This window comes from Salegentibacter holothuriorum (assembly GCF_900168045.1).
Classification (GTDB): domain Bacteria; phylum Bacteroidota; class Bacteroidia; order Flavobacteriales; family Flavobacteriaceae; genus Salegentibacter; species Salegentibacter holothuriorum.
Genome location: NZ_FUYY01000007.1, coordinates 1 through 115,343, shown reverse-complemented (window position 1 = coordinate 115,343; position 115,343 = coordinate 1). Strand labels below are relative to the sequence as shown.

Below are 115,343 nucleotides of genomic sequence, written 5' to 3'. Positions count from 1 at the left end.
CCTTTTTGATGAAGAGCAAGGGCAAGGCTATGCATAGCACTGCCTCCAATTGCTATAAAGTGAAGTTTCATGAGATTCAATTTCGTATTCCAATAAATTGGCGGTTCAGACTATTTTTAACTGCCTGCAAATATAGTTAAGAGATAGGAAAATGCCTTGAGCTTACATCTCTAATATTTGTCGTTTCAGCTTTTCTGCTTCCGGAAAATTGAATTGTACAGCAAGGGCTTTATTTACATGATTTAAAGCCTTATCCTGATTATTTTGCAAAACCTGCATTTTAGCTATGTGGTAATGCGCCCAGGCGGGAGATGTTAAATCTTTATAGTTATAATTTTCAGTATATTTCTGTAGAAAATGTATAGCAGCATCAGGCATTATTTTTAAAGTAGCAGCCCGCTCCCCAAGCTCATAATTTAAATAATTACGTTCTATAAGTTTAGGATTATTTTGAGCATAATGAAGCGCAGAGCTCACAGCTTCTTGCATCTCATCCTGTTCATCCTTAGCTTTATTTATATATGCCTGAGCTAAATAAGCATCTACTTTATTGATGGATTTAAGCTCATTTACATATTGTTGAGCTATCTCCTCATCTCCGCCAATAAAAGACGGCAATTGCATATATAGTTCCACCAATGCTCGCCGAACTTCAGAATGGTTCTTATCTAACTCTGCAGTTTTATTTAGATAGGTTTTAATATCACCAACCATAAGTGCTGCTTTAAATTTAGAAGCCTCCATAGCTTTCATTCCAAGCGCCCCTCCAAGTTTAAAATTATAAACCGCCGAATCAGGATCATTTTCCACCAGCTCTTCATAATACTTAATGGCATCATCCCATCTTTTTTCAAAGCTGGCAATATCCCCAAGGTATTCTATGGCTTTTTTGTTATTTGAAAGCTCCTCAAAAACATTTTTCGCCCTTTTTATTTGATGCTGATTGAGGAAATTTTCCCCAACTTCAATTTTGGTCTGAGCTTCGACTGAAGGTAAAAAACACAGGACGAAAAGCAGAAAAGTCACTATATATCGGGTCATATTATTAATTTTTTCATAAATTTAATGTGGTTTAGCAGATAAAAACTCATACAGATTTTATCAAATAAGCAATAAGCCGGCCATGAATGATAAAAATTGTTAAACTGATTACTAATTTAACTTACAATGTTAAAAATTATTTTAATATTTGTGCTGCTAATTTTTTTAAACTAATACTAATAATTGAATTTTAACACCTAGCCTATGCAAAATTTTACTTTTGGGAGGAAGGGAACAAATTGGTTCCTTTTCGCCTTTGTATTGTTAATTGGAACCTTGCCTTCATTTGGGCAGACGAGTTGCGTCTCAGTGGCAGACACAGCTCCTTCCAATCTATGTTACTTAGAAAGCACAATTGCTGATTTAGAAGCCGCCAGTGGAGCGAGTACCACTAATGGTGATATTGTTTTTTTTAATGAAGCGGACTCCACTAATCCTTTGAGTTCGAGTGAATATTTAGTTGATGGAGAAGATTATTTCGCTGCAAGTTCAGACTCCAGCTGTTCAGACAGGGTAGAAATAACAGTAAATTTTGAGGATACAACTCCCGCTCCAACTTCAAATTACGGAAATATCTATTCACCATGTCTTTCATCTGAATCAGAAACGAGACCGGTTTCCGATCTTTTGCGAGGATTTGTTGAAAATTCTGCAGACTTAATCGCTTTTACAACACGTACTGGCACTAATACTGCTGATCCTTCAGATGATCTTGAAGCTGGGGAAACTTATTTTATAGGGCAAAACACCAGTGGAACATGTAATTTCTCTTATAGAACAGCAGTAAGGTACAGCCCAGATCCTGCAATTGCCCCAACAGCAGATTTAACACAAGAATTTTGTGAAGGAGCTACCATAGCCGATTTAGAAGCTAGCGGTACAAGTGAGAATACACAGGCAATTTTTTGGTATTCTGCTGATAACTCAATCACAAGATTAGATTCTTCAGAAGAGCTAGTTAATGGCGCAACTTATTATGCAAGTCAAATTATTAATAACGAAGGAATCCCTGAAGAACCATGTGAAAGTTCAGATAGAGCTGAGGTTACAGTAAGCTTAGAAGCTCCACAAATTGTTGACACAGTGAGTGCCACCGTTTGTATTTCTGCCATCAACAATCCCACCATTGAAGGTTTTAGAAGCTTTTACTTAAGCTTAATGGGAAATCCCGGAGAAGGAACTTTTGAACCAGCATTAGCCGATTTAGTTACGCAATATCAAAATGATCCTTTTGCAGCTCCGTTTGCTACCACCTATACCCTGGACGAAGGATGTGAAGCGATTGAAGCTTCAGTAACCATTATCGATACTGAGCAGGTTAATCCTGGTGAATTTAATAATTTCTCCCTTGCCTGTTCAACAGAAGACTTTTTCGATTTAAATACTCTTGAAAATATAGATGACACGGCAACTACCGGTGGTACATTTTCTGGATTGGGAGTAGAAAATAATATTTTTGATGTTACACAGGGCCCTGGAGAATATACTATTACCTATACAGTAGATGAGAATTCTGGAGAATGCCTGGAAGGGAATGAATCTACTTCTTTTAACCTTACTGTAACTGATGATAATTTACAAGTTAAGCCTATAGTGGTTAATTTATGTGAAAGTGAAGTTCAGGATAATCCAGATGTTTTTGGAGTGACTTCCTATTTAAATAACTTAATTAGCCTAAATACCAACTTGCCTAGTGGAGGAAGTTTCAACCCTACACCATCAGAAATTCTTCAACAATTTCAAAACCAAAATGGACTGGGCAATTACCCTACCCAATATACTGTAAATACAGATTGTGGAGAAACAACTGTGGATATAGATATAACTGTAAGTGAATTAACTTCGGCCAATGCTGGCAGCTTTAACGATATCCAGGTTTCATGTAGTGCTACTGAGGTGATCATTTTTGAAGATCTTTCTAATTTGGACGGAAATGCAAATACAGATGGAGAATTTACATCCAGCGATGTAAGTGTATTGAACGATGAAGGAAATTTTGATCCAACACTGGCTACACCGGGAGAAACATATACCATTACCTATTCGGTAGATGACTCTGCTTTCTGTACTATAGAGGGCACCTCGAGCTCAACCACTTTTGAAATCACAGTTACTACTGAAGCTAATGCAGGTGATGATGTTGAAGCATCTCTATGCATTACAGAGGTTGAAGAAATTGCCAATAATTTTGATCCGCAAAATCCGGAAGCAACATTAACCAACCTTTTTGAAAGATTTGATTGGGAAGGTGACACATCGGGAACTTTTGAGCCAAGCGCAACACAATTAGGTCTTACCTTATTGGCCTACTATCAAGATAATAATAGAGCTCCTTCTTTAACCCTGGCTGGGACTTATACCGTTGGAGATAATGACAGTCCTTGTGGGTCAGACCAAGCAAGCTTTAACATTACAATATTGGATGAAACCGAAGCAAACGCCGGAAGCTTTGAAGATATCAATCTTACTTGTAATGCCGCAGATATTATTGTATTTGATGAGTTAGAAAACCTGGATTCTAATGCCACTACTGGCGGAGAATTTACTTCTAACGATGCTACCGTAATAAACGATGAAGGAAATTTTGACCCTTCTCTAGCTACTCCAGATGAAACTTATACAATCACATATTCAGTAGATGGTTCTAGCCTCTGTACTGTAGCTGGGACTTCAAGTTCTACCAGTTTTGAAATTACCCTTAGTGAGGATGCAGAAATTCTAGACCCAATTTTTGTGGACCTTTGTGAAGATGAAGTTGTAGATAACCCAACAAACGGTGAAATATCAGAGTTTTTATTAGCACAAGTAGCGCAGAAACCTTATAGCATGGACTTAAATGGTACTTTTGAACCAGGAGTAAATGAAATAAGAGAACAACTTTTGAATCAGAATGGCTTAGGCGATCTTAATACCACTTATACGGTTAACTGCCAAAGTGTTGACATAAACATTACTATTAGCGAATTGACTGCAGCTAATGCTGGAGATTTTTCTAACATTGATCTTGCCTGTAGCGCCACAGATGTGATTGTATTTGAAGATTTGGAAAATCTAGATACAAATGCTTCTACGGGTGGGGAATTTACTTCTAATGATGTAACTGTATTGAATGATGAAGGAAATTTTGATCCAACACTGGCTACTCCAGGTGAAACTTATATAATCACATATTCAGTAGATGATTCGGCTGACTGTGTTATCGAAGGATCTTCAGATTCTGTAAGTTTCGAAATAAGCATTCAGGAAGCAGGCCCGGCAAACGCAGGAGATATTGAAGATCAATTTGCTTGTACTACTCAAGGAATGATAAGTTTAACAGATTACCTGGAAGATTCAGGCGCTCAACCTGGTGGTACTTTTACCGGTGAAGGAGTAGAAAATAATATGTTTGCCCCTTCAATAGGCGAGAATTTAGACGGGTATACAATCACTTACACCGTAACTGAAGAAGACGATGACTGTATTATTGGAGAGGACTCAAGTTCATTTACCATAGTTGTTTCAGAGAATCCTAATGCAGGTGCAGACAACAACACTACAATTTGTGTAACAGAAGTACAGGAAAATCCAACTGTTGGAGCTGTTCGCAGTTATTTTGTAAGCCTTCTTGAAAACGGTGTGTCACGAAATGGAACATTTGAACCAAGTATGGAACAAATAAGACAGCAATATTTGAATAACCCAATTGGAACGTTTAGTACTACTTATACTCTTGGTAGCGGATCCTGTTCAGACTCTGTAGAACTTTCGGTAGAAGTTACTGACGCCATTGACGCCGAAGTTGGTGAAATAGTAGACCAAACTCTTTGTTCAAGCGACGACGATTTGAACCTTTATAGCCTAATTACATCTGGAAACCAAGATGGTACTTTTGAAGGTTACGAAAACGGAGTTTTTAGTCCATCTATGATGGGTGCTGGAAGCTACGAAGTAACTTATACAGTAAATGAAGATGTTCCTTGCGTTGAAGGCGAAGCCAGTACTACTTTCACAGTAGAAGTACTTCAGGGTGCAGACGCTGGTGAAAACCTGGCAGTTAGTCTTTGTACTAACGATGAGACACAAGACCTTTATTCTCTACTTTCTGCAGAAGCAGACATGGATGGCGAGTTCACTTTAAATGGTGAAGTTATTACAAACGGCACTATGGATCCTTCTGCCTTTGATGCGGGAACTTACGAAGTAACATATACTGTTGAGGCCCAGGGAGACGATTGTGGCGGAGACGATGTCTCTACAATCACTATCACGCTTGGTGATGCCCCAGCAGCTCCAACTACTGGAACAGCACTGGCCTTCTGTGCCATTGATGCTCCAACTGCCGATTTATTAGTTGCCGATGGAACTAACTTAACCTGGTATTCTGACGCCGCCCTAAGTATGATGGTAAGCGATGAAGACCTATTGGTAAACGGAGATTACTATGTAACTCAATCTGCCGATAATGGATGTGAATCTGAAGCTGCAGTACTTACTGTAAATATTGTAGATTCTCCAGCACCAACTATTAGTTCAGATTATGAACTATGTGCATTTGACAATCCTACACTTTCAGACCTTTCTGCCGAGATCAACGAAACCGGTACAATAACCTGGTATGAGTCAGTAGACAGTATGACTGCCCTAAGCAATAATGCTATGCTAACTGATGGCACTACTTATTACGCTACCTTAATTTCAGATAACGGTTGTGAAAGTTCAGAAAGATTATCTGTTACAGTTAGTTTAGAAGACTGTGAATTACTATTCCCAGAAGCGATTACACCAAACGACGACGGTAAAAACGACATTTTTGTTGTTGAAAAGCTTGAAAGGGAATATCCTAATTTCAACATCACAATCTTTAACAGATGGGGTAATGCCGTTTATAAAGGCAATGCTTCCACTCCAGAATGGGATGGAACTTCTAACCAATCGGGTAACCTTGGAGACGATGTACTACCTGTAGGTGTATATTTCTATGTGGTAGACTTTAACGACGGTAGCACAAAGCCACGTCAGGGTAAAGTATACTTAAACAGATAATATAAAAGGATAAACATTAGAAAGAAATGAAAAAAATAATCACAAAATATTTAATATTCGCAGGCATTATCCTTTTCTCAATTAAAGGTATGGCCCAGCAAGACCCGCTGTTCACTCAGTATATGTATAATATGAGTGTCATAAACCCAGCTTACGCTACCGATGATCCTGGTATGCTTAACCTGGGGGGTATTTACAGATCTCAATGGCAAAATGTTGACGGTGCTCCAAGCACCGCCAACTTCTTTGCCCACACTCCAATTAGTGAAAGGGTAGAACTTGGATTAACCGTAGTTCACGATGAGATAGGTGGTATTGTAAAAGAGAACAATATAACCGCAGATTTCGCTTACGTAATTCCAACTAGCGGAGATAGCAAAATTTCATTTGGTCTAAAAGGTGGTCTTACCACTTTTGACGCAAGCCTTTCAGGTCTACAGGTAAACGATCCTACAGATCCGGCTTTGGAAAATGTAAACGAAGTTTTTCCGGTATTCGGAGTAGGTGCCTTTTGGTTTGGAGACAACTACTATTTAGGTGCTTCGGCTCCTAACTTGTTTACTTCAAAATACATTGAAAACGAACAAGAGATTGCAGCATTAGGCGAAGAGGCAATCCACTACTATTTAACCGGTGGATACGTTTTTCAACTTAATCCAGATCTTAAATTGAAGCCTGCTTTTATGGCAAGAGGTGTTCAAGGTGCTCCATTGGCAGTAGATGTTACCGCCAATGTTTTGTTATACGATAGGTTAGAAGCCGGTATTGGTTACAGATTCAGCGAAACCATCACCGGGCTTGTAAACTTCAAGATTACCCCATCACTACGTGTAGGGTATGCTTATGATCATTTTACTTCAGACTTTGCCAACTATGACTTAGGTGGTACTCACGAAGTAATGTTATTATTTGATCTTGACCTTTTTGGCCTTACTAAAGGATATGACAAATCACCTAGATTCTTCTAAAAACTGAATAATATGAAAAATTTATATAGTACATTTTTTATTCTTTTTATAGGTATAGCTGCTTTTGCGCAAAATGCCGAAATAAAGAAAGCAGATAAAATGTTTGCTCAAAGAGCTTACATTGATGCTGCAGAAGCTTATGAACAAGTTGTAGACAAGAATCAACAGGTTTTACAAAACCTTGGAGACGCATACTTCTACACAAACCAAATGGAAAATGCTGCAGAAGTTTACCGCACGCTTTTCCTTAGACACGAAGAGATCACAGCTCCCGAATATCAATTTCGCTTTGCACATTCTTTACGCGCTATAGGAAACCAGGATGAAGCTAATGAGTACATGAGTGCTTATACTGGTGAAGATATAGATTTTGAGGATTTTTCACGTAATCTAGATACGGTTGCACCTCACGTTTATACTACTGAGCAAATTATGAGCAATAGTGCTTCAGCAGATTTTGGTATTGCTTTTTACGGAGACCGAATCGCTTTCGCTTCCACTAGAAATCAAGAGCGCCCGGTTTATCCTTGGAACAAAAAACCAACATTAGATCTTTATACGGCTGAAATGTCTGAAGATGGTGAACTTAGTGATATCGTGTTATTTTCAGATAAAATTAATACCGATGAACATGAGAGTTCTGCAACTTTTAGCCAGGATGGACAGGTAATGTACTTTGATCGTAACAGCGAAAAAAGAGTGAAGAACGAAGAAGGAGTTAGAGTTGCCCATATTAAAATCTTCCGTGCAGAAATGGTAGATGGTGAATGGAGCAATATTGAAGCGCTTCCTTTTACAAGTGACGAATTCTCTACTGAACACCCAAGCCTAAGTGCAGATGGCAGCAAACTTTATTTCGCTAGCGATATGCCCGGTTCTGAAGGCTCTTTTGATATCTATGTTGTAGATGTGAATGAAGATGGGACTTATGGTGAACCAGAAAATCTTGGTACTGGAATTAACACTCCGCACCGTGAGCAATTCCCTTACATTAGCGAAGAAGGAGTACTTTACTTCGCGTCAGATGGACACCAGGGATTTGGTAACTTAGACGTTTTTAGAACTGAAGGAGATTTCTCTGAAGCTCAAAATCTTGGTAACACCGTAAACAGTGGTCACGATGATTTCGCCTTTGTTATAGATGAAGAGAACGAAAAAGGATACCTTGCTTCAAATCGAAGAGGTTCAGATAACCTTTATGTATTTGCCAGAGAAGATTATGTTCCTCCGGTTGTTGATTTTGATGATAGAGAAACAAATCTTGAAACAGGTAGACAGCAATTAAGAGACGTTGGAAACATTTACTTCGCTTTTGACAAATCAATTATTAAAGAAGAGTCTAAACCAACCCTAGATAAGGTTGTAAATATTATGAACAAGTACCCTGAACTTAAGATCGAAATTGGTTCCCATGCTGATGCAAGAGGTTCAGATAAATATAATATGGCACTTTCTGAGAGACGTGCAGCTTCTACTTTAGAATACTTAGTTGAAAACGGTATAGACCGCAGTAGATTAACTTCTAAAGGTTATGGAGAAAGCATGCCACTTAACGACTGTACGCAGCCTACAGGATGTACTGTTGAACAATATGCGAAAAACAGACGTAGCGAATTCACTATTATGAATTAATGCTGAAAAAAATGAAAGTTCAAGTATAGATCTTTCATTAGGTTAGCTACTAACTAACCAACCAAAATGTGAAAAGCCCCGGAACGTTCCGGGGCTTTTTTATTACTTAAACTTTAAACCTCATTGAAAAATAAATCCGATCATTTAAAAAAAGCTAATTCCCGGGAGGATATCCTTCCAGAGCCTTTTTAACGATCCTATCAAACATTGCCCTACGTTCCTCTGGTGATGCATTAGTATTCATTTTTGTTTCCACGATAGCCTGCCAAACCAAAGAATCTTCAGCTACGTCTATAAAGTCTATAGTAACCTCCAGAAAAACAGTATTATTCTCTAAAGGAATCCCTCCGGAGACTCCTACTCCTCCACTTCTACCGCCTCCGCCAACACCAATTCCAATACTACTTCGATTTTGATCCCTAAACTCTCTGGAATATGTATTTACATACACCTCTGGTTCTTCGGAAGTTGAAAAGCCTTTGCTCTCCATTCCATTTTTTAAACTGGTAATAAGTCGGGTTTCATCTAATTGGGACAATCCGGATTGAAAATCGGGAAAAAGTTGATAGGTTTTATAATTATTGAAACTTACTGTATCATCATAATCGTATACAGCTCTAGGTGTATTGCAGGAGGAAAGCAAGGCAAAAACAAAAAGTAATCTTAGTAGTTTCATGAGATTGAGTATTTAATTTTTACAAAAAAAGCAGCGTAGAAATACATCTACGCTGCTTAAATTTAAACAAAAACTATACAGAAAACTATTTCTAAGAAGTCTCCTTATTTAGCATTTCCCATAGCCTATCTTTAAGCTCGGTTAAGCCCTGTTGCGCCACCGAAGAGATAAACAGGTATGGAGCTCCTAAATTTTTATCTAATTCATGCTTCATTTCCAATTTCAATTCAGCGTCTAACATATCGCTCTTAGAAATAGCGATAAGCCTGTCTTTATCTAACATTTCAGGATTATACCTTCGCAACTCATCCAGCAGAATTTCGTATTGTTCAGAAATATTAGTTGCATCTGCCGGGATTAAAAATAAGAGTGTAGAATTTCTTTCAATATGTCTTAAAAACCGGTGTCCAATTCCTTTTCCTTCTGCAGCACCTTCAATAATTCCAGGAATATCTGCGACAACAAAAGTTTTAAAATCGCGGTACTCTACAATTCCCAGATTAGGTTTTAAAGTAGTAAATTCATAATCAGCAATTTTAGGCTTTGCTGCAGTAATTACCGATAACAAAGTAGATTTTCCGGCATTAGGGAAGCCAACCAAACCAACGTCTGCTAAAACTTTTAATTCCAGAGTAATATCTACTTCTGCACCATCAATTCCGGGTTGCGAGTATCTGGGTGTTTGATTTGTAGAACTTTTAAAATGCCAGTTACCACGGCCACCCATTCCACCTTCAGCAACAAGATATTCTTTTCCGTCTTCGGTGATCTCATGAATAATCTTTTGAGTCTCGGTATCTCTAATAACGGTCCCTAAAGGCACCTCAATAAACTGATCTGAACCTTCTGCACCACTACTACGCTGTTTACTTCCATTCCCACCGTGTTCAGCACGAATATGTCTTTTAAATTTTAAATGATAAAGTGTCCAAAGGTTTTTGTTCCCTTTCACAATCACGTGGCCGCCACGGCCGCCATCTCCTCCATCGGGTCCACCTTTCGCAACGTATTTCTCGCGGTGTAGGTGAGAAGATCCACTACCTCCTTTACCGGAAGCTACGTGTATCTTTACATAATCAACAAAATTCCCTTCAGTCATATTTTTTAAAAATTTAATCAACCTCTGGACGAGTCCAGAAGCCATACATTTTATAATTTCGTAACCAGCACCGTTTAATTAAAGCCTCAAAGAGAGATTAAGCCTGCAGCTTATCAATGACAGCACTCAATCTTTGGGTAATTTCTTCAATAGAACCCACTCCATCTACGCCGTAATATTTATCTTGTTTTTGATAATACTCTTTAAGAATTGCGGTTTCATTATAATAAACCTTTATCCTGTTTCTTATTACTGATTCATCAGCATCGTCTTTTCTCCCGGAAGTTTTCCCTCTTTCTAATAGTCGGTCTACCAAAATCTCATCATCAACCTCTAAAGCGACCATTGCAGTTACTTCGGTATTTTTTGATTCCAAAAACTCAGCTAAAGCATCTGCCTGAGCCGCCGTTCTTGGGAAACCGTCAAAAATAAATCCGTTAGCTCCTTCATTTTTATCAACTTCAGCATTCAACATCTGTATGGTAACCTCATCAGGAACCAATTGACCTTTATCTATAAAAGATTTTGCATTTAGGCCTAATTCGGTTTTATTCTTAATGTTATATCTAAACACATCTCCTGTAGAGATATGAACAAGTTGATATTTTTCCTTTAAGATGTCTGCCTGAGTTCCTTTGCCGGCACCTGGAGGGCCAAACAAAACCAAATTTGTCATGTTATTTTTCTTTACGTTTATAGACTTGTGTAAGATTACGTCCTAAACCATCATAGTCAAGACCATAACCAACAATAAATTTATTGGGGATTTCTATCCCTTTATATTTAATATTAAAATCCTTTTTATAAGCTTCAGGTTTGTAAAAAAGGCTGGCAACTTCATAATTATTAACCTGCTCTTTCTCTAAAATCTTATTGATCTCTTCCAGCGTATTACCAGTATCTACAATATCTTCAAGCAAAATTATTTCCCTGCCTTTTAAAGATTGATTCAAGCCAAGAAGCGTTTTCACATTACCGGTTGTTCGCGTTCCCTGGTAAGAACCTAATTTCACAAAACTTACCTCGCAATTTCCAGAAAATCTTTTTATCACCTCACTGGCAAACATAAAAGAACCATTAAGCACCCCTAAGAAAATAGGATTAGCATCCAGATAATCTTCATTAAGTTTTTGGGCTACTTTATCTATGGCCAAGTTAATCTCCTCCTCCGAAATGTAGGGCTCAAATTCTAAATCGTGTAGTTTTATCAAATCTGAAAAATTTTAAAAGGCAAAGATAAGGATTCTTAATAACCCAAACTGCCAGATTTCCATAAGAATAATAGCACAACTTAAGCTAAAAATTTATTTTTGCTGAAACTTTTACGCTATGATCAATTATTTTTCTACAAACTTTAAATTAGGAATACTTGGCGGCGGGCAGTTGGGCAAAATGATGCTCTACGAAACTCGCAAATATGACATTCAAACCAATGTTTTGGAGCCAAATCCTGAAGCACCCTGCAAAATTGCCTGCGATTATTTTGAAACCGGGGATCTTATGGATTTTGATACCGTAGTTAACTTCGGAAGAAAAGTAGACGTCCTCACCTTTGAAATTGAAGGAGTAAATATTGAAGCACTAAAACAATTAGCCAAGGAAGGGATTAAAACCTATCCTTCGGCTGAAACTTTAGAAAAAATACAGAATAAAGGAATCCAGAAGAATTTCTATAAAAAACATCAAATCCCAACGGCTGATTTTGAAGTTTTTGCAACAAAAAAAGAATTGACTACTGCCCTAGAAAATGATAAAGTCAACTTCCCTTTTGTTTGGAAAAGCACTACAGGTGGTTACGATGGTAAAGGAGTTTCTGTGATAAAAAACAAAGAAGCTTTAAACGACCTTCCCGACGCCGAATGTATAGCTGAAACCCTTGTTCCTTTTAAAAATGAACTAGCGGTGATTGTGGCGAGATCTGCTTCAGGTGAGGTTAAAACCTATCCCGTTGTAGAGATGGAATTTCACCCCACGGCAAACCAGGTGGAATATGTGATTTGCCCAGCCAGAATTGAAGATTCCGTAGCAACAAAAGCAAGGAAGCTTGCAGTTAAAGTTTCCGAGGCATTTGAACATGTAGGATTACTGGCTGTAGAAATGTTTCAGACAGAAAATGATGAAATCCTGGTAAACGAAGTTGCACCAAGACCTCACAACAGCGGCCATTACAGCATTGAAGCAAGTTATACCAATCAATTTGAACAACATATTCGCGCTATTTTAGATCTTCCGCTAGGAACAACAGAGAGTAAAGTTGGCGGAATTATGGTAAATTTAGTTGGCGATGCAGCTCACGAAGGGGATGTGGTTTATGAGAATATTGAAAAAATAATGAAGATGACCGGCGTGACACCGCATATTTACGGTAAAAAAATCACTCGCCCTTTTAGAAAAATGGGGCACGTAACCATTGTTAACAAAGACCTTGCAGAAGCAAGAAAAATTGCCGAAGAGGTAAAGAATTCCATTAAAGTTATTTCTAAAAAATAATATATACCTCACAGGTTTTGGAAATATGTGAGGTATTGATAACCATAAAAATTTATGAGCAAAGTAGCAGTAATAATGGGTAGCACCAGTGATTTACCGGTAATGCAAGATGCCATAGACATCCTGGAAGGTTTTGATCTGGAAGTAGAAGTAGATATCGTTTCTGCTCACCGCACCCCCGAAAAATTATTTGAATACGGTAAAACCGCACATGAGCGCGGGATTAAGGTAATTATTGCCGGTGCAGGCGGCGCAGCTCACCTACCGGGAATGATAGCATCACTATCCCCACTTCCAGTAATTGGGGTGCCGGTAAAATCCAGCAACTCTATAGATGGCTGGGATTCTGTATTATCTATTTTACAAATGCCAGGCGGAGTACCGGTTGCCACTGTAGCATTAGATGGAGCGAAAAATGCAGGAATTCTTGCGGCACAAATTATAGGCACTTCAGATAAGTGTACTTTAGATAAGATTCTAGTCTATAAAGAAGGACTTAAAGAAAAAGTAATTGAAGGTGCAAAAAAGGTGAAAAAATAACAAAAGCCACGTCTTGCGACGTGGCTTTCTATGTAGTAGACTTACCTAAATCTGTAAAAAATTATTTATTAACCATTCTAAATATTTAAACCAGAAAACTTTAAAACTACTACAATATTTTAAGTGCCGAATATACTATTTTTCACATAAAAATACTGTTTTGTGTTAAAAAAAGCACTTAAAAACGTCAAATTTAGGTTAAGTACAGATGCCATCTCGCTAATTCTATGCTTAATGAATAAATTGCACAAAAAACAACCTAGACATAATGAATACCGAAAATAATCCACTTTTAAAGGAATTTGATCATGCTCCTTTTTCAAAAATTAAGACTGAGCATTTTAAACCCGCAATAATTAAGGGCATAGAAATGGCTCGGGAAGAAATCAATGCGATCGCATCAAATGCCAATGAAGCTACTTTCCCAAATACCATTGAAACTTTAGAGTTTTCAGGAGAAAAATTAGATAGGGTAACCAGTATATTTTTCAATCTTAATTCTGCGGAAACCAATGAGGAAATTCAGCAAATTGCCCAGGAAGTTTCTCCGCTTTTATCAGAATTTAGGAATGATATTATTCTAAATAAAGCACTTTTTGAAAAAGTAAAAGCAGTTTACGATAAGAAAGACCAGCTTGACCTGAATACCGAGCAAAAAACGCTTTTAGACCGAAAATACAAGGCTTTCTCCAGAAACGGAGCCAACTTGCCTATAGAAAAGCAAAATGAGCTTAGGGATATCGATAAAAAACTTTCAAAATTAAGCCTTGATTTTGGCCAAAATGTACTTGCCGAAACAAATAAATTCGAATTACATCTTACCGATGAAAATGATTTAAAAGGGCTGCCGGAAAGTTTTAAAGAAGAAGCTGCCCAAGTAGCATCTTCCAAAGAGAAAGAAGGCTGGATCTTCACCCTTGAATATCCAAGCTACCTGCCATTTATGAAATATGCCGAAAACAGAGAACTGCGTAAACAAATGGCTCTGGCTTTTGGTGCTAAAGGATTTCACGGGGATGAGCTGGACAACCAGGAAAATGTATTACAAATTGCAAAATTAAGATTTGAAAGAGCGCAACTTTTAGGTTATAAAACCCACGCCCACTTTGTATTGGAAGAGCGTATGGCCGAAACTCCGAAAAAAGTAAATAGCTTTTTAGAAGAAATCCTAGAAAAAGCCAAACCTGCCGCTGAGCGCGAATTTGCAGAATTAGAAAATTTCGCAAAAGATCTGGACGGAATTGACCAATTACAAAAATGGGATGCCGCTTTTTACAGCGAAAAATTAAAGCAGAAGTTATTTAATCTAGATGACGAAAAGCTGAAACCTTATTTTAAACTTGAGAATGTAATAGACGGTGTATTTACTGTAGCTCAAAAACTTTACGGCTTGAGTTTTAAAGAAGTTTTTGATGTAGATAAATATCATGAAGATGTAAAAACCTACCGGGTACTTGATGAGAACAACAAAGATATGGCTCTTTTTTATGCCGATTTTCATCCAAGACCGGGAAAAAGAGATGGTGCCTGGATGACGGGTTACAAATCGCAATACAAAAAAGAAGGCCGGGAAGAGCGCCCACATATTTCCATTGTATGCAACTTCACCAAACCTTCTAAAAAGCAACCTTCTTTATTAACTTTTAATGAAGTTACCACCCTTTTCCACGAATTTGGCCACGCACTTCACGGCATTTTGGGAGATACTGAATATCCAAGTTTATCGGGTGCGAATGTATATTGGGATTTCGTAGAACTTCCAAGTCAGTTATTAGAAAACTGGTGTTACGAAAAAGAAGCCCTTCAGTTGTTCGCCAAACATTACGAAACCGGGGAAGTAATTCCTATGGAATTGATTCAGAAAATAAAAGAATCGGCTAATTTCCAGGAAGGAATGGCTACGGTAAGACAATTGAGCTTCGGGATGTTAGATTTAAGCTGGCATGGGGTAGATCCTTCAGCAATTAAAGATGTTAAAGCAAACGAAGACGAAGCTTTTGAGCGCACAAAGTTATTTCCAAATGTTACTGAAAACTGTATGAGCACGGCCTTCTCTCATATTTTCCAGGGTGGATATTCTGCAGGTTATTATTCCTATAAATGGGCAGAAGTATTGGACGCCGATACCTTTGAGTATTTTCAGCAAAATGGAATTTTTAGCAGGGAAGTCGCTAATAAGTTTAGAACAAATATACTTTCCCAGGGCGGAACAGATCACCCAATGACACTTTATAAGAAATTCCGTGGAAAAGAACCAAAACCAGATGCATTATTAAAACGCGCCGGATTAATTGAGAAGTAAGTTCAGTAAGAAGGTTGTCTAATACACCTTCGTGTTGTCAAGCTGAACTTGTTTCAGCTTGACAACACGTTTTAAATAATAATATCTTAGATCCTGAAATAAATTCAGGATGACGATTATTTCAGACAACCTTTTTTCTTTTTTAATCAATTCCAACTTAAAAACCTTATAGAATCTATAACTTATAAAGTCAAATACTTTTGCTAATTTTGATTTGTTCTTGATAAAAGCCTATGCCAACTCATAAACTCGATCCTAAAAAATGGGTGGATAAATATTCAGATTACCTATTCAATTACGCTATTGTTAGAGTTAACGATCGCGAAGTGGCAAACGACTTAATATCCGAAACATTTCTAGCGGGTCTTAATTCTAAAGACAATTTTGAAGGAAGAGCAACAGAACGAACCTGGCTTATTTCAATCTTAAAGCGAAAAATAATAGATCATTACCGAAAAACAAACTCTATAAAAGGCCAGGCTGAAGTTCGCATTAATTATTCAGATTCTGAAAACAATGGCGATTGGTTAGAGGAACAGGTAGCCGATACTTTTGATCGTACTGCCGAGGATAATATGGAGAACACCGAACTTGGAATGGCTATTTTAGAATGCCTGGATCAAATAAACGAAAAGCACGCCGCCATCTTTAAAATGAAAACTATTGATGAAGCTGATACTGAGGCGGTATGTAAAGAATTCAATATTAGTCCGTCTAACCTTTGGGTAATCATTCACAGGGCACGCACCGCATTGGCCGCCTGCCTCGAAAAAAACTGGTTCTAAAATATGCCGAAAAGAAAATTTTTTATTTTTGACTGTTCAAAAGCCGAAAACTGCTGCGACAAAAGTCAATATAACGAGGCTGGAATACGCGAAAAGATCTCTATGTTAATGCACTTGCTTTTATGCAGACCTTGCCGCAAGTACACCTCTAAAAACACAAAACTCACCCATTTAATAAAAAAATCTAACCTCAAAACCTGTTCTGAACAAGAGAAAAAAGTCTGGAAAAAGAGTCTGGAAAAAGAGATGGCTAAAAAAGAATCTTAATTAGCACCAAACAGAATAGCCAGAATACCGGTATTCCCTCTACCCAAAAAGCCGAATAATATAAACCCTGGTTAACTTTGGCAGCTTTAATAAAATATGCCGAAATTAATAAGGTAAGACTTAAAGCAATTAAGTTGATTACTGAAAAAGAAGATTTTAAAAAATCAAGAAACAGGATAATTCCCAGTAAAATATAACCGATTTTTCTAGTATTTATTATTCCAATTTGCTGCGGAATCGTATTTAAATTTCCAGAATCAAATTTCAAATCCCTTATCTCAAAAGGAAGTGTTATTGCGATCACAAAGAAAAATCGCTGAAAAAAGGTGAGGCTGATTTCCTTTAAATTAACCTGATCCATCAAGGGTAAAATAACAGTCACTCCGGCCCAAACCACGGCAATAATAAAAATTTTAATACCCCCAATATTTCTAAGATTTTGCCTGTTTTTCCCTAAAGGAATAGCATACAGCAAAGTAAATATGCCTAAAATAGCTGAAGCTAAAAGTATTTTTAATTCCTGCTGAAATGCAAAATATAGTAAAGCCAGAAAGCAAAAAAACGAGAAAATCTGAATCAGTTTTAGGTTTCGGGCAAGGCTGGCGTGATGCAGTTTAGCGATACCGGCATACTTCACAAAATTATAGCCGGTAATGCTTCCGAAGAAAATAAAAAAAAGCAGTTTTATATCAATTTTAATATTGAATTCCAGGAAGCTTATTAAGCTTAACGAAACCACGGCCAAAGCCACGTGCAGACTACTATTTATATAGAAATCCAATATATTTTTAAAACGCTGCATTCTGCTAAATTAATCATTCTTATCGCATCCAAAACTGACGTTATAAATCTTAACAAGTGTATACGGCTAATCACTAAAAAATTACGTTTAAAATATGTACTTTTGCAGCACAAAACACAACTTTATTTTAATGAGAACAGATTCTTTTGCCCTACGCCATATTGGCCCCAGAGAAAGCAATCTCCAGGCAATGTTGGACACCATTGGTGTAGATTCGTTAGAACAGTTAATATACGAAACCATCCCCGACGATATTCGTTTAAAATCACCCTTAAATTTACCTGCTGCACTTAGCGAAAATCAATATGCCGAGCATATTGGGAAACTAGCTGCAAAAAACAAGGTTTTTAAAAGCTATATAGGACTTGGTTATCACCAGGGAATCCTACCGGCGGTGATTCAACGAAATATTTTGGAAAACCCGGGTTGGTATACGGCCTATACTCCCTACCAGGCAGAAATCGCCCAGGGAAGACTGGAAGCTTTATTAAATTTCCAGACCATGGTAAGTGACCTTACCGGGATGGAAATTGCCAATGCATCGCTCTTAGATGAGTCTACTGCTGCGGCAGAAGCTATGGGACTTTTATTCGCTGTTCGCGATCGAAAGCAAAAGAAAAATGAAGTAAATAAATTCTTTGTTTCTGAACAGGCGTTGCCGCAAACCATAGATCTTATTAAAACGCGTGCCGATTTTATGGGCATCGAGCTTGTGGTTGGCAATCACGAAGAATTTGATTTTAGTGATAAATTCTTTGGAGCTTTAGTGCAATATCCAGGCAAATACGGACAGGTTTTTGACTATGCCGATTTTGTTTCAAAATGTAAAGATGCTGAAATAAAAGTAGCCGTAGCAGCCGATATTTTGAGTTTGGTTAAACTACAGGCACCAGGAGAACTTGGTGTAGATGTAGTTGTGGGAACCACTCAGCGTTTTGGAATTCCATTAGGTTATGGAGGTCCTCATGCAGCTTATTTTGCTACTAAAGAAGAATATAAAAGAAACCTTCCGGGAAGAATTATTGGGGTAACCAAAGATCTTGATGGCAACCACGCATTAAGAATGGCGCTCCAAACCCGAGAGCAGCATATTAAACGTGACCGCGCTACTTCTAACATTTGTACCGCGCAGGTTTTACTGGCTGTAATGGCAGGAATGTATGCAGTTTATCACGGGCCCAATGGCCTAAAATATATTGCTGATACCGTTCATTTTTCTACAGTTACTTTAGCTGAAGAACTTAAAAAAATGGGTATTAAGCAGCTTAATTCAGCTTACTTTGATACGCTTCAGGTTAAAGCTGATGCTCAGAAAATTAAAGCTGAAGCCGAAAAGAATGAGATTAATTTCTATTATCCAGATGCAGAAACGGTTTGTATTTCTTTAAATGAAACAACAACCCAGGAAGACATCAATAATATTTTGAAAGTTTTCGCTACAGTTTCAGGTGAAAAAACTACTGAAATTGAAAGCTTAAAAGAGGAATCAGCAATTCCTTCTGCATTACAGAGAAAAACTGAATTTTTAACGCATAAAGTCTTCAACCTTTACCATTCAGAAACTGAATTGATGCGTTATATCAAGAAACTGGAACGCAAAGATCTTTCTTTAAACCAGTCTATGATTTCGCTTGGAAGCTGTACCATGAAATTAAACGCGGCTTCAGAAATGCTTCCTTTAAGCAATCCGCAATGGGGAAATATTCACCCATTTGTACCGGTAGAACAAGCTGAAGGTTACCAGATCGTATTAAAAAAACTGGAAGATCAATTAACCGAGATCACCGGATTTTCTGCTACATCTCTTCAGCCAAATTCTGGTGCGCAAGGGGAGTACGCAGGTTTAATGACCATTAGGGCTTACCACGAATCTAAAGGTGAAGGTCATAGAAATATATGTTTAATTCCATCTTCGGCTCACGGTACCAACCCAGCTTCTGCAGTAATGGCGGGAATGAAAGTGGTGGTAACGAAGGCCACGGAGAACGGAAATATAGATGTAGACGATCTTCGCGAGAAGGCGATAAAACATAAAGACAACCTTGCCGCTTTAATGGTAACCTATCCATCTACCCACGGGGTTTTTGAATCGGCGATTAAAGAAATCACGCAAATTATTCACAATAATGGCGGGCAGGTTTATATGGATGGTGCAAATATGAACGCCCAGGTTGGTTTAACCAATCCTGGAGTAATTGGCGCCGATGTTTGTCACTTAAACCTACATAAAACTTTTGCAATTCCTCACGGAGGCGGTGGCCCGGGAGTTGGACCAATTTGTGTTGCAGAACAATTAAAACCATTTTTACCAGGAAACCCGGTAATAAAAACCGGTGGAGAAAATGCTATTGGTGCAATTTCTTCGGCACCCTGGGGCTCTTCTTTGGTTTGCCTTATTTCTTATGGTTACATAACCATGTTAGGCAGCAAAGGACTTCAAAAAGCTACAGAATATGCCATCCTTAATGCTAATTACATAAAAGAGCGCTTAAACGAACATTACAAAACATTATATTCTGGAGAACGCGGTCGCGCTGCTCACGAGATGATCTTAGATTGTCGCCCATTTAAAGTAAATGGAATTGAAGTAGTAGATATTGCCAAGCGATTAATAGATTATGGCTTCCACGCTCCTACGGTATCTTTCCCGGTGGCAGGAACTATGATGATAGAACCTACCGAAAGTGAAAGCAAAGCTGAACTCGATAGATTCTGTGATGCATTAATTTCTATTAGACAGGAAATTGAAGAACTGGATAGCGACGAAGACAACATACTTAAAAACGCTCCGCATACAATTACCATGCTAACGGCAGATGAATGGAAGTTTTCTTACACAAGAGAAAAAGCGGCTTACCCGCTAAATTATGTGTCAGAAAATAAATTCTGGCCTAGCGTAAGACGTGTAGATGAAGCCTTTGGTGATAGAAATCTTATGTGCACCTGCCCTCCTATAGAGGAATATATGGATGCATAATAAAAAAAATGCCTGAAAATTTTCTTCGGAATCATTTCTGATACAAAATTTTCGGGCTTCTTTTAATTTGGTGATTTTCATCACGTTTCAGTTTATTTTTCCATTTTACTTAAAGCTCATTATATTTGTAATTAGTACATTCGGAGTTTAATCTTAATTTAAAAGTCAGATGAATATTAAAATTACCGGCACAGGTAGTTATATCCCTAAAGTTATAACCGCAAATGCTGACTTTGACAATCATGAATTCTACAATCTTGACGGAACAGGGTTTCCGCAGGATAACAAAACAACTATTGCTAAGTTTAAAGCGATTACAGGCATTGAAGAGCGTCGTTATTTGGAGGAAAATTTAAACACTTCAGATATGGCTGTTATTGCAGCCCAAAAAGCTTTGGAAGATGCCGGGACAGATCCTGAAACTTTAGATTATATTATTGTAGCTCACAATTATGGCGATGTTAAACACGAAAGCATACAAAGCGATACCGTACCCAGTATAGCTACAAGGGTTAAATATCATTTGCGTATTAAAAATCCAAAATGTGTGGGTTATGATGTGCTTTTTGGATGTCCGGGCTGGATTGAAGGACTCATCCAGGCACAGGCATATATAAAAGCCGGAATGGCAAAAAAATACCTGGTAATTGGCGCTGAAGCTTTATCTCGAGTGGTAGATAAACACGACCGCGATTCCATGATCTTTTCTGATGGTGCCGGCGCTGCTATATTAGAGGAAACCGAAGATGAAGGTGGAATTCTTGCACATGAATCTGGAACTTACGCTTTTAACGAAGCTAATTATATTTACTTCGGAAAATCTAACCGATCTGAAGCACCAGAGGATCTACGATATATTAAAATGAATGGCCGTAAAATTTATGAATTTGCCTTGATGAACGTTCCTGCGGCAATGAAAACCTGTTTAGAGAATAGCGGAAAAAATATTAAAGACTTAAAAAAGGTATTTATTCATCAGGCAAACGAAAAGATGGATGAAGCCATCATTAAGCGTTTTTATAAACTTCACAAACTTGAAGCCCCTGAAAGAGTAATGCCAATGACTATACAGGAGCTTGGGAATAGCAGTGTAGCTACAGTTCCTACACTTTACGATCTTGTATTGAAAAATAAAATTGCAGACCAACAACTTGAAAAAGGTGATGTGGTTATGTTCGCCAGTGTTGGTGCCGGGATGAATGTGAATGCAATAGTTTACCAATACTAAATGTACGAAAACAGCTTCCCCAACAAACGATATAAAGAAACTTTAGCGTTTTTAGAAGCTAATGTACCCGCCCCTGAGCAAGTTCTGGATTTAGGCGTAAAAAATCCTTTTTCAGAAATTATGGAAAAACATAATTACAGGGTGCAAAATACTGAAGGTGAAGATTTAGACTTAAATACCAAAGCCGTAGAAACTAATGCGTATAATGTGGTAACCGCATTCGAAATTTTCGAACACCTTGTTTCTCCTTACAATGTGCTATCAAATATCAAGGCCAATAAATTAGTAGCTACCGTCCCGCTTAAATTGTGGTTTTCCAGTGCTTATCGTAGCAAAACAGATATGCGGGATAGGCATTACCACGAGTTTGAAGATTGGCAATTCGATTGGCTTTTAGAAAAAGCAGGATGGAAAATTATTAGCAGAAAAAAATGGACCAATCCTGTAAACAAATTGGGAATAAGACCTGTTTTAAGGTATTTTACCCCTAGATATTACGCCGTTTATGCTGAAAGGATAGTCTCACGATAGTGGTGAAATTTTTCCGCTAATGCAATTCCCGCTTTAATTTCTCAAAATTTTGCGCCTTTTTAAGGCTTCAAATCGAAGTTGTAAAGACTTTTTTTTTAAATTTAGGATAGAGTACGATATATAATGCGACGCTTTTTGAGGAATTAGCTATTTCAAAAAAAAGGAGCATATCTTTCAGAGTTGGTTATGAAAATAATAAAATGCCAACCTTATAAATACGATATACTGTATACTTTATTTTTTGGATTTACCTCCAGACTTAGAATCTGAGTACTCTTCAGGTTCAATTATATCTGTGTCCCTTGCCCAACCTTCATTTTCAATTTTGAGATATTGTATTAACACAGCATTTCCAGATGCATCCAGTTCTGGTAATGCCTGAAATTCGGAAACCCAACAGCGATAAACCCTGTAGGTTATAGCGAGTTGACCTGCTTCATTATATAATTCAATTATTAGATCTTTTCTGAAATCTTTTAAGGAAACCTCTGTTCCGTCACCAGCACCGAATTGAAACACTTTATTTGCCCATTCTTCAAATTCGGGATCGTGCGTTACACCACGTTCAATAATAATTGGCGCAAAATCAGTTTGCCCAGGAGACTTCCGAAGGTTTCCAGGATCTCCTCCTTCTCTGTGTTTAACAACCTGGGTAGTTTTTATAAGAGGGCTTATTTTACTGATACCGGCCACATATTTTCCATCCCATTTCACACGGAATTTAAAATTCTTATAGGGATCTAATCGTTGAGGGTTTATTGTAAATTGTGCCATGAGATACTTTTTTAGTTATCATTAAAATAAAGATAAGCTTTAAAAATTAATTTAACTTGCTTATAATTAATTGTTTAGCCCTACTAATCTGAAAAATTCCTGCATAATGGCAATATCTTTATATGTTTTTTTAAAGAGTTGTGCTAGTCCGTGGCTCAGGCTCTTAATCAACACTTTAAGACCTGAATCAATTGCTCTGTATTGCTGTAAAGCTTCAATCAAAAGTACATTTTCATTAGTTGTTTTTTCCGAATGATCTAGCAGAATGAACCTGAATTAGGACTGTTTAAATTTTCATTTAGAAAAATTGAGATTCTAAACACTATCTTCGCATTATCAAAATCTGCAACCCATTAAATTTGAAGATTTATATTATTATCCCCGCCTACAACGAAGCCGCATTTATTGGCAAAACGCTTCAGTCTTTGATCAGCCAAAGTCATCGAGCTCATAAAATTGTAGTGGTAGATGATGGTTCTTCTGACAGAACTCCGGAAATTATCTCTGAAATAGCTAAAAAACATCCTGAAATATCTCTTATAAAGAATACTTCAGAAGGCAAACATTTGCCCGGTAGCAAAGTTGTGAACGCTTTCAATATAGGTTTCAAAACACTTGACAACGATTTTGATATCATTTGTAAGTTTGATGCCGATCTAATTTTTCCTGAAAACTATTTAGAACAAATTAGCTTTAATTTTAAACAAAATCCCAAAACCGGAATGGTGGGTGGTTTTTGTGAAATTCAAAGAAATGGGAATTGGATTTTAGAGAATTTAACGGGGAAGGATCATATTCGCGGGGCTTTAAAAACCTACCGAAAAGCCTGCTTTAATAATATTGGCGGCCTTAAACCGGCTATGGGTTGGGATACCGCAGATGAACTACTTGCACAATATCACGGCTGGGAAATAAAAACCGATGAAAACCTAAGGGTAAAACATCTTAAACCCACAGGAAAGAATTATAATAAAACTTCAAAATATAAGCAGGGAGAGGCTTTTTACAGCTTAAGATATGGTTTTGCAATAACCGTAATAGCTTCGGCTAAACTTGCTTTTAAAAAGAAAGATTTGGGCTTTTTCCTAAACTGTATAACTGGTTTTCTATATGCCAAAAATGAAAAACGACCTTATCTTGTAAATAAAGATGAAGGTCGTTTTATAAAAAAATTACGTTGGAAAAAAATGCAGGAAAAACTATTCTGAAACAGCCGTTTTTTTAGCATCCAACATCATATACAATGGTTTTCCGGTAGTTCCATTAGGGAAAGATATTCCCAAAATAGTAGAAACCGTTGGGGCAATATCTATTATTTCTGTACGCTCTGTTGTACTTCCCTGACTAACACCATTTCCGTAGAAAATTAACGGAGCGTGAGTATCGTAATTAAGGTCGCTCCCGTGGGTAGATCCAGTTCTTGAATACACAATGGTAGCAGGGTCTAAAACATAGATCAAATCTCCACTTCGCTTTTGATTAAATCCATTTTGAATAGCAGCACCTGTACCCGTCACAAAACTTCCGCTACTTAGTTGATCTCTGGTATATACTTTATCTATTTGATCTAACTGAAGAATATAATGCGCCAATTTAGATTGTAAAGCTGAAGAACTGATTTCGGCCTCCTCCATCAAATCATAATTAAAGAATACCTGACTATTATATACACTTTCTATAAGGTCCTCTTCTCCAAACTCCCTTGCGGCAAATTCTTTAAGCTCGTTTACAAACTCATCAGATTCAAAATATCCTGCCGGAATCTTTACAGACTCCAAATAAGCGGGAACATCTACTCCACCGTGATCTGCAGTTAAGAAAATGGTATAATTACCTTCGCCAATTTTCGCGTCTAAGCTTTCTAAAAGCTGTGCTATATTTTGATCTAGCCTAAGATAAGTATCCTGAATTTCTTTTGAATTCACTCCAAAATTATGACCTATCTTATCGGTACTAGAAAAACTTAACGTAAGGAAATCTGTATCTACATCCTGCCCCAATTCCTCGGCTTCAATCGCTGCAAGAGCAAATTCAAGGGTAATATCATTCCCATAAGCTGAATTTTCAATGATATCAAATCCGCCATTCTCTTTACTTAATTTAGCGAGATCATACGGAAATGTAGCGTCTTTTTTCCCTCTAAAACCACCTTCAAAATTGTTCTTATCGCTACCGCTCTCTATGTAAGTATCAATATCGTAAAGGGTGTTCCAGGGTTTTAAATATGCTTCTACTTTATCTGAAGCATTAAAGTCTTTAACCCATTTTGGTAATTCTTCCATATAAAACGAACTGGTAATCCACTTCCCCTCATCACCTCCGTGAAACCAATAGGCTGCATTTGCAGTATGCCCAGCAGGTAAAATAGAGCCACGATCTTTAATAGAAACCCCAATGGTTTTTCCTCGCATTTGGGTATGAAGCCTGTTCTCGTCGCTAACCGTGGTTGTTTTCATTCTATGTGGAGACATTTTTCCGGCTTCATCTTTAGTTCCAACCGATGTTACCGTTTCATCTCCGGCACAATAAACCGATTCTTTAATAAACTTATCATACCATCCATTTCCAATAATTCCATGGTTCATTGGGCTGGTCCCTGTATAAACCGAAGCATGACCAGGACCGGTATAAGTAGGCACATAATTAAAATGGTTGTTTTTAAAGTTGTACCCTTCATTTATTAATTTTTTAAATCCGTCTTCTCCAAATCTTTCCCAAAACCTGTCTATATAATCATAGCGCATTTGATCCACTACAATTCCTACCACAAGCTTAGGTTTCTCCTGGGGTTTTTCCTGAGAAAAAGCCTGAAAACTTAATAATCCCGTCAATAATAAAAATGCTAATCGCTTCATCTTGTATTGTTTTATAGAAGTAGCTCAAAATTACTAAACTTATTGGGCTAAAGATTAATTCTACGTTAAATACTTTGGAGTATATTTTTAGTATTTTAGCTTTACAAAAATTGCTTAATGAACTATCTACACTCCATTGGGGAATATTTTTTGATGCTGAAGGGAACTTTCCGCCGAATGACAAAAACATCGGTTCTAAGAAGTTTAATCTTTAAAGAAATAGATGACCTAATAGTTGGCTCAATGGGAATTGTGTCTTTTCTATCATTTTTTATTGGGGCAGTAGTAGCTTTACAAACCGCATTAAATTTAAACAACCCGTTAATTCCAAAATCCTTAGTTGCCTATGCTGCAAGACAGTCTATAATTCTGGAATTTGCCCCCACCTTTATCTCTATTATTATGGCAGGTAAAGTAGGTTCTTATATTACTTCCAGTATTGGTTCTATGAACGTGACCGAGCAAATTGATGCTCTAGAAGTAATGGGTATTAACTCTTTAAATTATCTTATTTTCCCTAAGATAATAGCTATGCTATTTTATCCATTTGTCATTGCTATTTCTATGTTCCTGGGTATTCTTGGGGCATATACGGCAGCAGTTATGGGAGGTTTTGTTCCTCCAGATATTTTTGTACAGGGACTTCAGGAGGATTTTATACCATTTCATCTCGTTTACGCTTTTATAAAAACATTCTTATTTGCGTTTATTTTGGCCACCGTTCCCGCTTACCACGGTTATTATATGAAAGGTGGCGCACTAGAAGTTGGTGAAGCCAGTACCACCTCTTTTGTTTGGACCAGTGTGGTTATTATTATAACAAATTATGCAGTAACCCAATTATTACTCAGCTAATGATAGAAGTAGAAAATTTACATAAAGCATTTGATGGAGAGGAAGTCTTAAAAGGAATAGATTTTACATTTGAAAAAAGTAAAACTAATCTTATTATAGGTCAATCTGGTTCGGGGAAAAGTGTGCTTCTAAAATGTATGTTGGGTTTATTTACTCCTGAAAAAGGCGTGATAAAATACGATGGAAAACCTTATAGTAGATTTACTGAGGATGAACGGAAAGATCTTAGTAAAGAAATAGGAATGGTTTTCCAGGGCGGTGCTCTTTTTGATTCTATGACGGTAGAAGAAAATGTGATGTTCCCTCTAAAAATGTTCACTAAAAAGCAACATAAGGAAAATAAAAAACGAGTTAAAGAGGTTTTAAAACGAGTAAATTTAGACGGTAACGAGAAAAAAATGCCTTCAGAAATTAGCGGAGGTATGCAGAAGCGTGTTTCTATTGCCCGAGCTATTGTAAACCGACCTAAATACCTATTCTGTGATGAACCAAACTCGGGTCTTGACCCCAAAACTGCTACGGTAATAGATAATCTTATCCAGGAAATTACACACGAATATGATATTACTACAATTATCATAACCCACGATATGAATTCGGTTTTAGAAATTGGGGAAAATATTGCCTTTCTAAAAGATGGCGTTTTAGCCTGGAAAGGAGATAAATCGCAAATATTCAAAACCGATGACGAAACTGTAACCGATTTTGTTTACTCCTCAAATTTATTTCAGAAAGTAAGAGAGGCACAACAGAAAGGGCTTTAATTAACAGATTTCACCTGTAGCGTATCTAATTTCAACCTGACTTTTAGCCATTTTTCAAAACGTTCTTTCTGTTCAGAAATCTGGCTGGTTTTTAAGTCTTTTTTCCAACCCACAGTAAACGTTGGAATGGTATCTATTTTCGAGAAATTGGTTGTGATTAAATTAGAATATCCCAACTCACCTATCCCATCGTAATTTATTTTTGCTTCCTGGCTTAAATCACTAAAAGAAAAACTACTGCCACGGTATTTGGAAATTTCATTTTCCAACAGCGCTATTTTTTCATCTTTATTTTCAATAAGCTCCTGGTTTCTCATATAAAGATCTTCCAGTATACCACTTTTAACCTGCATAGAAAGTTCATCTATCGCCCCACTGGGATCTGCTCCCTGGTGTATAATTAATTTAGTTTCTTTTAAAGCCTCAAAATCCTTCAATTGCTTCTGCCAGGTGGTAATTGAAGTCTGTGGAACGCGGTTTCCAATCAAATAAACTTCTATACTTTTTTCTTTATAATCGTAAGTAGATTTTATGGTTTCAGTTCCTTCATACCTCATTATATTAGATACAAACTCTTTTGCCTTAGATTCAAACAATTGTTCCTGAAGCAGAAAAACAAACAATATTACACTGGGAATCATTACAATTACCGCAATAGTTGAGGCTATTTGAGCAGTTCTTCTACGTCTTTTACTGTTTACATATTTCACCAAAGGAAAATCAAGTACCTTGGTTACTACAAAAGTTGAAAGTGCAATAAATACCGCATTAATTGAAAATAGATACAAGGCACCTCCCGCATAAGACCAGTTCCCAATAGCCAATCCATAACCTACGGTACATAAAGGTGGCATAAGTGCAGTTGCAATCGCAACACCAAGAATCACACTGGCAATTGTCCCTTTTTTAGTCTTAGCAACTATTAAAGCCAATCCGCCAAAAATCGCTACTAAAACGTCTAAAATTGTAGGATAAGTCCTCGCTATAAGTTCAGGTGTTTCTTCTTTAACAGGCGAAATAAGAAAATAAACATAAGCGGTAAGCACACTTAAGCCTACCATTAAACCCAGATTTATAAAAGATTTTCTTAATGTAAGGACGTCGTTTATCGCTACAGACATTCCTACACCAACAATTGGCCCCATTAGCGGAGAAATAAGCATGGCTCCAATAACAACTGCTGTACTACCCACGTTGAGGCCAACAGAAGCCACGAAAATAGAAAATATAAGAATCCAGGCGTTATGCCCTTTAAAGGAAATATCTTTTTTCACTGCTTCTACCGTAGATTCCCTATCAGTATCATGCCTAATTTCCAGTAGCTCTCTTATAAGTGCTTTTATACTCTGCCAAATACCCTTTGCATTTGCACCCAAATCTTCAGATTTCTCTTGATTTTGAGAGGGTTGATTATTTTCAGGCTTTTGATTGTTATCCATAGAATTCACTCGATATTCGAGATTTAAATGCTGCGAGGCTTACCCCAAAATTCATAAATTTTCTATCTAATACCTCTTGGCATCACCACAAAGGGCTTTACCCTAGATCTTCTCCAAATTGCGCCATCACCTTTTCACGAATCGCCTTGATTTCCTGTATATTATCTTTTGGAGTAATTAATAATATTTTATCATTCTCCACCACCACAAAATCATGCAATCCATCTAAAACTACCACTTTATTGCTATGGGTTTTAATAATATTTCCGGTAGAGTTTAAAGGTAATAACCTCCCATTTACCATGGTATTATGTTGGTCGTCTTGTGGTAGTTCATCTTCCAGAGACTTCCAGGTACCCAAATCGTTCCATTTAAATTTCGCAGGGATCACATAAACGCTATCAGATTTTTCCATAATAGCGTAATCTATAGAAACACTTTGTGTTTTATGATAATTTTCATCTAAAAACTCCTGTTCCTTTTCTGTATTATATACATCATTACCTTTTTGAAAAAGTCTAAAAGTCTCGGGATGGTATTTTTTAAAACTTTCAAGAATAAATGCAGCACTCCAAATAAAAATTCCGGCGTTCCAAACGTAATTACCTTCCTCAAGAAAGCTTTCTGCTTGTTTAAAAGAAGGCTTTTCTGTGAACCTTAATACGTGCTTATCACCCTCAGCATCATCCTTTTCATATTTAATATACCCATAACCAGTATTGGGAAAAGTAGGTTCTATTCCCAGAGTAATTAATTTATCTTCTGAAGCAACAATTTTAAAAGCTTCCTCAATATTATCCTGAAACGCAACATCACCCTGAATCCAGTGGTCGCTTGGCGCCACTAATATTAAAGCATCCTTATTTTTCTTTTTAATCTTTAAAGCACCAAGCAAAATGCTGGGAGCGGTATTACGCATCTCGGGCTCCAATACAATTTGTTCATCATTAACCTGGGGAAGCTGCTCTTTTACGGTTTCCTTATAATCTTTATGAGTAAGAATTATAATATTTTCTACAGGCATTAGTTTTGCCAAACGATGAAAAGTAGTTTGTATAAGTGTAGATCCCGCGCCCAAAATATCCTGAAATTGCTTGGGATATTTCGAAGTGCTTACAGGCCAGAAACGGGAACCAATTCCCCCGGCCATTAGAATCGCGTAGTGATTTGTGTTTTTCATAAAAAAGGAATTAATTTTTTAGCAACTCCACTTCTGCATTGGGCTGAAATAAATAAACCTTACCGGTATCAACTTCCAGGCATTCATAGCGTTTTATTTTTCGCTCTCCCTTTTTAAACGTTTTTCCATTATAGATTCTAAAAATCCCTCCTAACGGAATTTCAAAAATATAATTTTTATCGTTCTTAGGGTCAAAAGTTTTAAGTGCTACAGATAATCTTGCATCAGTATCACTACTGGCTTTAGGGTTTTTAAAATGTTGCGCGATCACCGGAAGCAATCCCGAGGGAAACACATCTGGTCTTATAAAAGGCAACATTAATTCCTTAAAAGTAAATTTCCATTCGTGTCCATGAGGCTTTATTTGTCTTCCAAATTTCTCGAAAGCTATTAAGTGGGCAATTTCATGAACTAAAGTAATTAAAAAACGGTATTCATTTAAATTGGCGTTTACCGTAATTTGCTGTGCTCCATTTGGCATTCTTCGATAATCGCCGTGCCTGGTTTTGCGCTCATTTACAATTTTTAAATGAACATTATTAGCTTTTATCAATTCAAAAATAGGAGAAACAGCTCGTTCTGGAATATATCTTTCAAGAATTTCTCTCATTGGCTAAGGCGTACTATTAGAAACCTGGAGTAATTTACCATTATAAAATTTATGCCCCGTAAGACTAAAATCCATAATATACCCGGCCATATCTTTAGCCGAGAGTGGAACTTCCAGTCCCGGAAATGCTTCTTCCAGCATTTCGGTTTGTACAGCACCCAGAGCCAATACGTTAAATGAAGGTCCTTTTTCTTTATATTCCTCTGCCAAAAGTTCGGTTAAGGTAATTACTGCCGCTTTACTGGAACTGTAAGCAGAAAGTCCAGGAAATTTCACACTGCCCTGTACGCCACCCATAGTACTAATATTTACCACGTGAGCATCCTTTTTCATAAAAGGTAATAATTTTTGGGTCAAACCAATTACTCCAAAAACATTGGTACTATATATCTGCTGAAATTCTTCTGCAGAAATTTTTTCAAAATCTTTATTAATAAGCGCCCCGGCATTATTTATTAAAACATCCACCTGTTTCCATTCTGAATCGATAAACGCCGAAACCCTCCCCAGATCTTCGGCTTTTGATATATCACAGGAAAGCGCAGTCACACCTTCTAAATTTAAGTCAGAAACCGGCTTATCATTTCGGGAAATCGCCAGTACTTTGTGCCCTTTCTCAGCAAAGAGCTTGACCATTTCATAACCCATTCCGCGACTGGTTCCTGTTATAACAATATGTTTCATCTTCGTCATAATTTAAGTTCTCATTTTCCAGTTTTCCACCTTCATTTATTTTTTACGATTTCAAGCACTTTAGCGTCCAGCATCATGCTGGTTCAGTTTTATTTCTTTTTCAGGTGTATTGGCCATTTTTAATATTCCGGGAATAACACTTTCTATAACATTGGCCATGTGGCCAACATCAAGTCGTTGCGCTTCATCTGCTACGTGATGATAGTAATCGTAATTGGTAAAATCGAAAGTTGAAATTGTTTGTGCCGGAACCTTAAACTCCTCAAAAAAAGGATAATTATCGCTTCGTTTAAAAAGATTGTACTCTTTAGCCTGCGGTAAAAAACCCAGTACTTTTTCCCCAGAATATTCATTGAATTTATCTGCAAAATTGGAATTTTCAAAACCGGTAAGATAACCTATATAGTCCTTCCCATTCATTGGCACACCAATCATTTCAAAATTAAACAAAGTATATAAATCTAGTTCATCCTCTTTGAGCCTTTGTGCTATTTTCTTTGCTCCTACCAACCCCATTTCTTCAGCAGAAAATAATACAAACATAATAGTTCGTTTATGATCGCCTATTTCAGCAAACTTTTTAGCCAATTCTACAACCGCAACAGTTCCTGCAGCATTATCGTTAGCGCCGTTAGCGATAGAATCCCCTTCTAGAGGTTTCTGGATCCCTATATGATCGTAATGGGCCCCAAGAATAATAAATTCATCCTTTAACTTAGGATCATTACCCTCAAGCATTGCTACCAAATTAAATCCTTTAACTCCATCTATTGTAAAATTATGACGGTAGGAATCAAAATATTTTTGGATATTATTTTCTTTAAAAACCTTTTCAATTCTTCGTGCCGCCAGTTCTATTCCTTCTGTACCGGTTTGCCTTCCTTTTAATTCGTTAGAAGACAAATAGTTTAGTAGTTCCTGAATTTCAGCTTGCTTAACATTAGTATTGAAACTGGTTTTTACTTCTGTTGAAGTTTGAATAGATTGTGAATTTCCGCAGACAGAAGTAAGCAGAAATGCGGCTATTATTGTAAAATGTATGGCGATTTTTCTCATATCGTTAAAGATAAAAAAATCCCGCAAGTGTGCGGGATTTTAATAATTAGTTATTTATAAATCTGGTTTATGCCAACATAGTTACCGGATTCTCCATATAAGTTTTAAGCGTTTTCAAGAAAGCAGCACCGGTTGCACCGTCTACCGTTCTGTGATCACAGGCAAGTGTTAACTTCATTGTATTCCCTACTACAATCTCTCCATTTTTAACTACTGGTTTTTCAACAATAGTTCCTACAGAAAGAATTGCAGAGTTAGGTTGATTAATGATACTTGTAAACTCAACAATACCAAACATTCCCAGGTTAGATACAGTAAAAGTACTTCCTTCCATATCTTTAGGTTGCAATTTCTTGTTTCTGGCTTTCCCGGCAACGTCTTTTACATTATTCCCAATTTGAGTCATAGACATTTGATCGGCAAATTTCAAAACAGGAACAACAAGACCTTCTTCTACGGCAACTGCAACACCCATATGAATGTGTTTTGCAATTTTCATAGATTCACCCGTCCACTGGCTATTTACCTGTGGATGTTTACGAAGTGCCATTGCACTGGCCTTAATTACCATATCGTTAAAGGAAACCTTTATATCTGGCATCTCGTTAATTTGCTTTCGAGAAGCCATTGCATTTGCCATATCTACCTCTATAGTTAGATAATAGTGCGGCGCGTTAAACTTAGATTCTCCCAGTCTCTTCGCAATGGTTTTACGCATTTGAGAATTTTTAATCTCCTCAAAGCTTTCTTCTCCTGCAGGCACATAAGGCTGTGGTGCAGCTGCTGTATCTTTAGCTTCAGATTGAGGCTGTGCTTCAGCAGGTTTTTCTGAAGGCTTGTAATCTTCAATATCTTTTTTCACGATACGGCCATTACCGCCGCTACCTTCAACATTTGATAGATCTATACCTTTATCTTCTGCCATTTTCTTAGCCAATGGAGAAGCAAATATTCTTCCACCATCTTTAGTAGCACCAGAAGATTTCTTTTCTGAAGACTTACTTTCTTTCTCCTCAGATTTCTCTTCTTTTTTCTCTGATTTTCCTGAAGTTTCCTTTTTAGACTTTCCATCTACTGAAACATTGGAAACATCTGTTCCTTCTGGTCCAATTATAGCTAAAAGACTATCTACTTTCGCAGTTTCTCCTTCTTCAAGACCAATTTTAAGCAGCGTACCTTCATAGAAAGATTCGAATTCCATGGTAGCCTTATCGGTTTCAATCTCAGCAAGGATATCACCTTCTTCAACCTTATCACCTTCCTTTTTCAGCCAGGACGCAACAGTCCCCTCTTCCATGGTATCGCTAAGACGCGGCATAGTAATAATTTCTACACCTTCTGGAATTCCTCCATCGTCACTATCGCCATCACTTTCAGCTTCATCTTCGCCCTCGTCTTCATCAGAATCTGAGGCATCTTCTTCTTTATCTTTATCGGCATCTCCGCCGCCTTTCAGTAATTCTGAAATATCTTCGTCTTCTTCCCCAATAATAGCAAGCAGGGTATCTACAGGAGCGGTTTCACCCTCCTCAATTCCAATATGAAGCAAAGTTCCTTCGTAGAAAGACTCAAACTCCATAGTAGCCTTATCGGTTTCTATCTCAGCAAGGATATCCCCTTCTTGAACTTTATCACCTTTTTGCTTTAGCCACTTCGCTACAACACCTTCTTCCATAGTGTCGCTCAAACGCGGCATATTTATTACTTCTGCCATAATTTACTGAGGTTTATGTGCTAAAAACGGATAATCTTCCTGTTCGTAAACAACATCATACATTACGTTCTTTTCTGGGAAATCTGATTCTTCTGCGAATTTCTCACATTCAGACACCTTATCTTTAACGCGCTGATTGATCTCTTTTATTTGATCTTCTGAAGCATACTTTTTATCCTTAATCACACTCAACACCTTAGTGATGGGGTCTAATTCCTGATATTCTGCAACTTCTTCTTTTGTTCTATATTTTTGAGCATCACTCATAGAGTGACCGCGATAACGGTAAGTTTTCATTTCTAAAAATGTAGGGCCGTCACCTTTTCTCGCTCTTTTAATAGCCTCATCTAAAGCTTCTGCAACTTTAATAGGATCCATAGCATCTACAGGGCCACAAGGCATTTCATAACCATTACCAAGTTTCCATATATCTGTTCCTTTAGAAGTTCTGGCTACAGATGTTCCCATGGCATAACCGTTATTCTCTACACAGAAAACTACCGGTAAATTCCATTTAACGGCCATATTTAAAGTTTCATGAAGAGAACCCTGTCTTGCAGCACCATCACCTAAAAAGGTTAGGGTAACCGCTTCGCGCTTAAAGTATTTATCTGCAAATGCAAGTCCTGCACCTAGTGGAATTTGACCTCCAACAATACCGTGACCTCCGTAAAAGTTATGCTCTTTAGAGAAAATATGCATAGAACCTCCAAGACCTTGAGAGGTACCGGTTCCTTTACCATAAAGCTCTGCCATTACACGTTTAGGATCTACTCCTAAACCAATTGGCTGCACGTGGTTACGATAAGCAGTAATCATTTTATCCTTTTCCAGGTCCATCACATGAAGGGCACCTGCCAGGATAGCTTCCTGCCCATTATACAAATGCAAAAAACCTCTTACTTTCTGCTGAATGTAAACTTGCGCAAGTTTGTCTTCAAATTTACGCCAAAACAGCATATCCTCGTACCACTTTAAATACGTGGCTTTTGTTACTTTCTTCATTTAACTTATTAATTTTAGGCCAGACAGATAGGGTTTGCCAAGCGGATAACAAAAATACTATTTTCAATAAGAATGGAAAACAGTTTTCAAGCAAAAATAACGAAAACGTTATAAGGCCGAATTATCAAAAATTAAAGGTAGCAAATCTTTTATAGAATTCGCCTTCATAACCTGGCCACTCTCTCCCATAAAAAAGACATTAATTTCTGAATTCTGTTTCACTTCATACTCTATAAGCGCTTGCCTGCAGGCTCCACAAGGCGGCACAGGAGCGTTAACTTTATGCTTCATAGATTTAGCTGAAATAGCGATATTTTGAATTTGTACTTCGGGATATTTAGCACCGGCATAATAAATTGCCGTGCGTTCTGCACAAAGTCCAGAAGGATATGAAGCATTTTCCTGATTACTTCCCGTTATAACTTCAGCATTATTCAAGGTCAAAGCAGCACCCACCTTAAATTGGGAATATGGCGCATATGCATTATCGCGCGCCGAAACCGCTTCTTTCATTAAATCCTGAATAACTTTTGGAAGTTCTTCTACAGATTCATAGACCTCAAAATTAGAGACAACTTTAAATGGTTTCATATAAAAAATATTGGACAGGAAAGATAATAGAAAGCTTTCAGCCAGCAAATATTAAACTATAAAGGTATTCTAAAAGGGAATTTAATAGGCCGCGTATTGATCTCCAAAGTTAAATGTTAACCCAAATCGCAAGGTTCCCTCTAAAGGACTTGGAACTGTAGATGTAGAAAACAGATAAGAAACATCTATATTAACTTGCTCATATTTAAAACCGGCTCCAAAAGAAACAAATCTCCTGGATCCTTTGGTGAGACTTTCAGTAAAATACCCCGCACGAAAAGCAAAAGCCTCACGATACATATATTCAGCTCCCATCGCCCAGGTCACTTCCCTAAGCTCTTCTCCAAAACCGCCCGGAGCATCGCCCCAGGATGTAAAAATCCCTTCTATAGCACCTATATCATTATACTCGGCATCATCTTCAGCATCAATTTCACCGTCACCATTAAAATCTTTAGGAGTCGGCACCAAAAGCTTATTGAATTCAACATAAGCTCCCAATCTATTTTCTATGTCAAATATAAAATCAAACCCCCCACCTACTTTAAAGTTAGTAGGAATAAAATTTTCCTGTCCGGCATCATCATATTTCATTTTAGGACCAATATTAGAAATATTGGCACCTGCCTTCCATACGCCATCAAAACCAGAATAAGTTAATTGGTCACTACGATAAAAAGCAGCAATATCTACCCCAAAACTATTAGCTGCCCCTAAATCTTCTTCGTCTTGCAGACCAAGATCTGAATGCAAATAACGCCCGGCAACAGCCATGGCAATATTTTCACTTAGCTTTAATGAATAAGAAAGATCAAAAGTAAGTTCATTAGGATTTACAACCAGGGGCGCTTGTTCTATAGTAGAACGTCTCTCTATACTCCCCAAACTAAAATATCTTAAGCTGGAAGCAAAAGCACTTCTTTCACTTATTCGCTGGTAATAAGTAATATTCCCAAGAAAGATATCATTTACAATATCACTTAAATAAGGGGTATAAGAAACACCTACTCCGTGTTCGCTGGGAGCAAACGCATATTTTGCAGGATTCCACTGTTGGGAAAACACATCTGCTGAAGTAGCTACTCCCTGGTCGCCCATGCCGGCTGCCCTGGCATCTGCTGCTACAAGTAAAAAGGGAACCGCAGTAGTAATAACCCTATCTCTTTCCTCCTGGGCCATCATTTTAAACGGAAGGCTTAAAATAATCCCAAGCAATAATATTGTGATTTTTTTCATCATACTAATTAATGATTAACAAATATATACTAATAATCTTGTTAAGAAAAGACCTTAAGTTCAAAATAACCTGAATATGAAATAAAAAGCCTTCTTATTCCACAAAAGTCCAGAATAATTAGCGCAGCTATACAACAACTCTAAACGGGCTAAAATATTGTATGATCAGCATTTTAACCACTTTTTTAAGCTTAGCAACCTTCAATTAAATAAAAATCATTTAATTTTGCTGCTTTCTTGCTTAACTTAGAGCTTAATTAAAAGGGTGTGCAGATACTTTTTAAAAGTCACATACACCGTAATCCTTAAGGGCGCCAGGGTTTTAAAGAAAAGTAAGGCCTTAGGGCGAACATAAAATAAACTTGTACTTTTAGCGTTAATTACTATATTGCAAAGCCTAATATTTCTACCAAAAGAGATGATGAATATGAGAATCAATATTGCTTTTAGAGCCTTTTTAACCCTCGTTCTTAGCGTTGGTTTACTAAGCTGTAATAATTCCCGAGACTATGATAATAGCTCCAGGGCAACCGGATGGGATATTAATTCAGATGAAGGCGGATTTCAATACAACACAGATTACAAGGAACAGGAAGCCGGTCCCGGGCTGGTTTTTGTTGAGGGTGGAACCTTCACTATGGGACAGGTACAAGACGATGTGATGCACGATTGGAATAACACCCCTACGCAGCAGCACGTTCAGTCTTTCTATATGGACGAAACCGAAGTTACCAACATGATGTATATGGAATATCTTGATTGGTTAAAAAATGTTTTTCCTCCTACGCAGGAAAATTTTCGAAATATTTATAACGGAGCTGTACCAGATACTCTTGTTTGGAGAAATAGACTTGGATACAATGAAACAATGGTAAATAACTATCTACGCCATCCTGCATATGGAAACTATCCTGTGGTTGGTGTAAGTTGGATACAAGCTGTAGAATTTAGCAAATGGAGAACCGATAGGGTGAACGAGCTTCTTTTAGAAGAGGGCGGCTACACTAAAGAAGGTGCACGCTTAACCGATGTACAAGCAGGAACAACATTTAATACAGACACTTATCTTAATGCCCCGAGTAAAGCCTATGGAGGCAACACTGAAATTAGTCAGGGAGGCGATGAGTCTCAGGATATGATTGAAAATCAAAATACAGATGCAGAAGGCAATGCGCTTGGCGGACAAACTTATGTTCAGCGCAAAGATGGCATTTTGCTACCGGAATACCGTTTACCAACTGAAGCTGAATGGGAATATGCTGCCTCTTCTTTGGTAGGTATTAGGGATTATAATGTTTACAGAGGAAGAAAAAAATATCCATGGGATGGTCAATACACCAGATCTGGTGATGTGAAAAAACAAGGCGACCAATTGGCCAATTTTAAACAAAGCGATGGAGATTATGGCGGTATTGCAGGATGGAGTGATGATGGTGCCGATATTACCGCTGAAGTAAAATCTTACGAACCTAATGATTTTGGCCTTTATGACATGGCCGGAAACGTAGCAGAGTGGGTAGCTGATGTTTACCGCCCAATAGTTGATGATGAATTCAATGATTTCAACTACTATAGAGGTAATGTTTATACTAAAAATGCTATTAATGAAGACGGAAGTGTAAAGGTAGTTGGAGTTGAAGAAATTGAATTTGACACCTTAGCCACCGGAAGATTGGTTGCAAGATCCTATCCAGGAGATATTGCCCAAATACCGGTTACTGAAGAAGATACCTATATGCGTACTAATTATACTGATAGTGACCAACGTAATTTTAGAGATGGCGACAAAAGTTCCAGCCGTTATTACAGGTCATACCAGGAAGCTGAAGATGAATCTCAGCGTATGTATAACTCCCCAACTTACAATGTAGCAGGAGCTCAAGATAGTACAGGAGTGGCAAAACGCGGATATGACAGCGCAGATAGAACAACACTTATTAGTGACGAGGTTAGAGTTTACAAGGGTGGTTCCTGGAGAGATCGTGCTTATTGGTTAGATCCCGCTCAACGTAGATATTTCCCACAGGATATGGCTACAGATTATATTGGATTTAGAAATGCAATGTCTAGAGTTGGTTCAAAATCTTTAGATGATAATAAGAAGGCAAGGAATTAAAAATTCTAATCTTCTAAAAATTATGATAAAAGCCCTATTCGTTTAGGGCTTTTTTTATAGTTTTATTTTTGAAGCGCTCAAACCTTAATTAGAAGGCTTAGAAAGGCATACTATGAAAACAGCTATAATACACCAAAGATTTCTTGTAAGCACAGGAATTTCTACAGATACCCGCAACATTAAACCTGGAAGCATTTTCTTTGCTTTAAAAGGAGCTAATTTCAACGGTAACCAATTTGCAGCGCAAGCCATTGCAAAAGGAGCAATTTGCGCTATTGTAGATAACAAAGATGCAGCGGTAAACGATAAAGAATATATTGTTGTAAAAGATAGCCTTAAAGCACTCCAAAAGCTAGCTACATTTCATAGAAAATTCCTGGGAATTCCAATAATTGGGATTACGGGCAGCAATGGAAAAACTACTACCAAGGAACTTATTTACAACGTACTTTCAAAAAAATATACGGTTACAGCTACAAAGGGAAACCTCAACAACCATATAGGAGTACCACTAAGTTTATTGGCAATGGACGAGGAAACAGAAATAGGACTAATTGAAATGGGCGCAAACCATCCTGGAGAAATTGAATTCCTCTCTAATATAGTGATGCCAGATTATGGTTTTATAACAAACTTTGGAAAAGCTCATCTGGAAGGATTCGGGAGCCTAAACGGAGTAATACAAGCAAAAACCGAATTATATAGACATTTAAAAGAAAATAAAAAATTGATATTTCTAAATCTGGACGATGAGGTACAGAGACTGGAAATAAACTATAAGCACAATTTCACTTTTGGAGCCAACAGAAAGGCTCAGGTAAAAATCAGTTATCCAGAAACTGGTGATTCGGCTAAATTAATCTTTAACGACATAAACTTTAAAAGTCAATTAAGTGGAAACTACAATGCCAAAAACATGGCAGCTGCGCTATGTATTGGTTTATACTTTAAAGTTCCTGTAAATGATATTCAAACAGCTATAGAAAATTACACCCCTTCTAACAACCGTTCTCAAATCATAAAAAGTGATTCTAATAAAATCTACCTGGATGCTTACAATGCGAATCCAACGAGTATGATAGCCTCATTACAGCATTTTAACAAAGTGAAAACCAAGACTACTAAGATTGTAATTTTAGGTGATATGGGAGAGCTGGGCACTGCTTCAGAAACCGAACACCAGGTAATCGTAAATTTTTTAGAAAATGCTGATATTTCAGAAATCTATCTGGTAGGAAAGCTGTTTAAAAAAACTACAACAAATAAACCAAATATCATAAAGTTTGAAAATACCGAAAATATTAAAAAACACTTACATTTAGCAGAATTAAAAGATTGCAGTATTCTTATTAAAGGCTCCAGATCAATGGCCTTAGAACAAATATTAGAAGTTTTTGAAACTAAAGCTTAATCTCTTTTATATCTATAAATCCATAGGCGCTAATTTCCAAAAGAATTAACAACAAGGTGTCTCCGGGGATAATTTGGGCAACCTTCAAAATATTCACATTCCCCGAAAGGAAAACTCCGGGTGCAGTTTCCATCTCTTCACTAAGCTTCTCATTTACCTTACCCAATTGCTCGTTAATATGGGGTTTAAGATCCAACTTCATTTTATTTTTAATCTTTTTATAGATTAAAGTGTTTGCAAGTGTTTCTAGAGAATTATCCATAAGCCAATTTTTACTCTGGCCTTCCAATTCGTATTCTATAATATCTATCACCTGGTCTACCTCATTAAAACCCAAAGCAAGATGCACTAATAAGTTCACTTCTTTATTTTTAAAAAGCGTGGTTAGTGTTTTCAATTTTAAGTTAAGAGTTAGATCAAAATTAAACTCCTGACTTTTACCCAAATTGGCACCAAGCACTTCAACATAATTCTTTACCGTGCCCCTAGAATCTTCCATCCCTATTTGCTCGCCAACCAATTTTTTTTGAAGTACGTCTTCCAAAACCCCGTAATTAATCTTTACCGGTAAATCTAGTTTTATATTGTCTTCCTCTAAAATTTTGTCCATAAGTTATTCTTGAGCTTTTTTATTAATGCTGAATATAAATACAACTTAAGTTATTTCTGATAAAAAGTTCTGAAAACGCAGTTAAATAAAATTAAACATGATTCAGTCTGGGTAATTTCAGAAAAACTGATTAACAAAAAAACGACTTAAAGCATTATATTTCATCAAACAAAGGTTTTGTTTCCAATTCAAATATTCGCCATTGTAAAACCCAAAGCCATCCTGAAAATGATTTGATGGATTCTAAAAAGCTTTTATTCATGAAGATTCGTTTTTAATCTAATTCAGAATCTAGACGAAAATTAAAACTACCATTGCTCACAAGTTTTATAGAGTTATCAATGCTATTATGAGCACTAAAACCAAAACTGCCTTTTAAATAATTACCATCATCTTCCTGAATTTGTATAAAAGGATGAAAAGATTGTACCTGCCTGTTTCCAACAAAGGAGAACCAATCGCTGGCTGGATTAACCAAACCGTACCTCATCCAACCTTTATTCAGTTTATTATGACCGAAAATATACTTCTTTGGCCCAACGTAATCGGTAACAAAAATCTCTATAATTTCTCCTTTGGTGGTTTCTGCTTTAATAAGAAGGTCTATGCCACCATAATCATTTAAATGCTTCTTACAGAAAACAACTCCTTCTATGCGATACATCATAAAGTCCCTGCCATCAATCTGCGCGCTTAAAAATTCTTCCTCTTGGGCTTCTCTTAAGGCATCATCATCACTACATCCCACTAAAAGGCATATTATCAAAAAAAAGGGGGCTACGAAAAGTCTCAAAAAATTTTTCATAACAAAAGCGTTTAACAGTTAATAATCAATTAGTTAAAAGTAATAAACACTTTCTTATCATGCCAGGGTGATTTTACCCTATTTTGCTGATTTTCAATTATTTATATTTTTTTAACTCTATAATCAAGTAATTTTCTATTATCACTTCTTAAATTAAAAATTGGGTATGTTTATATTATTTTATAGCGAATAACTCTTTTATTGTCATTTTATCATATATATTTTATTACACTCAACAATCAGAGTCTGAAGACTTTTTAAACGTTCTTTATTTAACAAAAACAAAAGAATACGAATTGTTTTATTTTGACAATCAACATCTTATATGATTTTTACGGAAACCCGTAAAATCTCAAGTAACAAAAGCATTAAATTTGTGACATATAAGAGCAAATAGATTTGTATTTGTACTTATTTAATTTGGCGATTAAATTATGCCGGTTGCAACAAGGCTAAACTGAGTAGGGTCTGTTTAGTTTTTACGTAGCCGGTATTTTTTATTTTACTCGATAATCGAAATTTAATGTTTCGAGGCTTGCCACAAGATAATTTACTCGATAATCGAGATTAAATGCTCCGAGGCTTGCCTCGAAATCAGATTATATTTTCCAATAACAATGCTTCGTGAGCTTGCTCCGAAGTTTTTTACTTTTCACTAATTTGCTTACCAAAATAATTTTTTAGAATCCACCCACCTACGAAGGTTGTAATTAAGGAAAAACTACTATAAAGAATAGCTACCAAACTAATATCCTTATCTTTTAATACCTGGCTTGCTATAAATAGTGCAAGCACACTATTTTGCAATCCCATTTCAATAGCAATAGTGTAAGCAAAGCTATGTTTGAGTTTTAGGTGCCTTCCAACAAAATACCCAACAATTATGCTCATAAAATTTAAGATAATTAGGGGAATCAAAAGATTAAGGTGTTTAAAGTATGCTACATTTTGCTGTGACTCATCAAAAAAGATAACCACAATAAAAGCCAGTAACATAATACTGGGTAAAATATACTGCAAAGCTTTATGAAGTTTATAGTCAAATTTATGTCCAAAGAATTCATTTAAAAGTATACCAGAAAGTACGGGCAGGATAACGGTTAATAAAATATCGCTCATAGTCTCCCCAAAGCTTAGGCTAAAAGAAAGTTCATCTTTTCCAAAAATCATAAAGCTAAATTGGACTATTAACGGAATACTAAATAAAATAAAAAAACTGTTGAATGCAGTTAAGGAAACCGAAAGAGCCACTCTTCCGCCAAGCATCTTGGTGACAAGATTTGAGGCTGTGCCTCCAGGGCAGGCTGCAAGCAACATAATTCCAATTTTGTACACGGGATCTATGGGCCAAAAATAAATTAAAAGAAAGGCTATAATAGGTAATAAAAAGAGCTGGGAAGCTAGACCGGTGAATATTGCACGGGGTTGAACAAAAACTTTTCTAAAATTTTTAAAATTAAGCTCCAATCCTATCCCAAACATAATTAAGGCGATAGAAAGAGGCATAAAAATATTGGCGAATTGCTGCATATCTTTCAAAAAAACAAGATAATATTTTTTAAATAGAGAATTTCCAGCGAAGATTAAAAAGATTCATCATTATCAAATGATAAATTTTAGTACCGTATCTAATAAGTCACTATAAAGAATTGAAAGATTTTAAATAATATAATTAACGTAAAATATACATTTATTATCTTTGGAATTATCTTAAAAAAAAATCACAATTGGAACAAGCAAATAACACCAGTAATATGCCCGAAGATTTTAAAAGTTTTAAGGCTGAAATAGAAGTAGCTTCTCCCGGAAGAATTAACTTAATTGGCGAACATACCGATTATAATCACGGTTTTGTGATGCCCACAGCTATAGACAAAAAAATTTATTTTAAATTCAGGAAAAATAGCAGCAGTAATTTAGGCCGTATTTATAGTGAAACCTTTGATGCCTATGTAGAATTTAATACTCAAAAGATTACAAAAAGCACCAATTCGTGGGAGAATTATTTACTGGGGGTTATTGATGAAATCCAGAAATTAGGCAAAAAACTTCAGGGTTTTGATTGTATTATGAAAAGTGAATTACCTATAGGAGCAGGAATTAGCTCCTCGGCAGCACTGGAATGTGGTTTCGCCGGAGGCTTAAATTCATTATTCAATTTAGAACTGACGCAAATGGACATTGTAAAACTTTCCCAGCGAGCAGAAAACAATTTTGTAGGAAGTAATTGCGGGATTATGGACCAATTTGCTTCCGTAATGAGCAAAAAAGATCATTTTATAAAACTTGACTGCGAATCCTTAGAATCAGAATTTATACCGGCTAAAATTAAACATTGTAAATTATTACTTTTAAACACCAATGTCTCCCATAACCTGGCCGATAGTGAGTATAACACAAGGAGAAAGGAGTGCGAGGATGCCGTAGCTATTATTCAGCAAAAATATAAAGAAGTAAAATCGCTTAGGCAGGTCTCTTTCAGTGTTCTGGAAGAATTTAGACAGGAAATTGGCGAAACAAGTTTTAAGCGATGTCAATATGTATTAGAAGAAAATGAACGTGTGCGCCAAACAGAGGAAGCTTTGCGCGATGGTAACCTTATAGCCCTTGGAGAATTAATGTATGCTTCTCACAGAGGTTTGCAACACCAATATGAAGTAAGCTGTCCTGAACTGGATTTTCTAGTCGATTTTTCTGAAGATAAAGCTTTTATTTATGGCTCCCGAATGATGGGTGGAGGTTTTGGTGGTTGCACAATAAACTTAATTGAAGCCGATAAAATTGATGCCTATTTTGAAGAAGTAAAAAAGGTTTATCAGGAAAAATTTAATATTACACCAACAGCAATAACTGTGGTGCCCGATGCAGGAACTCAAATTACTAAAGTTTAAAAGAAGAAAAATGAATACCGAAATAAACAAACATCCGCATAGACGCTATAATATTTTAACAGGTGAATGGATTCTAGTTTCGCCACACCGCACCAAAAGACCATGGCAGGGGAAAACCGAAAAAAATAGTAAGGAGGAGCGGGAAACTTACGATCCCTCTTGTTATTTATGTCCCGGAAACTCCAGGGCCGGTGGGGAAACCAATCCCAATTATGAAGGAGCACATTCTTTTGAAAATGATTTCCCTGCGCTATTGACCGAAGCTCCTGTAAAAGATTTTGAAAACGGACTTTTAAAGGCCGAAGCTGAAACAGGAATATGCAAAGTGGTTTGTTTTTCTCCAGATCACTCTCTAACCCTTCCCCTAATGGAAGTAAAAGATATTACTGAAGTGGTAGGCCTTTGGAAAAAGGAATACCTGGACCTGGGCAATAAAAACAATATAAATTACGTTCAAATTTTTGAAAATAAAGGTTCAATGATGGGATGTAGCAATCCGCATCCACACGGACAAATTTGGTCGCAAAAATCTATCCCGACAGAAATTTTAAAGAAATCGAAACACTTTAAAGACTATTGGAATGAAAATAAAAGCAGTTTGCTAGGTGATTATTTAAAGCAGGAATTAGAGCTAAATGAGCGTATTTTAGCGCAAAACGAACACTTTGTTGCCCTAATTCCATATTGGGCGGTTTGGCCTTACGAAACGATGATTATTCCAAGAAAGCATTACCAGCATATTGGACAGTTAAATACTGCAGAAGAAAAAGCTTTTGCTGAAATTATTAAAAAGCTCACCATAAAATATGACAATCTTTTTGAAACCTCTTTCCCTTATTCTTCAGGTATTCATCAAATTCCAACCGATGGTAAAGCATATCCAGAATGGCATTTTCATATGAGTTTTTATCCCCCGCTTTTAAGATCGGCTACGGTAAAGAAATTTATGGTAGGATATGAAATGTTTGCCGGCCCACAACGCGATATTACCGCAGAACAGGCTGCAAATAATCTAAATGAACTTTCTGACATCCATTACCTTAAGCAGTAAAATAAATAACGCTACATAACAAGTCTTATTAGCAAAAACAAAATTCAAACTCTCTTTTAAAAAGCCCTTTCATTCTTTGGAAGGGCTTTACTTTTGATTCGTACAAACGGATCTTAATTGTTGTGTTTAGACAGAGATTGAACTTGATTTCTTATCAGGTTGTAATTGTTTTAAGCTTACACATCTTACTTCTAACCGATCCTATCTCTCCCAGCCTTATAACCCCCAGCAAAAGACGTATCCCTGGTTTATGGTTTGTAATTATATCGGCAACTTTAGCTACCGCGATATCCCTTTCCTGCACACAATCTTTATATTCTTTTCCTTCCGGATTATGCAAAGTTTGGGCAAACCGCCAGGCGCCATCCCGTGCCAGTTGCATACTGAAATTTGTCATAAGGTTATCGAGCTGCCCGGTATGTTTTAAGATATACCAAAGCGGCGGCCAAATAGTTGCTAAATTAAGCTGAACCTCTTCCACCAAATCTGCTAAAATCTGATTAATCCTATAAAAGTCATCTTTTAATTTCCCGATATTTTTTCCTTCCGAAACTTTGGCCGCAGCTATTCCCAAGTCAAGATTTATATGCGCGTTCATACCTATTAATAGATGCTGAAAAGTAACAGGCCAAAAATTTGTAGCCAGGTCAAAGGCCTTTTGCCATGATTTTGTTACCGGTAATTTCTCTTTATGTTTATAGTAGGCAACAATATATCTTTCAGCAAAAACCACATCCAGCTGCTCCATTCTTCTTGCATCGTCAAAGTAGTCGTTTTCTATGGCTTCTTTTACTTTCCAGGTTACCCTACGGTACAAGACGGCAAAATAACCAAGTACATTATTCTCTTTTTCAGTCTCGTTTATAATTTCATCTAAGCTTTCTAAAACCTGGGATATGTTTTCCATAAAAACCGATTGGTTGGTTGGTTAAAATAAGCAAGATCATGTTTTTAAATTCAGCTAATTCATTGATTTTAGCAGCATTAACATTTAATAAAAACACAAGTCTATTCAATATTGGCGTAAAGATATTTATAAAAATGGTGATTTTTCCCCTATCTTTAAATAAGAAATTAAGATAATTTTATATACTTTTCTAATTTTTTATAACCATGAAAAAAATAATATTCAATCTTTATCTTATAATTATTGCATTATCCTCAATTTCTTGCGCCAACATACCCAGGGAGGCTCCTGTACTCTCACAACAGCTTAACACAGAGATTCAAGAACTGGAAAATTCGCACCTTAGTCTGGTTCATACCTTTTTCGAGCTAAAAAGGAAAAATGCCAAAGAATATATAAATACCGTATGGCTACCCTTATTTGCTGAAAACTATTTTAAGCAACAGGATATTAGCAATATGTGGGACCTGGTAGTTAATGAGGGGAGTTCTGAAGATAGGTTACAATTTATTCTGGCAACGGCCCCGGCATTACAACAGGAAATTAATTTGCAATATGAAACAATGATAGCCCCCCTGGATAAGTTAGAATATCAATTAGAAAAGGCACTTGAAGAAAAATACACGAATGCAAGGAGCATCAATAACACTGTCACTTCTTTTCTTTTTTCAGCCTCTAAAATTGATGAAAATCGGCAACGCTATCTAGACATGGTTGGTATTAGCGATGATAATATAAGCAGAACAATTAATAAGACAGCTTTGATCACTGAAAAAATGCTTAATACGGCAAACACCGTAGATAATGGGTACGAGGAGATTCAGGAAAACATTGAAAACTATAAAGAACAATTAAATTATATCCTAAATCAAATATAATGGGGAATAGCACTAAAATAGATTGGGAAGAATTTAGAAAAAAAGCTAAAAATGCAGCTTCAACGGCAGCAGCTGAAACCAACGAGGAATTAGCCGGCGAGATGTCATCGTTTACGCATCTTACCAAAAAAGAAATTCAGGAGATTTTCCCTGAAAAGAGTGAAATGGAAGATTTCTCAGAATTAATGGAAATTGTTAAATCCAGTACTACGCGCAACAACAAGCTCAACAAGATCGTAGCTAATTCTGAAAAGTTCAGTAAAGTTATGCTCTCTCTTTTGGACAAAATTATTTAGTATGGGAAAGAATAGATTTTTAGATAATCCGGAAGTACAAAAACTTGTTGAGGAAGCTATTTCTCTAAAAGAAAAGAATAAGTCCTATTCTGATATAGTAGATTCTGAAGGCAACCAATATGTAGACCTGGTACAGGAAGGAGGTGGCGTTTTAGGAATTGCTTTAGTAGGCTACACATATATTATGGAACAGGCGGGAATACGATTCTATAGTCTGGCAGGAACATCTGCAGGTTCTATAAACACCATATTGATGGCCGGAGTAGCCAAACCTGGAGAACCCACTTCAGAAAAAATAATAAATATAATAGGAGATAAGAATTTTTTCGATTTTGTAGATGGCCCTTCCGGAATTAAAAGATTGGTTCAGAAAAAGATAGAAAATAACAGCAGTATATTCTGGAATATTATATGGAATGCTCGCAAAATCTTTAAACTTCTAAAAAATAAATTAGGTATAAACCCCGGCAATCATTTTGAAGAATGGCTCACTGAAGCACTTAAAGAAAATGGCATTAACAGTTTAGCAGATTTGGATAAAAGAAGAGCTACTCTTCCAAAATTAAAGCACTTAACCAATACCACATACAAATTTAAAAAACCGGGATTAGCCATTATCACCTCCGAAATTACAACGCATAGCAAGGTAGAATTTCCAAAAATGCGAAAACTATATTGGCAGGAAGCTGAGAATATTCATCCCGCAAAATTTGTTCGGGCTTCTATGTCTATCCCTTTTTTCTTTTATCCGTTTACGGTAAAGAATATTCCAAACGCCGGTAAATTTAAAGACAAAAACTGGGTAGACCTTGTTAGTTATAGTGGCCCCGTGCCGGCGTCGGTAAAATTTGTAGACGGCGGAATGTTATCCAACTTTCCAATAAACACATTTCATATTCCAAGCGGAATGCAGCCTTCAAGACCAACGTTTGGAGTTAGGTTGAGTACTTATAGAGAATCTTATTCTAACACCAGTGGCACCTTTGGATACTGCGGGGCAATGATTAGTACCATGAGACAAATTCATGATTATGATTTTATTCTTAAAAACCCCGATTATGAAAAACTTATTTGCAGAATTGATGCAGACGAAGATTTTAATTGGCTAAACTTTGGAATGAAAGAAGAGCGACAACAGAAATTATTTCTTTTAGGAGCTAAAAAAGCCCTGGAATTTCTTCAAAAATTTGACTGGAAGGAATACAAAGAGATCCGTGCAAAAATTGGATGTGATTAAAAGGAGTTATTAGAAAGAGCTAAAGTTTAATGGAGGGTGGCATTAGTCCTAAAAATGAACACCAGCTTTTAGGAAAAATTAGAGTAACTGAAACTTAAATTAAAAACTTTGAATTATGGAATCGAATTTTATTGTAGATCTTCACTGCCACCCATCAATGAAACCATTTGCAAGATCTTTTGCCAAGACACCAGGTTTGCAATCAAGAAATCCCAGACACAAGCATTCCATCTGGTTTCATGATGCTCCCAGCCTATTTGATAAAATTAAAAATTATATCGCTACGCTTACCAATTTCGTTCAAAGTGACGGCACCAGTTTAAAGCGGGGCCGTGTTGCTGTGGTTTGCCTGTCGTTTTATCCCCAGGAAAAGCAGTTCTTTAAGAATAAACTTGGGAAAGAGCTAATTTCTGATGTGCTTACTATGCTGGCAACAGAATTTGGAAAAGAGCGTATAGACCATATTCAGGATTTAAAAAGTTACTGGGAAGATCTAAAATTGGAGATGAAATTTTTAAAGCAGGAATCAGGAAATAAAATAAACATAGACGGGCAAAAAGTATGTTATCTAATTTCCAATTCCTACGCTGACATAGAAATTGCCGAACGTAATAATGAACTGGGGGAATCAAAAATAATATTTATTCCTACCATAGAGGGAGGCCATGTTTTTGATCAGGTTATGAACCCCGGTGAAAGCTGGAACACCTATCCAGACGGAGTAAGTAAGAAAGAATTAAAAAGATTGGTAAAACGGGTTAAAGAATTAAGAAGGGAAGAAAACGGTTTGATTAGACCGGTTTTTATAACCCTGGCCCATCATTTTTGGAACGGACTATGTGGACATTCCCAAAGTTTAGGGGGTCTTGTTAAGTGTATTGTAGATCAGGATAATGGCATGAATAAAGGTCTTACTGAAGCCGGCAAAAGAGCCATCCGGGCTATGTTAGAAAAAGAAACAGATAAAAATGGGCATTTTGTGCCGCCTATATACGTAGATATAAAGCATATGAGTCGCAAATCCCGACTGGATTTTTTTGATTTTCTAAAGGAATTCGATGATCAAAATATTCCGATTATTGTTAGTCACGGTGGTGTTACCGGACTTTCAGAACCTGGAGGCACCAACCAAACCCCAGCTGCCCAGCAAGGTCTTTTTATGACTGATGATATTAATTTTTATGATGATGAATTAATTAAAATAGGTAACTCCAACGGGCTGTTCGGAATTCAATTGGACGAACGCCGCATTGGTTCTAAAGTAGTTTTAAGAGAAGCCCGTGGAAATATTAAACGAAGAGATATTCTCTATTCCTGGTCTAAACTAGTATGGAACCAGATAAGGCATATCGCCGAAACTTTAGATTTAAATAACCAGTTCGCCTGGGGTATCCAAGCCCTGGGAACAGATTTTGACGGAATTATTGACCCCATTAATGGATACTGGACTTCTCAGGAACTAAATAAACTCGATGATTATTTGCTGATGCATACTTATAATTATCTTAAAGAAGTTAAAGAACCCTGCCCTTTAAAACAGCCAAGAAATAAAGCAATTTCCGCAGAACAAATTGTGGAAAGGGTAACGACGAGCAATGCCTTAAATGTATTGTCTCGAATAATGTAAATATGTTTTAAAAAAAAAGCCTCTTCCCGAATGCACGGAAAAAAGCTTCTCATTGGTTAGCCAAAATCTTCACAACACAAGATTATTAGCTGGCTAACTACACATCCCGATAAGTCCGGGACAAACAACACAACTTAATTTTACTGTAAAAATCAACTTTCTGTAATTTTCACTAATCAGCTTAATCACCTATTTTTTTATTTCAAGGTTTTTAGAAACCTATCTTTTTATTAAATAAAAACACCTCCAAAAAAATATTTAAAACTTAAGCTATATGCCTTTTAGTTCTAGAAGAGGGCTGGCAAATATACAATTTCTTATTTCTATTAAACAAATAAAAAAGTGGCTTTCATCTAAACTTAGATTGATTATTATAGGAGAATTACCAGCGAAAATTATGATATTGATAGTTTTTCATCTGTTTTGCGTTTTAAACCGAGACAAAACTGCAAAAGGCTCCTATAAACCGTTTCTAGATTTAATTGATCTGGGCAAAAATCAAATAATAAAGTAGAAAAAAATAAAAATGCGGAAAACCGTATTTTTTCTATAGCCTGAAAAGCTATTTTTGAAATAGGAAAGGGTAATGGCTAAAATTTGTAGTGATTTCCCGTTATAAAAAGTTATAATGTTTAAAAAAGTTCTCGTTGCAGAAGATATGGATAGCATCAACCAGGCGGTATCCATAGTTTTAAAAGATCTAGGAATTACCAAAGTAGCGCATTCGCAATACTGCGACCAGGCGTGGCTAATGGCCAAAAAAGCCCTTCAGGATAAAAACCCTTTTGATCTACTTATTTGCGACCTTTCTTTTAAGCAAGATTTTAGGGATGAAAAGATAAAGTCTGGACAGGAACTTATTTCAATTCTAAAAAAAGAAGATCCAAATCTAAAAGTCATTGTCAATTCAATAGAAGACCATCCACAAACCGTTAAAGACCTCTGGACATCAGGCAATATAGATGCCTATGTTTGCAAAGACCGCAGCGGACTTAAAGACCTAAAGCAGGCCATAATAAGTTTAAGCAAAGGTTTGAATTACAATTCTCCTTCCATCGAAAAAGCACTTAAACAAAAAAATCTTCTAAGCTTAAATAATTTCGAAATCAGTATTGTACAATGTCTGTCTCATGGTTACACGCAGGAAGAAATAGAAAAGGAATTAAAAAGTAAGAATATTAAACCCAGCAGTAGAAGCGCTATAGAAAAACGTCTTAAAGAGTTACGGGAAGAGTTTAATGCCAACACCAATCCTCACCTTATTGGTATAATGAAAGACCTCAAGTTAATTTAAAAGATTAATCAAAATAAGCACTGTTAATTTCAAGTCCAGATCGGCTTAAAAGCGCAATCGGTTCTTAATTATTAAAAGCCTATTCCAGGTTTTATTAAGACCTGGAATAGGCTTTTTTTATTTAAATTCAATTTTCAACCAGCTATTCGTTTTTTGCTTTTATTGATCTTAAGCTGAAGTAAGAGTAACATAGCCACAAAGCTTATAAGTATAAGAATTAGCAACATTTTAATTTCAGGAAATATATCGGCCATATCACCTCCATAATAGGCTACCTTTCTAAAAGCAGCTAAGAAATGGGTAACCGGAATAGATTGAGCAATGCCATTTATAAATCCTGGTATAGCCAGACTTGGCCATGTAAATCCGCTTAAAACAAATGCCGGGGTAGAGATTACCATCAAGAGTTCTGTAGCCTTTAATTGGTTTGGAATCACCACCGAAAATAACATCCCAATCCCTATAGAAGCCAGGCTCAATAAACTAACCAATATAAGCATAGGTATATTAAAAATAGCTGCTTCTACATTAAAGAAAATGAAAAGTCTACTTACTACAAACCACATAACCGGAAGAAATAACAGAAAAGGAGTTGCTTTTAAAGCGATAAGATACCAGGATGATTTATTCTTTTGGACCAGGCTTTTAAAATAGCCATCTTCAAAATCACGAGAGAACACTAACGCCATTGCCAAAAAAATCACCTGTTGCATAATAGCCCCTAAAAGTCCCGGCAGCATAAAACTTAAATAGTTGCCTGTAGAATTATAGAGTTTATTGAAATTCACCTTAAAACTCTCATAACTTGCTCTTGCCTGAGCTGGCGATGCACCCTGTTTCTGAAGGCTTTCTATCTCTATTCCGGCATTAAGAGTCATCAACACTTGCTGAATGTTCTTACTGGCAGTATTTGCATTAAGAATATTGGCCATATTAAGATCTACCCTTACTTCAGGATATCTTTTTTGAAGAATATCTCCCTCAAATCCAGAAGGCAAAGTCACTACAGCTGCATACTGCTCTACCGGCATTTCTTCCAGAATATCGCCGGGAGTATACCTTCGGTCTTTTACCAGCAGTGCTTCATTATCTTCAAAAGCATCAATAATGGCATTAGATAACGGGCTGTTGTCCTGATCTACTATAACAATGGGTAAATCTACCACTTTTGCCTGTTGGTATACATACCCAAACAAAACCCCATAAAGTATCGGTGCACCAAAAAAGATGGCACAAAGCACAGAGTTGGAGAAAATTCGTTTGAATTCTATTTTTAATAAGTCGAAAAACTCTTTCATACTAATAGTCTTTTAATAGAATAGTAGCATTGGCATAAAAATTACTTCCCGAAATATCTGAAGTTGGGCTCACTTTAAGTTCATAGACAGATTCCGAAAGGTCATATAATGGGGCGGTACTTGTAATATCTGCATATTGAGGCAGCTGTTTTATACGTACTATCTTTCCTTTAAATTGTTCCTCTGTATATGGGTTTACCAGGTTTAGTTCATCTCCTTTCTTAAAATCGTAGATGCTGGATTCATTTATAGTGAATCTAAAGTAAAGGCTGCTTTTTTTATACCCGTTAATCAGGGTATAACCCGGACTTAACAATTCTCCTTCCACAAGACTAATGGTTTCAATGCTCATATTGGCAGGAGCAATAAGGTACATTTCATCTGAGGCTGTTAACACCTCTTCCCTGGCACCACGCGCCCTATCTAATTGCCCTTGCGCCTGGTCTATCTTTTCTGTTCTGGCTCTTTTCCCGGCCTCCTGGCGTTTGGCTTCCACAGCACTTACCTGAGCATTGGCCATCTTTAACTTCATTTTTACCTCATCGAGTTGCTGGAGACTTACCAGGGAATCTTTATACATGTTATAAAGCCTATTGTAGGATTCCTGCGCAAAGGACTGTTCTGCTTTTGCCGCATTCAACTTTCCTTCTATCTGAATTAATTGCTCCTCTGTTGCCCCCATATTAGCCATGTTAAGCTGCCCTTTAGCAGCCTTCATAGCTCCTTGGGCCTGTAACATTTTCGCATTAATTTCGGGGATATCCAGAAACGCCAGGGTATCACCTTTGCGTACCTCATCTCCTTCGGCTACAAACAACTTATTAACGCGTCCCGCAAGCTTACTGCTTACTGAAATAGTTTCGAATTTCACTTTTCCTCTCACCGGAGAAATTTCCTCCTGATTATTGCAAGATGCAAGGCTTAAAAGACCAAGCAGTATAAAACCAATTTTAATGTTTTTCATATCTTTTTTGTGATGTATTTAGTAATTAAGTATTCCTTTTGCGTGCATAAGTGTAGTGGCAGCTGTGCTTTGATCAAAATAAGATTCCTGAAGTTTAAAGTTTGCACTTTCCAGGTCTCTTAAACCATCCAGCACTTCGCTTATTGAAGCCAGGTTATTTCTATGCTGTTTCTTTAGCATTTCAAAAGTCGCTTCTGCCAGTTCAATCTCTTTATGTGCAATTCTTGTATTTTGAAGTGCAGCCTCATAAGACATTTGTGCCTTCACAATACTTAGGGAGATCATCTCCTCAGCTTCCTTAATTTGTTCCTGATATTTTTGCGCCTCCAGTTGTGATTTTCTACTCTTTAATACACTTTTCCCACCATCAAAAACATTCCATTTAATGCCAACCCCAACATACCATTGCGGATCAAGCAGCGAGAGATCATCTTCCAGGAATTCATAATGGCCTTTCAATGCCAGCTTCGGGATAAAATTGCTTTTTTCCATTTTAGATTTGTAGGTTACAGCTTTTTCGGCCTCTTCCAATGCCTGTATTTCTGCCCTCTTTTCAGCTGCACTTCCGGTAGAAGAAATAGCACTTAGTTGGGGAGAAAGCGAACGCAAAACTTCTTTATTTTCACCGGTGATTTGGTGTAGCACCTCAACAAGCAAGCGCTTGTTCTGCTTAAATTCAAGCTGTTTTCCTTCTAGTTGCTGTTGAGCCAACTCGATCTTTTTCCGACTTATAGGAGTAGCAAGACCATTTTCTATTGCCTTCTTAACAAAGCGTTCCTGATCCCGAAGCTGATCTTCTGAAGCAGCCAGCACCTCTTGAGAGGCATTTACCAAAGCTAGTTTGTTGTAAGTTTCAATAAGGTTTAGGACTATCTTGTCCTTTTCGGCCTCACCGGCATAACTTAGAGATGCTTCTTTATGTTTTCCCGCTTTACGGGCATTTGTCGCTTCAAATCCGCTGAAAAGCACCCAATCTACATCTACCGAAGACTTTAAAATATTTTTATTCTGAAGATTATTTGCCGGCTGGAGTGGGATATTCTCTGGAAAAGCAGCATTAAAAGGAAGTCCTGCAGCTTCCTTGATAAGCAATTTCTGAGTAGACATCAATAGCTTTTGGGTATCCTCATCAAAAGTTATGTCGTCATTAAGCCTGGTATAGCTTCCATTTAAAGTGATCTCTGGCAGAAACACCGCTTTGGCTTGTTTTTGATCTATCCTGGCCTGTTCGCCTTCCAATCGGTTGATATTCAACCCATGGTTCTTTTCAAGAGCTTTTTGGATAAGCATATCCAGGACCGGATCTATCTGGGAAAAGCCAATGGCCGGAATAAGGCCGGTAAGCAAAACGCATAGCAACTTTGTTTTTAGTAATCTCATTTTCATTACACCAATTTATTATTAGTGCAAATTTCATTACTAAAAGAAAGCTTTCCTTTGACCTATGTCAAATAGTGGAATTAGATTTTTTTTGAAGTATCACCACGCCGAATTCGGCTTAAGGTTTCTTGAGTCATTCCCAGGTAGGAAGCAATTGAACCTAAAGGCACTCTGCTTGAGATATAAGGAAATTCAGTAAGCATATAATCGTAACGTTCCCTGGCGGTCTGGAATTGAACGGCATTTAATTTATTTACTACCCGGGTAAGCATTTCGGTAGATAACAGTCTCCCTAGTTTTTCCATATTGTGGTATCGGGCAAACAGCAAATCGAGGTTTTCTCTTGTTATGCTATAAAGAACAGATTCTTCAAGCACTTCCAAATAATAAAGACTTGGGGTTTGCTGAAAAAAACTTTCTATACTGGACATAAATTTTCCTTCTATAAAAAACCATTGTGTAACTTCTTTACCATCTTCCTTTAAATAATAACTTCTTCCCACGCCTTTTTTCACAAAATAGAGCTTAGTACACACCTGCCCTTCCCTGACCAAAGTATTGTTCTTTGAAATATTTTCCCGTTCAAAATGAGCCGTGATATCTGCTAATTCTTCAGGAGTAAAAGGAACAATATTCTTAAGAAAATCAATGAGGTTCATAAGCGGGTTTTTAGTTCTTTAGGCCTTAAAAGTAAACAATTACGAATTTTTTATTAGAAAAAGAGGTCAATAACATTTTACCTCTGTAATTATGTAATAAGTAGCACTGAAAAAACCTATCGCAATTAATTCTAAAATACTGCTATCTTTAGGGATCAAATACTTCAAATATGAGTTTGCTAAATAAAATTATGGGAAATGCAGGCAGTATTTCCAAAGAACAATTAGATGAAAAGTATGGTCGGTTACTTACGGAATCAGAAGAAATAGAACTGGGATTTTCCCTGCTTCGTGATATTTTTATGTTCACCAATAAGCGTCTCATTCTAATAGATATTCAAGGATTGACAGGAAAAAAACAGGAATATCTTTCCCTGCCTTACCGCCATATTTCTCGTTTTTCCCTGGAAACTGCCGGCACCTTTGATCTTGATGCCGAACTTAAGATCTGGATATCTAGCGAGAATGCTCCAAGCGTAAGTAAAAAGTTCAATAAAAGCATAGATATTTATGCGGTACAACGTTACCTGGCAGAGAAGGTTATTTAATTTTCAGATTTTCTTTTTGAGCTGATAAATATGAAAATATAATTTCTAATAGTAACTAGAGAGAAGACATTTATTTTCCCCAGGCATCCATACTTCTTAATATAGCTTCCAGAGATTTCCCCTTAGTTGTTAATTCATATTCCACTTTTGGAGGAACAACCGGAAATACCTGCCTGCCTATAAGTTTATCGTTTTCTAATTCCCGTACTGTTTGGGTAAACATCTTATTGGAAATTTCGGGAATTTTCTTCTGTAACACTCCAGAGCGAAGAGGGCCTTCGAGAAGATGAAACAAAACTAAAGGTTTCCATTTTGTGCCTATTAGGTTCATTGTGTAATTAAGAGGACAGTAAATTTTAGTCATTTTAAAATTTCAAATATCTGATTATGAGCATTTAACCCTTTTAGTTACCTATATCACTTTTAGGTAACTTATTGTTTTACAGTCAAATATAATCTTAATTTGCACTGTAAAATTAAATAATGATGAAAAAACAAGAAACTTATCCAAAATCATTCTCCCATATTGGGATAACCGTGCCCAATATAAAAGAAGCTGTTCGTTTTTACTCGGAAGTAATGGGATGGTATATTATTATGAAACCTTCTACTGTAAAAAAAGAAAGAGATACAGCAATTGGCCAAATGTGTATTGATGTTTTTGGTGAAGATTGGAAAGAATTTGAGATCGCTCATATGTCTACATCTGATGGAATTGGAATTGAGTTATTTTCTTTTCCCCACGGCATCAAAAAAGCGCCTGAATTTAATCCTTTTAATACCGGCCTTTTTCACTTTTGCGTGCAAGACCCGGATATAGAACATTTAGTTGACAAAATAATTTCTTTTGGCGGCAAACAACGAATGCCAATCAGGGAATATTATCCCAATAATAAACCCTATAAAATGTGTTATGTTGAAGATCCTTTTGGGATTGTTTTCGAAATCTATACCCACAGCTACGAATTGACTTACTCCTCTGGTGCTTATTCAGAATAAGTCTAGAAGATCTTAACAAAAAATGGCTCCTTCCCTAAAAAAATAGCTGGATGGTGCCATTTTTTCCTATCCTGGAATATAAGCTGCTTCAAAATTAGAAGTAAAAAAGGCTGCCTTATCAGACAGCCTTATACTTTACTTTTTAGATTCAGCAACTGAAACTTTACGGAATTCTTTTAAAAGTTTTTCCAACTCTAAAGAAGACTTTCTAGCTCTGGTTCCGGCGCTTTTATTTCCGCTTTCTAATTGAGCGTTAGCTTCTGTTTGGAAATTTTCAAAAGTAGTCTGGATGTTTTCAACAAGTTCTTTCATTATAATAGTTTTAAAAATTAAAACGCTAAAATAGCAGAATAATGCAGCGTACCCCTAAGTTTTTGAATATTTCTTATAAACAACCCGCAGCAAAACATATAAATTAGGATTGATTTAAAGATAGACTGCTTTTTTTTACATAATTATAACAATTAGGAACAACACAATACTTTCTGATTTAAAATAATTAAAGTAATATTTCAACTCACATTCAAGTTTTGAGATTGGTTCAATTAATATTTAAAAGAGATCAATCATTTATTTAAAACGCCTTTTGAAAAAAGAACTCGACAAATAAAAGCAATACTCCTTATTCTGTCTTAACTTACTCGATAAGCGATATTTAAATGCTCCGAAGCTTCCCTCTAACATTTCTTTAAAAAAACAAAAAGCCCTCTCATAAGGTGAAAGGGCTTTATTAGCATTAAAATTTTAATTTTAGAATTGAAATGCATACTGAATTTTGAGACCAAAGGCCAGAGTCCGGACTTCATCTAAATCCTGTATTTCACGGGCCGACAACAAGCTACTAAAAGCAAAATCTGTAGGGGCCTGGGCATTATAATGAACAAGCCTGTTCCCTGAAGTATTGGGCTTAATATCATTTAATCCGTAATCCAGAAAAAGCCCCATATAAAGCGACCTATCGTTCTCCAGCATAAATTTTACACCGCTTTCCAAATGAGCCACAAAATTTGTTTTTAGGTCGAGTTCAGATTTAGAATTACTTACAGCTTTAAATTCACCAAAACCTGCAAATGTAGGGCTGGTGAGCTCCACGTCATACTGTGAATAATATCCGCTGGTTTCTAGTGAACCGGCCGAACTTTGGTACTCTGAATTTAAAACTAAACCTGCTTTAAGACCGGCAGCTGCATAAAATCTGGTCGTACCAAGCGATTCGTATTGAACCTGAAGAGGTATATTTAAAAAGTAAACCTCCTGGTTTTCTGAAAAATTTGTAGCTGCATATCTAAATTCAAAGGCATCTGCCTCAGAATCCTGGGTCATATACGCTCCTTGTGCAGTAGGCACAAAAATAGACCCTTCCATAAACTGAAATTCTGCACCTGTTCCCAGGCTCCAGTTTTCAGTTAGGTAATAGGAATATTTGGCCCCAAAGCCGAAACCATTTTCCAATTTACTACTCTCTCCTAAAGCTTCATAATTAAGCTTAGAAAAAGAGCCCTGTAGGTAAAAGGAAACTTCGTTATTAGATTGGGCAAATGTCGCCATATTAGCACTAAGTAAACTTAGTGCTAATATGAGACCTAAAGTAACTTTATTAGTTACGTTGTTTATATTGTTATTTCTCATATTTATTTTGATCATTAAAGTAAATTTCAATTAGCATATAACTGTCCTATTTTACTATGAATTTGAGTGACTTCTGAATATTCTTAGTTTCAATTTTAAGAATGTACACTCCTATCTGAAGATTATAAGGCAAAGTAATGCTTGTATTTTTACGATTCGATTTCATTTGTTGGATAAGGCTACCGTTAAGATTATGTATCGATAGGTGCATGGTCTCAAGCTCTTCTTCAGGGAAATCGGTTAAAAGCTCCATCGTTCCTCCAGAATTAACCGGATTTGGTGCTAATGCAACATTTAGAGAGCTTTTTAACTGAACTGAAGAAATACAAGTTCTTAAAACTTCGCCATCTTCGGTTTCCAAAACCACGTAGTAAGAAGCATCAGCGTCTAATTGATCATTGGCATTGTTTCCTACAGAAAAGTATTGACCATTACCAATAACGGAACCATTTTTATACCAACGGAAACTCACAAACTTGTATCCGCCGTTGGTTTCAGGGTTGTTGTTAACCAGTAATACATTATTAAACTTCTGGATTACAATATCCTCGAAATTGAAATTCTTCTCTATTAGTATATTATAAGTAGTACTCACATTTCCATCCCCCGAAGTTACTACAACCGTTCTTCTATAAATCCCGGGAGTTGGCGTGTTCACAGTAAAGATATTTTGGCTGTCTATGGTTGAACCTTGATTTTGTTCAAGTTCAATTTGAACCTCATTTTCTGAACTTCCACAACCAATTAGATAGTAAATATCAACATTAGGATCATTATAAGTAGTACCATTAATACTCGCGTTAACCAATCGGGCTTCACTACCGCTTATAGTTAGGGTTCTTACCACATTAGTGGCCGCCTCGTAGTTTTGGTTTCCTTCCTGCGTGGCCGTAATGGTAATTTGTCCACCACCTAGAATTCGTACAAAACCTCTTGGGCCAACTGTAGCTGCCGGGTTTTCTGATTCATAAGTGTAAGAATACATTACCGGTAAACCTGAAGTAGAACTTCCATTTAGCTGAAAATGTTCATCTGATAATTGATTTCTATCTTCAAGTTCATCGAAGGTGATGCTTTGTGATGCTTTATTAATAAGCATAGTGGCAGTCAATATCAGATCCTCATATCCGGGTTTGCTAACTTTTGCTGTAACCACGTAAGTTCCGGCATTTGTTTGCCCATTATTGGTGTACTCTACCGTAGCACCCTCTGGAAGTCCAGATACAAATATACTGTGCTCTGTGCCGTCATAAACAAAAGCCTCAGTGTTATCATCAAAACTTACTCCGGTAAATTCTGCTTTTTCAATCACTAAAGTTACCTCTTTTGAGGTCCCGAAGTAATTTTCAGTTTCAACTGAATTCACGGTAATTTCATAAGTTCCTGGTTCAGTAAATCCTTTTTGAGGCGAATAACTCAATTCGGTTTCTGAATGATTTAGGCTTGCTACTACATTCTTAACAGTACCATCATAAATAAAAGTCTGAACAGCATCTGCGCTTATTTCTGCCTGAGCTTTTGCAATCGTAAGTGTGGCAGTCAATTGAGTATCTGGACAAGTTTCAGTTCCCGAAAAGAGATTTGCCGTTACCGTATAAACCCCTGCATTTATAGCTCCGTTTTGAATTCCTGTTTCTGGAACAATAGAATACTCAACAGAGGCGGCTTCAGGAAGGTTTTTAACTTCAAGGCTATGGGTATCTCCATTATACTCAAAACTTGCGTCATCAAATGTTACCCCATTTAATGGTGAAGGTTCTACAATTACATTTTGCGTCTGTGTAGTTGAATTTCCATTTCCATCGTCAAAATTCCAGGTAATAACATAAGATCCTATTTCGTTGTATGTTAGCGCATCTGAAGTTGTCGCAGTTAATTCTGAACAATTATCTATAGCTGTTGGAGCGGTAATCTTTCCAGGGAAAACTTCACATTTTACAATTATATCTTCAAGATTAGCTATATTAGGAATAGGAGCGATATTATCTTCTACCGTTACGGTTGCCGTGGCAATCGTTTCATTTTGATTGTTGTCCACAACGGTCAGGGTCACTGTGTTTTCACCAACATCTTTACACCCAAATTCGGTAACATCCAAACTTAAGCTAGCAATACCACAGGCATCGTTAGAGCCATTATCAATATCGGTAGGAGCGATAGTAGCTGTACCATTTGCATCAAGTTGTACGGTGATGTCTTTGGTTAAAGTAACCGGAGCCACATTATCTTCCACAGTTACCGTTGCAGTGGCTGAAGATTGATTTCCGTTAACATCGGTTACCATTAGGGTAACTGTCACAGGATTATCTACATCAGCACAATCAAAGCTGGTAATATCCAAACTCTTCGTATCGATCTCACAATTATCGGAAGAACCATTATCAATAGCTTCAGGAGTAATTGAAGCTACTCCATTGGCATCAAGCTGAACCGTGATAGGTTGAGTTTCAACTATAGGAGCTACATTGTCTTCCACAGTTACCATAGCAGTTGCTGAAGATTCATTACCGTTTACATCGGTTACCGTTAAGGTAACTGTTACCGGATTATCTACATCAGCACAGTCAAAGCTGGTAATATCCAAACTCATCGTGTCGATATCACAATTATCGGAAGAACCGTTATCAATATCTGCTGGAGTAATTGAAGCTACGCCATTGGCATCAAGCTGAACCGTAATAGATTGAGTTTCAACTAAAGGATCTATATTGTCTTCCACAATAACCGTGGCAGTTGCTGAAGATTCATTCCCATTCACATCTAGCACCGTTAAAGTAACTGTTACAGGAGTAGCTACATCAGCACAGCTAAATTCAGTGATATCCAAACTCATCGTATCGATATCACAATTATCGGAAGAACCGTTATCGATATCTGCTGGAGTAATTGAAGCTACTCCGTTGGCATCAAGCTGAACCGTGATAGGTTGAGTTTCCACTATAGGAGCTACATTGTCTTCCACAGTTACCACAGCGGTCGCGGAAGATTCATTACCGTTAACATCAATTACCGTTAAGGTAACTGTTACCGGATTATCTACATCAGCACAATCAAAGCTGGTAATATCCAAACTCATCGTGTCGATCTCACAATTATCGGAAGAACCATTATCAATATCTTCAGGAGTAATTGAAGCTACTCCATTGGCATCAAGTTGAACCGTAATAGGTTGAGTTTCCACTATTGGAGCTACATTGTCTTCCACACTTACCACAGCGGTCGCTGAAGATTCATTACCGTTTACATCAATTACCGTTAGGGTGACTGTTACAGGATTATCTACATCAGCACAGTCAAAGCTGGTAATATCCAAACTCATCGTGTCGATTTCACAATTATCGGAAGAACCGTTATCGATATCTTCTGGAGTAATTGAAGCTACTCCGTTGGCATCAAGCTGAACCGTAATAGATTGAGTTTCAACCATAGGATCTATATTGTCTTCCACAGTAACCGTGGCAGTTGCTGAAGATTCATTCCCATTCACATCTAGTACCGTTAAAGTAACTGTTACAGGAGTAGCTACATCAGCACAGCTAAATTCAGTGATATCCAAACTCATCGTATCGATATCACAATTATCGGAAGAACCGTTATCGATATCTGCTGGAGTAATTGAAGCTACTCCGTTGGCATCAAGCTGAACCGTGATAGGTTGAGTTTCCACTATAGGCAAAGTATTATCTTCAACATTTATAGCAAAGCTTGTGGTACTTGTATTACCAGCATAATCCATCACTATATAAGAATTAACTGTTTCCCCTATTGGAAATTCGTCGCTTAATGGGATTCCAGAAGTTTGTTGAGCTGGCAGATTAGGAGTCACCCCTGGAGCCTCCACTTGGACTACTAAATTTCCAATCTCTGTACCATAATGTCCTGCCCAAAATTCAGCATCTTTACCGCCATGCTCTATAAATATATATCGCACATCGGAACCATAATTATTAAAGGTTCGGTTAACCGATTGCCAATCACTATTTGCGGTCAAGGTTCCAGAATTAAAGGCTTCAATCACATTACCATCTTTATCTCTTAATTCCACTCTAAAAAAGTAAGTGTCACTAAAATTTGGCCAAATACCACGATATTCCTCTGAAATAGATATTTCTGGCTCACTATCCAGTAGTGCTCTATCATATCCCTGGGCCATTAAATCAATAACCTGAGATTTCTTTCCAAGACTATATGACGTTCTGAAAGCATTACCATTTACGGTCCAACCATTACCACCATTTTGCGTGATATTCCATCCTGTTAGGCCACCAGCTGCATTTCCGTTATAAGCTATATTTCCCGTAGTTGCACAGTTATCCTGAGTTGTAAATCGTAGATCTATGTAAGCTCCACACATTTCAGGGTCAGAGTCAAAAACTAATTGTGAAGGTTCCAGTATTTCGGGTGAAATATTATCCTCAACTATTACTTGAGCGGTTCCGGAAGACTTGTTATCGTATAAATCAGTTACAGTAAGCGTTACCAGGTTTTGCCCCACATTCTCACACCCTAATTCGGTAATATCAAGACTCATGCTTCCAATTTCACAGTTATCTGAAGAGCCATTGTCGATTAATTCTGGTGTGATAGTTGCATTTCCCTGAGCATCAAGCTGAACTACAATATTCTGAGTAAGCACAACAGGAGATACATTATCTATTGCAGTAAAATTGAAAACTTCAGTTGACGATGCATTTTTAGAATCAGTAACTGTAATAGTAATTTCTGAAGTTGCCTGGATCCCTTCAACAGGAACTATGGTCACATCATAATTAGTTCCATTATGTGCAACACTAATATTAGCATCAGACACTAAGCTTTGATTATCTGAAGTAGCTGCTACATTTAGGTTTTGATGGGTGTCTTCAACATCTGTTATGTCAACAGTAAAACTATATGATTCTGAAGGACAGTTCTCAATATCTGCTATCTCAGAAATTTGAGGAGGTGTATTCAATTCTACTGTCTTAACGCCTGAATATTCAAAGCAAGATTCATCTCCGGCAAGACCACCGTATTCTACAATGTAGCCCATACTATTGCCTCCATTCAAGTCATTCCATAAACCACCATTTTGATAATATATCTGAAGAGCGTGCTCCGAACCACCAGAGTTGTTAGGCTCTGCAGCATTCCAGTTCGCAAACTGACCAATTAAACTTTGAGAACCATTTGAAAATTGGGTTCCGGCTTCGGGTCCCGTAATCCAATGCCATTTTCCTTCCGCTTCAGTTTGATTATTGTAAAGTGTATTGCCTGCTGCTGAATTGATTTCAGAAAAACTATCTGATCCACCTATCCAACCGTCACCCGATAGTTTAGTGCGAATAAATTCGTTTTCTGTAGCTGAAGTAGCTGTTGCTAGATAGCCCTGCAGACCATTTAGGGTTTTTGTTGCCGCATCTGCCTTGGCCTGGCTCCAGGTAAATGATCCACTTACATATTCGTAATAATGATTATTATCTGAGTTAGATACTCCTGCTCCAATATTAAAGATTATTTCCCGCTGTAGCGTACTACCACCAGTAGTACTGAACTGAACATTCTGAAAAATATCCTGTAGCTCTTGTGGAGTGATGGTTCCAGAAATTGTTAAAACTCCGGTTGATGGATTATAACTACTATTTACACCTGAAGGTAAAGTAAAACCTGTGGGTAATCCCAAAACATCTCCCGACTGAAAGTTATCATTTATAGAAATGATAGCTCCATCAACATTATCCGTTAAATTGATTAGTAAGCCTGCATCAACTACAGCAAAGTCCTGTGATGTAGTAAATATAGTATTACCCTCACTTGGCTCGACTAGAGGATCTGGTTCTTCTATAGTGATACTCGTATTCTCGGTTGTTTGATTTCCAGAAGGATCTTCTACCGTCACAGCTATTTGTTGAGTTCCTATATCAGCGCAACTAAAGCTAAAATTAGCCGGAGAAACAGTATAAGTACAATTATCATTTACAGAAGTAATAAAATCTGTAGCAGGAACTGTTAACCCATTGATAGAAGTAAGTTTTTTTGTTAGAGTTTGTAGGCTGAGTGTTGGAAACTCATTATCAGTAACTTTTACTGTAAAGGAGTTTGACGTACTATTCGTCCCATCAGAAACCTTGTAAGTTACTGTGGTTTGTCCCACAGGGAAAGTAGCACCACTTGCAAAGCCATTCTCTAAAGTAATCGTAGGGTTAGCTTCGCAATTATCGGTAGCTTGAGGAGAATTGTAATTCACCACTGCCCCGCACACCCCAGCGTCCACATTCACCATAATATTGGTTGGAAAACTTGTAAAGGTTGGAGCATCGTCATCACTAACATTCACCTGAAAAGTTTCGGAACTTGTATTTCTGGAGGGTTGACCGGTATTATCAGTAGCGGTTACCGTTACTGTTGTACTACCTAAACCAAACTCATAAGTTTGTGGGTCAATATTAACGCCTGACACAGAATATGTTACGTTCGGATTATCATCACAATTATCTACAATGGAAACATTCGAAAATGTACCTGCAATATATTTACAGTTCTGCTGGTTTGTACCAACATCAAGGTTATTTGCTGTTATTGTTGGGGCAGATTGATCGCTAAATGTTTTTGTAATGGAATAACCAAATAATCCATTAGTACAAGCTTCCATTGTTTCCGCTGGTGGTCCCTCAACGAAAGTAATAGTAACTTCTTCGTTACATTTGGCAGGGTAAAAATCATAATACACCCATTCGTTATATGTATTCGCTTGCCCTGGACATTGAACTCGGTTATTTACCGTTCCCTGGACCGGCAAATTATTAAATGAAGTCTCATTATAATAACCAGATCCTGAAATTTGTTCATTACCATTTCCTTGATTTACAATAATATAATATCTCCCCAAAGAATTATCATTAACACTACCGTGCCAATGTTCTAACCAAAAACGTATGGTACCATCATCGCGAAGTTCCCAGAAGGTTTGAACTGTATGCGCAGAGCTGGTTATAGTTATTAGCATAAAAGCAATAAATAGTAAAAGTTTCTTCATAAAAGTGTAGATTAAGGATAGTTATAAATTGTATCGTGACCAACTACGCGGTTCTTAAATTGGTTTTATAACAGTCCTTTTAAAACTTAAAAAAAACTTTTACAATAGAATTTAGCCCCACCTAATTCGTTCTGCAAAAAAAATCTAAAAAAAAAGTTAAAGCCCCTAAAATCAAAGCAAAATGGTGTCCAAATTCGATTTGGACACGTGCTTTTCTTAAAATCTATTTCGAGAGTGCCGCCTATCTTAAGATTAACCCATACTGACTTGGACTTACATTCTCCTGAACTTTAAAAGCCTTGCTAAAAGAAGTTCTATTGGCAAAACCACATTCACTAGCTAAAGCTTCAATAGTATTTTGTTCCAAATAACCATCTTCAATAAGTTTCTTTGCATGTTCCATGCGTAAACTATTCTTATAAGCTGCAAAACTTAATTCATATTGTCTCTTGAGAAAATATGTAATATGATGTGATGGCATTTGCAGTTGATTAGCACATTCTGTAAGATTGAAATTTTGCTTTAGATACAGTTTACTCCTTTTTAGACTTTCTAGTTTAAGAAGAACCTCCTGCTCATTTAAGCCAAATTTTAGATTATCATGCTGTACTTCCGGTTGTATAGTTGAAGAAGATTTTATCTGCTGAGGATAGCGGTGCAAAATATCGGGAAAATAGATTGGAATAACTCCGGTTAAGAAAAGTGCTATATAAAGCAAAAAGGTTATGATTCCACTATTTTCACTTATAAAAATAAGAGACCCAAAAATACTTAAAAGCTCCATTTTTTCTAAAGCATAAACAATAGTAAGTAACGCCATAATTGTTAGAATACTCCATAAGACTATAAGCCATTTATTAAAGATATTTTTCATTTCATCATTATCACCTTTTTTAATAAATAGCCATATTTTTGGTGATAGAAACAATAAAACACCTAATTGCCACGCATTCCGTACAATAAGATGTTGATCGAGGTCCAAAAGCCAATAATGTACTCCTAATCTTTTCTTTGGATTGGAAATAGTTTGTGAAATAATATCATTATAATAACTCTCCGGTTGAAAATAAACATAACCAACATCTATCACGCCTAAAACAAAAGGAATTAATAGTATTAGTTCTGCTTTATACCATTTGAACTGATTTGTTAAAATGATTTTATAATAATAATAGATAGGAATAAATAGAAGATGATAGGGTAATAATGGCCAAAGAAAAAACCACTTGAAATGCTCTAAAAAACCACCATCTATAATATATGCCTGCAAGGCGTACACCGATAATAAAAAATAAAAACTACCTAAAATACGATTAGCAAAGGTGCTAGTTGACTTTTTAAAAAATAAGGTGCTAGATAAAATAAAGCCGAAAATAGCAGCTAACAATAAAATTATAATCATTATATCCTCATATTATCAATTGACCTAAGTGGGCTGATGTAAATTGGAAATATTTTCTTAAAATTCACAATAATGATTTAATTCTTTGATTAACCATAGAAAAACTGCTGAACGATTTATTTTTATTAAAATTTTAACAACAAAGATATAAATTTAAATTCAAAAAAAACAACCGGAATAGTCATATTCACCTTAAAAATAGTGTTTCAGAAGGCCATGAAGCTAAAAACAAATTTTACCGTCATTCAAATTCGTTTAGTCTATTAACGTTTTGTTAACTAATGCAGTCACAAAAATAATATTCGTTTTAAAATTATAAAAGGGGAGTTTTCCCCTATTGTTTTGCATTCTAAGGCCAATTAAATGACATACATTTTCCTTCAAAGTAATTTACGAACACAATGAATTATTTGCACCGCGATAAAGTTTAGCTTTATAGGTCATCTTGAGCGCAGTCGGGACGTTTTTGTTAGACCTTTAGACTGCGCATTGTTTACGGACAATCATTTCCTATAATAATATAGACGCTAAATTTCAGTTGATCTAGAGTTATTTTGATTACTTAACGATAAAAGTAGGAAAGAAGCGGATGTGTTAAAAAAAAATGTCGTGAACGGCCACCTTTTTGTCGTGAACGGCTATTTTTAATAAAAGAAGGGGTTTCTTATATTTTTTAGACACAAAAAACATATCGAAATAAATTTCAGCAGACTTACTAACCAGCTGTAATAGCTATTAAGCCCCTAATTATTTCTGTGAATTTAGTTGCAGAATATGATCATCTGGAGTTGCTAATTCCAAAACAGTTGTCTTTTGACTCATAGCCTTGTTATGAAATTAAATTTACTGAGTGCATAAAAAAACCTTTCAGCGAACTGAAAGGTTTTAAAATTAATCCGATATACTTTTGGATAAGACCTAAATAATTCTATCCCCAAATAGAAATAAATTAAACAATATCCATTATCGGATTAACCCCAAACTAATTCTTTATGAAGTCTCTACTTCTATCTTTTTAACACTACTACTAAACTCGTCTTTTAACGATTTTTCATGAGTATTGTAATTAATTAAACTTACTTGCTCCTCTAAAAGAGCCTTCTCCCTCCATGAGAGAGAATTTAGTAGTTGGTTCATTCTATCCATATCCGTTCTTAGTCAGAGAACCTCTTCTCTTAGTCCCTTTCATACATTTATCTGTCGCTTATTTAAATCGACTATGGTTTGAGGTTCCAGGTCCGCACCTCCTATAGTTGTTTCTTTAGCATGTAAGCTTTATTTTATTTCTAGTCTTTAGTCTTTAGTCTTTAGTCTTTTAAATTTACTTTTTAGCGTGACGCTATCTTATCAATTGGTATTTAAACGTTGAATATTTACACTCTGTCGCCAAAAGTAGAAAAGAAGTAGGAGGACTTAAAAAAAATGTCGTGGATGGCCACTTTTTTGTCGTGAATGGTTCTTTTTAATGAAATTATTCCAACAGAATTAATATCCAAGCTACCATAGCTATTAAATCTCCATGCATCTTTTGGATAGATTTCATGAAATTTAAATAGGTCTTACACTTGTATTAAGGAGAAAAATTTTTAGCGTTTTACAGGTGCTAGTATGTCTTTTGAAATGAATAATTTATATTTTTAAATAATTATTTATTTTACGTAAAAAACTATAATGCTTTTTTACATTTGATTTAACATATTTTAAATCAAAAATTGAAAAAATTAGTTTTTTTATTCTTTTTACTTTTTTCAGTATCACTTTGGTGTCAGGAAGAAAGTTCTCTCTTAATTAGTAAAAATACCTTTTCATTTAGAGACGGTTATTTAATCTCCAATCCCTACCATTCCATATACGATAAAAACGGCTGGCTGTGGATTTTGGGTGAGAACAAACTTTCAAACGAATATATTTTAGGGGAGCAAGAAATTATTATTCAACGTTTTGACGGGGCTAATTTCTTTACGCTAAAATTACCCAAGACCTTTGATAAAAAAATTAAAGAAGGCCATTTCTTTAAACATAAAGCCAACGGCCTTTATCTAAAATTATATTACCAGGCTGCCCGGGCAGAATTATTTTATATCAACACAGAAACTTTAGCCATTAAGGCTGTTAAAGAATATAATGAACTAAACAAGAACTATTTAATTTCTGAAGCCTATGCTGCAGGGAATTCGACCCGTATAGTCCTTACGTCAAACAATAAATTCTATAGTGCTGCACTTGAGAAATTGAGTTTAAAGTTTAGTGATTCTATTGCTTTTGAAAAACCGGTGACTCAACCGTTTCTGGCAAATCCAATTACTCTAGATGACTATACCCTTATTAAGTTACTATTTGAAAATGAAGGATATTTTTTGAATAAAGAAGGAAAATTTATAAAAAAAATAAGCGAAACTGATTTTCAAGCTAGTGATAAGACTCATTTTTTTCCAAAGGCCTTTCATACCTCTTTTAAAGTCGATGATTCATTTTACGTATATCTGGATAACTATAAAAATGTTTTTAAATTCAATAAAGCACTTAAAAAATTCATAGAAATACCCAATACCGGTAATCTACTTAGCAAAAATAAAATGTTGGAATTTACGCCAGATTCCAAATATGCCTTTTCAAATGAGATTGCTAGTGATTATACTGCAATTGAACTGTATAAATTTAAAGATTTCCAGAAGGAGTTACTCACTAAAGTTCAAATAAAGAGTTTTTCTAAAACCGCTTACAGTGAATTTGGAAAAGACCTGGTAGTTCTAAACGGAAACACCTTAGAATCGTATTCTCTTATTAAAAGTAAAATCAAAACTTTTTTAAAAGGTAAAAGTATACGTGCCATTAAAAAGCTGAAGGATAACAATTATATTGTAGCAACAGATACTGAGGGATTTTACAGCATAGATGTAAAAAAAAATACAGAGGAACGAATTAAGATTTTAGAGGGACCTAGAGAGCTATCAATTAATTACTCCAGGGATATTTTTATTGAGAAAGACAACACATTTATAATTGGAGATTCTGATAATTTATACACCCTGGATTCGAATTACAAAGTAATTAAAGATAAAACCATCAAAATACATGGTGAAGAAATCATAAAAATAAAAGACACCCTGTTTACTGCAGATCAAAGAGGTGTGATTTCTAAATACAGTATTAACGAAAAGAGATTTACTAAAATTCTAAATACCGATTCTATACAAGTAAAGGAGTTTACTACAGATGGCAAAATACTTTATGCAACCTCGTCCCAGGGAATTTTTGAATACGAAAATGGCACCTTTAATACCTACGAATTTAAAAATGTAGAAACAGATCATTTGCTGTCCATAAGCCACCTAAAAGATTATGGGATTCTGGTTTCTACGAAATTTGGTGAAATTTATACATTCAATACAACAACTAAAAAATTAAATCTTTTTTACGAAGATGCATTAAATGCATCAATAGTAGGTATGGTTGCAGACCATACGGGTACTTTATGGCTAAATACTTATGCGGGAATTGTTTCTTTCAACCCATCTTCAAAAAAAATAATTAGATATACTAAAAAAGATGGAATTTATGAGCTTGAAGGTAATAGGTTCAGCTCCTATAGAGACGAGCAAGATGGTAGTATTCTAATGGGAAGCTATAAAGGTCTAAGCTATTTTAAGCCTGATGAATTGGTTGAAAATAATCTAAATGTACAACCTCACTTTACTTCGGTTTCATTTTTTAATTCAGAAAACAATCGCTGGGAAATTAATACTTCCCCCGCCTTTTTAAACAAAACCAGCGAGATCGTTTTGCCTTCAGAATACAGGAGGTTTTCTGCAACACTATCTGTTTTTGGACAGATGAAACCTCAGGATATTAAATACCGGTATCGCTTATTAAATTCCGCCAGTAACTTAGACTGGTTTACCACCTATGCTGGGAAAGAAATTTTATTTGCAAATCTGGCAGCAGGAATCTATACCCTGCAGGTTGAAGCCTACAGTGCTTCTAAACAAAAGATAGGAGAGACTATTACTTTAAAAGTCATTGCCGAAGAAGTATTTTATAAAACCTGGTGGTTTATTTTACTGTTTCTTCTATTTGTTTTCACCGCCGTTCTATATCTGTTTAATCAATATAAAGTAAAACAGAAATTATTTGCAAAAAATAAAATTGCTTTGAATGAAGCCAAAATCAAAAATACTATGATGTTAGAAATTCATCACAGGATTAAAAATAACCTTCAAATTGTTTCCGGTCTATTAGGCTTGCAAATGGCAAACAGTAAAAACGAGGAATTAAAAGCAAAATTACAGGATAGCCAAAGCAGGATAGAGTCTATTGCAGGTATTCACAACCTCTTGTATAATTCAAGCAATCAGAATCTTATTTCTCTTAAAGAAAATATAGAAAATTGTGTAGCTTATTACAAAAAGCTTTTTCCTGTAAATGCAACATATCATTTAAACATAGACGCTTCCATTTTAAGCATCAATCAAGCCACCCCCTTTTCACTTTTATTGAATGAACTCATAAATAATTCAAACAAACACGCTTTCGCGGAAACCGAGCATCCAGAAATTTTCATACATTTTGAAAAGCGGGATAAGAAGTATGTATTTGAATATTCTGACAATGGTAGTTTTAAAAACCAGGAGAGCCAAAAGCAGGCTATGGGTATGAAAATTATAGGAATGATGAATAAGCAATTAAAAGGAGATCTAAAGATCGAAAAAACTACTAATTTCAAATTAATTTTACTTTTCCCAACACATGAGTAACATTCGAATCTACATCTTAGAAGACGAAATAATAACCCAGGAACTTCTAAAACAGACGCTGGAAGATTTGGATTTTACAATTTGCGGGATGGCAACAAATGCAGAAACGGCGCTCACAGAGATCAACCTAGTAAAGCCGGATATTGCTATTTTAGACATTAGGGTAGAAGGCTCACATACCGGGGTTTGGCTAGGGAATCAATTAGATATACCCCTCATCTATTTAACTGCTTTTAACGATGTAGATACCATAAAAAAAGCAATTGCTACAAAACCAACCAGCTATTTAGTAAAACCCTTCAACAATAAGGATTTATATATTGCTGTAGAATTAGCAGTAAGTAAAATAGAAAATAAGGCGCAAATCATTATAAAGGATAAAGACAAAAAGGTTATCCTTTCTGAAGAGCAGATTTTATTTGCAAAAAAAGAAGATCAATATCTAATATTATATTTAAAAGATTCTGAAAAATTAATTCGTTCCAGTATTAAAGATTTTCTGGAGCAGATGAATTCTTCTTCATTTTTACAAGTACACCGTTCTTATGTAATCAATAAAGATTGTGTCACTGCATTTAATAACAAAGAAATTACAATTCACAACAAAAACATTCCAATCTCAAAGAGTTTTGTTAAAGAAGTTTTAGAGGAAATTTCTTAATCTTGCTATACAGATCCGGGTTCACATTAATACCACTGATTTTACCCCATAAAAAAAGCCCCTCGATTGAGGAGCTTTCTGCAATTTTTCGGTCTGGACGAGACTCGAACTATTTTTAAAAACCCTTATTTTATAGGACTTCCCAGAGGGTCTGTTTTTGCACTCACCGAATTCGGCACCTTTCACAAAGTTTAACATTTGAAATACGCAAATAAAATCAAAGGAAATTAAACACAATTTTATCTTTAATCATCTGAAATTTAAACTTTTTATCTGACTAAAAGATGTTGGTAATAGTAAAAAAAGAAAACATTACTAAAAATCAATTAAATGCTAATCGCAATTTAATTTAGAAACCCCATTGAATCTGTCAGGAAATAAATAATTCTAAGAATAAATCGTTAAGCAATTAAATAATTAGGTCCAGCGTTTATGTGGATTTTATTTACAATAAAATATCCACTATGAAAAACCACTACTAATTACAGTAAATCATTATATCTATTTTTACCGACTCAAGAGATAAAATAAAGTTTCATATATTCAAATGATAACGGGTACTTTTTCTATCACCAGTTTTGGTGAATGCTCCTAAATCAACCATTTTTTTCAAATCTCTGGTAGCGGTTGAAGCCGTTGTTCCAGTAATCTTGATATAATTTTTGGCACTTAAGCCACCTTTGAATCCTTCCAAACCTTCTCGAAAAATCCGATTTATCACTTTCGTTTGGCGCTCATTGAACTTTTCATCAAACTTCTGGAAATACTTCGCTTTGCCTATTAGAAAATCAATTATTCTCTGGGTATAATCCTGAGCCTGAAGAATTGTTTCACAAAAATACACCAACCATTGAGTAATTTCAATTTCTTTACTATTGAGATGTAAGGATTTATAATAAAGTTTCTTATTATTTTCGATAATATGTGAAAGAGCTATCAATGTAGGACGTTCTAAATATTGCGACAATACCTTCTCTGATAACGCACGACCAATTCTTCCGTTTCCATCTTCAAAAGGATGGATGTTTTCAAAGTACAAATGCGCAATACCGGATTTAACCACCGGGCCGGGGCATTTATTTCCTGTTTGGTTAAACCATAAAATATACTTCTCCATTTCCTCTTTTACGGCATCAGATGGAGGAGCTTCAAAATGAACTATCGGCCGTCCCATTGAACCTGAGACTATTCGCATTGGATCTGGATGTGTTCTATAACCACCTATATCCTGAAGATCGCGACGCCCGTTCATCAACATTTCGTGCCACAAAAATAATTGTTCATGGGTTAAAGGAGATGAATAATTATTGTATAGATCAATCATCATTTCTGAAACTCCGTGTTCGGCAGGAGATACTTTTCTTTTATTGTACTGAAGTCCAAGGTGTTTGCGAATTGAGGATTGCAATGAATCCCTGTCAAGCAACTCACCTTCAATCTTAGAGGTTTGAAAGGCTTCATCACTTAGCAACCTAACCTTTAACTCATCTTGACCCTCATTACTGATATGCTTCAAACTACCGTACAACATCCCCGCTTTTTGCAAAAATGCTTTTTCATAGGAAAGCAAGGCTTCTGAGTTAAATTCAAAATCAGGCCAGTTTTTAAGTTGCCAATTCCACGCCATGAGCTATAATTTTTAAATTATAGCTCAATATATAGCTAATTAATGAGCTATAAAAATATTTTTATAGCTCAAATACACGTGTTTTTTGAGCTGAACGAAAAAATTAATCGGCTCGAAAACTTCAATTACAACTCAAATATAGGCGACATATTTGGTCGCCTCCTTCTTGTACTATTGCAATTCAGACGAAGATAAATGAGAATTACAGAAACAACAATGGCTAAAAAGCAATTTCTGAATATTCAGCGAGAAATCACTTGACTGAATCGAAAATTAATAACCACACAAGCGTATTAACTAATTACATTTATCTCCAGCTGAAGGATATCAAGCCCAGGAGACTGAAAAAATTCAAATACTGCTTTACGGAAAGCCGTAATAATATCCCACTTAAGCCTGGTAAATTAGCGCAAACAAAATTCACTTGCTCCCCATGTAGTGGAGCTCAATTTTCAGTTAATGGAAAATTCCCACGAAATAAAAAATCTAACGTACAAGGTGTTTAAGGAGGTTCATAACCTGAATTCATCAAAAGAGATAACATTTGAAGAAGTAAAATCTAAAATAGAGGTCATTTCCGCAAACATTAGTAAAGCTGAAGAAAAAGCCCTGGATGATCTAGCACATATAGAATTGCAGGAAAGCATTATGAGAAATCTAATTTTCGACTACTGTGTTACCAATAATTATGAAGTAAACGAGTTCCCTTTTAAACAATTTAAAAAAATTGGAAATCAAGAACCCGGTTATGACAAAGATTACGTCACCCTAAAACGTACCGAGTATTATCTCGATAAACTAACCCTGGAAAAGAAGGATGTTTTTGAGTTGAGAAAAATTGCATTGCAAAAATATTATCCTAACTGCAGCCCGGAAAGAATATATGAACATGCAAGAATTAGCATTCAACTGGCAGATGAAGAAAATTTTGATTTCGATTTGATCCAGCCTGAGATCGAAGAGGAAACAATATATATGGAAGCAGAGCGTCCATCATTGCCATAGATTTTTCTTAATTTACATTAAGTCCCCTCACCTATCAATTTAAAATATGTAAATCTGATGACTTTAATAAAAGCGACATGTTTTGACGCCTTCTCGCCTTAAACTTGTAATACAAAACAACAGCGATGAGAACATTAGAAATAACACTTACCGAAGAACAATACCAACATATTCAGGAAGAGATCAAATATGGCGGTAGAAAAATGCTGGAGGAAGAAACTTTAGGAGGTTTCGAGATCACGCTTCACGTTGGAGTTCCCAATATCTATACTTATTTGGAAATGAATTATATCAATAAGATCGATCTCGGAGAAGTAGAATGGAGTTTTAAAAACCCTAATAAACAAGCTTCCAAAAACTAAAAGATCGAAAGAAAAGACAACCGATAGAAACCCTGCTTTTAAAACCTAAAACATTTAACCGCTTTTTTATTTTAAACTTGACGTATCTAAAACCGTAATCTTTTTAAGAATTGTAGATAGTACAAGACTAAACAAGACGAAAGCTATAAAAATAATGAATCCCGGCTGCAAGGACGTTTTATTGGTAGATATACTCACGAGGGATTCAGTTTCAACATTCGCATTAGCAAGTTGATGGTCCAGTATACCCTGGAATCCTATATAAGCCATAAATATTGCGATAACATAAACATCTGCCATACTCCATTTACCAGATTTAAAAGCGAAGAATTTCAGGATTTTGCTTCTCCTTATTTTTTCGTTCCCGGCCAGGTAAATCTGAGTGGAAATAAGTTTAGCCACGGGAAAAATAATACTAAATACGAGAATTAGAATTCCCACAAAAAAAGAATCTACCTTTCCCGTTTGGAACAAAATATCTATTACCTGCAGAATACTTTTACTTTGAAAGAAGATTACCTGATCGTTAAAAGTGATTTGTTCTCCAATCAATAAAAAATTTACTTGCTGAAAACGCGCATCTATTTCTATCATAGGAGCAGTTAGCCCCGCGAAGAGAACTACCAGGGATAAAATCACCGAAATAATAAACAATGGCGTATGTAAGAAAAATTGATTTCTTAACATCCACCAAATAAAAAGAAAAACCACAATAATACCGAGCAAGATATAGGTATGATTGTAGGTTTGATCCTCCAGTGTCATTAATTTTTCTGAAGTTTTTCGGTTAAAAACTTCAAGGCCCGTAACCTCATATTTATCCAAAAGTGAATTTAATCTTACAACAGCAGTTTCAGAATCTGCGTGAGTCATATCACTGTATTCCTGCAGTTTACTTTTAATGACGTATTTAAGCGCTTCTTTATTCTCCGGCTGCTGGATTTCATCTACTATAGTTTGGGCAAACATAGGTACCAGCGCCCTTATCTTTTCTTCGGGCACCAGCGTTCTTACTGCAAATTTTCTTAGTTTTCCTTTTAAACTTTTTTGTTTAAGGTTCATTAAACTATCACCCTTATCAATCCCGGTCATGAGAATATTTTCTACCTGCAGCACAAGCGTATCTTCCTGGGCAGGAGTAAAATCAAATTCATCAATACGGTTTAAAACCATATTCGTTAAATGATCTCTCCAGATATTTACTGAAAGGAGTCCGTGGGTGATGCTATTAAGCTCACTGTAATCCTTCTTGATTTCTGCAGCTTCAGAAGAATATTTATAAACCAAGTAACTACTCCACCCCGCTAGGCATACCAAAAAACCAGTAAATAAAACAAGGAGAATGCGCTTTATATTTATGGCCATGATGTTGCGAAGTATTCTTTAAAGGTACTTCATTAATCCGGATAAATTCGGTGAGGTTTTCCTGCTGAAATATTAATTAACTATAATTTTTTTCTTGTAAAAAAAGTCCATTTCATTATAATTAAAATATCATCGAGACGAATTATTTTAAAAATATTAACAGTTATATCGCTTAAATTTGATCCTATATTTAAAAATGAGTATGTCTTCGTTAAGGTTGGTTTTGATCTTATTTTTATTGCTTACTGGAAGCAGTACTATAAATATGTTTGCTTCTGAAATAGAACAAACCCATTGGAATCACGATGTTGAAGGCCAAATTTCTGAAGACCTCAGTGAACTGAACCAAGTTCAGCATGACGTAAAAAGCACCGTTGAAGAAACAGTTTTTAAAATGTTTTCTTTACCATTCCTACTTTATGAGGTTCAGAAGTATTTTTAATCACAAAATCCACAACACCAAGTACCAGTTCCTCTTCTGTAATTACATCAACTTTCCATTGGCCTTCCCTAAGGTTGTTTTTATAAGTATATCCACGAAAACCTTGATTACGCCCACCGGTAACTTCAAAGCCAATGTCATCAGATACTTCCCATTCCCTCGTTTCGGGATTGTACCGTTTCCACCTATGAAAAATGGACTTTTTTAAATCTGTAGGGGCAAAAACAGAAGTGAATACATAAACTCTTTGATCTGCCTGACGATGAAAATTGGTGTGATGTTTTCGCCAAAATACATACCATTGATCCTTCTCGTAAGTAACGATATATTCGTTATTTTTTTTCAGCACATTATGTGCTACCAGCCCGGTATCCATTGCCAGCGGCACTGGTGGAATAAGATTGAAATAGTAAAAAACATTAATTGTTATATAGATAGAAAGGATAATACTGGTCAGTTTTTTTAGACTTATCTCAGCTCTTGTGACTTGGCTTGACCTGTATATAAATATGATGAGTACCAGCGTACACCCTAAACTTACAAGTCCGGAAATGATAAAAATAAAGCTATTCATTTCCCTGATCAGCGTGGGAATCATAAAAGCGAAAAAGGTAAAACTTATAAAAAAATAAACACTAAACTGAAGGTATTTATTGGAGATTTTCTTTTTTAGAAACTCGTTTGCAAATAACAGCAGAACCAGCAATATGAAAAAAAACATAGTTTTTGACATAGACACACTTCTGAAAAAATAGATGACAAAAGCACTGGAAAGTGCGCCAAAGAAAAACTGTATAGCTAGTGGAAAATATTCGGAAAAACGTCTGATAAAAGTACCTTCCCACTTGTCATCATCCACGGTATTATATAAATAAAGCGTTATGGATAATAAGGTCATGTGCGAGCAAAGTACCACCGTATCATAAACACGATCTATTCGCCCTAAGGTCAACGTATCAAAAATAAAACCACCCATAAAAAAAAGAATGGGAGCGTACTTTTGATTGCGAATAACATACCTCCCAAAGGCACTTTTTCTATATCTTATTAAAGCTCTTCTCATAATGTATTGAGTAGCGCCAAATGTAGCGTAAAAACTTCATCCAGATAATTGCTTTGACTTTAATGCCAGAGAGCTTATGAAAAAAAACGGAATTAGTATCTTATCGAATATTTCAGCGAAAAGGAATTTATTGTTCATTGTTATTCGGTGCTTCAAAAAAAGCCATGGATACACCGATAATTCCAGCTGTTAGCCCAAATCTAGTGGGATTTAGAATTTGGCATTTGGTGGTTTTATTATACCGTCCTCTGCTTTCTGTCCACTTTTCAAAATTAAAATTTGGTCCTTCAACCGTTGTATGTACCAGATTTTAATCCTTTACTTTTGAGTGATGATCCGGTATTGATCTTTTTAATGACAAAAAAAAATAAAGAAACCCTGGCCAACGAAAGCCGCCATTGCGCAGATCTATGAAAAGAACCTGTGGGGTGGGGAGAAATCTGAATTTTACTCTGGTTTAGGCTCACATCATCCTGAAACGGTAATTCCTTATATTGCTGTAGTAGCTGCTTTTTTTAAAAGTTTTGACAGTCCCCCAATTGTTTGTGATCTGGGTTGCGGAGATTTTAATATTGGTAAAGAATTGGTGAAGTACTCAAAGAAGTATTATTGCCATAGACATCGTTCCAGATCTTATAGCGCATAACAAGAAAACATTTAAAGCTGAAAATTTAGAATTTCATTCTTTGGATATTGCTGAAGATAATTTGCCTTCCGGAGATTGTGTGATTCTAAGGCAGGTTTTACAACATTTATCGAATACTGAAATAAAAAGTGTGGTAGAAAAACTATACAATTATAAGTATATGATTTTAACAGAGCATTTACCGGAAGGAAACTTTTTACCAAATAAAAATATTATTTCCGGACAGGGAATCAGGCTAAAAAAACAAAGTGGTGTAAACCTTTTAGCTTCGCCGTTTTGTTTTAAGGTTGTAAACGAAAAACAGTTATTATCGATAAACTCAACTGATTTTGAAGGATTTGTAGTAATTACGCTTTATAAAGTATTTTTAACCCTGGCAATCTTTTACTTTAAGATTTTTGGATATTACCTTGCAACATACCGAGTATTATCTGGATAAACTAAGCCTGGAAAAGAAGGATGTTTTTGAGTTGAGAAAAATTGCATTGCAAAAATATTATCCTAATTGCAGCCCGGAAAAAATATATCAACATGCAAGAATTTGCATTCAACTGGCAGATGAAGAAAATTTTGATTTGATCCAGCCTGAGATCGAAGAGGAAACAATATATATGGAAGCAGAGCGTCCATCATTGCCGTAGATTTTTCTTAATTTACATTAAGTCCCCTCACCTATCAATTTAAAATATGTAAATCTGATGATTTTAATAAAAGCGACATATTTTGACGTCTTCTCGCCTTAAACTTGTAATACAAAACAACAGCGATGAGAACATTAGAAATAACACTTACCGAGGAGCAATACCAACATATTCAGGAAGAGATCAAATATGGCGGTAGAAAAATGCTGGAGGAAGAAACTTTAGGAGGTTTCGAGATCACGCTTCACGCTGGAGTTCCCAATATCTATACTTATCTCGAAATGAATTATATCAATAAGATCGATCTCGGAGAAGTAGAATGGAGCTTCAGTAAAAATTAATCATCTTCTAACCTATAAATAAAAAGCGATGACAGCATACAGAGAGAAAATAGTTCTTACTTATAGGCATCTACTTAGCATACACGAGGAACTGCAAACCAGGATCATCAATGTAGGAATGACCGGAGAATTTGCCCAAGTAAATACAGTTTTTGAGGCCGGTGATACTTATCAATTTGATCTTGAACAATTTCGCGGAACGGAAGATATAAATCTGAATAAATTATTAAACTTCTTCGATGAGCTTGAAAAGCTAATGAACTCCCTTGCAAATATTAACAGGATTTCCGAAGAGGAGCTTGGCGATGAGGTCTTATAAAAGTAAACCTGAAAATATAAAAAGTAGCTTTTAAGCACTAGTTATATATGAACAACTACCCCAACTTTTCGTAATAAAAATAGATGCAACCCATAAAAAATGAGCGCATAATCTAAGGTTTAATTAAAAATAGGCGCACTGCTATAGAGGAAATTAAATTATTTTACAGCGACATATTTTGTCGTGATAAATCCTTTAATTTGTTATATACAATTGAAATAATGAGTAGATCCAAAAGAAAAACACCCATTCTTCCAAATTGCCAGGCTTCTTCAGAAAAATCCGAAAAGCAAAAAGCCAATCGCAAATTAAGAAGAATCGTAAAAGAAAAATTAGCAGTTCCAGATGAAGAGCTTCCGCATAAAAAAGAAATTTCGAATATCTGGAATTGGGGAAAAGATGGTAAAACATTCAGAGCTGATTTAACCAACAAAGAAAAAACTAAGTAATATGAATATACTTTACCTCCACGGACTCAATAGTAAATTAAGTAACGAAAAAAGAGAAGCATTGGAACAATACGGCCGAGTTTTCGCTCCTGATATAAATTATTCAGAAAAACATTTTCAACCTGATCTTATTCTAAAGGAATTCCCGAATACAGAATTGAACGTGGTACTGGGAAGTAGTATGGGCGCATTAAATGCCTATGCTATTTCAGAAATTATCGGTAGGCCGGCATTATTGTTTAATCCGCCTTTAACTAAATACAGGGAAATAGAATTCAGCAATAAATTCACTCGCGGACTTTCTCCTAAACAGATTTTACTGGGAGGAAGTGACGATGTTGTGAATGCAGCTGAAACACTGAACTTTTTAGGAAAAAACTTGCGAAAATCAGAGCTGGATATAAAAGTGCTGCCGCAGTTAGGCCACCGCATTCCTATTGATGTTTTTACTGATCAGGTAGAGAAATTCTTTAGGGATATTTGTGCTTAAACCTATTACACTGGTCCGTCAGTTCGAGTGAAATCCTGAAAGGATTTTGTATCGAGAACAGCGAATGAAGTTCAAAAACTTGTTCTCGATAAAATTTTTCAAAGAAAAATCACTCGAACTGACCTATTTGAACTCAAACTAAAAAACAAAAAAATATGTCTTTACGCCAAACGATAAAACGCCATTATAAGATCATATCTCTGCTACGATTACGCCCTATGAGTTATGAGGAAATTCAAGATATGATGGCCGATGATCCCGATGCCGTTGAAGAAGATTTATTTAGTTCTCAACGTACGTTTCAAAGGGATGTTAAAGACGTTGAAACTATCCATAAAATAGAAATCAAGTGTAACCGTAGCACCAAAAAATATGCTATTGTTGAAGATGTAGAAGAAACGCATTCCCAAAGATTACGGGAAAATTTTGACCTTCTCAATGCTATTAGGCTTTCAAAAAGTTTCGGAAACCAACTTATTTTTGAGGAAAGAAAACCCCTGGGTACACATCATTTAGCGGGTTTACTACACGCCAGTCAGAATTTTTTAGAAGTAGAGTTTGAATACTATAAGTTCTGGGATACTTCAATTAGTAATCGCAAGGTAAAACCCATCGCGCTTAAAGAAGCGCGGAACCGTTGGTACCTTATTGCAGAAGATACCAAAGATGATATTATTAAAAACTTTTCGCTGGACCGAATTAAAAACCTGGAAATTACTAAAGACAGGTTTAAACCTATTGAATACCAGGCGCACGAAGAATTCAAAAATAGCTTCGGAATAATAAACGGCACAGATGAAGATCCGGTTAAAGTTATTCTATCGTTTACACCCAGAGAAGGCAGGTATGTAGAATCACTCCCCATACACCATAGTCAGAAATTGATTTTGGGTAATGATGATGAAATCAGGTTTAGTTATTTTATTCGTCCTACCTACGATTTTAGAATGGAAATACTCTCTTATGGTGACCAAATAAAAGTGGTAGAACCTGAAAGTCTAAAAACTCAAATTAAAAAGGAGCTGCAAAGCAGTATATCGAATTACAACTAAACTATACCAAACTTCGGAATGAGAGACCTCACAGGTTTCAAAAACCTGTGAGGTCTGGTGATTTAACGAAGATTTCCTAATTATATGGGTAAAACCAAATATAAAAATAAGCTCTTAAATGTCTATCCAACAATTCATAATTCCACTCATATTATCCTGCTTTTTTATTAACACAATAAAAGCTCAAGCTATAAGAGGAAAGAACAAATATGGAGAGCAGCTTTATTTTGTTGAGGGCAATACGCTAAAGCAAAAAAATAAATACGGAGAGGATCTTTTCTACTGGAACAGCGAAGAAATTAAACTAAAGAATAAATACGGTAAAAGCCTTTATTATTTGGATGGCAAGACGGTAAAACTGGAGAACAAATATGGTGATCGCTTATATGAGTTCGATGGATATTATATCCGGTACCGTGATAAGTACGGCCCTAAAATCTGGTATTTAGATGGCCGGGTTTTAAAACGAAAAGATAAGTACGGGGAAGCGGTTTATTATTTTGAAGGAATTCCCAACAGATGGGTACTGGTGGCTTTGTTGGATCTTTCAAAGTAAGATTACCCACAGTAAATATATCACTGTTTTTTTACTCCTTATGTGATCAAACGACATTGGTTGTCAGGTTCGGTTTTTAGATTGCTTTTCAATATAAAAGGAAAATTAAAGTAAGATGAAAGATCTCAACCAATTTAAGTTTCGCGGAAAAAGAGGAGAAAAAAATTTGCTTATCATTACTTTATATCCTGTAGATTATGATAATTTTTTATCACGAATAGCTTTGCAAAATATTGACGCTATAGCCAGGGATTATGATTATGATGGCTGGATTATTTCAAGTATTTGCCCTTTAAAAGATTTGCGAAAATTAAATTCAGTTCAATTCATACACCCTGTAATCATTTACTACCGTATTACAATGCTCAAAAATCTGTTGAGTGAAAAGGATATTAATATTCGCGATGTTTGGTTAGCATGGGGTGATGGTGTTGAGAATGAAAACCGACAGTATTTAAAAGCAGCTATAGGGCATCTTTATGGAACACTGCTTGAATTTGATCTTAGATATTGGTGTATTTCCAGAACCCGTAGAGCTAACCCAAGGGATGCTTCTCCGGAAACTTTAAGAGGAATCATTCCTGAGATTGAGCCGCCTACCTTAGTGAAATTCGATTTCCAGCATTATGTACAACGAAGAGAACTTGAGTTAAAACCTCGTATCACTATTCAGTAATATGCACTATGAAATATGAGATCGATTTTTTTAAAGGGCTTTCTAAAATTGAAAGTCTGGAAAAGTTACTTGAGATCAGTTTCATTAAAGGAGCTTTAGTCAAGGCGGTTTTAAAGAACGATGAAGTGGCGTGGTTTAAAGTTGAGAATCAAGAAGGGCACTGTTTAACCCTGGCTAGTGATAAATACCTTATATTTTTGCTTGTGGAAGTGAATGAATTTATAATTAATGAGATTAAAGAGGCACTACCTCAAATTGATAATTACATTCCAGTGGTTGTAAAACTGGAAATAGAGGATCGTATTTATGGGTTTACAAGGGAAGTAGAACTAAGCGTGGATGAGATTTGTGAAACTGCAAAAAATGATGGCGTGATGCATAAAAACCTGTTCCTTGTCTTTCTAAGAATCCTGTTTGATCATAAACCCTATTGAGATCCGAAATTATTTATTATTAATACGGCAATATTTTTTCAAAGCTTTAAGAAAATATTTAGCTTTACAAGCACATATAATTTCCATTGTCCCTACACTCTGGAAGCTGAAATTCTAAACCATCACTAAATTCGTGGCAGAAACAGACTTCCTTTTAATTACCCCAAATAAAAAATGACCCAATCCAAACAACAACTGGAACAACAACTCTGGAATATCGCCAACACGCTCCGCGGAAAAATGGGGGCCGACGAATTCCGGGATTATATATTAGGATTTATTTTCTATAAGTACCTGAGCAGGAAGATGGAACTTCATGCCGATAAAATCCTAAAACCAGATAATCTTACTTTCCGCCAGCTCGAAGATCACCCACAGGAACAAATTTTCTTGGACGCAGTTAAAGATGATGCCCTGGAGCATTTAGGATATTTCCTAAAACCTTCTGAACTTTTTAGTGAACTTGCAAAACGTGGCAATGGGAACGGAAAAAGTAAATTTATTCTTGGAGACCTGGCAAAGGTGCTTACCAATATTGAGCAAAGCACCATGGGGAGCGAAAGCGAAGAAGATTTCGGAAATCTTTTTGAAGATCTCGACCTTACCAGCAGTAAACTTGGTAAAACCGAAGAAGCTAAAAACGAACTTATTGTAAAAGTGCTCACTCACCTAGACCAGGTAGATTTTGACCTGGAAAATACCGAAAGTGATGTTTTGGGCGACGCTTATGAATACCTGATAGGGAAGTTTGCTTCCGGTGCCGGGAAAAAAGCCGGGGAGTTTTATACGCCGCAACAGGTAAGTAAAGTTCTGGCTAAACTGGTAACTATAGATAAAACACAGATTAAAAATGTTTATGATCCTACATGTGGTTCGGGCTCTTTACTCTTAAGAGTTTCCAAGGAAGCTGAAGTTGGTGCTTTTTATGGGCAGGAAAGTAATCCTACTACGTATAACCTGTGCCGAATGAATATGATTATGCACGATGTGCATTATAAACGCTTTGATGTTTATAATGAAGACACGCTGGAGAATCCTTCTCCAGATCATATAGACGAACGCTTTGATACTATAGTTGCCAATCCTCCGTTTTCTGCTAAATGGAGCGCGAGCCCGCTTTTTATGAGTGACGATCGCTTTTCCGCTTACGGAAAACTAGCCCCTAAAACCAAAGCAGACTTTGCCTTTGTACAGCATATGGTGCACCAGCTTTCCACTACCGGGACAATGGCTTGTGTTTTGCCGCACGGTGTGTTATTTCGTGGTGCTGCCGAAAGCCATATTCGTAAATATTTAATTAAAGACAAAAATTACCTGGATGCGGTAATTGGTTTACCCGCCAATATTTTCTACGGAACAGGAATTCCCACCTGTATTTTGGTGCTAAAGAAAAACCGGAAAAACGAAGAAGACATTTTATTTATTGACAGTAGTGAGCATTATGAAAAAATTAAAACCCAAAATTACCTGCGGAAAGAGGATTTAGAAAAGATCATCGACACTTATAAAAGCAGGGCCACTCTTGATAAATACAGCTATGTTGCCAAACTGGCTGAAGTAGAAGAAAATGATTATAACCTGAATATCCCGCGATATGTAGATACCTTTGAAGAGGAAGAACCGGTTGACCTTAAAGCGGTCGCTTCAGAATTAAAAACCGTGGAAAAGGATATCAAATCTACGGATAATGAAATAGCCGATTTCTGTAAGCAATTAGGAATAGAACAACCTTTTTAAGTCAACTACGCCATGCTGAACTTGTTTCAGCATCTAACAAACTTATGACAGAAGAAATACAAATAGGAGATAGGAAGTCAATTGAACACAAAGCTGTTCCCAAACTTAGGTTTAAGGAGTTTGAGGGAATATATTCAGAGAAAATGTTAAAAAAGGTATTTTCAATCTTTAATGGCTATGCCTTTTCTAGCACAGACTCTCAAGTTAGTGGAGTCCGATGGATAAAAATTGCTGACGTAGGCATAAATGAAATGAAAAAGGATTCGCCATCATTTCTCCCATCAAACTACCTCCAAAAATATAATAAATTTATAATTTTAAAAGGGGATATTGTGGTTGCTCTCACCAGACCAATTATATATAAACAGTTGAAAATTGCAAGAATAGATGATTTATTCAATAACTCTCTTCTAAACCAAAGAGTTGGAAAATTAGTCTCTCACAATCATCTTTTATATATTTATTATACTTTACAAAGACAATCTTTAATTAGCAAGATAGAAAACAGAATAGCCGGAACTGATCCTCCAAACTTATCGCCTGCTGTAATTGGTTCATTAAAAACTTATATACCATCTATTCAAGAACAACAAAAAATCGCCTCTTTCCTTTCTGCGGTCGATAAAAAGATCCAGCAACTCAGCCGAAAAAAAGAACTGCTGGAAACCTATAAAAAAGGTGTGATGCAGCAGTTGTTTTCGCAGGAGATTAGGTTTAAAGATAAGAGTGGGAAGAATTTTGCGGAGTGGGAGGAAAAGAAATATGGAGAAGTTTATACTTTTTATTCTACTAATTCATTTTCCAGAGATCAGCTAAATTATGAAAAAGGAGAAGTGAAAAATATCCATTATGGAGATATTCATACCAAATTACCGACTCTTCTTGATCTTCAAAAGGAAAATATACCCTACGTGAATTCTGAAATTGATATTTCCAAAATAAAAGCAGAAAATTACTGTCAGGAAGGAGATTTGATCATTGCAGATGCCTCAGAAGATCACAAGGATATTGGAAAAGCAATAGAATTAATTGAATTAAATAATGAAAAAGTGTTAGCTGGTCTTCACACATTTATTGCAAGACCTGTAAAGGGTGTAATTAGTAAAGGTTTTTCGGGCTATTTGATGCAAAGCTGGAAATTAAGAAAGCAAGTAATGACTATTGCGCAGGGGACAAAAGTACTGGGGCTTTCTGCAACTCGAATGAAAAAACTTAAACTAGAAATTCCATCCTTAGAAGAACAACAAAAAATAGCGAATTTTTTATCTGCCATAGATAAGAAAATAGAAGCTGTGTCGCAGCAGATTGAAAAAACGAAAAGCTTTAAAAAAGGGCTTTTACAGCAAATGTTTGTGTGATTTTAAAAAAACTGAAGGAATAAGATGAATACTAAAGAGCAAAAAAATAGTGAAAATTACGACTTATGTTGTATATTTGCCTTAACAGTACACACCACGCTACCCATAAGCACAGCGTCCCAGGGTGTGTCTTTTGCTTTAAAGAATATGTAAAAACCTCATTGAGTTAAGACTCGATGGGGTTTTTTTATTAGAAAAAATTATGTTCGAAAAAAGAGCTTTTACCATATCGCAGCAAATAAACCAGCTTAAAGAAAGGGGCTTGATTATAAACCCTGAAGACGAGGCGGAACACTATCTCTCACATATAAGTTATTATAGGCTTGGGGAATATTGGTATGTGATGCAGGAAGACAAAGTTGAGCATAAATTTAAACCCAACAGTAAATTTGCAGATGTAATTGCCCTCTATAATTTTGACCGGGAACTTAGAATTTTATTATTTGATGTAATTGAAAAACTCGAAATCAGTCTTCGCACCAAGATGATCTACCATCTGTCACACGAATTTGACCCCTGGTGGTTCCAAAATTTTGATTTGTTTCAGGATAGTCGGGCTTTAGTAAAGACTTTATCAAATTTAGAGGAAGAAGTATCCAGAACAAAAGATATTACTATTAAGTCTCACTTTAAAAAACATAAAGATGATTTACGGTTTCCACCAGCCTGGAAATCTTTGGAACAAACAAGCTTTGGTGCACTCTCAAAATTATATGGTAATTTGAAGAATTCAATAAAATCAAAAGATACCATAGCAAAAGAATATGGAGCGGTAAACCATACTTATTTACCCAGTTGGTTGCAAAGTATTTCACAGATAAGAAACCATTGCGCCCATCATTCAAGGTTATGGAATAGAAATTTACCCGGAGCACCAAAACTACTTTCCAAACCGCCTTTTCATTGGGTTTCTAAGGTCCCAAAACAGCACGAATTTCAGTATTTATATATTCATCTATGCTTGATGAAATATATGTTGAATATAGTACAACCTAAAAATCATTTTACCGAAAAGCTGGACGAACTTTTTAAAAAATATCCAAATGTTGATCCAAATGCTTTAGGAATGAAAGCTTCCTGGCAGAAAGAACCACTATGGAGTGCGTAATAAATTATAACCTATGAAAGCAGCATTTTTAAATAATGAAATCTGGGTCCTCACCTTCGGCGGAGGTTTTCAGCGCGCCAATGTTTACAAAGAAAAAATCCCGGAACCGGTTAGAAAAGAATTTCGGGAAGCCCTGAGAGATAAAATTGAAGCTTTGGTAGCGAAAGACTATCATACCAAAGTTTCAGAGGAAGTGCATGTTAAAAATATCCAGTCTATTGTAGATTTTTCAAATAAAGAGCAAATTCAAGGATATACCATTCCTATAAATTTTGGGGTTGCTCAAAAACTGTTTAACCTCTATCTAAAATACTTATGGTGTAGTGACAAACTAGCAACTACTCCGGTTCATTTTCCTGTAGATCGTTTGATTCAAACCAAATTAAATGAAGAAGCAAAAGAAGCCGGAATTCAAAGAAGGGAACTAAAAGCCTGGACACAGTTTGAAGATGAGAAAGAATATCTAGAAGTGATAAGATTTGCAGAAAAAGTACAGGAAAAGAGTACAAAATATCAGGATGTACCATTGGCAGAAATGGAATTAGAAATGTTTAATAGGAGATAATGGCTGAAATTAAAGCAAATAAACAAAACCTCAAGAATCTACTGGAGAGAAGTGAAACCATCATTAAACATCATAATGAAATAACCATAGCTAAAGGGGAGCATTTTAACCTATTTTCTGTGTTGGGAATTGAATCAAGAGAAAATAAAACACATTCAGCATTTCTGATCGAATTATTAAATCCGAATGGAACCCATCTTCAAAAAGACATTTTTTTAAAACTATTCCTGCAAGTAATTCAAAGAGAAATAACAAAACAGGAGAAGAATGAAAAGGCAGCTCAAAAAAAATTAATAAATAATTTTATTAATTCTACTAATACAACAGTTTCTCCAGAGATTTCAATCGGTAGGCGCAATGATCATAATAAAGAAGGTGGTCGTATAGATATTTTTATTGAAAATAGGAATAATATTATTTGCATTGAAAATAAAATTTATGCTCAAGATCAAAACTGCCAGATTGAGAGATATTGTAACTATCCCAAGGAAAATACTGTTTTATATCTCACTTTAAAAGTGGATAGCCCTAGCAAGCAAAGTAGTGGGAATTTAAAGGCAGGAAAAGATTTCTACAACATCAGTTACAAAGAACATATTTCGGATTGGCTGGGATTATGTCTTAAAGAAGTTCCCAATCTTACAAGCGTTAGGGAAAGCATAAACCAATACATTCTACTTATCAAGAAACTTACGCACACCATGGAAATAAAAGAAAAGCAGGAACTTCAAAAAGTCATGGCAGGTTATTTAGAGGAAACAGCCTTTATAGTAGAAAATTACGAAGCAATGACAACGAAACTTAAAAGTAACTTTAGAAAAGATGTAAAAAAAGGCTTATTGGAAAAATTAGATTCAGAAATCTTTACATTAAAAAATGGAAAATCAACTCACAAAAGTAAATCCCAATTATGGGTTGTTTTTACATCCTATCCTGAAGCAGAAGTAAAATTTGGGTTGGAGTCTTTTAGTGGAAGAGGACACATTGGTGGAAATCTTTTTGTTGGAATCTGGAATAAAGATGGTGTTTCCTTACTGGTAGAAAGTATTCAAGAAGTAAATAAAATTAATAATTGGTGGAAACAAACCCAACGCCTATATACTGAGGATGGGAATGAAATAAACCTTAATCATAATTATACTCTTAAAATCCTAACAAATCCTTCTTCTGAAAAATATCAGAAATTGGTTGAAGAGATAGTTAATCAAGCCGTCCAGTTTATAATGGATTATAAAAATGATGTGTTATCAGCAATACAGAATAAAAAATCACTACCATTGAATATTAGTTAAATGAGCTACCAATCTGAAGCCGTATTAGAAGAAAAGCTGGTAAAGCAATTAGAAAACCTGCAGTATTCCCGGGTGACGGTAAACAGCGAGGCGACTGTACTAGCGAACTTAAAAAGTCAGCTTGAGGTTTTCAATAAAACAGAATTTTCTGAGAAGGAGTTCGATAACATTCTCAATCACCTGGCGAAGGGCAATGTTTTTGAAAAAGGCAAGACCCTTCGTGGCAGATTTCAGTTTACCCGCGAAGAAACAGGAGAATCTTTTTACGTACGCTTTTTTGATTCAGAAGACTGGACAAAAAATCTATACCAGGTAACCAACCAAATCGCACAGGAGGGAACTTATAAAAATCGATATGATGTAACGCTATTGGTAAATGGTCTTCCGCTGGTTCAAATTGAGTTAAAACGACGCGGACTTGAACTTAAAGAAGCTTTTAAACAAATTAACCGTTATAAACGCCACTCCTACTGGAACAATTATGGGCTGTTTAATTTTGTGCAGCTTTTTGTAATAAGCAATGGCGTTGATACCAAATACTTTTCTAATAATCCGCTGCAAGCCCTCACTTTTAAACAAACCTTTTTCTGGGCAGACAAACAGAACAGAAATATCAAAGAACTTTCTGATTTTACAAAAGCATTTTTGGATCCCGATCATTTGGGGAAGATGCTTTCTAAGTACATCGTATTTAATGAAACCCATAAAGTTTTAATGGTACTTCGCCCCTACCAGTTTTATGCTTCCGAAGCTATTATTCACCAGGTAAAAACGAGCACAGAAAACGGCTACATCTGGCATACCACAGGGTCGGGCAAAACGCTCACTTCCTTTAAAGCAAGCCAGATTTTAATGGATCTTCCGGAGGTTCATAAGGTGGTTTTTGTGGTAGACAGAAAAGATCTGGATTACCAGACGATGAAGGAGTTTAATAGCTTTAAAAAGGACAGTGTAGATGTTACAGACAATACCAATTCTCTGGTGAGTCAGTTTACCGACGACAGCAAACTTATACTTACCACTATTCAAAAACTGAATAATGCGATCTCTCCCGGTAGATATCAGTCCAGGATGAAGAACCTGCAAAATAAACGGATGGTCTTTATTTTTGACGAATGCCACCGGAGTCAGTTTGGCGACACCCACCAAAAGATCACGAGCTTTTTTAAAAACCTTCAACTTTTTGGTTTTACGGGAACTCCAATTTTTGCCGACAATGCCGCGAAAAATGAGCTCGGGAAGCGTACCACGAAAGACCTTTTTGGGGAGTGCCTGCATAAATATGTGATCACCGATGCCATACGGGACCAAAACGTGCTGAAATTCAGTATAGAATATATTGGAAGGTATAAGCAAAAGAGTAACACCTTTATAGATATTGAAGTTGAAGATATAGATACAAGGGAAGTTCTGGACAGCTCAAAACGACTGGAAAAAATCACCGATTACATCATTAAATACCACGATACAAAAACAAAGAACAGGGAATATTCTTCAATTTTCGCCGTAAGTAGTATTGCTAATTTAATTACCTACTACGAGCATTTTCAAAAGAAAAAAGAAGCCGGCGAACACGATCTACGAGTAGCCACTATTTTTACCTATGGCGCTAACGAGGAAGATGAAGAAGCCCAGGGACTTTTGCCGGAAGATCTAAAACTGGCGGCAGACCCAACACCGGTTTACAAAACAAGTCACACCCGGGAAAAGCTGGATAAATTTATTGAAGATTATAACAAAATGTATAAGACTGCATTTTCAACCCGGGACAGCAAGCAGTTTGAAAATTATTTTAAGGATATCAGCAAACGGCTGAAGGAGCGGGAGAAAGTCGGTTTTAAGGATGAAGATCGGCTGGATATTATTCTTGTCGTAAATATGCTGCTTACAGGATTTGACGCCAAGAAGGTAAATACATTGTATGTAGATAAAAACCTGCGGCACCACGGACTTATCCAGGCTTTTTCGAGGACCAACAGGATCCTGGACGAGAAGAAATCACAGGGAGAAATTCTTTCTTTTAGAAATCTAAAAAAAGCTACTGATGAAGCCATAGCACTTTTTTCCAATAAAGAAGCGAAAGAAGACATCCTCCTCCCCGATTACGAAAAGGTCACCGAGAAATTCTCTGAAGCTTTTATTGATTTACTCAAGATCGCGCCCACGGTAAAAAGCGTAGATAATTTACCCTCTGAAGAAGAGGAACTGGAATTTGTAGAGGCATTCCGGGCATTAATTCGCGCAAAAAATGTATTGACCTCCTTCGCCGATTTCGATTGGGAAGATGTCCCGATGAATGAGCAGACTTTTGAAGATTATAAAAGTAAATACCTGGACCTTTATGAAAAGTCGAAAAGCGACCACCAAAAGAATAAAACTTCCATTCTTGATGATGTAGATTTTGAACTGGAATTAATTCACCGGGACGAGGTGAATGTGGCTTATATTTTAAAACTTCTCGCCAATTTAAAACAGGCCAAAGGAAAAAATGCCGCACAACAGAAAAAGCAAATTCTCGATATGCTCGCGGGAGATGTAGAGTTGCGGAGCAAGCGCGAATTAATCGAAAAATTTATAGAAGAACACCTGCCCAAGATCAGTGATATAGATTCCATTCCAGACGAGTTTGAGCAATATTGGAGCGATCAGCGGGTACTTGCCCTTGCCGATCTATGTGAGGAGGAAAACCTGGATAAGGAACAGTTTAAATCATTAATAGACGCCTATATCTATAACGAACACGAACCCTTAAGAGATGATATTTTTAAATGCCTGGACAACCGCCCAAGCGTGCTAAAAGCACGAGAGGTTGGTGAAAGGATTATAAATAAAATGAAGGAGTTTGTAGAGGTGTTTGTAAGAGGGGTTGGGGCATAAACATCATCACTTGTACATTAATTATCAACAGAATTTTTATATAAATAATAATGAAAATTAAAAAAATTTTAATTGAAGATCTTTTTGACACTTTTACACACCGAATTGATTTTAACCAAAATAATAGTATTACTCTTATTTTAGGAAGAAATGGACTAGGTAAAACTGTTGTCTTAAAAATCATAAAATCTATCTTCGAAGGTGATTTTTTTCAAATTGAAAAAATAGACTTTTCAAAAATCTCTATTCACTTTGAAGACAATACAACTTGGCAATTTGAAAGAAAAAAGGGGGAGAATTCAAATAAAACTATAATTCTTACTAGTCACAAAGGAGAAGAAAAAATCCATTCAATGGATTTTGCAGCGGTTAATGAAAATCTCGAAAAAGTTGCTAGAACTATAAATCAATATATTCCTGGCCCTATTCGCAGAATGGACTCTGATGAATGGTACGATAGAAGATCCGAAATTCGATATACTACAAAGGAGCTAATAAATAAATACAGAGATCACCTACCTCCAGAAAATTTAAAGGAAATTTTCTTAGTACCAGATTGGTATTCTGAAAAAATCAAAAATTTGAAAGTTGCTCTCATTGAAACACAACGTTTGTTGACCTTGTCTAAGGATAATGATGAATTTAGGTATAGAGGACGGGATCGAGACCATAATATATATAAAAATACGGTCGAAGAATATTCTGAACATTTAGTTGATGAAATCCATAATCAATTAGCAAAATCATCTGAATTGTCCACAAAATTGGATAGGACTTATCCTAATAGACTTATTAACCGATTAAAAAATTTAAAACAAAAAATAAGTCAGGAGGATCTTAATGAAAGCCTCAAAAACCTAGAGTATAAAAGAGAGAAGCTGCATGAGGTTGGACTACTGGACCTACAAAACCAACCTCATATTGATATTATTGATGAAGAGCAAGATGATAAAATAAGAGCTGTATTTCAAGTTTACATTGAAGACAGTCAACAAAAATTAGAGGTTTATGATGATTTAGCTGATAGGATCGAACTATTCTTAAAAATTGTTAATGAACGTTTTTTAAAGAAAAAACTTTCTATATCTAAACAGGAAGGATTTCACTTTGAATCTACTAAAAACGGAAAATTAATACCTCTCAAAAATCTTTCGTCAGGAGAGCAACATATTTTAGTTCTTTATTATGAACTTTTATTTAAGCTAAAAAAAGGCACTTTACTACTAATGGATGAGCCTGAAATATCTCTACATATCGCTTGGCAAAAAAAGATAATCAATGATTTACAAGAAATCCTTAAACTAAATCCAATGGAAGTAATTATTGCCACACATTCTCCTGCAGTTATTGGCAATAATTGGGATCTTACTGTGGAATTAAAGGAAGAGTAGTAATGAGTCTAAAGGAAGAAATATCTCCAGAAATTATTGCCAATATGATTTCTATGGATTCAATAAAGGAATACTATATCTTGGTAGAAGGCGAAAAAGATTTTACGTTTTATTCTAAATTTTTAGACGAAGATTTATGCTCCTTTGAAATTTCACAGGGAAAGGAAAATATTATAGCAGCTATAAAAATCCTAAATTCAAGGAAAATTGAATCTAAATATTTTGCAATAGTGGATAAGGATTATGATGATATTTTAGAAATTCAAGAGGTTGAAAATATCTTGAGGACAGATGCTCATAGTCTAGAAACAATGTGCCTTTGCTCTGATTCTTTCGTTAATTTTTCTAGAGAATATTTTGATGAAACAAAATTGAAAGAAAAATCCTTCCAAAATTCTTATCAGTTAGCAGCTCATATATTAAAGCTTTCAAAGCCATTATCTCACTTAAGAATTATAAGCAATATCCATAATTATAATTTTCAGTTTAAACCTAACAATAGACTAAATGAAACAAAGGAATTGGACTACACGAAATTTATTTCTAAGTCTACTCTAGAGTTTTTAGGACTGGATAATTTATTGGAAACTATTAAAAGATATCGTAATCAAGGCCTTCAAATAACAAATACAGAACTAAAAGAACGCTTGAGTGCTTTAGATTTAAACCAATATGATCTTTATCAAATTTCTCATGGTCACGATATTTCTAAGATAATAGTAATAGGGTTACAAAAAGCTTTGGGTAAAAATTCGTCAAACAAAGCGACTACCATAGAAGTCGAAAGAGCAATGCGATTAGCATATACAAAAGAAGATTTTCACAAAACCGAACTCAAGAAAAAAATCGAAAAAATAAATTTTAATTTAATTTCACGATAATATCTTAATTAACAGTTAATTCAGTAATTGATGAAAAGAAATTAAAAAATTAAAAAATCTTATGAAATTCGTTTCAACAACAGCATTAGCAAAACAGAACAATTTAGAACCCCAGGAATTATTTAAAATACTTTGTGAAAATGACTGGATGTATAAAAAAGAAGGCACTTGGATTCTTACCAAGAATGGGAGAATTGCAGGCGGAGACACAAAATACAATCCAAAATTTGGAGAGTATATTGTTTGGCCTGATACTTTAGATTATAATAAAAGTGTGGATTCCTCATCGACAGTGAATGCTTCTAAAATTGGAGAGCATTTTAATATCTCGAATCGTAAAATTAATCTCTATTTAGCAGAATTAGGATGGATAGAGAAAGACAAAGGTGGATGGGTTAGCACAACCGCAGGAGTAAGAAATGGTGCAAAACAAATGGAAGCTAGAAATGGAAAACCTTATATAATCTGGAGTGAAAGTATTTTAAATAATAAACACTTAATACGCGAAATTAAAGAAGGTGCAGGTGATGTTGAGATTCAAGCTCAAGATAAGGAAGTTGAAAAGAGTGATGACTTTAGAATAAAATACCCTGCAAATCTAAGGACACCCGATGGGCATTATGTTAGAAGTAGGGCAGAACTTCTTATTGATGATTTCCTATATAAAAATAGGATTGTACACGCGTACGAGAGAAAACTAAATATTGATGAAGATATGTATTGTGACTTTTATATTCCCTCTCAAAAAGTATATATTGAATACTGGGGATTGGAAGAGAACGAAAAATATGCTGAGAGAAAGAAAATTAAACAGGGTCTTTATGCAAAGTATAATTACAAGTTAGTGGAATTAAATGATGAAGATATTTTAAACCTTGATGAGAGGTTAGCTGCAAAATTGAGAAAACATAATATTGTTGTGGACTAAAATGTACCAAGCACCCATTATAAGATCCGCTTTAACAAACAGCAGAAAGTTTAAAAGCAGGTTTATTTTAAATGAACTTAGAAATAACTCACATCCAGGGCGGCATGCTCGAATTGGAAAGGACAGGAATATATCCTGAATACCTGCTTTTCAACCTGCCCGGTACTAAGCAAAGATGGAGAGTAAAGATTAAGAAAAAACCACAAAACGGAATTTTAAAAAGTAAAGGAGTGGTGGTCTATGAATATAAATTCGACGACCACTTTTGTAAAATTAGAAGGGTCAAGAGTGATGGATCTTTCTCTACCTGGAAGGAACCTGAATTTATGAGTATTGAAATGCGAGATTAAATAAAATTATATAAAACCTTTTTGCTACAAATAATCAACCTGACTTCCGGTGAAAAGTTTGGTTTAATGTTGATTCATCTATAAGATTATAGCTTTATTTTCAAACTAGCTAAGCCTTCTCTTCACACTGTCATAAGCTTTTAACACGAATAAAACAGCGAACAATTGATAGATCAGTGAAAATAAAGCTATAAAAATGTTACTCCTTGTCCAGGTAGCAAAAAATGTCCAAAGCCATAAAATGCCTGCAGCCACAATCCAGACTATAATAGAGCCATCACCAGTATTTAGCATCACTGCAAAAGTTAAGCAAAACAGTGAAGCTATACCTCTTATAATAACACCAATCCCAAAAATATTATGATCATATTTTTCCTTGGCAAAAGACCAGGTATAATATCCAAGGCCGAAAAATGCAAGTATTACTAAGATTATTCCAATAATTATTAATGCTGTCATTCTACTTACTTTTTATTTGTTCTTCGTAAATTTTCAAGTTGTATTTTTTGATCTTATTGGGAATGGCAAAAAACTGGTTTATTGGCCAAATAAGAAGTAAAGATATTGGAAGAATACTGGCAAATTCACCAGTCGAAATCATAAAGATATGAGCAAATATCGGCAAACAAACAAACCAATATAATAATTGCATTTTCCATTTACCCACATATGCATAAGGAGCTTGGAAAATGAAAAATAAAATATATGCTTGCTGTTTAGACAGTAATTTTGCTTTGAGAGAATTTGTATTCATATGTTTTAAAAATTTAAATTTAGCAACCTAATAGATTGTTTAGTTTAATTGTTCTTTAATACTTTAGAAGCTTTTAATAAATCCTCTGTAGACATTGCTCCATTGAGCGCAGATTCCATCTTTTTTGCCTCTTGTTTATCCTTTTCCATGCTCTGCTTTAAAGACGCAACCAAGGTTTCAAATCGACCTAAGAATTCATGGTCCAGTTTTTCATTTAACTCATGTAGGAAAGTTGTTTTGGCTTTAATTTTTTGAGTTTTTAAGATACTGACAAATATATCTGTCCCAAGATTCACTAATTTCATTGTCTGGGCAGAATCCAATTTGGTTTTTTGTTGAATTTTGGATGACAACTGAAATCTCAATTTTTGCATTCTATCAGAAATAAATAGCTCCTTTTTTTCACCACCCAATTCCGCCATTTTTTCTAGGAACTCTCCATTAACCAAAGATTCTGTGTAGCTTAAAAGTTCAAGCTTAAGCTTCATCTGGTAGTACTGGTCGTTCAAATAATCTATGTTATTATCTGATACAGTAGGAATTGAAAATGTTTCTGAATCAGAAATGCCAACCAAATTATTTTGAAAATTAACCGATTTCTTAATAAGATCTTTTGCGATTCCCAGTTCCAGAAAATTCTTAGAAGCTGCCGACAATTGTCCTATACCTTTACTAAAAATTTCAAACTGCAGTTCAAAATCTTCAATTCTAATCCTTTGTTCTTCAATCCTTAATTTATTCTCCTCCCGCTGGTTTTCAATTTCTTTTAGTCTGTTCTCCAGCTTTCTTAGTATGTCTTTAAATCTTAGCAGAGTTTCCTCCTCCTGGTTTGTATTATCCACATAAACCCTGTATTTAGTTCTTATGGGTTCAGTTATTCTTTCCCAATCGGACAATTGTTTTTTATAATTGGTTTTTGCTGTTCCAAACGAGATTATATTATGAAATGGAATAGGGATATCGGGTTTATTAGCATTTACAAAATTATACTCCCAGTGAATTTCTGATATTAAGTCTTCATACCTTAATATCTCGCTTTCACAGATTGTTATTCCCTGATTTTTATCTTCTATTTCTGAAATAAGTTGTTTCCTTTCTGCAGCCAGTCTTCTGTTTTCACTGCTTAATTCCGCAATAGTGCCTTCCTCTACCATCTTGGAATAGGCATCTTTTAATTTTAGATTATATATAATGTTTGCTTCATTTATAAACTTTTTTACCGCAGGAATTAAAACCCCTTTTATCCTCGAGTGGATTTTTGCTAATCTTAACAGATCTTCAGCTATTATTTGGGCATCCTCTTTGAGCCCGAGTTTCATGGCTTCTATATCATGCTTTAGCTGTGCTACGGTTTCTTCTGCATTTTTCCTTGTTTCAGAAATGCTGAGGAAAGCATCAAAAGCGAAGCCAATAGCAGCAATTGCAACCTCCCCTTTTACTTCTCTCCTAGAAATTTGACCTCTTCTTTTTTGAGTTTTTCCAAGTTTATTTAGTGCATCATCAACGTGACCTGCACCGGCATCCTTTAGTCGGAGCATTTCTTTGTGATAATCGTTATTAAATATTTGCAATTTTTCTCCGAAACCATCAAATGCTAAATTTACTTTTCCCCGAAATTCTTCTATATCGAAATATTCTATTTCAGAAAAATCAAATAAATCTGGATGAGAAGCTTTCTCATTATCTCCAATAATTTCAGTCACTAATTGTGTAACCTCTTGTCTAAAATTTAGTAGTTCATTACGTAGAAACACAAAATCATCAATAAGATCTAAATTTGCCTGTTTAGCAAATTCATATTGGCTTATTAGCCTACCGTATCCATTATAAATTCTTTTAGCATAATTAAAAGTGTCTTTCACCTTTGTCATCCCGGTAAGGGAGAAATTATCCTTAGGAACATATTTATCAATGGCGAGCTTAGTTTCATTTATGTCAGCAACAGCATCTGTCTTTCCTATTAATTCTATAGCCCCATTTAAGATTTCTGTTTTTTGATCAAACTTATTTAGATCCAAAATATCATCACTGGTTGAAGTAAGACTTAGGTTTGCATCGGAAATTCTATTCGGATTGTAAACTAGTTTATCTCCTGTATTTTCAAAAAAACATTCTGAAAGGGCATTTTGAAGAACCGGAGAATGTGTTTGAGAATAAGCTTCTTTTATTAGGGCATTTACTATTCTACCATCTATTAAATTTAATTCTGGAATTTCATCATTTAATTGCTTTACAAGTTCTCTCCGAAGTAGAGATTGATTGTTCTGACTTAAACCGATAGCAATTTTTTGTATACCACCTATAATTTCAGGAATTAAATCTTGATTTTCTCCTAAAACAATTTCGTTAAATTTCATTAAGAAGAATTTAGTTTAGTTACTATTAGATATTTTCGACCACGAATGATGAGAAAGGGAAGCAGAAGAATTTGCAGGTCTGCATCTTCCAAGGACCGCCATTTGAGAAATTAGAGTGTCATTTTTTGTTATGCCACAAGTTCTACATTTATAAGTTGCCATAGGTTTGGATTTTCTTAGGTTAATTAGAAATTTTCCTAAAACTAAATTTTATGTTAAAACAAAAAAATAGCATTTAGTTAACGTATGGATCTTATAAGTAATCGTAGGAAATTTCAACTCTTTTTCAAAAACTGAATATAGTTGCTCAACAATCCCCTTATCTGCTCCGCCGCAAAAGGATTGGCTGAATGAACTTTAAATTGCAAGCTCTTCAGTTCGAGTTCCGATTCATACACCAGCCATTTTACCGCTGCATATCCATCCGGGGCCACTTCCCCACTTTCATCCAGACCGAAATCATTATCAAAGCTGATAAATTCCGGAAAGCCGTTTTGTTTTATGTACTTTACGAAATCAGCATAATTCCTTACCACAGTAAACTATCTCGGGGCAAGCCCACGAGGCATTCGTTGGAAACAAATTTTTAATTTCAAGGCAAGCCTCGGAGTATTTCACCCTTTGCCGGTGCCAATAAAATCTTTGGCTACAGTTTTATCATATACCATCTCTGGGGTACGGATACCATCGAGAAATAGTTTTTTCATATTTACATCTTATAGTTCATAATAATCTTTCTTTCAATTCTAAAATCAGAATAAGATTCCGCTTCGTCCTTTAATTTTCTTTTACCCCTACATATTAGAAAAGTCACAGACTGAAGCGGATCTATTCTTAACATTAAACAACACGAAGCAATTAACTTCGCAACTTATATTTTCAAAGATGCAGGGAGAATACGCCAAGGTATGACGTGAGAAGGATGATTTTTTTTTCTAAGACTAAATAATTTTTGAATAAAGAAGACCGGGATTTAAGTATTTTCAGGTATAAACCTATGAAATTCCAAGGCTGGAGCGACTTTATAAAATATCTATTTAAAAGTATAGCAAAAAGGAATAATACCAAATTACATTCCGTCATCATTAATGGTTCTATTGTACCATTTTATCTAAATTGCTTTTAAGAGAAAGCAAAATCTAACTAAAATGCTTTCTTTAAAAAGCAAATCCTTGCATTGAAAAAAGCATAAACCGGTATTAGAATAAAAAAAATCGAAGTAGGTTTTTATATTTTATCTGAATATCAAAATCTTATATAATCTATTGAGAAAGAAAAAATTAAAAAGATTAGAGAAGTGACTTCTACTGTAGCTTCAAAGAATAATACGACCCTACTCATAATATTTACTTTGAAAACAACCCCAATAAAGGTGTAGCCGCCACTAACTCTAATTTTTAGTAAAACTAAATTTTATGGTAATTCGAAAAATATTCGTTTAGTAAACGTTTGGGATCTTTAAGTTATCGTTAGACCTCTAGTTTTAGGGTAACGGAAGTGTCTTTATTCTTAATCGAAGTTATTCTCACGGCTTGCTCAATGTCGTAACCCAGCAATGCTAAACGATCTTTTACCAGTCTTGCACCTTTAGATTTAGAATTACCGCAGTGCTTTTACCTTTATGGGAATTAAGTCGTCTTATTTTCTCAACTTTTTTACCTGCCAATTTAAGACCTCACTGGTGCAAGAAGTATTATCTTAAAAATATCTACTCAACTTCCAGATCGATTTTTAGCCCCACAAATGTTGCATCTATATTAGTTTTAAATGATATAAATGCGGAACTAAAATTGAAAAAAAAGGTAAATGATATTATCAATTGTTTCTACCATCTCTAATTTTCAAAATTATTGAGATGGGAATTGAATATGATCTTAAATAGATTCAACTATTTCATCCTTTCTGGATTCATGAGCATTTTTTAATGAAACTCTCAGTTTCTCGGCCATCGGGGTAAAGGAAAAATATGAAACTCCCCCCGAGACCAACCCGCTCACTATAGGGATCACTTTGCTAATACCTTGATTTATAGTTTTTTTCGTAATCTTTAAACCAACAAATCTGGCAATGTTTTTTCTTAGCATGTAATAAGCAGTTTCAGTTAATGTTTTACCTGGTACTTTTGAAATCGTTTCAGAATTATGATCTTTTGATACTTCCAGGACAGCTTTGTCTGCTCCTTCTACCTCATACATCACCCCTATAAATAATGTCAGGTGGTGAACCAGATCATCATCCATATAATCAGAACCATCATTTTTAAACTGAGGATAACCATATAAAAAAGCTAATTTCTGAGCTAATACTATTACGTGGTAATAGTACTGAGCTAAATCTGCAGGTATTGTTGCAACCATAACCAAACCACCCGGCATTCCTGTTAGGGTAGAAATTCCCGTAACTTTGAACGTATGCTCCTGTACTACGCTTCTCACTGTTTTTTCAAGCACCACTTCCGGTATTCCCGCTTTAATTATAGAAGTATCTTTGGCTTTTTCTATTTGTTCAACAGTGCAATACTTTTGAAGGTTTTTCTCCAAAAATTCAACTCTATTGACTCTTGCACCCGGAATATTTAAGGATTTATTTAAAATTTTGTAATATATAAGATTTCCGTCTTTCATAGTATTTTTTATTAAGAATTGATTAGTATTGGTGAACGGTGTTCATCTTTAAATGATGACCAATATTCTATTGAAACATTGCTAATACGCTTAAAATAAGAAACCTATAAGGAAACTTATATTTTTTTTAATATGTTTAACCTATTTTTAGGTGAACTTGCGGTTTGTTGGCATTTTTTAAGAGGGGCAAGAGCGATTATTTATTAGAAAGAAAAAAAACTCCGACTTTTCAGCATTTTTTTAAACTTTTAAAAGGTGTAAATAAAAAATGAAATATGGCAGGAAGCCACTTAAGCCGGTTCAACAGGGAATTGTAGATTTCAGATTTTCAGCACTTCTATTTGCAGGTTGGGGTTGCTCTTAGATACAAAACCAGAAAATTAAACCGACATTTCCGCTTAATGTTCGCTGGAATGAATGCATTAACAGACACACCCTGCAGGAATAAAACCTGTTATATCTTCTAAAACACATCAAAAAGCAGATTTAGCAATTATAGGATAAATAGCCGCATTAACAGCCTAAGAAGATATTAAAAACAAAAGAAAGTCCCGCATATTTACACCTCCATCGTAGGATTGACAGCAGCCCGTTATCTCCTGACCGATTATAAGGCAGGAAGGTAATTTTATTTCTGATTTTTAGTAAATTTAGTCAGATACATTTAGATTATTGGCTTCAAAAGATGTAGTAAACGTATGGAATCTTAAAGTTATCGTTAGACCTCTAGATTTAAGGTAACGGAAGTGCCTTTATCTTTTTCGGAAATAATTTGTACGGTTTCTTCAACATCGTAACCTAATAAGGTAAGACGTTCTTTCACCAGGCTTACACCTTTAGAGTTATGTAATTTATTAGTTGAATATTTAGTAAACCCAACCCCATTATCTTCAATTCTGCATTGCAAAACACCTTCTGAAAGCAGCTTAAAAGAAACTTTTAATGTCGGGTTGTACACACCCGGCGGAAAAGCATGAACGAAAACATTTTCCACGAAGGTTTGTAATAACATGCTAGGGATTTCTAACTCATAAGGATCAATCAAAGGATCTGTTTTAAATATCACCTCAATCTTATTATTAAATCGCGTATTTTCAACCCGGATATAGGATTGCAAATATTCAATTTCTTCAATCAATAAAATAGTTGGCTTGGTACAATGATCCAGGTTTAGCCTGATTAATTTTGAAAAATCACCTAAGAATACCGAGGCTTTATCTATATCACTATCCATAATATAGTACTGAATAGAATTCATCGCATTAAAGATAAAATGCGGATTCATTTGGGCCAGTAAAGCTTCCATTTTGGTTTCTTCAAAACGCTTTTGAATCAATCCCTTTTGTGCTTCAAACTTTTTGATCTGTCTTATTTGAAATTCATAAAAGCTATAAACTACCATAATTATAATACTTATGATAATAACAAGGAACCACCAGGTTTTCCAAAATGGTGGAAGCACTGTTAAATTCAGCAAGGCTTGGGTATAACTTAAACCGGTACTCTCATCTGATACCTTTACATCTAGCTCATAATTATCTGTTGGTAAAGACGGCAGGAATATTTCGGGTTTGGTAGATGAAAGACTCCAGGGCTCATTATCGTTTAACCGGTATTGATATTTCAATTTATTCGGATAAGGATGAGCGTTTGTACTAAATTTAAGCAATACTGTATTCTCGTTATGCTTCAATTTTAGCTTATCCTTTTCGACAAAAGATCCTAAAGAAAATTTATTGTTATTGATGAAAATTTCTTTCAGTCTTATCTCATCTACCAAAGTATTTGTATCCCTAACCGCAACAAGATCTATGATGTAATAACCGTTATTGCTTCCTATTGATAATGTATTTTGATTTACCTCGGCACTCAATAAAGGCTGCTCCAGCCCCTGTTCTTTATCTAAAAATACATACCTACCGTTATTGTAGAGCGTTAATCCTTTTTCAGTTCCAATAATTAAAGTTCCCTGGTAATTCTTTAAAAAAGAAATGGAGTTTCCCTGGATTTTGGCCCGGGGTATTTTCTTTTTAATTTTAAATGGCCCATCATCATTAACGATAAACACATCCCCAAATTCATTTGAAATGGCGAGATTATTCCCCAAAACTGTAATGTGCTTTAATTTTTTTTCGCTCCAGATACCATTATTGAAATAGGACTTAAAGCTCCCGTTCTCCCATACATACAGACCAGAAAAAATAGATAAAAAATAGGTTTTGGCACCCATTTTCAAACTACCTACAACCATGGTAGGGGTTTGATCGTGTTCTTTTTCAAAATGAGTATAATGAAAAAGGGCCAAATCATTATACACCCTAACTCCGCCGTAAGGATTGGTTTCTATAAGATTTCCGGAGGGGGTAAAATTAATTTCTTCTGAGTGCAAAGGTAAATAACGATCCAACTTTCCAGATTCATTTATAGCAAACACTCCGATATTCGTATTTAGCCAATAGGTATCTCGAGAGACTTTTATATCATAAAAATTGATATCCTCAGCCTTTGTAGAATAATCCAGTTCGTAGAAATGGTCCTTATGTTTAGGTAAAGGTAAGTCGGTATTCAAAACATAATTTTCCTGCCATTTTTTAAGTTGTGATATAGTAATTTTCTGCTCATTTCCGGCTATTTTTAAAACAATACCATCGTTCAATAATACTGCGGAAGTTTCTTTTGTTTTCGCAAAACCAAGAATATTCTTGCCTGGAATCCCGTGAATTTTAATTTGAGGGTTTAAAGCGATTTCAAATAATCCGGCATCCCGGGTTCCTGCATATAATTTTTCGAATTTGGAATCATAAGCCAGGGATATTACCTCCCGGCTGGGTATATTAAATTCTACAGCCCGGGATATTAACCGCTCATCTACCAACTCATAAATTCCTCCGTTAGTATCGTATATGCCCCAGGCCGCCGCAAATATTTTATGATCATTTGTTTTAGCATAATCCCAGATAATGGAAGTTCCAAGTTTTTGTATTGGCACAGAATCCTTCGCACTCAAATAAGCAGGAAGAGAACTTTTAGTAAAGAAACCTTTATTACTGCTATAAATACTATCACGATCCATTAAGACGGAATAAATGAATTTATGATCATTTACACTAGCTAAAGCAGTTTGCTTGTCCTTATTTAAGATTCTGAAGATTCCCGAACTATATGTCACCACATAGATTTGGTTTTGATATTCAAAGAAATCCTGAACCCTAAAAAGTTCCTTTCCGGGAGGAGTCTTTAAAGAATTTACTTTAAAAGTATTTACGTCTATCAGGGAAACACCATCACTGGTTCCCACGTACATATAATTTCCGGAAGTAAATAGTTTGGTTATTTGGTTGTGAACCAAGCCATCCTTTTCTGAAATAATTTTGAATTTATATCCGTCATAGATACTAATCCCTTCACCGTAGCTGCCAAACCATAATTTGCCGTTTTTATCTTCTGCAATAGCCCAACAACTATTTTGAGCTAACCCATCTTCTTCAAAAAAATATTGAAATTCGTCATTTTCCTTTTTAACAACACCATTTTCAGTTCCTATCCATAGACTATTATTGCTGTCAACCAGTATTGATCTAACGGCATTATTTGGCAAATCTCTGGCTGCAGTATAATTGTTAGTGGGATAATTTTGAGTAAAGGCGAAATTAAACCATAAGAATGCTAAGAGAAATAGTTTAGTAATTTTGTAATATGGCATTGATAAACTCTTCTTCTTTTCGAAAGGAAACAGGAAGTTTCTCTCCATTGGTTAATTCAATTTCCTTGTTTGCCTTATAATATCTAACTACGTAATTTAAATTGATAACGTAACTTTTATGAATTCTTTTAAAGGAATTGGCCGGAAGTATTTCTTCTACAAATTTTAAAGTTTTCGAAGCTATTTTTGTTGAGCGGTCAATTTTTTTAATGCTACAGTAATTACTTTCTGCCTTACAATAAAGTATTTGATTGGTATGTATAAGTTCAAATCCTTCCAGGGTAGGAAAAGCAATTTTACTAACATTTTGATCATTCACATTTAGGTTCTCTAGCAATAAGGATAATTTTCTTTGGGCAAAATTCCCTTCATTTTTCTTTTCAAACTTTTTTATGGCTTCAGCTAATTCTAAATGATTAATTGGTTTCAATAAATAATCCAGTGCGCTACGCTTTATTGCTTTAATGCCAAATTTATCGTGTGCAGTGGTAAAAATGACTTCAAAATTTATAACCTCAAAATACTTGAAGAGTTCAAAACCATTCTTTTCAGGCATTTGAATATCTAAAAAAACCAGGTCGGGTTCGTGTTTTTTGATTGCAAGCACACCGGCATCCACCGAAATACATTTTTCGACAATATTAAATCTATTTGGAAAATACCTGTTCAGGGTTTTCTCAAGTAAACTTTGCGCATTTATTTCATCGTCTATAATTACTGCCTTAATCATAAAGTAAAATTACAATTAAATTATGAGTTGTTTAGATACTTATCGAATACCTTGGAACAAAAAAGTACTTATAACTAAACAAACCAATCACCCCATTTCCTTTCACTTCGCAAAAGCTGCGTTTCAGCAAAAGAGGTTCATTATAAATTGTCACGGACACGAGCCAAAAAGCTTTGAAAATATATCGATAAATAAAATGATTGAATAAAGCTTTTAAGCTCAAGTCCGCCTGGCAGGAAATTATCAAAAATTCATGTTTATTTTAGAAGATTAATTGAAGTGAATAAGCCCCTAATGATGCATTTATATCTACCAGGAATGGATACTTAATTTGATAAGCTAAGCCACCATTTAAGCGACTTTTTTATATATTTTCGCAGTATGCAAGCTCCCCGATTTATTCTAATCTTACTATGGACTATTTTCCCCCTTATTGGTTGTGATAAAAAACCCGTAAAGACTTCAAAAGAAATAAAATTAGGATCTGGAGAATACTACTTCAATAAGGCTATTAAAGGAAAGGAACCCTCTAAAATGCTTGCACATTTTAAAAAAGGCCTTGATTCTGCGGTGATCGAAAATGATACGATAGAATATTACCTGTTAGATGGGGTGATATATACATATAACCGACTTAAAGAATACGACAGTTCCATGGTCTATTCTGAGAAGATGATAGGAAGTGCCAGCGCTAATGGCAATACCTATTTTGAAGCCTTAGGGTACTATAGAAAAGCCATCATCCATCAATATTTAAATAATTATAAAGAGAAATATAGGAATGCCTTTCTATCCCGGAAACTGTTTCTCAGTATAGGAGATAGCCTGAGGGCCGGAAAAAGATCGCTGGAAATGGCGAATGCACAAAGTAGCATGTCAGATTATACAGGAAGTCAGGAAAATGCTGCTCTTGCGTTAAGCCTTTTATTAAAGACCAGGGACTCCTCCTATATAAGCAGCGCTCTAAATCAAATTGGCATTGCGAACCGGGAGCGTGGCTTTTACGAAGATGCCATTGAGAATTACGAGTCGGCACTTAAATATTCTATCTCAACTGAAGACAGCCTTACCTTTCTGAATAACATAGCCCTTGCATACAGAGATAATGGTAATTTTAATAAAGCAATTAAATACCTGAAATTGATCAACTCCAAAACTGAATATGCTGACGCGGAATCCCATGCCAGGTTTATAGACAACCTTGCCTATACTAAATGGCTGAATGACTCCACGACCAGTGTATTAGATAATCTTAGCCGATCTCTGGAAATGAGGCTAGAAAACAATGATCTAAAAGGCCTCACCTCCAGTTATAACCATCTTTCAGAATATTATTTGAATAAAGAGCCGGCCCGGGCTAAAGAATATGCCGTCAAGGCGTTGGAAGCTGCCAGGAAAAATGACAGTAAAATTTCAGAATTGAATGCTCTTAAATTTTTACTCAAAATTTCTGATCCAGCAGAATCTGAAAAATATATCCAAAGGTACCTTCATTTAAATGACAGTATTCAGGAAGCCGAATTAAAGGCAAAAAATTTCTTTGCTAAGATTAGGTTGGACGAGGAACAAAAGCAAAAAGAAATTAATGATCTCGAGGCTGAAACAATAAAACAAATACTGGAAGCAGAAGAACTTAAAAATCAAATCATTATTCTCTCTCTTGGAGGATTATTGCTGATAGTATCGGGTGGATTCGGATTTTTCTACCTGAGACAGAAACACGCAAAAGAGAAGATTCGCGAGACCCATAAAACAGAAACCAGAATTTCCAAAAAGATCCATGATGAGCTGGCCAATGATGTTTATAATGTGATGAGCAGTTTAGAAGCAATTGCGCCTGTAGCAACGATGGACAAAATTGAGCACATTTACAACCGTACCCGAAATATATCAAGGGAAAACAGGGAAATTAATACCGGAGAGGGATACCTCGATCAACTCGTGGCATCACTCTCTTCCATTTGTCCTAAGGATGCAAGACTTATTTTAAGCGGGGAAAAAACCATTGCCTGGAATGATTTAAATACCGAAAAGAAGCTTGTGATCTATAGAGTGCTGCAAGAGATAATGATTAATATGAATAAACACAGCAAAGCAAGTTTGGTGGCAATTATATTTTCTGAAGAAAAGAATTTATTAAAAATTCAATATTCCGATAACGGGCTTGGGGTTTCAAATGAAAGGCTTAAATCAGGAAACGGCATTCTAAATATGGAAAACCGTATTTCTTCAGTAAAAGGAAAACTTCATTTAGAAACTGAACCGGATAAAGGATTGAAGATATTGATCCAGATTCCAGTATAGTTTATCAGGGTGTTTGAAAAAGTTTCGGTTCCAGTCAAAAAGGTTCATTAAAATTGATCCTGAAAAAACGACAAAACAACCTTGAAAAATAAAAAAGGATAAAACTTTTAGGTCAATCCTGCCTGATAGATTAAGTCTCAGGATAGCCGTACCAATTAATTTGACTTGACTAAATTAAATGGAGATAGAAAAAGTCATTCGGGGTTTAAAAAGGAAATTGAAATGGGTTGGGACGGTCCGGACAGTTCAATGACAATGGATGGATTAATTGAATCCAGGTATATCGCTATATAGGCAACCCAAAAATTTTGAGTATATTGTACCAACGCTGCTAAATGCCAATGGTTTAGTACAATTACATATATCAAAACATGCCTTTTTGAATGGCATATATTAATTAAATTCTCTTTAATGAAAGCATCCGATGTATTTATAAAATCGCTTGAAAATGAAGGTGTTGAATATATTTTTGGCCTACCAGGAGAAGAGAATATAGATTTTCTGGAATCCCTTCGAAAATCAAAAAAAATAAAATTTATAGTAACTCGCCACGAACAAGGCGCTGGTTTTATGGCAGCGACTTATGGACGGCTTACCGGAAAGGCTGGAGTATGCCTCGCGACTTTAGGTCCTGGTGCAACTAACCTGGTCACACCCGCTGCCTATGGGCAATTAGGGGCAATGCCACTGGTTTTAATTACCGGTCAAAAACCGATAAAAACAAGCAAACAGGGTAAATTTCAGATTATTGATGTGGTTGAGATGATGCGCCCCCTCACGAAATATACCCGACAAATATCGCACGGCACAACCATACCCTCTATTGTGAGGGAAGCTTTTAGACTGGCTCAGGAAGAAAGACCGGGAACAGTACATATGGAATTTCCGGAAGATATTGCAACTGAAGAAATAGAAGCTCCTCATTTCTTTGATGTAGTAGACTTTAAAATCCCATTTGCGGGTACAAAAACAATAGACGAAGCGGCAAAGCTAATAAAGACAGCAAAAAAACCGCTGTTACTATTAGGTGCAGGTGCTAATCGCAAACGTGCCAGTGTTGCCCTAACAAAGTTTGTCGATGAACTGGGGATTCCGTTTTTTAATACTCAAATGGGAAAAGGGATTATAGATGAGCGGCATCCGTTATATCTAGGCACCGCTGCACTTTCTGATTTTGATTTTTTGCACGAAGCCATAAGTAAATCAGATCTAATTATTAATGTAGGGCATGATACCATAGAAAAACCGCCGTTTTTTATGCATCATAAGGATGATAGAAAAGTAATTCATCTTAATTTTTTCCCTGCACAAGTAGATGAAGTTTATTTCCCACAACTTAACGTGATAGGCGATATTGCAAATAGTGTCTCTCAATTAACATCGGCTTTAAAACCAAATGCAAAACAATGGAACATCGATTTTTTTCTTAAAATAAAAGAAAATGTTTCCTCGCATTTGGCAAAATATCAACAGGATGATCGTTTCCCAATCTTACCGCAACGTTGCTTAAAAATAATAAGAGACACGATACCTGAAGATGGGATTATAACCCTGGATAATGGAATGTACAAAATATGGTTTGCCAGAAATTACCCCGCTTACAGGCAAAATAGTGTCCTACTGGACAACGCACTGGCCACGATGGGTGCTGGTTTGCCTTCTGCAATAATGACCAAGGAATTATACCCAGATCGAAAAGTGATTTCCATTAACGGCGATGGCGGATTTATGATGAATTCGCAAGAACTGGAAACCGCTATACGAATGGAGCTCGATATGGTTGTCATCATTTTAAATGATAATGCCTACGGAATGATAAAATGGAAGCAAGAAGGAGAAGGTTTTAAAGATTATGGTTTAGAATATAACAATCCTGATTTTTTAAAGTATGCAGAAAGTTTTGGGGCAACCGGATATAGGCCAACTTCCGTTGAAAATTTTAAAGATATTTTAAAAATAGCCTTGAACGCAAAAGGAGTACAAGTCATCGATTTACCGGTTGATTATTCGCTAAATCATAAAATATTGAATGTGCTTTTAAAGGAGTATTCCAACACCCAAAAAAGGGAATGATGCCATAAGTTATGAATTAATCTCCATAATACTACGTAACAAATTTCAGTTGGAGATGATTAAAATTGTTAATCGTCTCACTTTATCCAAATTTCACTTCTGAAGTATCCCATATTACCAGTTCCATAAAGAAGCATATTCTTCATATTTTTATTTTATAGATTCCTCAATTATTCAGTCTTATTCCTATTATTAATTCCAAATATTTTCTTTTCAAATCATAAAAAATAGGATTCAGTTCTTACCTATTGAAAGCGCTATTAAATTCGATTTAATAGTTGAAGTTTTTGTCCCTGCGGGACGAAAAGGTAGAGCAAGAGGATAACCCGCAAAGCGATGTTAGATCTACCTTTTTTATTTTAATATACTGATTATCAATCGTTTAAAAAACATTAAAATATTTTGGAAATACGGATTTACTGGTTTTGGGCTTGAAACCCCTATAAAATGGTTCAAAAAACCAGTAAACCTTAAAAAAAGACTGAATTATGAAGGAGGTTAAAAACATTACTATCGAAAAGAAAATAGCCGAACGCTTTCAGCAATTTTCTCGAACGCATTACAAAACGCATTCGGAAGCTATGGCCGGAATGCTTGATTTTTTCTTCTACAATGAGATTTCTCCAAAAGAAAATTTTGGACCCACCGGCAGGCGAATTGAAAACATCATTAAGAAAAGGATCAATGCAGTGATAGCAATAACCAGGGATATGGAGAAGAATAAAGTAAACCCCACTTTGGCTATTTTACAAGCGCTGATGGAAGCTGCAGATCCTAAAAATAGTTACTCGAATCGGAAAAGGGACTATGAGCAAGATGATACCCATCCCGATTTTTATAAATAACAGACACTTCATGGTTTTTTGACTCAGGTATTCCTGAAAAGACTTCAACCTGAGAAAAAATTTCATTTTTTCCTGCTATATATTCAAATCGTATCTGGTGCTTCTCCCTTTTCCAATTCTGATCAATACCTCTTTCTCTAATAAGTCCTGCAGATCACGAGTAGCTGTAGCTCTTGACGTTCGGGTTAGGGAAACATATTTCCGGGTATTAATTCCTCCTTCAAATCCCTGCGGTCCAGCTTCAAGCATTCGCTTCACCAATTTCGTTTGCCGGTTGTTTAATACTCCCTTGTGCCTGTCAAAAAACTTTGTCTTTTTTAGAATGAATTGTAGTAACCCCTCGGTATCCTTTTGCGCCTCGAGACTGATACTAACAAAATAAAATATCCAATCAGTTATTTCATTAGATCGCTGCCCACGTTTTAAAGCATTATAATAGTCTTTTTTACTGGCTTCCATTGCCTTGGACAAACTCAATAGCACGGGTCTTGCAAAATACTGGGACAAAGCTTTTTCCGAGATCGCACGTCCAATCCGTCCATTCCCGTCCTCAAACGGATGGATGCTTTCAAAATAGAGGTGTGCTATAGCTGCCCTTATAATTGGTTGGGTTATTACCTTCTCTTTTTCCAGGGCTGTAGCATTAAACCACTTCAGGAAATCTTTCATTTCTTTTGGAATACGAGCCGATGGTGGCGCCTCAAAATGGATAATCTCTTTTCCCATTGCCCCTGAAACTATCTGCATAGGTTCAGTATGGGATCGCCATACCCCGCTTTCTATATTATGATTCCCCTTCATCAACATTTTATGCCATTTGAAAAGGCTGTCCTGAGTTAAGGGCTCCCGAAAACTTTTTTGAGCATAGATCATTAATTCAGAAATCCCCTGGGCTCGTTTATCTTTTACCGGCTCTTCTGGTATATTCAATCCTAAATTATTTTTAATAGAAGACATGACATCATTTCGACTCAAAAATTCCCCCTCAATCGCTGAAGTTTTGATGGCTTCAGCAACTAATAACTCAATTAAGGTATTATACTGGGTTTCTTCAGGGAGACCTTTCAGGATCCCATCAATCCTACCGGCACGTTCTGAAAATTTATACAAAAGAGGTTCCAGGTCTTTCGTTGAATATTTAAAATCTGGCCAGTCCGGTTGTTGCCAATTATATTTCATGAGTCAATTAATTAAATCAATCAACTCAAATATAGTTCTTTTATGAGTCAATTAAGAATTGACAATCAACTCATTTTTTATAAATAATTTACCGATCCAGATTTTAGTTTTTTTTCTTTTAAAACCTCTTTCCTGCCGCTTTCCCTTTTGCTGCAAAAGAAACAAGCTTTGAAATTAAACGGAGCGCATAAACCGACAGGCTATTTATAGCTCCTCTATAATTTCAAAGCTTGAAGCTGCAAGAGCATCAAAAGGTAATGCGAAGGCGCTGAAAGAAGTAAATGAAAATTAAGAACTAAAATTTTTCATCCCTCTCTACTTTTAGCCCTTTTTCGACATCAAAAAGGAAAATGCTCCAGATGAAAAAAGTAAATGTTTTTAAAGCCATCATTTTATTTAGTGTCTTTTGGTTGATTTTGTGATCTTGAAGGCTGCTTTTTAAGTTTAATATTATCAAAATATCCCAAATGGTATCAAATTTAATGTTGCCAAAAAATTCACCCTTAACTATTTTAAAATCAAAATATTATTTAATTTTAAAGAGCTGAAATACAGCAATTTTCGAAGTACTTACTTGTCCATATTTTTGATTTGACTTCGCCGACAAGAGTACGTATCTAAAAAATCATTCTTGGAATTAATTCCTTTTAAACCGGTATTGGTTTAAGGCAGATTGTTCAAAATATTTGTCCTGGGACAAATGTTTTTAAAAATGATTGCTTCCGGAAAAGAACAATTTTCGGAGGAGATTGCTATCGATTCAAAAAAAATGTAATGACAAAATGATGAAACCATGAAAGAAAACATGCATCCATTTTTAGTAAGTATGCATTCCCTGGAAACAAAAATAGAACAGCTCACCAGGGAATTCAGGATACGGCAGATCAAAGACCCCGGAATTATTCTACTGGATAATGCCGATTTTATCCAGCTATTCAAGATAAGTGCTAAAACAGCGCAAAACTGGCGGGAAGATGGCCTTATTGAATACGCACAGGTGAAGGGAAAAATCTATTATAGCCTGAAGGATATTAAAGATTTTATCACTCGGCATAGAAAAAACAGGCTCTGTTCCAATTCTTTGTGAAATGACTTCGGAAATATCAGTTCCCATTCAGCTTTTTATAAACGCACAGCAACAAGGCTATGCGAAAAAGCTGCAATTCTTTTTTGCTTTAAAATTGCTTTATAAATGCGGAAAAACTAAACTGGATGATGGGGAACTCTTATTTTTAGAATTAACCGAAGAGAT

At 35.7% G+C, this 115,343-nt stretch carries 95 protein-coding genes and 1 pseudogene (1 of these 96 running past the window's edge); 54 read left to right on the top strand and 42 right to left on the bottom strand.

Features of this window, described 5'->3' with window-relative positions:
• Nucleotides 1-71, bottom strand: partial view of a UDP-N-acetylmuramate--L-alanine ligase gene (locus B5X51_RS13920; RefSeq protein WP_079721803.1) — the 5' end (the start) only. Its footprint begins 1,282 nt before the window's first position; only the first 71 of its 1,353 coding nucleotides appear in the window; the start codon lies at nt 69-71; its stop codon lies off the left edge, out of view.
• A gap of 91 nt (nt 72-162) precedes the next feature.
• Nucleotides 163-1,041 carry a tetratricopeptide repeat protein gene (locus B5X51_RS13915; RefSeq protein WP_079721802.1) on the bottom strand — a complete coding sequence of 293 codons (879 nt, stop codon included), beginning with the start codon at nt 1,039-1,041 and terminating at the stop codon, nt 163-165.
• A 204-nt stretch (nt 1,042-1,245) separates the two neighbouring features.
• Between B5X51_RS13915 and B5X51_RS13910 the strand changes: the two genes are divergently transcribed.
• The 3 genes from B5X51_RS13910 to B5X51_RS13900 are packed head-to-tail and all read left to right on the top strand — an operon-like array spanning nt 1,246 to nt 8,666.
• The gene (locus B5X51_RS13910; RefSeq protein ID WP_079721801.1) at nt 1,246-6,066 is read left to right on the top strand and encodes a T9SS type B sorting domain-containing protein; all 4,821 of its coding nucleotides are present in this window, start codon (nt 1,246-1,248) and stop codon (nt 6,064-6,066) included.
• Between the two features lie 26 nt (nt 6,067-6,092).
• A complete protein-coding gene (locus B5X51_RS13905; RefSeq protein WP_079721800.1) occupies nt 6,093-7,034 on the top strand; it encodes a PorP/SprF family type IX secretion system membrane protein in 942 nt (313 codons plus the stop codon).
• Nucleotides 7,035-7,046: 12 nt separating this feature from the next.
• Nucleotides 7,047-8,666 carry an OmpA family protein gene (locus B5X51_RS13900; RefSeq protein WP_079721799.1) on the top strand — a complete coding sequence of 540 codons (1,620 nt, stop codon included), beginning with the start codon at nt 7,047-7,049 and terminating at the stop codon, nt 8,664-8,666.
• A gap of 154 nt (nt 8,667-8,820) precedes the next feature.
• Here B5X51_RS13900 and B5X51_RS13895 read toward each other — a convergent pair whose 3' ends face one another.
• From B5X51_RS13895 to hpt, 4 genes are all read right to left on the bottom strand, one after another.
• Nucleotides 8,821-9,342 (bottom strand): DUF4136 domain-containing protein, encoded by a 522-nt coding sequence (locus tag B5X51_RS13895; protein ID WP_079721798.1) that lies wholly within the window; start codon nt 9,340-9,342, stop codon nt 8,821-8,823.
• A gap of 91 nt (nt 9,343-9,433) precedes the next feature.
• Nucleotides 9,434-10,441 (bottom strand): GTPase ObgE, encoded by a 1,008-nt coding sequence (gene obgE, locus B5X51_RS13890; protein WP_079721797.1) that lies wholly within the window; start codon nt 10,439-10,441, stop codon nt 9,434-9,436.
• 97 nt (nt 10,442-10,538) lie between these two features.
• A complete protein-coding gene (locus B5X51_RS13885) occupies nt 10,539-11,117 on the bottom strand; it encodes an adenylate kinase (protein WP_079721796.1) in 579 nt (192 codons plus the stop codon).
• A 1-nt stretch (nt 11,118) separates the two neighbouring features.
• Nucleotides 11,119-11,652, bottom strand: coding sequence for a hypoxanthine phosphoribosyltransferase (gene hpt / locus B5X51_RS13880; RefSeq protein ID WP_079721795.1), 534 nt, complete (start codon nt 11,650-11,652; stop codon nt 11,119-11,121).
• A 118-nt stretch (nt 11,653-11,770) separates the two neighbouring features.
• Between hpt and purK the strand changes: the two genes are divergently transcribed.
• The 4 genes from purK (at nt 11,771) to B5X51_RS13860 (ending at nt 16,558) form a co-directional block, all read left to right on the top strand.
• Nucleotides 11,771-12,931: a 5-(carboxyamino)imidazole ribonucleotide synthase gene (gene purK / locus B5X51_RS13875; protein ID WP_079721794.1), complete on the top strand. Its 1,161-nt coding sequence runs from the start codon at nt 11,771-11,773 to the stop codon at nt 12,929-12,931.
• A gap of 54 nt (nt 12,932-12,985) precedes the next feature.
• Nucleotides 12,986-13,471, top strand: a complete 486-nt coding sequence (gene purE / locus B5X51_RS13870) for a 5-(carboxyamino)imidazole ribonucleotide mutase (protein WP_079721793.1) — start codon at nt 12,986-12,988, stop codon at nt 13,469-13,471.
• Nucleotides 13,472-13,739: 268 nt separating this feature from the next.
• A complete protein-coding gene (locus B5X51_RS13865) occupies nt 13,740-15,773 on the top strand; it encodes a M3 family metallopeptidase (RefSeq protein WP_079721792.1) in 2,034 nt (677 codons plus the stop codon).
• A gap of 233 nt (nt 15,774-16,006) precedes the next feature.
• Nucleotides 16,007-16,558 (top strand): sigma-70 family RNA polymerase sigma factor, encoded by a 552-nt coding sequence (locus B5X51_RS13860; protein WP_079721791.1) that lies wholly within the window; start codon nt 16,007-16,009, stop codon nt 16,556-16,558.
• Between the two features lie 250 nt (nt 16,559-16,808).
• Here B5X51_RS13860 and B5X51_RS13850 read toward each other — a convergent pair whose 3' ends face one another.
• On the bottom strand, nt 16,809-17,627 hold the full coding sequence (locus B5X51_RS13850) for a UbiA prenyltransferase family protein (protein WP_079721789.1): 819 nt from the start codon (nt 17,625-17,627) through the stop codon (nt 16,809-16,811).
• Between the two features lie 130 nt (nt 17,628-17,757).
• Between B5X51_RS13850 and gcvP the strand changes: the two genes are divergently transcribed.
• The 3 genes from gcvP (at nt 17,758) to B5X51_RS13835 (ending at nt 22,363) form a co-directional block, all read left to right on the top strand.
• A complete protein-coding gene (gene gcvP, locus B5X51_RS13845) occupies nt 17,758-20,604 on the top strand; it encodes an aminomethyl-transferring glycine dehydrogenase (protein ID WP_079721788.1) in 2,847 nt (948 codons plus the stop codon).
• A gap of 169 nt (nt 20,605-20,773) precedes the next feature.
• Complete coding sequence (locus tag B5X51_RS13840) at nt 20,774-21,832, top strand: 3-oxoacyl-ACP synthase III family protein (RefSeq protein ID WP_079721787.1); 1,059 nt, start codon at nt 20,774-20,776, stop codon at nt 21,830-21,832.
• The gene (locus B5X51_RS13835; RefSeq protein ID WP_079721786.1) at nt 21,833-22,363 is read left to right on the top strand and encodes a methyltransferase domain-containing protein; all 531 of its coding nucleotides are present in this window, start codon (nt 21,833-21,835) and stop codon (nt 22,361-22,363) included.
• A gap of 234 nt (nt 22,364-22,597) precedes the next feature.
• On the opposite strand, the gene B5X51_RS13830 is transcribed toward B5X51_RS13835, so the two are convergent.
• Entirely contained in the window at nt 22,598-23,137 is a 540-nt protein-coding gene (locus tag B5X51_RS13830; RefSeq protein WP_079721785.1) for a phage tail protein, read from the bottom strand.
• Between the two features lie 359 nt (nt 23,138-23,496).
• Here B5X51_RS13830 and B5X51_RS13825 point away from each other — a divergent pair, with 359 nt between their 5' ends.
• Nucleotides 23,497-24,345 (top strand): glycosyltransferase family 2 protein, encoded by an 849-nt coding sequence (locus B5X51_RS13825; protein ID WP_079721784.1) that lies wholly within the window; start codon nt 23,497-23,499, stop codon nt 24,343-24,345.
• On the opposite strand, the gene pafA is transcribed toward B5X51_RS13825, so the two are convergent.
• Nucleotides 24,337-25,992, bottom strand: coding sequence for an alkaline phosphatase PafA (pafA, locus tag B5X51_RS13820; RefSeq protein WP_079721783.1), 1,656 nt, complete (start codon nt 25,990-25,992; stop codon nt 24,337-24,339). The two genes, B5X51_RS13825 and pafA, sit on opposite strands and share 9 nt — an antisense overlap.
• A gap of 117 nt (nt 25,993-26,109) precedes the next feature.
• On the opposite strand from pafA, the gene B5X51_RS13815 reads away from it, so the two are divergent.
• Both B5X51_RS13815 and B5X51_RS13810 read left to right on the top strand, forming a co-directional pair.
• Nucleotides 26,110-26,847 carry an MlaE family ABC transporter permease gene (locus B5X51_RS13815; RefSeq protein WP_079721782.1) on the top strand — a complete coding sequence of 246 codons (738 nt, stop codon included), beginning with the start codon at nt 26,110-26,112 and terminating at the stop codon, nt 26,845-26,847.
• Nucleotides 26,847-27,611 carry an ABC transporter ATP-binding protein gene (locus tag B5X51_RS13810; RefSeq protein WP_079721781.1) on the top strand — a complete coding sequence of 255 codons (765 nt, stop codon included), beginning with the start codon at nt 26,847-26,849 and terminating at the stop codon, nt 27,609-27,611. Before B5X51_RS13815 ends, B5X51_RS13810 begins: the two co-directional genes overlap by 1 nt.
• Here the strand turns inward: B5X51_RS13810 and B5X51_RS13805 are convergent.
• The 9 genes from B5X51_RS13805 to porV form a co-directional block, all read right to left on the bottom strand.
• Complete coding sequence (locus B5X51_RS13805; protein ID WP_079721780.1) at nt 27,608-29,050, bottom strand: DUF389 domain-containing protein; 1,443 nt, start codon at nt 29,048-29,050, stop codon at nt 27,608-27,610. The two genes, B5X51_RS13810 and B5X51_RS13805, sit on opposite strands and share 4 nt — an antisense overlap.
• A 97-nt stretch (nt 29,051-29,147) precedes the next feature.
• Entirely contained in the window at nt 29,148-30,230 is a 1,083-nt protein-coding gene (locus B5X51_RS13800) for a mannose-1-phosphate guanylyltransferase (RefSeq protein WP_079721779.1), read from the bottom strand.
• 10 nt (nt 30,231-30,240) lie between these two features.
• Nucleotides 30,241-30,840: a SprT-like domain-containing protein gene (locus tag B5X51_RS13795; protein ID WP_079721778.1), complete on the bottom strand. Its 600-nt coding sequence runs from the start codon at nt 30,838-30,840 to the stop codon at nt 30,241-30,243.
• A 3-nt stretch (nt 30,841-30,843) separates the two neighbouring features.
• A complete protein-coding gene (locus B5X51_RS13790; RefSeq protein WP_079721777.1) occupies nt 30,844-31,524 on the bottom strand; it encodes an SDR family NAD(P)-dependent oxidoreductase in 681 nt (226 codons plus the stop codon).
• 69 nt (nt 31,525-31,593) lie between these two features.
• Nucleotides 31,594-32,616 (bottom strand): M20/M25/M40 family metallo-hydrolase, encoded by a 1,023-nt coding sequence (locus tag B5X51_RS13785; RefSeq protein WP_245828758.1) that lies wholly within the window; start codon nt 32,614-32,616, stop codon nt 31,594-31,596.
• A 40-nt stretch (nt 32,617-32,656) separates the two neighbouring features.
• Entirely contained in the window at nt 32,657-34,303 is a 1,647-nt protein-coding gene (locus B5X51_RS13780; RefSeq protein ID WP_079721776.1) for a pyruvate dehydrogenase complex dihydrolipoamide acetyltransferase, read from the bottom strand.
• 3 nt (nt 34,304-34,306) lie between these two features.
• Nucleotides 34,307-35,308, bottom strand: a complete 1,002-nt coding sequence (pdhA, locus tag B5X51_RS13775; RefSeq protein WP_079721775.1) for a pyruvate dehydrogenase (acetyl-transferring) E1 component subunit alpha — start codon at nt 35,306-35,308, stop codon at nt 34,307-34,309.
• A 108-nt stretch (nt 35,309-35,416) separates the two neighbouring features.
• Nucleotides 35,417-35,899: a cytidine deaminase gene (gene cdd, locus B5X51_RS13770; RefSeq protein ID WP_079721774.1), complete on the bottom strand. Its 483-nt coding sequence runs from the start codon at nt 35,897-35,899 to the stop codon at nt 35,417-35,419.
• Nucleotides 35,900-35,980: 81 nt separating this feature from the next.
• On the bottom strand, nt 35,981-37,135 hold the full coding sequence (gene porV, locus B5X51_RS13765; RefSeq protein WP_079721773.1) for a type IX secretion system outer membrane channel protein PorV: 1,155 nt from the start codon (nt 37,133-37,135) through the stop codon (nt 35,981-35,983).
• 421 nt (nt 37,136-37,556) lie between these two features.
• On the opposite strand from porV, the gene gldJ reads away from it, so the two are divergent.
• A complete protein-coding gene (gldJ, locus tag B5X51_RS13760; protein WP_449415964.1) occupies nt 37,557-39,251 on the top strand; it encodes a gliding motility lipoprotein GldJ in 1,695 nt (564 codons plus the stop codon).
• Nucleotides 39,252-39,363: 112 nt separating this feature from the next.
• Nucleotides 39,364-40,662, top strand: a complete 1,299-nt coding sequence (locus B5X51_RS13755) for a UDP-N-acetylmuramoyl-tripeptide--D-alanyl-D-alanine ligase (RefSeq protein WP_079721771.1) — start codon at nt 39,364-39,366, stop codon at nt 40,660-40,662.
• On the opposite strand, the gene B5X51_RS13750 is transcribed toward B5X51_RS13755, so the two are convergent.
• The 3 genes from B5X51_RS13750 to B5X51_RS13740 all read right to left on the bottom strand — a co-directional run bounded on the left by B5X51_RS13750 (nt 40,652) and on the right by B5X51_RS13740 (nt 43,607).
• Entirely contained in the window at nt 40,652-41,272 is a 621-nt protein-coding gene (locus tag B5X51_RS13750; RefSeq protein ID WP_079721770.1) for a DUF4403 family protein, read from the bottom strand. The genes B5X51_RS13755 and B5X51_RS13750 overlap by 11 nt on opposite strands.
• 274 nt (nt 41,273-41,546) lie before the next feature.
• A complete protein-coding gene (locus B5X51_RS13745) occupies nt 41,547-42,077 on the bottom strand; it encodes a hypothetical protein (protein WP_079721769.1) in 531 nt (176 codons plus the stop codon).
• 645 nt (nt 42,078-42,722) lie between these two features.
• Nucleotides 42,723-43,607, bottom strand: coding sequence for a bile acid:sodium symporter family protein (locus B5X51_RS13740; protein WP_139374900.1), 885 nt, complete (start codon nt 43,605-43,607; stop codon nt 42,723-42,725).
• 197 nt (nt 43,608-43,804) lie between these two features.
• Between B5X51_RS13740 and galK the strand changes: the two genes are divergently transcribed.
• Complete coding sequence (gene galK, locus B5X51_RS13735) at nt 43,805-44,968, top strand: galactokinase (RefSeq protein ID WP_317042114.1); 1,164 nt, start codon at nt 43,805-43,807, stop codon at nt 44,966-44,968.
• 10 nt (nt 44,969-44,978) lie between these two features.
• Entirely contained in the window at nt 44,979-46,019 is a 1,041-nt protein-coding gene (locus B5X51_RS13730; RefSeq protein WP_079721847.1) for a UDP-glucose--hexose-1-phosphate uridylyltransferase, read from the top strand.
• A gap of 154 nt (nt 46,020-46,173) precedes the next feature.
• On the opposite strand, the gene B5X51_RS13725 is transcribed toward B5X51_RS13730, so the two are convergent.
• Nucleotides 46,174-46,926 (bottom strand): DUF5995 family protein, encoded by a 753-nt coding sequence (locus B5X51_RS13725; RefSeq protein WP_079721767.1) that lies wholly within the window; start codon nt 46,924-46,926, stop codon nt 46,174-46,176.
• A gap of 206 nt (nt 46,927-47,132) precedes the next feature.
• Between B5X51_RS13725 and B5X51_RS13720 the strand changes: the two genes are divergently transcribed.
• The 5 genes from B5X51_RS13720 (at nt 47,133) to B5X51_RS13695 (ending at nt 52,258) form a co-directional block, all read left to right on the top strand.
• Nucleotides 47,133-47,804 carry a hypothetical protein gene (locus B5X51_RS13720; RefSeq protein ID WP_079721766.1) on the top strand — a complete coding sequence of 224 codons (672 nt, stop codon included), beginning with the start codon at nt 47,133-47,135 and terminating at the stop codon, nt 47,802-47,804.
• Nucleotides 47,804-48,100, top strand: a complete 297-nt coding sequence (locus B5X51_RS13715) for a hypothetical protein (RefSeq protein WP_079721765.1) — start codon at nt 47,804-47,806, stop codon at nt 48,098-48,100. The genes B5X51_RS13720 and B5X51_RS13715 overlap by 1 nt, the downstream gene beginning before the upstream one ends.
• A 1-nt stretch (nt 48,101) precedes the next feature.
• Nucleotides 48,102-49,337, top strand: coding sequence for a patatin-like phospholipase family protein (locus B5X51_RS13710; RefSeq protein ID WP_079721764.1), 1,236 nt, complete (start codon nt 48,102-48,104; stop codon nt 49,335-49,337).
• Nucleotides 49,338-49,452: 115 nt separating this feature from the next.
• On the top strand, nt 49,453-50,964 hold the full coding sequence (locus tag B5X51_RS13705; RefSeq protein WP_079721763.1) for an amidohydrolase family protein: 1,512 nt from the start codon (nt 49,453-49,455) through the stop codon (nt 50,962-50,964).
• Between the two features lie 628 nt (nt 50,965-51,592).
• Complete coding sequence (locus B5X51_RS13695) at nt 51,593-52,258, top strand: response regulator (RefSeq protein ID WP_079721761.1); 666 nt, start codon at nt 51,593-51,595, stop codon at nt 52,256-52,258.
• Nucleotides 52,259-52,392: 134 nt separating this feature from the next.
• Here B5X51_RS13695 and B5X51_RS13690 read toward each other — a convergent pair whose 3' ends face one another.
• The 4 genes from B5X51_RS13690 to B5X51_RS13675 all read right to left on the bottom strand — a co-directional run bounded on the left by B5X51_RS13690 (nt 52,393) and on the right by B5X51_RS13675 (nt 56,559).
• Nucleotides 52,393-53,556, bottom strand: coding sequence for an ABC transporter permease (locus tag B5X51_RS13690; protein WP_079721760.1), 1,164 nt, complete (start codon nt 53,554-53,556; stop codon nt 52,393-52,395).
• A 1-nt stretch (nt 53,557) separates the two neighbouring features.
• Nucleotides 53,558-54,520, bottom strand: a complete 963-nt coding sequence (locus B5X51_RS13685) for an HlyD family secretion protein (RefSeq protein WP_079721759.1) — start codon at nt 54,518-54,520, stop codon at nt 53,558-53,560.
• Nucleotides 54,521-54,538: 18 nt separating this feature from the next.
• Nucleotides 54,539-55,906 (bottom strand): TolC family protein, encoded by a 1,368-nt coding sequence (locus B5X51_RS13680; protein ID WP_079721758.1) that lies wholly within the window; start codon nt 55,904-55,906, stop codon nt 54,539-54,541.
• Nucleotides 55,907-55,980: 74 nt separating this feature from the next.
• Nucleotides 55,981-56,559: a Crp/Fnr family transcriptional regulator gene (locus B5X51_RS13675; RefSeq protein WP_079721757.1), complete on the bottom strand. Its 579-nt coding sequence runs from the start codon at nt 56,557-56,559 to the stop codon at nt 55,981-55,983.
• 170 nt (nt 56,560-56,729) lie between these two features.
• Between B5X51_RS13675 and B5X51_RS13670 the strand changes: the two genes are divergently transcribed.
• The gene (locus B5X51_RS13670) at nt 56,730-57,107 is read left to right on the top strand and encodes a PH domain-containing protein (RefSeq protein WP_079721756.1); all 378 of its coding nucleotides are present in this window, start codon (nt 56,730-56,732) and stop codon (nt 57,105-57,107) included.
• Nucleotides 57,108-57,177: 70 nt separating this feature from the next.
• Here B5X51_RS13670 and B5X51_RS13665 read toward each other — a convergent pair whose 3' ends face one another.
• Nucleotides 57,178-57,471 (bottom strand): winged helix-turn-helix transcriptional regulator, encoded by a 294-nt coding sequence (locus B5X51_RS13665; RefSeq protein ID WP_079721755.1) that lies wholly within the window; start codon nt 57,469-57,471, stop codon nt 57,178-57,180.
• Between the two features lie 122 nt (nt 57,472-57,593).
• On the opposite strand from B5X51_RS13665, the gene B5X51_RS13660 reads away from it, so the two are divergent.
• On the top strand, nt 57,594-58,106 hold the full coding sequence (locus tag B5X51_RS13660) for a VOC family protein (protein ID WP_079721754.1): 513 nt from the start codon (nt 57,594-57,596) through the stop codon (nt 58,104-58,106).
• A gap of 135 nt (nt 58,107-58,241) precedes the next feature.
• Here B5X51_RS13660 and B5X51_RS13655 read toward each other — a convergent pair whose 3' ends face one another.
• The 4 genes from B5X51_RS13655 to B5X51_RS13640 form a co-directional block, all read right to left on the bottom strand.
• A complete protein-coding gene (locus B5X51_RS13655; protein WP_079721753.1) occupies nt 58,242-58,418 on the bottom strand; it encodes a histone H1 in 177 nt (58 codons plus the stop codon).
• Between the two features lie 438 nt (nt 58,419-58,856).
• A complete protein-coding gene (locus B5X51_RS13650; RefSeq protein WP_176132768.1) occupies nt 58,857-59,735 on the bottom strand; it encodes an outer membrane beta-barrel protein in 879 nt (292 codons plus the stop codon).
• Nucleotides 59,736-59,781: 46 nt separating this feature from the next.
• Complete coding sequence (locus B5X51_RS13645; RefSeq protein ID WP_079721751.1) at nt 59,782-66,750, bottom strand: HYR domain-containing protein; 6,969 nt, start codon at nt 66,748-66,750, stop codon at nt 59,782-59,784.
• Nucleotides 66,751-66,991: 241 nt separating this feature from the next.
• A complete protein-coding gene (locus B5X51_RS13640; protein ID WP_079721750.1) occupies nt 66,992-68,152 on the bottom strand; it encodes a helix-turn-helix domain-containing protein in 1,161 nt (386 codons plus the stop codon).
• A gap of 1,712 nt (nt 68,153-69,864) precedes the next feature.
• Here B5X51_RS13640 and B5X51_RS13635 point away from each other — a divergent pair.
• Both B5X51_RS13635 and B5X51_RS13630 read left to right on the top strand, forming a co-directional pair.
• Nucleotides 69,865-72,906 carry a sensor histidine kinase gene (locus B5X51_RS13635; RefSeq protein ID WP_079721749.1) on the top strand — a complete coding sequence of 1,014 codons (3,042 nt, stop codon included), beginning with the start codon at nt 69,865-69,867 and terminating at the stop codon, nt 72,904-72,906.
• On the top strand, nt 72,899-73,567 hold the full coding sequence (locus B5X51_RS13630; RefSeq protein WP_079721748.1) for a LytR/AlgR family response regulator transcription factor: 669 nt from the start codon (nt 72,899-72,901) through the stop codon (nt 73,565-73,567). Before B5X51_RS13635 ends, B5X51_RS13630 begins: the two co-directional genes overlap by 8 nt.
• A gap of 535 nt (nt 73,568-74,102) precedes the next feature.
• Here B5X51_RS13630 and B5X51_RS13625 read toward each other — a convergent pair.
• On the bottom strand, nt 74,103-75,194 hold the full coding sequence (locus B5X51_RS13625) for a Fic family protein (RefSeq protein WP_079721747.1): 1,092 nt from the start codon (nt 75,192-75,194) through the stop codon (nt 74,103-74,105).
• Between the two features lie 459 nt (nt 75,195-75,653).
• On the opposite strand from B5X51_RS13625, the gene B5X51_RS13620 reads away from it, so the two are divergent.
• Together B5X51_RS13620 and B5X51_RS13615 are read left to right on the top strand one after the other, a co-directional pair.
• Complete coding sequence (locus B5X51_RS13620) at nt 75,654-76,199, top strand: hypothetical protein (protein WP_079721746.1); 546 nt, start codon at nt 75,654-75,656, stop codon at nt 76,197-76,199.
• 125 nt (nt 76,200-76,324) lie between these two features.
• Nucleotides 76,325-76,561, top strand: coding sequence for a hypothetical protein (locus B5X51_RS13615; protein WP_079721745.1), 237 nt, complete (start codon nt 76,325-76,327; stop codon nt 76,559-76,561).
• Nucleotides 76,562-76,627: 66 nt separating this feature from the next.
• Here the strand turns inward: B5X51_RS13615 and B5X51_RS13610 are convergent, their stop codons facing one another.
• Entirely contained in the window at nt 76,628-77,926 is a 1,299-nt protein-coding gene (locus B5X51_RS13610) for a paraquat-inducible protein A (protein WP_079721744.1), read from the bottom strand.
• A gap of 196 nt (nt 77,927-78,122) precedes the next feature.
• Between B5X51_RS13610 and B5X51_RS13605 the strand changes: the two genes are divergently transcribed.
• Nucleotides 78,123-78,368: a hypothetical protein gene (locus B5X51_RS13605; protein WP_139374899.1), complete on the top strand. Its 246-nt coding sequence runs from the start codon at nt 78,123-78,125 to the stop codon at nt 78,366-78,368.
• On the opposite strand, the gene B5X51_RS13600 is transcribed toward B5X51_RS13605, so the two are convergent.
• Nucleotides 78,316-79,431: a DUF2914 domain-containing protein gene (locus B5X51_RS13600; RefSeq protein WP_079721742.1), complete on the bottom strand. Its 1,116-nt coding sequence runs from the start codon at nt 79,429-79,431 to the stop codon at nt 78,316-78,318. The genes B5X51_RS13605 and B5X51_RS13600 overlap by 53 nt on opposite strands.
• Nucleotides 79,432-79,798: 367 nt before the next feature.
• Between B5X51_RS13600 and B5X51_RS13595 the strand changes: the two are divergent.
• From B5X51_RS13595 to B5X51_RS13500, 20 genes and pseudogenes are all read left to right on the top strand, one after another.
• Nucleotides 79,799-80,444: pseudogene (locus tag B5X51_RS13595) on the top strand (class I SAM-dependent methyltransferase); the annotation flags it as partial.
• Nucleotides 80,445-80,475: 31 nt separating this feature from the next.
• Entirely contained in the window at nt 80,476-80,718 is a 243-nt protein-coding gene (locus B5X51_RS13590; RefSeq protein ID WP_139374898.1) for a hypothetical protein, read from the top strand.
• A gap of 125 nt (nt 80,719-80,843) precedes the next feature.
• On the top strand, nt 80,844-81,059 hold the full coding sequence (locus tag B5X51_RS13585) for a hypothetical protein (protein ID WP_079721740.1): 216 nt from the start codon (nt 80,844-80,846) through the stop codon (nt 81,057-81,059).
• A gap of 28 nt (nt 81,060-81,087) precedes the next feature.
• Nucleotides 81,088-81,378 (top strand): hypothetical protein, encoded by a 291-nt coding sequence (locus B5X51_RS13580; protein ID WP_079721739.1) that lies wholly within the window; start codon nt 81,088-81,090, stop codon nt 81,376-81,378.
• Nucleotides 81,379-81,599: 221 nt separating this feature from the next.
• Nucleotides 81,600-81,827 (top strand): hypothetical protein, encoded by a 228-nt coding sequence (locus B5X51_RS13575; RefSeq protein ID WP_079721738.1) that lies wholly within the window; start codon nt 81,600-81,602, stop codon nt 81,825-81,827.
• Between the two features lies 1 nt (nt 81,828).
• The gene (locus B5X51_RS13570; protein WP_079721737.1) at nt 81,829-82,317 is read left to right on the top strand and encodes a YqiA/YcfP family alpha/beta fold hydrolase; all 489 of its coding nucleotides are present in this window, start codon (nt 81,829-81,831) and stop codon (nt 82,315-82,317) included.
• Nucleotides 82,318-82,472: 155 nt separating this feature from the next.
• Nucleotides 82,473-83,369: a helix-turn-helix transcriptional regulator gene (locus tag B5X51_RS13565; RefSeq protein ID WP_079721736.1), complete on the top strand. Its 897-nt coding sequence runs from the start codon at nt 82,473-82,475 to the stop codon at nt 83,367-83,369.
• A 118-nt stretch (nt 83,370-83,487) separates the two neighbouring features.
• Nucleotides 83,488-83,925 (top strand): hypothetical protein, encoded by a 438-nt coding sequence (locus B5X51_RS13560; RefSeq protein ID WP_079721735.1) that lies wholly within the window; start codon nt 83,488-83,490, stop codon nt 83,923-83,925.
• 115 nt (nt 83,926-84,040) lie between these two features.
• Nucleotides 84,041-84,601 carry a hypothetical protein gene (locus B5X51_RS13555; RefSeq protein ID WP_079721734.1) on the top strand — a complete coding sequence of 187 codons (561 nt, stop codon included), beginning with the start codon at nt 84,041-84,043 and terminating at the stop codon, nt 84,599-84,601.
• Nucleotides 84,602-84,609: 8 nt separating this feature from the next.
• Nucleotides 84,610-85,035: a hypothetical protein gene (locus B5X51_RS13550; RefSeq protein ID WP_079721733.1), complete on the top strand. Its 426-nt coding sequence runs from the start codon at nt 84,610-84,612 to the stop codon at nt 85,033-85,035.
• Between the two features lie 174 nt (nt 85,036-85,209).
• Complete coding sequence (locus tag B5X51_RS13545) at nt 85,210-86,772, top strand: type I restriction-modification system subunit M (RefSeq protein ID WP_079721732.1); 1,563 nt, start codon at nt 85,210-85,212, stop codon at nt 86,770-86,772.
• A gap of 44 nt (nt 86,773-86,816) precedes the next feature.
• The gene (locus tag B5X51_RS13540) at nt 86,817-88,130 is read left to right on the top strand and encodes a restriction endonuclease subunit S (RefSeq protein ID WP_079721731.1); all 1,314 of its coding nucleotides are present in this window, start codon (nt 86,817-86,819) and stop codon (nt 88,128-88,130) included.
• A 202-nt stretch (nt 88,131-88,332) separates the two neighbouring features.
• Nucleotides 88,333-89,238, top strand: a complete 906-nt coding sequence (locus tag B5X51_RS13535) for an Abi family protein (protein WP_079721730.1) — start codon at nt 88,333-88,335, stop codon at nt 89,236-89,238.
• Between the two features lie 13 nt (nt 89,239-89,251).
• On the top strand, nt 89,252-89,803 hold the full coding sequence (locus B5X51_RS13530; protein WP_079721729.1) for a hypothetical protein: 552 nt from the start codon (nt 89,252-89,254) through the stop codon (nt 89,801-89,803).
• Entirely contained in the window at nt 89,803-91,095 is a 1,293-nt protein-coding gene (locus B5X51_RS13525; RefSeq protein WP_079721728.1) for a PDDEXK-like family protein, read from the top strand. The genes B5X51_RS13530 and B5X51_RS13525 overlap by 1 nt, the downstream gene beginning before the upstream one ends.
• Entirely contained in the window at nt 91,096-93,972 is a 2,877-nt protein-coding gene (locus tag B5X51_RS13520) for a type I restriction endonuclease subunit R (protein ID WP_079721727.1), read from the top strand.
• A gap of 50 nt (nt 93,973-94,022) precedes the next feature.
• Complete coding sequence (locus B5X51_RS13515; protein WP_079721726.1) at nt 94,023-95,363, top strand: AAA family ATPase; 1,341 nt, start codon at nt 94,023-94,025, stop codon at nt 95,361-95,363.
• A 2-nt stretch (nt 95,364-95,365) separates the two neighbouring features.
• A complete protein-coding gene (locus tag B5X51_RS13510) occupies nt 95,366-96,244 on the top strand; it encodes a DUF4435 domain-containing protein (protein WP_079721725.1) in 879 nt (292 codons plus the stop codon).
• A gap of 61 nt (nt 96,245-96,305) precedes the next feature.
• Entirely contained in the window at nt 96,306-97,172 is an 867-nt protein-coding gene (locus tag B5X51_RS13505; protein ID WP_139374897.1) for a hypothetical protein, read from the top strand.
• Between the two features lie 71 nt (nt 97,173-97,243).
• Nucleotides 97,244-97,522 carry a hypothetical protein gene (locus B5X51_RS13500; protein WP_079721724.1) on the top strand — a complete coding sequence of 93 codons (279 nt, stop codon included), beginning with the start codon at nt 97,244-97,246 and terminating at the stop codon, nt 97,520-97,522.
• 105 nt (nt 97,523-97,627) lie between these two features.
• Here the strand turns inward: B5X51_RS13500 and B5X51_RS13495 are convergent, their stop codons facing one another.
• The 7 genes from B5X51_RS13495 to B5X51_RS13465 form a co-directional block, all read right to left on the bottom strand.
• The gene (locus tag B5X51_RS13495) at nt 97,628-97,981 is read right to left on the bottom strand and encodes a hypothetical protein (protein WP_079721723.1); all 354 of its coding nucleotides are present in this window, start codon (nt 97,979-97,981) and stop codon (nt 97,628-97,630) included.
• A 1-nt stretch (nt 97,982) separates the two neighbouring features.
• Nucleotides 97,983-98,276, bottom strand: coding sequence for a hypothetical protein (locus B5X51_RS13490; RefSeq protein ID WP_079721722.1), 294 nt, complete (start codon nt 98,274-98,276; stop codon nt 97,983-97,985).
• A gap of 44 nt (nt 98,277-98,320) precedes the next feature.
• On the bottom strand, nt 98,321-100,633 hold the full coding sequence (locus B5X51_RS13485; RefSeq protein ID WP_079721721.1) for a hypothetical protein: 2,313 nt from the start codon (nt 100,631-100,633) through the stop codon (nt 98,321-98,323).
• Nucleotides 100,634-100,908: 275 nt separating this feature from the next.
• Nucleotides 100,909-101,169 carry a cyclic-phosphate processing receiver domain-containing protein gene (locus tag B5X51_RS13480; RefSeq protein ID WP_176132767.1) on the bottom strand — a complete coding sequence of 87 codons (261 nt, stop codon included), beginning with the start codon at nt 101,167-101,169 and terminating at the stop codon, nt 100,909-100,911.
• 1,338 nt (nt 101,170-102,507) lie between these two features.
• On the bottom strand, nt 102,508-103,257 hold the full coding sequence (locus B5X51_RS13475) for a hypothetical protein (protein WP_079721720.1): 750 nt from the start codon (nt 103,255-103,257) through the stop codon (nt 102,508-102,510).
• 718 nt (nt 103,258-103,975) lie between these two features.
• A complete protein-coding gene (locus tag B5X51_RS13470) occupies nt 103,976-106,960 on the bottom strand; it encodes a sensor histidine kinase (protein ID WP_079721719.1) in 2,985 nt (994 codons plus the stop codon).
• Entirely contained in the window at nt 106,938-107,690 is a 753-nt protein-coding gene (locus tag B5X51_RS13465; protein WP_079721718.1) for a LytR/AlgR family response regulator transcription factor, read from the bottom strand. The genes B5X51_RS13470 and B5X51_RS13465 overlap by 23 nt, the downstream gene beginning before the upstream one ends.
• 381 nt (nt 107,691-108,071) lie before the next feature.
• Between B5X51_RS13465 and B5X51_RS13460 the strand changes: the two genes are divergently transcribed.
• From B5X51_RS13460 to B5X51_RS13450, 4 genes are all read left to right on the top strand, one after another.
• Entirely contained in the window at nt 108,072-109,994 is a 1,923-nt protein-coding gene (locus B5X51_RS13460; protein ID WP_079721717.1) for a tetratricopeptide repeat-containing sensor histidine kinase, read from the top strand.
• Between the two features lie 165 nt (nt 109,995-110,159).
• Nucleotides 110,160-110,288: a hypothetical protein gene (locus tag B5X51_RS16060; RefSeq protein WP_262506835.1), complete on the top strand. Its 129-nt coding sequence runs from the start codon at nt 110,160-110,162 to the stop codon at nt 110,286-110,288.
• 117 nt (nt 110,289-110,405) lie between these two features.
• The gene (locus B5X51_RS13455; RefSeq protein ID WP_079721716.1) at nt 110,406-112,067 is read left to right on the top strand and encodes an acetolactate synthase large subunit; all 1,662 of its coding nucleotides are present in this window, start codon (nt 110,406-110,408) and stop codon (nt 112,065-112,067) included.
• 488 nt (nt 112,068-112,555) lie between these two features.
• Nucleotides 112,556-112,912, top strand: a complete 357-nt coding sequence (locus B5X51_RS13450; RefSeq protein WP_079721715.1) for a BfmA/BtgA family mobilization protein — start codon at nt 112,556-112,558, stop codon at nt 112,910-112,912.
• 75 nt (nt 112,913-112,987) lie between these two features.
• On the opposite strand, the gene B5X51_RS13445 is transcribed toward B5X51_RS13450, so the two are convergent.
• Nucleotides 112,988-114,091, bottom strand: coding sequence for a Fic family protein (locus tag B5X51_RS13445; protein ID WP_079721714.1), 1,104 nt, complete (start codon nt 114,089-114,091; stop codon nt 112,988-112,990).
• Nucleotides 114,092-114,884: 793 nt separating this feature from the next.
• On the opposite strand from B5X51_RS13445, the gene B5X51_RS13440 reads away from it, so the two are divergent.
• Nucleotides 114,885-115,178 (top strand): helix-turn-helix domain-containing protein, encoded by a 294-nt coding sequence (locus B5X51_RS13440; RefSeq protein WP_079721713.1) that lies wholly within the window; start codon nt 114,885-114,887, stop codon nt 115,176-115,178.
• The last annotated feature ends 165 nt before the right edge of the window (nt 115,179-115,343 follow it).

What these genes read in the sequence shown, in the direction of transcription:
- B5X51_RS13915 (WP_079721802.1), bottom strand. Translation starts at nt 1,041, where the DNA reads ATGACCCGATATATAGTGACTTTTCTGCTTTTCGTCCTGTGTTTTTTA.
- B5X51_RS13910 (WP_079721801.1), top strand. Translation starts at nt 1,246, where the DNA reads ATGCAAAATTTTACTTTTGGGAGGAAGGGAACAAATTGGTTCCTTTTC.
- B5X51_RS13905 (WP_079721800.1), top strand. Translation starts at nt 6,093, where the DNA reads ATGAAAAAAATAATCACAAAATATTTAATATTCGCAGGCATTATCCTT.
- B5X51_RS13900 (WP_079721799.1), top strand. Translation starts at nt 7,047, where the DNA reads ATGAAAAATTTATATAGTACATTTTTTATTCTTTTTATAGGTATAGCT.
- B5X51_RS13895 (WP_079721798.1), bottom strand. Translation starts at nt 9,342, where the DNA reads ATGAAACTACTAAGATTACTTTTTGTTTTTGCCTTGCTTTCCTCCTGC.
- obgE (WP_079721797.1), bottom strand. Translation starts at nt 10,441, where the DNA reads ATGACTGAAGGGAATTTTGTTGATTATGTAAAGATACACGTAGCTTCC.
- B5X51_RS13885 (WP_079721796.1), bottom strand. Translation starts at nt 11,117, where the DNA reads ATGACAAATTTGGTTTTGTTTGGCCCTCCAGGTGCCGGCAAAGGAACT.
- purK (WP_079721794.1), top strand. Translation starts at nt 11,771, where the DNA reads ATGATCAATTATTTTTCTACAAACTTTAAATTAGGAATACTTGGCGGC.
- purE (WP_079721793.1), top strand. Translation starts at nt 12,986, where the DNA reads ATGAGCAAAGTAGCAGTAATAATGGGTAGCACCAGTGATTTACCGGTA.
- B5X51_RS13865 (WP_079721792.1), top strand. Translation starts at nt 13,740, where the DNA reads ATGAATACCGAAAATAATCCACTTTTAAAGGAATTTGATCATGCTCCT.
- B5X51_RS13860 (WP_079721791.1), top strand. Translation starts at nt 16,007, where the DNA reads ATGCCAACTCATAAACTCGATCCTAAAAAATGGGTGGATAAATATTCA.
- B5X51_RS13850 (WP_079721789.1), bottom strand. Translation starts at nt 17,627, where the DNA reads ATGCAGCGTTTTAAAAATATATTGGATTTCTATATAAATAGTAGTCTG.
- gcvP (WP_079721788.1), top strand. Translation starts at nt 17,758, where the DNA reads ATGAGAACAGATTCTTTTGCCCTACGCCATATTGGCCCCAGAGAAAGC.
- B5X51_RS13840 (WP_079721787.1), top strand. Translation starts at nt 20,774, where the DNA reads ATGAATATTAAAATTACCGGCACAGGTAGTTATATCCCTAAAGTTATA.
- B5X51_RS13835 (WP_079721786.1), top strand. Translation starts at nt 21,833, where the DNA reads ATGTACGAAAACAGCTTCCCCAACAAACGATATAAAGAAACTTTAGCG.
- B5X51_RS13830 (WP_079721785.1), bottom strand. Translation starts at nt 23,137, where the DNA reads ATGGCACAATTTACAATAAACCCTCAACGATTAGATCCCTATAAGAAT.
- pafA (WP_079721783.1), bottom strand. Translation starts at nt 25,992, where the DNA reads ATGAAGCGATTAGCATTTTTATTATTGACGGGATTATTAAGTTTTCAG.
- B5X51_RS13815 (WP_079721782.1), top strand. Translation starts at nt 26,110, where the DNA reads ATGAACTATCTACACTCCATTGGGGAATATTTTTTGATGCTGAAGGGA.
- B5X51_RS13810 (WP_079721781.1), top strand. Translation starts at nt 26,847, where the DNA reads ATGATAGAAGTAGAAAATTTACATAAAGCATTTGATGGAGAGGAAGTC.
- B5X51_RS13805 (WP_079721780.1), bottom strand. Translation starts at nt 29,050, where the DNA reads ATGGATAACAATCAAAAGCCTGAAAATAATCAACCCTCTCAAAATCAA.
- B5X51_RS13800 (WP_079721779.1), bottom strand. Translation starts at nt 30,230, where the DNA reads ATGAAAAACACAAATCACTACGCGATTCTAATGGCCGGGGGAATTGGT.
- B5X51_RS13795 (WP_079721778.1), bottom strand. Translation starts at nt 30,840, where the DNA reads ATGAGAGAAATTCTTGAAAGATATATTCCAGAACGAGCTGTTTCTCCT.
- B5X51_RS13790 (WP_079721777.1), bottom strand. Translation starts at nt 31,524, where the DNA reads ATGAAACATATTGTTATAACAGGAACCAGTCGCGGAATGGGTTATGAA.
- B5X51_RS13780 (WP_079721776.1), bottom strand. Translation starts at nt 34,303, where the DNA reads ATGGCAGAAGTAATAAATATGCCGCGTTTGAGCGACACTATGGAAGAA.
- pdhA (WP_079721775.1), bottom strand. Translation starts at nt 35,308, where the DNA reads ATGAAGAAAGTAACAAAAGCCACGTATTTAAAGTGGTACGAGGATATG.
- cdd (WP_079721774.1), bottom strand. Translation starts at nt 35,899, where the DNA reads ATGAAACCATTTAAAGTTGTCTCTAATTTTGAGGTCTATGAATCTGTA.
- porV (WP_079721773.1), bottom strand. Translation starts at nt 37,135, where the DNA reads ATGAAAAAAATCACAATATTATTGCTTGGGATTATTTTAAGCCTTCCG.
- gldJ (WP_449415964.1), top strand. Translation starts at nt 37,557, where the DNA reads ATGAATATGAGAATCAATATTGCTTTTAGAGCCTTTTTAACCCTCGTT.
- B5X51_RS13755 (WP_079721771.1), top strand. Translation starts at nt 39,364, where the DNA reads ATGAAAACAGCTATAATACACCAAAGATTTCTTGTAAGCACAGGAATT.
- B5X51_RS13750 (WP_079721770.1), bottom strand. Translation starts at nt 41,272, where the DNA reads ATGGACAAAATTTTAGAGGAAGACAATATAAAACTAGATTTACCGGTA.
- B5X51_RS13745 (WP_079721769.1), bottom strand. Translation starts at nt 42,077, where the DNA reads ATGAAAAATTTTTTGAGACTTTTCGTAGCCCCCTTTTTTTTGATAATA.
- B5X51_RS13740 (WP_139374900.1), bottom strand. Translation starts at nt 43,607, where the DNA reads ATGCAGCAATTCGCCAATATTTTTATGCCTCTTTCTATCGCCTTAATT.
- B5X51_RS13730 (WP_079721847.1), top strand. Translation starts at nt 44,979, where the DNA reads ATGAATACCGAAATAAACAAACATCCGCATAGACGCTATAATATTTTA.
- B5X51_RS13725 (WP_079721767.1), bottom strand. Translation starts at nt 46,926, where the DNA reads ATGGAAAACATATCCCAGGTTTTAGAAAGCTTAGATGAAATTATAAAC.
- B5X51_RS13720 (WP_079721766.1), top strand. Translation starts at nt 47,133, where the DNA reads ATGAAAAAAATAATATTCAATCTTTATCTTATAATTATTGCATTATCC.
- B5X51_RS13715 (WP_079721765.1), top strand. Translation starts at nt 47,804, where the DNA reads ATGGGGAATAGCACTAAAATAGATTGGGAAGAATTTAGAAAAAAAGCT.
- B5X51_RS13710 (WP_079721764.1), top strand. Translation starts at nt 48,102, where the DNA reads ATGGGAAAGAATAGATTTTTAGATAATCCGGAAGTACAAAAACTTGTT.
- B5X51_RS13705 (WP_079721763.1), top strand. Translation starts at nt 49,453, where the DNA reads ATGGAATCGAATTTTATTGTAGATCTTCACTGCCACCCATCAATGAAA.
- B5X51_RS13695 (WP_079721761.1), top strand. Translation starts at nt 51,593, where the DNA reads ATGTTTAAAAAAGTTCTCGTTGCAGAAGATATGGATAGCATCAACCAG.
- B5X51_RS13690 (WP_079721760.1), bottom strand. Translation starts at nt 53,556, where the DNA reads ATGAAAGAGTTTTTCGACTTATTAAAAATAGAATTCAAACGAATTTTC.
- B5X51_RS13685 (WP_079721759.1), bottom strand. Translation starts at nt 54,520, where the DNA reads ATGAAAAACATTAAAATTGGTTTTATACTGCTTGGTCTTTTAAGCCTT.
- B5X51_RS13680 (WP_079721758.1), bottom strand. Translation starts at nt 55,906, where the DNA reads ATGAAAATGAGATTACTAAAAACAAAGTTGCTATGCGTTTTGCTTACC.
- B5X51_RS13675 (WP_079721757.1), bottom strand. Translation starts at nt 56,559, where the DNA reads ATGAACCTCATTGATTTTCTTAAGAATATTGTTCCTTTTACTCCTGAA.
- B5X51_RS13670 (WP_079721756.1), top strand. Translation starts at nt 56,730, where the DNA reads ATGAGTTTGCTAAATAAAATTATGGGAAATGCAGGCAGTATTTCCAAA.
- B5X51_RS13665 (WP_079721755.1), bottom strand. Translation starts at nt 57,471, where the DNA reads ATGACTAAAATTTACTGTCCTCTTAATTACACAATGAACCTAATAGGC.
- B5X51_RS13660 (WP_079721754.1), top strand. Translation starts at nt 57,594, where the DNA reads ATGAAAAAACAAGAAACTTATCCAAAATCATTCTCCCATATTGGGATA.
- B5X51_RS13655 (WP_079721753.1), bottom strand. Translation starts at nt 58,418, where the DNA reads ATGAAAGAACTTGTTGAAAACATCCAGACTACTTTTGAAAATTTCCAA.
- B5X51_RS13650 (WP_176132768.1), bottom strand. Translation starts at nt 59,735, where the DNA reads ATGAGAAATAACAATATAAACAACGTAACTAATAAAGTTACTTTAGGT.
- B5X51_RS13645 (WP_079721751.1), bottom strand. Translation starts at nt 66,750, where the DNA reads ATGAAGAAACTTTTACTATTTATTGCTTTTATGCTAATAACTATAACC.
- B5X51_RS13640 (WP_079721750.1), bottom strand. Translation starts at nt 68,152, where the DNA reads ATGATTATAATTTTATTGTTAGCTGCTATTTTCGGCTTTATTTTATCT.
- B5X51_RS13630 (WP_079721748.1), top strand. Translation starts at nt 72,899, where the DNA reads ATGAGTAACATTCGAATCTACATCTTAGAAGACGAAATAATAACCCAG.
- B5X51_RS13625 (WP_079721747.1), bottom strand. Translation starts at nt 75,194, where the DNA reads ATGGCGTGGAATTGGCAACTTAAAAACTGGCCTGATTTTGAATTTAAC.
- B5X51_RS13620 (WP_079721746.1), top strand. Translation starts at nt 75,654, where the DNA reads ATGGAAAATTCCCACGAAATAAAAAATCTAACGTACAAGGTGTTTAAG.
- B5X51_RS13615 (WP_079721745.1), top strand. Translation starts at nt 76,325, where the DNA reads ATGAGAACATTAGAAATAACACTTACCGAAGAACAATACCAACATATT.
- B5X51_RS13610 (WP_079721744.1), bottom strand. Translation starts at nt 77,926, where the DNA reads ATGGCCATAAATATAAAGCGCATTCTCCTTGTTTTATTTACTGGTTTT.
- B5X51_RS13605 (WP_139374899.1), top strand. Translation starts at nt 78,123, where the DNA reads ATGAGTATGTCTTCGTTAAGGTTGGTTTTGATCTTATTTTTATTGCTT.
- B5X51_RS13600 (WP_079721742.1), bottom strand. Translation starts at nt 79,431, where the DNA reads ATGAGAAGAGCTTTAATAAGATATAGAAAAAGTGCCTTTGGGAGGTAT.
- B5X51_RS13585 (WP_079721740.1), top strand. Translation starts at nt 80,844, where the DNA reads ATGAGAACATTAGAAATAACACTTACCGAGGAGCAATACCAACATATT.
- B5X51_RS13580 (WP_079721739.1), top strand. Translation starts at nt 81,088, where the DNA reads ATGACAGCATACAGAGAGAAAATAGTTCTTACTTATAGGCATCTACTT.
- B5X51_RS13575 (WP_079721738.1), top strand. Translation starts at nt 81,600, where the DNA reads ATGAGTAGATCCAAAAGAAAAACACCCATTCTTCCAAATTGCCAGGCT.
- B5X51_RS13570 (WP_079721737.1), top strand. Translation starts at nt 81,829, where the DNA reads ATGAATATACTTTACCTCCACGGACTCAATAGTAAATTAAGTAACGAA.
- B5X51_RS13565 (WP_079721736.1), top strand. Translation starts at nt 82,473, where the DNA reads ATGTCTTTACGCCAAACGATAAAACGCCATTATAAGATCATATCTCTG.
- B5X51_RS13560 (WP_079721735.1), top strand. Translation starts at nt 83,488, where the DNA reads ATGTCTATCCAACAATTCATAATTCCACTCATATTATCCTGCTTTTTT.
- B5X51_RS13555 (WP_079721734.1), top strand. Translation starts at nt 84,041, where the DNA reads ATGAAAGATCTCAACCAATTTAAGTTTCGCGGAAAAAGAGGAGAAAAA.
- B5X51_RS13550 (WP_079721733.1), top strand. Translation starts at nt 84,610, where the DNA reads ATGAAATATGAGATCGATTTTTTTAAAGGGCTTTCTAAAATTGAAAGT.
- B5X51_RS13545 (WP_079721732.1), top strand. Translation starts at nt 85,210, where the DNA reads ATGACCCAATCCAAACAACAACTGGAACAACAACTCTGGAATATCGCC.
- B5X51_RS13540 (WP_079721731.1), top strand. Translation starts at nt 86,817, where the DNA reads ATGACAGAAGAAATACAAATAGGAGATAGGAAGTCAATTGAACACAAA.
- B5X51_RS13535 (WP_079721730.1), top strand. Translation starts at nt 88,333, where the DNA reads ATGTTCGAAAAAAGAGCTTTTACCATATCGCAGCAAATAAACCAGCTT.
- B5X51_RS13530 (WP_079721729.1), top strand. Translation starts at nt 89,252, where the DNA reads ATGAAAGCAGCATTTTTAAATAATGAAATCTGGGTCCTCACCTTCGGC.
- B5X51_RS13525 (WP_079721728.1), top strand. Translation starts at nt 89,803, where the DNA reads ATGGCTGAAATTAAAGCAAATAAACAAAACCTCAAGAATCTACTGGAG.
- B5X51_RS13520 (WP_079721727.1), top strand. Translation starts at nt 91,096, where the DNA reads ATGAGCTACCAATCTGAAGCCGTATTAGAAGAAAAGCTGGTAAAGCAA.
- B5X51_RS13515 (WP_079721726.1), top strand. Translation starts at nt 94,023, where the DNA reads ATGAAAATTAAAAAAATTTTAATTGAAGATCTTTTTGACACTTTTACA.
- B5X51_RS13510 (WP_079721725.1), top strand. Translation starts at nt 95,366, where the DNA reads ATGAGTCTAAAGGAAGAAATATCTCCAGAAATTATTGCCAATATGATT.
- B5X51_RS13505 (WP_139374897.1), top strand. Translation starts at nt 96,306, where the DNA reads ATGAAATTCGTTTCAACAACAGCATTAGCAAAACAGAACAATTTAGAA.
- B5X51_RS13500 (WP_079721724.1), top strand. Translation starts at nt 97,244, where the DNA reads ATGAACTTAGAAATAACTCACATCCAGGGCGGCATGCTCGAATTGGAA.
- B5X51_RS13495 (WP_079721723.1), bottom strand. Translation starts at nt 97,981, where the DNA reads ATGACAGCATTAATAATTATTGGAATAATCTTAGTAATACTTGCATTT.
- B5X51_RS13490 (WP_079721722.1), bottom strand. Translation starts at nt 98,276, where the DNA reads ATGAATACAAATTCTCTCAAAGCAAAATTACTGTCTAAACAGCAAGCA.
- B5X51_RS13485 (WP_079721721.1), bottom strand. Translation starts at nt 100,633, where the DNA reads ATGAAATTTAACGAAATTGTTTTAGGAGAAAATCAAGATTTAATTCCT.
- B5X51_RS13475 (WP_079721720.1), bottom strand. Translation starts at nt 103,257, where the DNA reads ATGAAAGACGGAAATCTTATATATTACAAAATTTTAAATAAATCCTTA.
- B5X51_RS13470 (WP_079721719.1), bottom strand. Translation starts at nt 106,960, where the DNA reads ATGCCATATTACAAAATTACTAAACTATTTCTCTTAGCATTCTTATGG.
- B5X51_RS13465 (WP_079721718.1), bottom strand. Translation starts at nt 107,690, where the DNA reads ATGATTAAGGCAGTAATTATAGACGATGAAATAAATGCGCAAAGTTTA.
- B5X51_RS13460 (WP_079721717.1), top strand. Translation starts at nt 108,072, where the DNA reads ATGCAAGCTCCCCGATTTATTCTAATCTTACTATGGACTATTTTCCCC.
- B5X51_RS13455 (WP_079721716.1), top strand. Translation starts at nt 110,406, where the DNA reads ATGAAAGCATCCGATGTATTTATAAAATCGCTTGAAAATGAAGGTGTT.
- B5X51_RS13450 (WP_079721715.1), top strand. Translation starts at nt 112,556, where the DNA reads ATGAAGGAGGTTAAAAACATTACTATCGAAAAGAAAATAGCCGAACGC.
- B5X51_RS13445 (WP_079721714.1), bottom strand. Translation starts at nt 114,091, where the DNA reads ATGAAATATAATTGGCAACAACCGGACTGGCCAGATTTTAAATATTCA.
- B5X51_RS13440 (WP_079721713.1), top strand. Translation starts at nt 114,885, where the DNA reads ATGAAAGAAAACATGCATCCATTTTTAGTAAGTATGCATTCCCTGGAA.